Below are 95,911 nucleotides of genomic sequence, written 5' to 3'. Positions count from 1 at the left end.
GTGGGGCTTTGGATTTTGATTTCTGCAAGAGATCTCTTCGGGGCGAAGGGATTACGCTCTTTGATGAGTGATATGATTCGCGTTAGGCTTGAGCTCGGAAATTCACTCTAAAAACCTGTGTTATAAGTTTCTCACCTTAAAAGAATAGTTAAGTTTAATTGGAGTGAGAGATGAGGCAGACAGGTTTTGATTTTATTAGAAACTACAAAAAAGAATTCGGCGGGAGTTTACTTACAGGGAAAAGAAAAACAGCTCGCCCTTTATCTTTTAAAAACCCCACGCATTTAATTCTAAAAAGTACTGGCAGCAATTGCTTTGTTCCTGATTCTCGTAAGATCGAAAGCCTTATAAACTCTCAAGCAAACAAATACGGCATTAAGCTTTATAAGTTTTCTTTAAATTGGTCTCATATTCATATGGTGATGCTTCTTCCTTCTAAGAAAGCCTATTTAGCTTTTATTAGAACGCTTACTTCTCTTCTTGTAAGTTCATTATCAAAGCTTAAAGGAAAGAACTTAAAAGGTCTTTTTGACCTTCGCCCCTTTACCAGGATTCTTTCATGGGGAAGAGATTTTAGAAATGTCATTAACTACCATGAACTCAATGATATGGAAGCTCGTGGGTTTAAAAGAACAAAGAAGAAATCAAAGAACTCTACGGATAAACCTAAAACCCATGAGGAGGTAACGGAATAACTTACTACCAGCCATCCTTCTTCCTCAGATTATAGTGAACCTATAGGTTGACCTTAATCAGAGGGAGGAGATTGTTTCCGTTTTCACACGCTAAGACTTAGCGTACACGCCCAGTCGCAGATCACGCGACAGCCGTCTGTCTATGGGGCCAGTAAGGCAGCGTGCTTCTTCCCAGGCGAAGTGTATGGGAAAGGTGGGCCTTATGCGTTTTTTTACTTAAGCATAGGAAAAAAGAGGAGTTGCTAAGCTCCTCTTTTTCTTCGGGGGTTTGATCAGTGCTTGTTCATGCCAAAGAACTCTTTGGCTTTATCTAAGCTTTTTGCCCACCAGCCTTCGTGAGGCACCATACCCTCAGGTGATAACTTATCTACCAAGAGTGGGAGGTAAGTTGCCAGCTGTTGGCTTAAGGTTTCTGGTGCCATCCCTACTTTACTAGCGACTTTTTGCAATAGAGCCGGGCCAAGCACGTTGGTGATTTGGTCCGCAGTCACTGATTTGTTTGGAGTATTACCAATCCAAGATTGGACGGTGTCTCCGAGCCCCTTATCTTGAAATTTTTTAATCAACCCATCCATGCCGCCGCATTCATCAATGATTTTTGAGACCGCCTGCGTGAGTTGAGTGTTAGATGATCCGAAAACACTGGCTGCTTTTTCTTGGATGGAATCCATCATGCTCATACGAACCCTCCTTACTATATTGTTTCGAACAAATTTAAATTAGACGAAACTGTTCGCAAGGTTTGGAATAAGCCATGGTGATTTTATCCTTCCGTTGTCTGTTTTCTCGGATAAAATAAACTCAGTGGATATTTGCGAAGGCGAGCAAGCACCGCGCGATAAATTTGATTTCGTTGTGGGGTCTGGATACGGCGTGCGCGGATGGCGACGAACATCGCCATGCTAAAAGCCACAACCACATTTAAGAAGCCACAAACTGCGATACCGACAACCGCCAGCCAGAAATCCGGTGTGGAAAGGCTAGCAACACCTAAGGTCACAACGGCTGAAGCGAGCGAGCCCGAAGAAAGGGTCACGTGACGGACATCAATCGGCAGGCCCGAGAACGTGCCTAATGCCGGAATCAAACCGAGGAAAAAACCTAAAGAAATATTCCCTGCAAAACCGGAAATGTTTTTTCTAAAGAACAAAGCAATGCGTTTTGCGCCGGACTCACCAAAGACATAAGTCATACGGCGATTTTGTGAAATCGCTGAAGTCAGGCGGTGATAAACAAACCAGTTGTCCATCCAGCCGGCAATAATACTGGAAAGCCACAAGAGAATACCGGTAAAGGCCGCATAAGGAGCCATCCCGCCTAAAATCGACAAAGAGTGCAAAGTGTGATTGGCTGCATCGGTATTTTGCAAGTGCTGATGGAAGGCCATGAACCAAACGATGGAAATCACAATCATCGAAGGCACGACCGCATAGATATTTCCGAGGACCGCGATGAACTGAGAGCGCATCAAGTTGATGATCTCATCGACGAGCTTTTCTAAAGAATCCGGATCATTCACCTTATGCATTTTCGCCGCCAGCGCAGGCGCCGTCATTGCCGGTTGCTTGGTTGCCAGCGTAAAGCCCATGAGCTGGATTGCCACGAAGCTGACTGCATAGTTAATAGAAGCAAAAAAGCCCGTAAAGAAAACAGAGGCGCCCAGCCGGTAAAGTAAAAATTTAATCACCGTTGTGAAGGCCGTTAAGAATCCGCCGCCAATGGCTTTCTGTAAAATATAGACATATTCAGAGCGGTTCCGAGTAATATAATGTTCGCCAGTTTCGGCACTGCGCTCAACAATCTTTTTTGAAATCAAAGCCATGTTATCGGCAAAGAGCGCGCGCACTTTATGGAAACGAATATTTTCCACCATCAGCGTTGAAACAAACTGAGAAACTGCTTCGGGATTTTTTTCATGACTCAGAACAAGCTCGATTAAATTACGAATACGGCGAAGCTGCGCTTCCATTCGGTCGAGCGAAAAAACTATACTGATGCTGACGCCGTATTCACTTAAATGATTATAAACCTCAGTGATGGCAAGCTGGCAGCGATCCACGAGCTTTTCAAGTTGCAGAGCTAGGACCATGCGCTGATCAGAGTCTTGAGTGTCGACCATTTTATTTGCGAGAAGAGGCAATTCAAAAAAAGGCAGTTCTCGGAAATGCTTGCCTTCAATACGGCTGCGAACCGGCGTTGAAAGGCCGGCACCGCGCACTTGTGTACTTAAAAGTAAAATCGCATCTTTCGCATCGCCAATGAGTGAATTCCAAGAGCCGTCCGAAGTGTCTTCGTAGCTAAAGATCGCAAGAAAATCTTCGAAGACTTTCTTATCGAGCTGTCCAAGCCACACGTAGTCTTCTTCATTTTTAAACGTCTGACTAAAGAAAGAAGCAAGATTTTTATAGTCTGGTGCCTTAGGCAGGAATTTGTAATGAAGGCGGTCCATCAACTCGGCACTGAAGCCTTGTTGATTTTGCACGCCCGTATTTACAAAGAGGTCTAGGGCACTAGTATCGCGAATGATAGACCGTAATAATTGGGCGACGTTTTTCTTCCAGGCGGGGTTGCGCTCCAGCACCAAGATCAGATATTTGGCCCGCAAGGCCTGAGGCTGACCGCTCTGAAAGTCGAGTTCCGTCTTAATCGGACCGCGAGCACGAATCCATTGAATCAAATCGGTGAGCCATTCAAGACGTTTACGCAATAAACTATCCGGCGCAGGGGGGGCGCTAAGGAGAGTGTCTAAGTTCCTTCTTGAATGAGGAGCTTGAGACCATTTGGTCATGAGCTCGCGGAGATTTTGAAACATCTTTGAATTATGATGCGAATCTGGACGACAAACAAGATTTCAAAGCTTTTGCTATGTGTTATTGTTGAAACATGGAAAAGATCGAAAAACTTCAAGAAGACCTCATCGAAAAAGCCCGACGTCATCACGAACTCTCACCAGAAATCGTTAGAGCGTTTTATAAAAACCCTCGTCATGAATATGTTCCTGAACGTTACTCTCTTGCAGAGGCATATACGGATCGCCCGTTGGCACTGTTTCAGGAAAATGGTTTACGGTCGACGATTTCGCAGCCCAGTTTTGTTTTGCATCTTTTAGATATTTTACGAATTGAACCGGGACAGAAGATTTTTGAAGTAGGGACCGGGAGCGCCTGGAATGCCGCCTTGATGTCGACCCTCGTTGGCCCAGAAGGTCAGGTTGTGACGATGGAAATTATTCCGGAGCTTGCACAAAAAGCGAAAGCTCTCATCGAGTCTCACAAATTAAAAAATATTTTAATGTTCGAAGGGGATGCGGGTTATGGCTGTCAAAGCGAGGCGCCTTTTGACCGGATCACATTTACAGCGGCGGCTCCTAAAATGCCGAACTTCGTGGCGGAACAACTCAAAATGAACGGCCTTGTTTTATTTGTGAAAGAGGGCCGTTACGGAACAGATGAAGTTCAGTTATTAGAGAAAACTCCGGAAGGATTTAAGTGCTTGCAGAAACTGCCTTGTCACTTTGTTTCGATGACCGGTTTTGCCACAGACCGACCCAATATAAAGCCGTCGTAGTCCCGACGTAGCCAATCACGGCGCCGCCGATGACATCGCTCAGAAAATGATCATGAATAATCACGCGAGTGAATCCGAAGAAGGCGGCAATCACAAAGAATGCCCATTTCGCCCGCGGAAATGCCACTGCAAACATCGTGGCCACAGTGAACATCACTTGCGTATGGCCTGAGGCAAACGAATGAAAGTCCCAATGAGTGGTAAACGGGTGGAAGACAAACGGATCAAAGACCTCTGATTTGTGGGGACGCTGACGTCCCACGCAGAACTTCACGATGTGAATGAAAACACCGGAGGTCAGCAGTGCGAAAAAAAGATTTCTTGCCCAGAGGCGTGTTTGCACAAACTGGGGGCGAACCCATTTTCCAAACACATATAAAACCGCCGCCAGAACAAAATAATGTTCACTGAGTCCGACATTTGTAATGTTGCGTGCAAAGAGCCATACCGGAGTGAGTTCCGGCTGCTTAAAATATAAGGACAAGCTTTGATCTATCGTCAGCGCCGTCATAAGAGCTAAAATCAAGCCCGCACCAATCACCGTTAGAACCCGGCGCGTAGGATATGTCTGTTGCATCATTCGGGTAGGCTATCAAAAAAAATCCCGTCTGTGTAGAGAATCAACGTAACATAATGGTTTTTGTCCCCAAGAACCCAAACACAATCCTGTAAATTAAGTGCTTGCCGAAACGAAGACGGCTCGCCTTTAATGGTAGCAGGTCCAGGCGCAACGACTTCTAAAAGGAATTGGAGGAATCGCGTGCCACGAAAGACTTCTCTCCTCGTGTTTGCTCAAATTGTTCTTGTTCTTTCTGTTTCTAAGGCCGCGTCGCCTGATTACTACACCGTTCACGATAGTATGAAGCCCGCTCCTCAAGAAGAGTTGTTAGATCCTATCGGCACTCTGTCGGATGCGGTGGAGGCTGCGGCAAGAGCCGTTGCTTCATTGGATTTGATGATTTGGGACCATCACCAAGAAACTCTGAAAGATCCTTCGGTTCCTTACAATCGCATGGACCAGTACGGCACATGGGTGAAAGATCCACGCGATGGCACTTGCTACAACACCCGCGCGAAAGTTTTGATCCGCGCATCATCAACGCCGGTTAGCTTTAGCGGCTCTCGCGGTTGCACGGTCAGAAGCGGTGAGTGGAATGATCCATATTCTGGGAATCAATACACCGATGCTGCGGATTTGCAGATTGATCATGTCGTTCCGTTGAAAAATTCCTACATCAGCGGAGCATGGCAATGGGATGCAAAAAAACGTTGCTTGTACGCCAACTTCTTTTCAAATGACTACCATCTGCTTGCTGTGAACGGCTCTGATAATATGAAAAAGGGCGATCGCACGCCGGAGGGTTTTATGCCTCCGAACAGAGCTTATGCTTGTGAATATTTGGCGAACTGGCTGAAAATAAAATTAATTTGGAATTTGGCATTGACGCCGTCGGAAGCCCAAGCCATTAGCCGTCTTAAACAAGAAAATCATTGCGACTCCGGTACTTTGAGCATGGCGACGCAAGATTTGAGTCAACAACGCAGGGAAATTCTTGCTAACATGAACCTTTGTACGAGCAAAAAACAATAACTAGAGCTCACAGAGGGACTTGATGAATCCGACAACTTTGGAAATCCTCGGCACCGGGATCTTTGCGATTGCCATTATTCACACATTTTTGGTTCAAAAGATTCTCCATCTTTCGCATCGCTTTTCTAAAGACTCCTTCATGCATGGGCTTTTGCATTTATTGAGTGAGATTGAAATTGTTTTTGGTGTTTGGGCTGCGGTTTTTTTGGGCTGCATGCTTTTTCTTTCCGGCAGTAAAGCAACCATTGAGTTTCAAGAAGGACTTAATTTTACCGAGCCGTTGTTTGTTTTTGTGATTATGGTGATTGCGGCAACTCGTCCGATTCTGGGGCTTGCCCGTGACGGTATTCAGTTCGTGAGCGCGTGCTTACGAAAAGTTTTTAAAACTCCTGAAAAGCTGACAGATATTTTTGTTGTTCTTACTCTGGGCCCTCTCAGCGGCAGTTTTATCACCGAGCCTGCGGCGATGACGGTCACGGCATTGTTGCTAGTTTCGATGTTTCATAATCCGTCACAGCGTTTGGCGTATTTTGTGATGGCCGTGCTTTTTGTGAATGTATCAGTCGGAGGAGCTCTGACTCCTTTTGCGGCTCCGCCCATTTTGATGGTGGCGGCCCGTTGGCAATGGGATTTAGCATTCGTATTTCAGCACTTCGGTTTAAAAAGTATCACCACGGTGACGATCAATGCCCTTGGTTTAGTGATCTTTATGAGAAAAGATATTGAGCAATATTGTTTCAGTCTCTTTGAGGCAGATCAGCGCCAAGAGCGTCGAGGTCCACGCGTTCCTTTCGGCGTGACTTTGGTGCATCTTGTTTTCCTCGTGGCAGTGGTTTTAACGGCTCACTATGAAAGTGTTTTTATGGGGATTTTCCTTTTCTTCCTCGGCCTTACGATGGCAACAAAGAAATACCAAGAGCACCTGCGCCTGCGTGAAAGTTTACTGGTAGCGTTTTTCCTCGGTGGAATTATTGTTTTTGGATCATTCCAAAAATGGTGGTTAGAGCCGCTCTTGTCATCGATGTCTGATGTCGTACTTTTTAGCGGAGCTACCGCGCTGACGGCGATCACAGACAATGCGGCTTTAACCTATTTGGGTTCCCAAGTGCCAAGCCTGACGGTGGATTCACGCTATGCTCTCGTCGCCGGCGCCATCGCAGGCGGCGGGCTCACGGTGATTGCCAACGCTCCGAATCCGGCAGGCTTCAGTATCCTCAATCACAAATTCCCCGGCGGAAATGTCAACCCGCTGAAACTTTTCTTAGCGGCCGTTCTTCCCACGCTCGTGGCGGTCGGCTGTCTGTGGTTGATTCCGCACTGAGGCTCCGCCGTTCTTCCTACATCCTGATAGTCGGGGCATCTGCCCCGAACCCCGCTTCCTGACGGCCATCCAGGCCGTCAGGTTTCTGTACCTTGGGACATTCTTCGATCTTGTTTTGTACTTTGATACGAAGATCGCTCCCTGCGAATCGTCTATTATACGACCGGGTCGTCTTATAGACGAGTTGTCCTTATGGCAATAGGCGATCACTCAAATAGTTCTCGTTAGAATTAAAGAGTGTTTCAGTGAAATGGTATAATAGACGACCTAATCGTATAATATACCATTTTACTTAAGGGACCCTTTTCCGCGAAGACTCCCTCCAACCAAAGCTCACCTCATCCCGAGGGCGAGCGTTAGTAGCCATAGCCACTCAGGAACACTCTCGTAGTGCCACTATCTGTTGAGATAGTAGTCTGACCATCTTGGTAACCAACAAACCATGGGCGGAAAAAGACGCGGATCGTGCAGCTATAGCCGGCGTAAAGGATCGAAGGGCAGTTGTCTATCGAGTTGTAAGCCGTGCCAAAAGTATAAATACTGTAGATGCGCGTGAGTCCGCCGTAGCTTGTGAAACTAAAGTCCTGAAAAGTGGTGTAGCCCACAGGCCACGAGCCAAAAGCGTAATAGTAAGACTGCGATGACTGAAGCTTGAGCGCTTGCGGAGTGGCAGCGAAACTTTGTGCGCCAGCAAGACTTAAGAGAGCCGCAAATAACAGGGAGGAAATTCGGGTGACCATAAAACCTCCAGCGTATGCTTGGTGACAACAGGCTAAGACGGTTTGGTCGCGGCAGTATGAGGGATGAGTGAAAAAAAAGGGAACTCTTGCGAGTTCCCTTTCTTAGACAGCTAAGCTGTAACTAAGATTACTTAGTTGCAGGAGCAGCTTCTGTAGCAGGAGCAGCTTCAGCTTTTTCAGCACCTTTTTTACCGTGCTTTTTCTTAGCGTGTTTGTCAGCTTTTTTGCCTTCTTCTTTTTTAGCTTCTGGAGCTGGAGTAGCAGCAGGAGCAGCAGCAGCTGGAGCAGCAGGAGCAGCGTGTTCTTCAGCGTGAGCAACAACACCAGCAAAAGCAAGAGCGATAACGATAGATACAAGTTTCATAGAGCCTCCATATTGGTCTATTTGTGTGAGTCATCTCTGACTCGTTTAGTTTACTTCGGCGCCCGGAAGACGCCTTTAAAACGTCATCAGATTATCAAGCCGGGTTAAAACCAACATTAAAGGCGAATTAAATGTTTTTAATCTCAAAATGAAACTGCGCGCCATTGCCTAAATTGTTCTCAGCATAGAGCTTGGCGTGGTGAAGAATGGCTATTTTCTGTGCAATGGCTAGACCTAAGCCAAACCCTTTTGTGTCGCGCTCAGCATTAGGGCCACGGCTGAAGCGTTCAAAAATAAGATTGAGTTGGTCTTTAGAGATCCCAGGGCCGTGATCAGTCACAACGACGGCACTGAGGTCTTTTTTCCAAGTCAGAGTAATAGAAACCATCTCTCCGGTTGGCGAGTATTTGATCGCATTTTCAATGATGTTTACAAGCAAGTTTAATAGCAGATCATAATCACCGCGCACGGATTGGCGGCCGACGGCATCGTCATCAAGCAAATCCACTTTCAAGCGAATGCTTTTGGCATTGGCAATTTTCTCAACTCGGCCGATGGCCTCAAACACCAATTCATCCATGAAGATTTCCTGGAGGTTGAGACCGCCCAAACCGGCATCCACACGCGCTAGCAGCAACATGTCTTTGACGATCTTTGCCAGGCTGTCGATTTCTTGCAAAGAGCTGCGCAAGAACGCATCGACTTCTTCTTTATTGTATTCACGCTTCTGCATGACTTCGAGTTCGCCCTTCACAATCGCCAGCGGTGTCAGCAGCTGATGAGAGGCATCGGCGACGAACCGCTCCTGGGATTGGAAGGCCTGATGGATACGATCGAGCATCTCATTCAGGGTGAGTGACAATTTTTTAATTTCATCATTGGCTTCTGGCACGGGCACGCGCTGATCAAGTTCGCTCGCATCGATTCCCTGCGCGGCTTGGATCATATGTTTCACAGGCGCCAACGCACGCGAGGAGAAGAACAGACCACCGAGAGTGGCAATGAAAAGCACCAGGGGGATACCGATCTGAAGAAGCGTCAGACGATTGCTAATCTGCGTTTCTAACAGAGTCATCGGCACCGCGATTTGCAAAATCACCTGCGGGTGAGTGGAGTTATCCAGCGGAAAGCTGATCAGTCGGTAAGAGTCAGCTTCGGCCGACGGGATTTTACTGATATTTGAGATCGTGCGATAGGTGGCCTCTTCGCCCCTGGCGAGGCGCTCAAAGTCTTTTTTAAAAGGTGGATTGAAATCCCCGAAATCACCCACGCGCGCCAGCACTGTGCCTGACGTATGCACGACCTGAATCAAGGCCGTACCAAGCGGAAAGGGCAGAACTTTACCCGTATCAAGTTTCAGAGGAGGGAAGTTCAAGTCCCCCTTCACGCCAATTTCGATGGATTGAGAAACGTCGACGGCATAGTTGAAAAGAGCATCATCGAAATCCTGCTGCAGGGTTTGAATCATGAACAGGAAAAGGAAGGTGTTAAACACGATCGTCGTCGTACCGAAAATCATGACGAAAATCAGCGTTAGACGCAGACGAATGCTGATTTTGCTGAGAGGTTTAAGGATTTTCTTTGAGAACGTAGCCAACGCCTACCACCGTGTGGATGAGTTTTTTATTAAAAGGCGCATCGATCTTTTTACGAAGCATGTTGATGTACACATCGATGACATTGCTTTCAGAATCAAAGTGAATATCCCAAACGTGTTCCGCAATAGAGACGCGGCCCAAGGGGCGCTCGGCATTACGGATGAGGTATTCCAGCAACGCAAATTCTTTCGTCGTAAGGCTCACTTCTTGATTGGATCTGCGAACCTTGCGGTGAAGCAGATCGACTTCAAGATCCGAGTATTGCAACAGTGAGTTTCCACCACTGGTTGAAGCCGAGGATTTGCGGCGAAGAAGCGCGCGCACGCGGGCCAAAAGCTCATCAAATGAATAAGGCTTTGTCAGGTAATCATCAGCCCCTGCATCAAGGCCTGTGATTTTATCTTTCGTGGTTGAAAGAGCCGTCAGCATCAGGATCGGGCCTTCGTAACCATCGCGGCGAATGTGGCGAGCCGTTTCAATGCCGTTTTGTTCCGGTAACATCACATCCAAAATCACCAGGTCGTATTCGCCTTGAGCCATGAAGGACTCAGCATCCATGCCGTTTTCGGCAAGGTCGACGGCATAGCCCACTTCATTCAGGCCCTTCTTAAGGAAGTTTGCCATCTTAATCTGATCTTCAACAACGAGAATGCGCACGGGTGAACCTCGGTTTAGAACTCGGGAATCGATGATGAAGATTTAGCCGAACCGCCGGAAGATTCAACGGATTTAATACGTTGTTGCTCGTCGATGCTCATTGTCACAGAGCCGCCGCCGGGTTTTTGACTGGCTTGGAGGATCTTCAGAAGATTTGCGCGGTCTTTGATGTTTTCTGGAAGGGTGTAAGGGCCGCTATTGCCTTTGGGGTTGTCGATGAAAACCTCGGTGTCGCCCTGAACTTCGCGGACGGCTTTGACTTTGCCTGAAATTGTGGAGTCCTTCGCTTCTTGTTCATACAGATTCGTATTGAGCTTGTTCTTTTTAGTACCTTCGGCGAAAGCCGGCAGTGCTAAAGAAAATGCGAGCACAGAGGCTAACGCCAAGTTGAGTTTTTTCATCGAATCCTCCAGTCTTTTTATTCTGCCAGATTTAAATTGCAGTGCAATAAGTGAGTAGATAGGATGACCCATTATGAGCTCAGAAAGCATTGCCCTCACTCAGACCGTTCAAAAAGGCGGGTGCGCTGCGAAAGTAGCGGCCTCGGAATTGCGAAAGATCCTTTCTCAAGTGCGCTTTCCTCAGGCCCATCCGGCCTTGCTTGTAGATGGTGGCTTGTTCGACGATGCCGCCATTTATAAAATCAATGAGGAAGTGGCTCTGGTCCAAACCCTGGATTTCTTCACTCCCATTGTGGATACGCCGAAACTCTTTGGCCGGATTGCTGCTGCGAACTCTTTGAGCGACGTCTATGCCATGGGTGGAAAACCGATGACGGCGATGGGGATTTTGGCCTTTCCTTTAGCAAATATGCCCGAGTCCGTGATTGTCGACGTCATGCAAGGGGCGAGTGACGTGATCAGTGAGGCCAAGGCCAACTTTGTCGGCGGGCATTCGATTGATGATGACACTTTGAAGTTCGGCCTTTCGGTGACCGGCTTTGTACATCCAGACAGAGTTTGGTCCAACGCCAAAGCTCAGCCGGGGGATGTGTTGATTCTTACAAAAGCTCTGGGAACGGGCACAATGACGGCGGCTTTGAAACGCCGTGAAGCCACTGAAAATGAGATCGACGAGGCTCTGCAAAGCATGGCTCAATTAAATAATGCTGTCGATTTTTTGACGGCCGATTCGATGACAGCGATTCATTCGGCGACGGACATTACCGGCTTCGGTCTTTCAGGCCACGGCATGCAAATGGCAAAAGCGAGCCAAGTCAGCATGAAGTTCCATTTTGAAGCTCTGCCAAAGTTCGGCCGCGCTATAGAGTTCCTTGAAAAGTCCTTCCTGACAAAAGCCCATCGAAGCAACGCTCAGTACACGGCGGAAGCCACTCTGTTTGGGGGATTGTCCGAAGTCCAAAAGCACCTATTGCATGACCCGCAAACCAGCGGTGGCTTGCTGCTTTCGGTTCAAAAAGACAAAGCCGCTGAAGTCCTTCGCCAATTGCAAAAGGGCTTCGCAAAAGCAGCCATTGTGGGTGAAGTGATCGCCCGTGAAACTTCTATTCAGGTGAGCTTTGAGTAATATCCAAGAAGCCGGTCTCCGGGAACTGTTCACGAAAAAAGTTCCTCTGATAGATGTCAGAGCGCCGGTCGAATTTCAGCAAGGGGCCCTGCCGGGGGCGGTGAACCTGCCGATCATGAACAATGAAGAGCGTGCACTGGTCGGTACGGCTTACAAGCGTGAAGGCCGTGAAAAGGCGATTGAACTCGGTCATTCCTTAGTGTCGGGTGAGGTCAAAGAAGCACGCATGCAGGCCTGGCAGGAACAGATCCGTCAGCATCCTGACGCTGTCATTTACTGTTTTCGTGGCGGACTTCGCTCGCAAATCACTCAACGTTGGTTGCGTGAAGTCGGTGTCGATCGCCCGGTGATCTCGGGCGGCTATAAAAAAGTGCGACAGTTTTTGTTAAATGAAATCGAACAGTTTTCCAATCAAGGAAATTTTCTCATGCTCACGGGGCCCACGGGGAGTGCAAAAACGCACATCCTCAAGCAAGCTTCGGAGTTTTATCCAGCGATGGATTTAGAGGCTCTCGCTCACCATCGCGGTTCGGCCTTCGGCGCGTGGGACGTGCCTCAGCCGTCGCAAAAGGATTTTGAAAATCGCATCGGCGTCGGGCTGATCCAACTGCGCGCGCAGTTTCCACACGGGCCGGCCTTGTTTGAAGACGAGAGCCGCATGATCGGCAGCCGAACCGTGCCTGAGAGTTTTTTCTTTACTATGCGGGCCTCTCCGGTTGTGTTTGTTGACGAAAAATTCGAACAGCGTGTGGAAAATATCTTCCAAGATTATGTCATAGGGACTGCTTTGGCTCGAGGTTCTGAACAGGCGGCGATGCAGATTTTTGCCCGTTACCGAGCCTCGATCGAAGCGATTTCTCGTAAACTCGGCGGCCTTCGGACGCAAGAAGTGCTGCAAGATATAGCAATTTCTGAAGCAGACTATCGCTCGGGCCGGGGGCTTGAGGCCAACAAAGAGTGGATTCGCAAACTTCTACTTTATTATTATGACCCACTTTACTCAAAGAGCTTCGAAAAAAGGCAGCCGAAAGTGCTTCACCGGGGCCCATCCACCGAGATCTTGAGCTACTTAAGAAATCTTCGCGCGGGATGTTAACTCTTTGAAAAAAATGAATTCTGTTTAAAGATTGGTTGTTCAGATTAAAAAAACCATGAAGGTTAAAGAACAGAAAACAGGAGAATAAATGAAAAAGTTGATTATTGCGGGTTCGTCTGCAGCACTTTTGGTTGCTGTAGGTTGTACAAAAAAATTGGACACTGATTTGAAAAAAGCTAGCTACGCTATTGGCCAACAAATCGGCGGCAATATGAAACAACAAAACATCGAAATCGATTCTGACGTGATGGCGATGGCGATGAAAGATGCTATCAAAGGCGATAGCAAAATGACTAAAGAAGAAATTCAGCAAGCGATGATGAAGCTTCAAGAAGCTGCTATGAAGAAGCAACAAGAAGCGGCTGAAGAGAACAAGAAAAAAGGCGCTGAGTTCTTGGAAAAGAACAAGTCTGCAGAAGGCGTAAAAGTCACTGCTTCTGGTCTTCAGTATAAAGTTGAAAAAGAAGGCGAAGGCAAAACTCCTTCTAAAACAGACACTGTAAAAGCTCACTACAAAGGGACTTTGATCGACGGAACTCAATTCGATTCTTCATACGATCGCGGTCAACCTGCTGAATTCCCAGTTCAAGGTGTGATCCCAGGCTGGTCTGAAGCTCTGCAAATGATGAAAGTGGGTTCTAAATACAAACTCTTCATCCCACCTGAATTGGCTTACGGTGCTTCTGGTCGTCCAGGCATCCCAGCAAACTCTGTATTGGTTTTCGAAGTTGAATTGGTTGATATCGTGAAGCCAGGTGCTGGCGGCGCGGCTCCAGCTGATGCAGCTCACGGCAAAGCTAAAAAAGAGAAAAAAGAAGCTAAAGAGACTAAATAGTCGTGTTTGATTTAAGTGTAGATCCTTTCTTACACTTTGAAAGGCTCCTCCAAGAAGCTGAAAAGCGCGGGGAGCCTGAACACAATGCGATGGCACTGGCGACCGTCGGTGCCGACCTAAAGCCCTCCGTTAGAATTGTCTACTACAAAGGACTGATTCGCGGAGGTCTTTCTTTTTATGGCAATTACAATTCGTCCAAAGGCAAAGCGATCGCAGAGAACAATCAAGTCTGCGTGAATTTCTATTCGCCGAAAGAGTGGCAGCAGATCCGTATTACGGGCCGTGCCTACAAACTCACCCGCGAAGAGAGTGTGGCGTATTTTAATACGCGTGCCCGCCTCAGCCAAATCGGGGCGTGGGCTTCAAATCAAAGCTCTGAAATTCCGGGGACGGAGTACTTCGTTCAGCGCGTGGCTGAGTACGAAAAGTCTTTCGATGGCCAAGCGGTTCCTTGTCCTGAAAACTGGGGCGGGTATCATATCATTCCGGAAGAGTTCGAGTTCTGGTACGGCAAAAATGGCCGTCTGCATGAGCGCTATGTGTATAGCCGCAAAGATCCAAAGAGTCCTTGGCGCACTTTCATGCGCGCTCCCTAAGTATTTCTTGAGGTTACGAAACTGTCGCTAAAGGCGGATTATGTTTTTCTGTTTATGGATGCTATCTAGCATCTATGAGCAAAATTAAAATATTTTTCCAAGGCCTTATGGTTATCAGTGTGTCGTTTGCATTTGTGGCTGTTGTCCATGCGGAGCCAGATCCCGTTTCAGACGTCGAAGTGGTTGGCCCTACGGGGCTCAAGATCGAATTTTATAAGCGCCCGAAGAATGCCAAGAAGCCGGGGGAAAAACGCAAGACTCCGGAGGATGATTCTCCTCCGCCGCGGTTAAAGCCTCCGCGCAAACCACAGCAACCGCCGGAGTTTCCGGGGGACTTGACGGTTTCTGATGGCGTAGATCCTGGTAAGCACAATTGGTTCCCGTGGGATCCAACGGGGGCGAATAATTTTCCAACAAGTCCTGAGTGTTCGCAGGATGCGCTTCGCTCGCTTATCTGGAAAAGCAATAAGACTTGTGATCAGGGCAAGGCCGTGAACGCGTGGGTGAACCGTTGTTCTGATGAAATCAGCTCGCCACTTTCGCGCCACTCATTTGTACCGCTGATTAAGTATGCGACGGTGGATTATAATTTCTTGGATAATCCTTACATCCAGGCGGTGAAGGCGACGTTGCCGGACGGGCGGATGCTGACGGGTTTTGTTGCGATGAAGCCTGGGAATACGCCGCGGCCGTTTATTATTGCGAAGTGCGGTGTTCTTTGTAATGCCACCCAGAGCACCACGCATCGCGCTTTTATGATGCACCTTTTTGACGAATCTCCGTTTCACGTACTGACCTTGGCGAATATCACGGGCTCGGATTTTCAAATGCAGAATAAGGCGTTTTCTGTCGGTGGCTTTGATGAAGGTCGACAGCTCTATCAAATTGCCCAGCTTGTGCGTTCTCCGGATTCACCGATTGCGAGCCGCATTTCCAGTGTGCATGTCGTCGGCGCAAGTCTCGGCGGCAGTGGTGCTTTGTATTCGGGTCTTTACTCGAGCTTGAACGATTACCCTCCTCAGCAGAGTATTCAGAGCGTAACGGCGGTGTGCCCGGTGGTTGTCGTTGAAAATTCGGCAAAGCGTTTGTACGCGGCAAAACCGATTTCGACGGTGGCGACCTTTGAAACTTTGAATCGTCTAAAAAGTCTTTTTGGTTTTGTTCCCGTGCTTGGCAAGGTTTTGCCTGACGGCTGGCACCGCTTAAAGGGCGATAAGCTCTACGAGAAGGTGAGTGAGGCTATCTACGAGTATTATCGTGATTGGACTGCCAAAAAGCCATGGGACTTGCAGCCGTTCAAAGGCACCAAGATCACTTCGCAAAAACAATTTTGGCAGGTGAATGATTTCCGTAACTATATTTCCGACGTGAAGGTGCCGACTTTAACAATTGCGGCAGAGAACGACGATTTGGTGCGTGTGGATGCGAACACGAAGCTTCTAACGGACGCCTTGAAAAAATCTCCGAATGATTCTATCGACACAGTTTTCTTTAAGCAGGGAAACCACTGCGCCTTTGGTGTCGCGAATGGCTGGGGGAATTATTCGATGCTTTTGCGTGAATATATTCTGACCCACAGTCCAGAGGCCAAAGATCACTGGAAGCCGAATACGGTGCGCTTGCCTGAGCTTCGCATCCCGATGGCGGATCACGAGCGCATCGTTGAAACGGTTTGGCGCGCGCGCGAGGGCGACGACAATATGTATTTAAAAGTAAAAATCTTCTCGCCGCGAATGATCGGGGATGCGGCGACCTGCCCGCTGGATCGCGTATTCAAAAACGATCCGCGCTGCTATCGCGACCTGAAAGTGGCAGTGCCAATCCGCTCATTGCCGCTTGAGATGCGCGAGGCCCCGGTGGGTAAGTACGAAGTCACATCGATGACTCGTTTTGCAAACACACGCTTCTCGCTGCTGGATGAAAACGGTGAGCTTGTCACCGCGACCAATCGCTCGCCTGCATTCGTGCGCGTTTGGGATTGGGAGTAGTGACATTCTGAGCGCCACATCCGACGTTGGATTCGAATTAAAGGTTGTCTCAATATGAGACTCAAACCTATTTTCCGTATACAAAGCGGTCTGAGAGGTCGACTTGTTGAAATCATGAACACGTGAGTGACAAATTTCTGTTGTCTGTTTCTGCCGGTAGAAGGCTGCTTGCTGAAACGGGCATCTGGTTTGCAACACTGGCAGGTATGAGGAACTATCTATTTGCGACCCTTGTAAGCTTGTTGGTCCCTTCTGCATTTACAGTGGCAGCGCCGCTTTCTTGTGAAAATGTCTTTCGCGTGACTGGCGATAAATCGCAGGTCAGTGCTGAGGGCGCGGCCTTGGTGGCAGGTATCACTGAAATTCCCGAAATCGTCGGCCCGTTGGTAAATCCCGGCCGTCAGGCGTTGACCTGGAATAGTTTTGATTCTCTATCGTCTGTGAAGGCCAAAGCGGATGCTTATACGGCGAAGTTAAACACCTTGACCCCCTCAGAGCGCGCTAAAGAGCTTCGTGATTTTGTGAATCTTTTAGAGGAAACTCCGATCGCCAGCGAAATCGTCGATGCCTTGGCAGCTCCAAAGGCGATGAAATACACACCCACGAAGTATGATCTCCGAATGAGTTTTTACAACAAACTTTCAGAGGCTCTGAAGAGTTTGCCACCTGAATTTAGATTTTCCGTGGGACAAGTTCCTGGCGATAAGCGCTTAGCAAAGATCAATGACAAAGCCCGCAAGTTCATGCGTGAGCATGAGGCCTTGTTCGAGAAAACCATTCCATCGACAGGTTACAGTGACTATGCGGCCTATGAAAAAGCCGTGAGAAGCTCGGCGGATCCGGTGGTGCAACGGGCGGTGGCTCTGATTGATCAGAATCAGTTGGATGTATATATCCGACGGCCTGAGCAAGGGCGGTTCTGGATCCCGATGACAGGTTTTCAAAATCAGTTCGTCACGGATTCTTCGCGCGGTTACATGGGCAAGGAAGGGCGCAACGGCGTTGAGAGTTTGCTGACAGATCGAAATGTGGCTGAATATTCAAAGCTCGATAATGAGTTGAAGCCGAAGTATGGCGCTCTGAGAGTCAAAGAAGGCACAGGTGTGAAAGATGATGTTTCGAGCGCGAATTGGTATGGCTCGGATATTTACACTTTAAAATTAGAGGCCATTGCCGATCGTCTATCGATTTTTGTTGGTGATAGTTTGAATCATTATAATAGTTCAGGGGTGAATTGGCATGTTGGCAGAACCGCGCCGGTGAATAACTGGGACGGAATGTTGATTCCATGGAGTCGCCGTCTATTGATCGTGCCTTATATGATTGAAACGCTGAAATACAGCAATGCCTTTTACCGGCCCTCGTATAGCGCAGCCCCTGAGCTGCCAATAAAGCGACAGCAGGATCGAGCGCATGAATACTGGGAATCACAAATATTCGGTCGTGTAACCTTGGATATGGTCAAGACCTTCGAATTTGAAAAAACTCCGCCTTCTGGCGAATTCCTCGCCGAGCTTAAAAAGCACGGAATCAAAATCATCGATCGCCGCGTGAATCCACCTGTGGAGTGGGACGGGAAATAATAAGCCCCCGCGCCGGCAGCGCGAGGGCAGGGGTTTTTAGCCAGTTCAGTATCTAGTGCTTGCCGTGTTTGCCGCCACGTCTGTGGTCGTCGTGCTTTTTGCCGTGGTCGCTGCCTTTTTTCTGAACCTTCTTATGAAGAGTAATCATACATTCGTAAGTTTTTGCTCTTTGATCAGGAGTCACGATGTCGTACAAAATGTTGTTACTCAAAGCTAAATGACCTTGAGCCAATTTTGTCACGGCATCAGTGATTTTCGCAGCTGAAGCGTCGGCCGCTGCTTTGTCGGATGTTTTATCCATCACGGTGTGGCCATAGTCCATGAAGGCCAATTTCAAATCTGTTTTGAGTTGGATCTCGCTACGCATGTTATTGTAGATCGCTTCTTTGATCAGAACTTTTTGGTCTGCAGTGATGTTGGCATCAACGCAAGCCTTTGGCCATTTGTCCGGAGTCGGAGGAGCTGGTGTTGGGTTTGGGGCCGGAGTTGGTGAAGGCATTGGCGATGGCTCAGGACTTGGAGAAGGTTCTGGAGACGGATTCGGTTCAGGCGTTGGTGATGGTTCTGGAGACGGGGACGGTTCCGGAGACGGTTCTGGAGTCGGATCGACAAACATCAGCATGTCCTGAGAGGCATCCTGAATGTAGTTCAAGTCGATTTGTGGCGATTGTTTTGCTGGTTGACCAACTTGTACCGCTACATCCGCCGCGCGAGCAATGCCGCCTGTCAATAGAGTTGCTAGAATCACTAACTTCATGTTCATAAAAATTCCTCCTTGGATTTGTTGATGAATGAACAAAGTAGAAAGAAAGTAGTGAAAGAGTGTGGAGTCCGTTGGAAGGAAGCGAGCCGATTTGTTCTAATTTTTTCTAAACACACTGCAAAGAGTTCGTTGACAGTGTCTCATCTTGAGATGGATCCACAGTCTCCCAATAGTCATCACGTATTCTTGCTGCATAACAAGGCGAGGATCCAATGTGTACTCAGAAACAAAAACTATCTTTAACAACTGTGCTGTTGAGCGCTCTCATGATGACATCTGCTCACGCACAGAATATGCAATGGGGCACAGGGATGGCGATGGGACAACAAGGCTGCGGCTACCAACAGCGCACCGGAATGGGAGCTGTCAGCGATAACGATGCCGTCAACGACCTTCTTCAGGAACAAAAAGACCTGAAACAAGCCCTGCAAGAAAAACAGCGGAAGCAAAAGACCCTTGAGCGCGAGCTTGAAAAACTTCATGATACGATTTCAGAATCCTTGACGAGTGAAAGTGCGGATTTTGCATTTGCGCATATGGAGAACGGCTTCCGCTGTGAAGAATATAAAGACGATCAGGAGTTACCCCCGGCGGAGGTGAATGGGATGCCTCCGCGCTCTTCTAAAAAAGTTTCAGATAATCAAAACAAGCAGCATCCCGGTGGCATGAGTGTGGCGGGAATTACAAAATACTGTGATGCCACACGCGCAGGAACGATCCGTCCTGATATCTGTAGTGATGTTCATTATAAAGCCAGTGAAAATCGTCGCGGTGACAATGCTTGTAAAAAAGCTCTGCCTGATTACCGCAAGAAAACAGTCGAGAGCCAAAAACTCGCAAGTGAAATCGAGAAAACCCAAGCGCGCCTCGAAGATCTGAAAACTGATATTGCTGACGCCCGCAGGGAAGCGCGCGAAGAGCGTCAAAATGGCGGCGGCACCGAAGGCGATATATGTTTGGAATGTATCGCTAGCGGCAGCGGTTACCAAAGTCAGCAACAGCAACGTCAAACCGATTGGGGCGGAGTCGCCGCTAATCTCGGGACCGGACTTGCGGCGATGTACATGGGTTATCAGCAAAATAAAATGGTTGCACAATATAACTCCAACGCCGGCTGGCCAACGCAATCAACGGCAAGCTTTGGTTACGGACTTCCCTACGTAGCAGCCGGTCTCTACGGTGCGATGGGCGGTGGTACGGGACAGGGCTCTTTCGGCTGCGGAAGCTCCGGCGGACAGTACGGCAATATGCAAGGCGGGGCCTTCGGTTATCCGCAAAATATGTACGGCTCTCCGATGGGCGGAGGGATGTACATGTCTGGTATGGCCGGGAGTATGATGTCACCGTATAGCTCGATGTATGGTTATGGCAACTCAATGTACGGAAACTCCATGGGCAGCATGGGACTGAACTTTAATCTCGGCATCGGTGGCTATGGCATGGGCAATAGCTACATGGGCATGGGGAGCAACTATGGGTCCAGCAATTATCTGACTCAGATGCAGTACCAACAGATGCTCTATCGTATGCAGATGATGAACTCGAGTTATGGGACTTACGGAAACTACGGCTACAACAACAACTCGTACTTAACGGGCACGTCTTCAAATCCGTATGTGCCGATCCCGGCTCCGTCGACGAGTTATAACTACACTTCATCGGGAATTATTCCGGCGACAACATCGTCGTCGGCGTATGTGCCGATCCCGGCCATTACAACAACGAACTCGTACTATAACGGAAGATAATTAATGCAAAGCTTGAGGTGCGATCAGATAGAATTCTGGGATTTCAACCGTGAAGGTTTCGCCCTCTTCGCTGACCATTTGATACGAACCCTTCATCGAACCTGAAGACGTGCTCAGCGGGCAAGCGCTCTCGTACTCAAAAGTTTGACCAGGTGTGATCTTTGGTTGCAATCCCACCACTCCCGGACCGCGGACATCTTCAGTGCGGCCAAGTCCGTCGGTGATAATCCAGTGACGGCTCATCAATTGAGCCATGCGGCTGCCAGTGTTTTTAATGCTAATTTTGTAAGCAAAAAAATGATAGTTCTGCTCCGGGCGAGATTCCGCCGGAACATAAGACGCCGTAACATCCACCTGAATATGAGGAGTCGTTGATTTCTGAATTGGCATAACATAGCCAATTTAAAGTCGAATGCCAGGCTGGTCAATCACCAGATTTTCATATTGGCGATTTCAAAAACGATCGGATAGTGGTCCGAAGGTAGGCGCATTTTGGCGTCCAATGTCATTGGGATGCCAACACTCATGCCGAATTCATCTTTGTAACGATAGACGTAGGAGGTATTTGGTTTGAGCTCCGTCGCCAAAAGTGGCGAGAGGAAGCAGAAGTCGATCTGACGACCCTCGGTGCGGCTCGAAGATCGCACCTGATAGAAAGTTGCTCGGTTTTCCGTAGTCACATTACTTAGTTCAAGTACGTCTTTAAGTTCTGTTTTCTCATAAAGCGCCTTGAATTCTTCATCGGTGTTCTGCAGGCTGGCGTTTCCGTTGAAGTCACCCACCACCATCACAGGTGTTCCCACGTGTTTTGCTTCGAACTCTTTATAGATTTCAATCAGCGCTTGGAGCTCGGCTTGGCGGCGCTCGAAGCCCCCTGGATCGATGCCTTCGGGATCAAGACGGGATTTCAAATGTGTCAGCAAAATTCCAAGGAACGGTTTTTCGACGTCCTTCTTAAAGAGTCTCAACTCTGCCACGTCGCGCGAAAACTTATGGCTCGTCGCCGGGTTTTTGACGCTGTTCACGGGGTAGTTGTTCTCCATCGACGTGCGTTCGTGGGGATACAGATAATTGATCAGGCGGTTTTTGTTCGACTGCAGGTCAAAGTAAAACGGCATGTTCTTGCGGATCAAAAAGCCCACGTCAATATTCCGATTGGAGTTGCCTTCCGTCAAAATCGGGGAGTAGGCGTTATTTAAGAACAATTCATTAAAATTCTTAAGGGATTCCACTCCACCGACTTCGCAGAGCATGACGATGTCGGCATCGATGTCTTTCAGCGTCTTAGCCAGTTCCAGGCATTTTGACAAAGGCTTGTTCTCATAGGTCGACGTCGAGAGGCGCTGCCACTTGGTTTCATCCAGTTTCAGGGCCTCCGCTGTGGGAGCCTCGTCAAACAACAGAAAGAGATTCTCTGCGTTGAGAAAACAAAATTTGATATTTAAGGCTTCAGACCACGCCATACTCTTACATTGTAAGAAAAATCGTGGCAGAATCTCAAACTAATTCTAGGGGTGACACATGCGATTTAAATCTTGGTTGGACAGTTTTGTTGTTGGAAAAGAGCCAAAAACGCCTAAAAACGCGAATATTGGCTATGTTTATTACTTGGGAACGAATGATAAAAATAAATTCATCTCGCTCGCCGAAGAACATGCATTGAACTGGCAGCTTGCTGACCTCAAGAAAAACGAACGTGAAATGGTTTTCTTTGTCGGTGTCAAGGGCCCTGTTTGGATCATTCGCCCTCGTCGCAAAACTGAGAACCCTCAGCATCAAGGTCTTTTAGAAGAATCCGACTATGCATTTAGCCGTGATTTGTTCGGAGCTTTGTTTGGTCACTTCAAAGCTCATGCGCTGACGCAAATCCGTCTCGAATACATCGGCACTGATTTCGAACACGAACTGGGTTCTTTGGTGGGAATGGAAGTCGCTTCTTACAACTTCCGCTCCGTGTTCGAAGAAAAACCGCAAGAGTGGCCTGAGGTGTACGTGCAGAAATCACTCGGTGATTTCGATAAGAGTACTTTGCACCAAGCTCAAGCTCGTGCAATGGCTGTGAACGTGGCTCGTCACTTGGTGAACTTGCCACCGAATGAACTGAATCCAAAGACGTTCGTTGATTTTGCAAAGAAGATGGGATTCCCCGCGACTATGAAAATCGCTGTGTGGGATAAAGCTCGCTTAGAAAAAGAAAAAGCCGGTTTGATTTTGGGTGTAGGTCAGGGGGCGGAGTTTGGTCCTTACTTGTTGCACATTAAGTATCGTCCAACCGGAAAAAAATCGAATTTAAAGCCGATTGCTTTCGTCGGAAAAGGGATCACGTTTGATACCGGTGGTTTGGATTTGAAGCCGTCAGCAGCAATGCGCCTGATGAAAAAAGATATGGGCGGGGCTGCCAGCATTCTTGGCTTGGCTTCATGGGTTGCGGATATTAAGTATCCAGGGCCAGTGGATTTCTACATGGCTTTGGCTGAAAACTCTGTGGATGCGAAATCATTCCGTCCAAGTGACGTGTGTGTCGCTCGTAACGGTCTCAGTGTTGAAATCGATAACACCGATGCGGAAGGCCGCTTGGTTTTGGCCGATGCTTTGGACGTAGCTGTTACTCAAAAAGGTGCTGACGAACCAGAAGTCGTGATCAACGTTGCAACTTTGACGGGCGCGATTAAAGTGGGCTTGGGCGCGGATATCGCGGGATTGTTCTCGAACGATGACGAACTGGCGGATTCATTGAACTCAGCCGGTGTTCGTGCGGGCGATCTGAACTGGCGCATGCCTTTATTTAACAAATACTTCGGCGATTTGTCTTCGCCGTTTGCTGATTTCAAAAACTCTGGCGGCAGCTTCGGCGGCGCGATCACGGCCGCGCTCTTCTTGCAAAAATTCGTGCGCGGAAAAAAATGGGCTCACTTAGACGTGTACGCATGGACGGACAAGGCCCAAGGCGCGCTAGGTGCTCAGGGCGGTAGCGGTCAACCGGTACAAGCGCTGATCGAGTATCTCGAGTCGCGCATTTAAGTCCTTCGGGAGCAAGTAGCGCTATTCGCACTCGAGGTGCGTATAGTGCCACTCGGGTTCAGGGAACTAGCGACGGCGTGGGTGAAGAGCCTGCGCCGTTTTGTTTTTGATGTGACTTGGTGTCTTTTCTAGGCCATGATTTTTTCATGATTGAACTTAGAAAAATGAATCAGCAGGAATTCGCCGAGTATATGAAGTACTCGGTCGATAATTATGCGGCGGAGAAAGAAAAGGGCGAGGGGCTTAGTCCTACAGATGCCATGACGGTTGCAAAAGAGTCTTTTGAAAGACTTCTTCCACAAGGATTGCAGACTCCGGATCAGTTTCTTTTCACAGTCGTGGATAGTGGGACAAAAAGTTCCGCGGGAATTCTGTGGATTGCGAAAAAGATGAATGGTGATAAGCCTTATGCCTTTATATATGACATTGAATTAAAGGCGGAAAATCGCGGTAAGGGACTTGGTAAGATATTAATGAACCTTATGGAAGAAGAAGCTCGCCGCTTGGGATGCGTTTCCGTGGGGTTGCATGTTTTTGGCCATAATACCGCAGCTATTGCGCTTTATGAAAAATCTGGTTTTATTACAACCAACCGAATGATGAAAAAAGATTTGAAATAGAATTATTTCTTCTGTGTGGGCGCTTGAATCGTGCCTTGATATTCTCGATATAGCTTTTCGTATACTTTGGTAGTCTTTACTTTATCAAGGGCTTGTTGCCAGATTTGGATTTCAGCATCTGGAATATCTTTGCTGGCAGCAAAGTAAAGAGGTGAGTCCGAGATTTTTACTGAAGTTCTCTCGAGCAAATCCGGCGATAAATTGGATTTTTTGAGCCAATAATCGACGCCGCCCGCGGGTTCGCCCACCGCGAGATCGCAACGTCCGTGGATGGCTTTCACATAGATGCTCGTGGCGTTGGTGCCGACATCGAGATTTTTAAAGCCTTCCTTTTTTAGAAAGTTAAACACTAGTCCGGCATCCCGGCAGCAAACGCTGTGGACTTTTTTAGCGTCTTCTAGTGTTTTGATTTGTAATTTGCTGCCTCTTTTTTTGTAGAGGTAAATTGATTCGTTGGCAAACGGGCCAATCCATTTGTAAAGATCTTTACGCTCGGGAGTCTGAATGAAAGAGTAAAACAAAACTCGGGGGCCTCGATCTAAAACATTCAGACCGCGATTGCCGGGTAAAACGACGATCGGGTCGTCGACCTTCATCTCTTTCATCACAAGGCGAATGACCTCGGTGGCGAATCCTTTGACCTCGCCGTCTTCGGCGTAGTTCAGAGGGGGCCAATCTTCGGTAATAATGCTGACGGGGCGAGGTAATGCGGGTGCTTCAGCGAAGGATTTACTCGAACTCACTGACGATAGTAAGAGGAAGCCTAAGAGAATTCCTAAGAGGAAGAAAGGATGTTGTAATTGATATTTTGCCATGAGAGCTCAAGTTACTCCAATAACTTGGAAAAATCACTGTATTGTGAGATGACATGAGAGTTAATGGGTCATAAACAATACGGTATTGATGTGCCAAATATGGAAACTAGCATGCATTTGATTCAGCCAATTTTTTCGATCACTCATGACAGGTTGGAAGCCATTGTTCCTGGCTACTCTTCGTCTTATGTATTTCAGGTAAGTCACAAAATAGCTCCGAGGGAAACGACCTTTTCTTTAACACTGAAGAAGTTAGATGTGCCTTTTGTGAAGAAGCACGATTATTCTAATCCCGAAACATTAGTTCACTATAACGACATCGCCCGCCAAGGGGCTTCTTATGGTGCGTTTGTGAATAATGAACTTGTTGGGTTCATTGTAGGGGAAATTCAGTCTTGGAACTCAACACTCGTCATCCGTGAGTTCGGAGTCTCTCCTCATCTGCAAAGACAAGGAATCGGAAAAGCGCTTCTCGAAGCGGCGCTAGGAAAAGCCAAGCAAGAAGGATTGCGTGGAGTGCTTTGCGAAACTCAATCGACGAATGTTCCTGCGGTCGAGTTCTACCAAAGATTTGGATTCACAATTCAAGGATTGGACCTCTCGCTTTATAGGAACGATGACCTAGATCGAGGCGAGGTTGCAGTCTTTTTGCGAAAAGCGATCGTCTAACAATCAGTGCTTTTTATTTAGAAACCTTGCTGTTGATGGTTTGGTAAAGCTTAAGGCCAATCCAAGCGTCGGTGGCTGCGTACATGATCTGATCGGCCGATAGTTGCTTTACTTCCCAGTTAGAAGTTTTCGCTCTCTTGGACAGGCTTGCCTGCAAAACTTCTTCTGTCATTCCGCGAAGGCCCAAATTTTTGAGGTTCGCGTTTTTGGCGACAGTTTGAAGCTCAATAAAGTTTTCGGGCGTGAACTTGAAAAGCTTCTGCAGTGCTTTTATGTCATCGCGGATCGCTGCACCGACTTTAAGAATGTTCGGATCTTCGAAGACACCTTTGATGGAGTGAAACTCTGTAATCCCATGGAGTCTCACCAGATAGGCCTCGTGTTCTGTGGCCAATTGAAGGAGTGCGACTTGATAGATCTCGCCGACTTTAAAGCTCGCTCTGGTTTCCGTGTCAAATCCAAGCGCCGTGGCCGATTTTAAGGCAGGGGCGATGACGGCGAGCTCTTGATTGTTCGTGATGAGGTGGATTTTCCCTGGAAATTTAATCTTGTCATAAGAAGGCTTTATCGGCTGGCTGGTCATGTACGAAGATTTTAGGTGCTTATGTTTTGTATGTAAAGGCTAGAAAGACCGGTCGGAAAAACCTTAGACAGGGGACTCGCGGGTAACCTATACTTTCTAGGTGCAAAAAATCATTTTCCGCCTAAGCCTTGTCTTGTGTATCCTCGGTCTGACTCTCAGCCTCGGCGAGATCTATCGAAAATCGAATCATAAAGACAAAGTCCTTGCGGAAATGACCGCCCTTATTGATGAAGTCAATAAGGCTCCGAAGACCACTCCGGTCTATGATAGCGACGGGATACAAATTCAGTCGGAAGCGGATGTCCAAGCACTGACAGCTTCATTTAAAATGAACTGCCTGGCCCAAGTTGTGAACAAATGGAACGTCCCGACCATGTGCGAGCCCATTGTCACAAGCATCCTCAAAGATCCCATTGATGCGAAAGACTTGAGCTTTAGACCCATTAAAAAATGGGTCCTTTTTGGAATTCTGCTGGCACTAGCGCCCATTTACTTTTTGATCATTCGCCATTTGTGGCGGCAGTTCAAAAGTAAAGGCCCTGTTAAACCTTCTTAGAAGTCAGCACACCGTTCGTCGTAATGGCTCGTTGAGTTTTTTCCGTTGAGTATGATTGCGGGCTGAGTGTCGGGAAGATCTCGAACCTCAGCTTCAATGGCCGTGGTTGTAATAATCGTACAGTAAACCGATATTTCAGTTTCAGTCTTCGTGAGCTTTACCGGCAGATAATTGAAGTGCATGAGGACGATCTCTTGCAATCGTGTCTGGAGCTCTTCGGCTTCGGCAAGGCTATCGAACTCTGCAGACTTCAGCACAGTCACTTGCTGATTCACTTGCGCTTTGACCTCTACCTGCCAAACAGGATCTGGGTACGCTCGCAAATGGTCCATGTGGGAAGTAATGGAAATAGCCTCGTTCACTCTGCCTACGAGGAGAGAAGTTTCCTTGGATTTTGTAGCTGCAGAAGCTAGATTCACAAAAAATAGCGTCAATAAAACTGTAAAGTATTTCATAAAATTCTCCTTTTATGGTTTTTCAATTTGTAATGAGAAGTCGACCCATTTAATAAGTTCACCTTGCTGATTGCGAACTTCTACCGGGCGAACCACTTGTTCTTGCTCTGTGGGTTTAAGCCTTTTTAAAATTTCATCGCGGCTATTCAGTGCATCGCCTGCAAAGTACAACTGTGTTGTGAGTTCGATGTATCCAAGCTTCGTGACTTTATAGTGAATGTGCGGTGGGCGGACCCAGCCCGGTGCTGCGGGATAAGAACCTGGCTTAATGGTCTTAAACACATACTGGCCCTTGGCATCTGTGATCGCCTTTCCCCAGTACTGAAAATTTGGATCGAGGGGGGCTGTGTTAGGATCTTGCGGATGATCATATTTTCCAGAGGCGCAAGCTTGCCAGATTTCTACGAGAGCTCCGGCAACGGGGTCGCAGTTTTGATCACTGACGATGCCGCCAACCCAGATGACTTCACCGAGAGCAGTGCCACGGCGGCCTGCAACTTGCGTGAGATCCCAATCTTTATCTGCCTGATCTTTCACAGGATAAAACGGTCCTTCAGTTTGTTGCGGCGTCAAAGCGCACACATCTGCGGCTTTAGCCACACCCGCTGCCATCAAAGAACCAACACCGATCTGTAAAAACTGTCTGCGTTTCATATAACGCCTCCCTTGCTGGAAAGGAAAATAGGGGAAAGCTCGATATAAATAAAATTGATAAGCACAAGCATTGTGATAGGGAGAAACCTATGATCGCTGCATCAGGGGCTGATATTCTCGAACACCTGAGCTAGACAGAAGCCTTGAGCTTCATCCAAAAGTTCGTCCCGGAGACAGGCCAGCCAGACTTGCTTCTGCTTTTTAGCCCTGAGCACCTAAGGTATTATTACTAAATACAAACCTGTGAGGATCGAAATGCATGCTAAGCAAAAATACCCTTTCGTAAATATGAAAATGAGTGTGCTGTTCGCCAGTCTCCTTCTGGCTGCTTGTGCAAGTGAGACGACAACGCACAAGTCCGAGGGGCTCGTTTGCGCTGATGGCAGTTCTGCGCGCGGTCCGGCGGCAAACTCGTGTGAGCATATCATGAGTGGTCACGATTCCTCAGCGCAAGCTCCGGCAAGTGAGAAAGCTAAGGACGATAAAGCAAAAACTGAAAAACAAAGTAATGATGACAGCGCGAAGATCAATCAGCTAAAAATCGACGACGGGCACGTCACGGTGATTAATATGAAAGGCAAAGCGCTGGAGTCACCCATGGTTTCGCCTGATGGCAAAACGATTCTGGCCATCAGTGACCTCGCTGGGAAGGCGCCGGTCGATATCATTGTTAAAAAGTTGAACGAACCAAGTGACCTCGGAACGAAGCTGGGTAAACCGCTCATGAATCTTTTTATTAAAGGTGCGTTCGTCGGAAGTGCGGATCAAATTGTTGCCTGTGAACTGGAGTTTCGACCGAGTTCATTGCCTAAAACAGTGATCAACTACCTTAAGACAAAAGAGTGGGACCCGATTGGATACCATTCCGTCATCAGCTTTTACAAAAATGGAAAAAGAGTTTCAGCCCTGGATGCTCGCGCATTCGGTTTGCCAGATAAGACCTTCCTTGAGCATCCGCGAGTGTCGCCTGATCAAAAATGGCTGACGTTCTATGTTCAACCGGGTGCGGAAATGCCGAGCCCTGTGACTCAGGGGATTTACCTTTACAACTTCGAAACAAGACAGACCACGTATCTCGGAAATCATGCCGACAAACACCCCACGTGGAGTGCTGATGGTCAGCAGATTTTCTTCCATGAGCAAGGAAAGATGGGGAAGACGGAAGTGGCGCGCGTTGGCTTCTATGATCTTGAGTTCAGCGGCAACGATGTGAGAGTCAAAAATAGAACCTTTTTCAATGACCCAACCCGAGCTCTGGGGACGGACTACGTTTATCAAAAACATCCGGCCTATCACGCGGGTTTGCGTCTGGTTTTGTTCCATGAACGCGTCGGTGAAGGGTGTGCTGAAAATCCAGAGGCCTGCAAAAAGGCTATTGGGGTTATTTCAATGGATCACCCCGAGCGTCCGCCTCTTTTCTTGAAGCTCAGCTATAACGGCAAAAAGGTCAGTCACGTTCAGCACGTCGATGTCTCTGATCAACCGGATTCGCCTCTCTATTTCGTAGGACGCGTCGACGGCGAAGAGAATGATCGATTATTGCAATTGGATTACTCCGCTCTTCAAGCTGCCCAGGCGGCGTTGCTGAATCCTTAAATCAACGCCTTATCTCTATTCAGCGGCATCCGTACTTCCGTTTTGTGGGAGCGGGATCGCGGTTTTATTCCATCATTTTCCCAGAGCAATTTTCCGAATAATTGGGAAATTTTCGAAGGCTCGTTTTGAGCCACTCGGCTTTAACTAGTGTTCGCTCATTGTAAGTGGCGCTAAAATGGAGTGGCACGGGCTTTTGGGGGAAGTATGGCCAAAAATCATCGCAGGATCGGAATCGTCATTTTGCAAGCCGTCGCGGCTTCGATCCTGATTTTAGTATTTCAAAACTGTGGCTCTTCTCCAAATTTATCTGAGGAGCAAACTGCAAACCAAGCTTCTTCGGGCACGAACCCAAATCCAACGCCAGTTGTGGATCCTTCGATTCCAACTCGTTGTACAAGCGCTCTGCCGGCATCAACGCAATTAGCAGTTGTTACCAACCCAACGACAGTCGTTGGCAATGGTACGGCGGCAAGCTGCACCTTTGCGGCTTTAAAAGCGGCTGTGACTGCGGGGGGCGTGATTACCTTTAAATGTGGCGCGAGTCCCGTCACCATTCCAATTACAGCAACATTGAGTTTACCGACAGCTGTGAACACCGTGATTGATGGCGGAGGCCTTGTTACACTCGACGGACAAAGCTCCGTTCAGATTCTGCGTTTTGATCACAATAACTTTATGGTGAACACAGTTCGCGTGACTTTGCAAAACCTCACGGTGATTAACGGTAAGACTACGCCCGTCCAGACGATTCCGACAGCACCGCTCCCATGCTCGCAAGGCTATGACGATGGCGAGGGCGGCGCGCTCTATATGCGTGACGGGAATCTCACGATTATCAACAGTACTTTTTCGAACAACCAAGCAGCGCAACTCGGACCTGATACCGGTGGCGGTGCGATTTATGTTTTAGGCAGTAAGTCCGGTGTGGTCATCGTGAATAGCAAGTTCATGAATAACAAAGCCAGCAACGGGGGCGCGGTCGCGGGACTCTTTGCGCAGTTTGAAATCTATAACAGCTTATTTCAGAACAACGCAGCGACTGGCAACGGGGCGAATTACGACGATGCGACGAAGTGTTCGGTGATTCACAATAATCAGCACGAAGTCGGATCGGGTGGTAATGGCGGTGCTATTTATCAAGATGGTGGTCAGTCGACAAATGTCATCCTCTGCGGTGATTATATCGTGAACAACAAGGCGGGTGTGAATGCCAATGCCGGTGGCGTGTTCATGACGAGCAATGATTTTACCGGTTCGATCTCGGTGCAAGATTCGATTGTGACGGGGAATACCGGCGGCTATTGGACCCAAGCGACAGGGCCAAATCTTGGGACCGCCTTTGGCGTGAATGCTAAGACTTCCAGTGTCGTGAATTCAACTTTGCAGAAGTAATTCTCAACCAAAATCTAACAGAGAAAGTGCTGCGAATTTGCAGCAGGTATTGATTATGGCGATGTCACTAAAAAACTGCTGCGAGGATGTAGTAAACAATTTATCGTCGTACATAGATTCACATCAAGTCCGGCACAAATAAATCTTTTAGCAGTTCGTTGGAGGGTCTTAGTGAGGTTGAGTAAAAAGCAACAAGGCTTTAGTTTGCTTGAAGTGATGGTCGCACTGGCGGTCGTTTCATTCCTTTCATTTACAGTTCTTCAGCTGATTTTTACGAATCTTAAAGCGACAAAGGCCGTCGAACTTGCGGCATCTTTAGACAATCTAACGACCGAAGTGAGTATGGCTTTGAAAGATCCCGCGGTCTGCCAAAGCAACCTTGCTAATTTTGCAACGACAACCTTGCCTTCACCTTTAGAAGGAGGCGCGATTGGTCTCACGCAAGTCACTTTGCCGGCAATGACGAAACCTTTAGTGATCAATAATGCGTCTCTTGCTAATGAGCCCAGTACAAAAATAGCTCTCAGTATCGATACTATTAAGCAAATCACGACGGTTTCTTACCTTGCAAATATCAATTTCAATTTAGATAAAGGGCAGGGATTCCTTGGGGCTCGCAATATCGTCCGCCGAATTCCCATTGCCTTAACGCTCGCGTCTGCCGGTGGGGAGGTTACGGGTTGCAGCACTTTTGGCACAACTGCTGGAGGCACAACCCCCGGGGGATCGGGATCCTCGACGACACCGGCTGAGATTTGCGCCTTACTTGGCCAGGCCTTGGATCCGAAGACGGGCCTGTGCGCAGGCGCCAACGAAAAAGAAGTCACATTAGAAAAGGTCTGCGCTTCTGTCGGCGGAACCTACAATGAGGACACTCAGAAATGCACTGTGGCTGTTGTCGCGAGTGGAGGTAATCCGCCTCCCACCCCAACACCTAAACTGCCTTGTGCGGGAGCGACCACAGCCTGCGGTGGCCAGAATTTTACTGTGCCGGAGCTCAATAACGACGGTTTCTTTAGTCGAGATTGGATTGCAAGCATTAACTCCCAGAATACACGTTGTCAGTTATTTGTAAGATGTTCTGCCACTACCAACAAGTGGATCTCAAACACATGTAATTGCCAGGTGGTAAAATAGTCTAATACCACTTAATCCAAAGCAGGTTGTGTGATCGGGAAGAAGTTAAAATGCACCTGAAACAGCCTGCGATCTTCGAGCTCGTCGAAGTTATAATTCGCGAGCTGTTCTTGCGCGAACTTATCAAGGCGTGAAACAAAATCCTGAACTTCTTCAGGCTTCATTGCAAAAAACAGCGATCTAAAACGGCGCTCAGTGCTCGGTAAGTGAATGGCAACCAATTCACGCCTCCGCGTTGGTTATTTCAGCTGATCCAAACGCTACATTTCCATCAAGTGCCTGTTCAGAAATGCCCAGGCTTTTTACTTTTAAGCCCCCACTGTTTTGCCGCTAGCAAATTATGCGTACGACAGAGAACCCGCAAGTTGCTTTCCTTATCGGATCCTCCACGCGCTAGAGGAATTCTGTGATCGACTTCAAGCTGATAATTACTCTGACATTTTCGCTGAGTCTTTGGATCTATAAACTCGCAGCAATGATGAGCTTTTTGAAAAACTCTTCTACGTACTGTGATTTTAATATGCCCGCGCTTTGGCTTAGCCGTGAAGCTTGGCGTTGATTTTTTATTTGACCTGGAATCTTTAGAATTGTTTGGTGCTTTCGGTTCATTACCGGATTGATTTTTACCCAAGGTTTTTTGCATATGCTTTTCTGCCAAAAGCGCAATGACATCTGCCCAACTTCCGTCAGGCATAGTATGAGATAAAAGGTCTTTAGCTTGTTTGAGCACTTTCATTTGCTCGTGAGTAAAAGTTAATTCCAGACGGACGCTGTCATCTTGTTGGAGCATTACCACTTCATGAGTTTGAATGGGCTGATTGAATTCTAATGCCAGAACCTTCTTAGTTTCAAAAGCGGATTTGTTTTCGATTTGCTCTAAAATCTGCAGAGTCTGAGCAGAACTCACCATGCCACCACTTTGCTGTTCTTGACGGATGCATTTTTGCACTTGTGTGAGTTGAGTGAGGTTTAAAGTTCCTTCCTGAAGTTTTTCTGCGATCTCCGGGGTTTTCTTTAAAAGGCGTGCTGCTTGGAGTCTTCGATAAGCACTATCCTCTCCATAGCCACAGTGAGAGGTTAAATACTTAAACATCGAATCAAATCCCATTTCAGCATAAAGCCTGCGAGACTCAACTTCATTGATATGACATAAAATCACATGTGTGAGTTTTCTTTCAGTTCTAACTAATTTGTCCAAACGGCTTAAGAGTTCTTGATTTGATATTTTTTTTAGTTCCATGCTCGCGACTCCTTACTTACATATCTTTGATATGTAAAAAGGTTCTACCACGGGTTTTAAAAATCACTTTTTGCGTGTTTTAGATACCGAAGAGGCAATTCAGAAACATGCCTAGCGCGCTTCTATTTAATCACTATAGCCTCAATACGCTTCCCAATTTCTCTTCGTGCGATCGTTCTCGAGTGATTCGGAAAAGCTTAATATTCGCCATTTTACAAAACTAAAAAACACGTCAAATTTTTTGTTGTTACAAATTCGATATGACATCCTGTTTCTTGGCTAAGCGGAGAGTGATTGTTGTTACTGATATCGAGTTTCTTGTTAGTGCGGAAAATCGCACGCGGCAAGGGGAGGCCTCCCGGAATTGAACATACTTTTTATTTTAGACAAGGCTAAAGGCATTAAATCAGTGACCCGCATGACTCCTCCTCTTATTATTGAAGCATGAGAATTTTTAAGATGAACCTAGCGGATCTTCCTGGAGTCGAGTTGTTGGCAAAGCAACTCGGCTATCCTGTGGGAATCGAGGCTATTGGAAATCGTTTTTACATTCGCGAGGGCTACGAAGTCTCGAAGCTCTCAAATATTTTCGCGAAGGATTTCGCATAGACTCCCTCGTTTGCGTTTAGGGTTTATACAAGTGTTCAAGGTCGTGCACTGACTTTGCGAGCTCCCTATCTCATTTTGAGACTCTGTGTATCCGGTGCGGTCATTCCTGCGGCAACAGTGATAAGCTATAAGAACGCATCAAATAGGTACATGGAGGACTTATGAGACTGCTTCTGCTGACTATCACTTGCTTGTCTTTACTCATCTCCGGCTGCGCAAAATCAGGCGGCTCATCGAACTCAGATTCTGGTTCGGATGCCGCAGCGGCCGGCAGTAATGGTTCTTCCAAAAGCCTCTTTAGTCAATGGAACGAAGAGAACAATACTTTTCAATTGGATTTTAGATCAGCACAGTTTGGAGGGACTTCGATGGTGTACATCACCTCAGGGACCGTCGGCAGCTGCGAGTGCCAGGTTACGATTCAAGGCTCTGAGAGCGCCGGCACCATGGTCTTTTCAAGTTGTACGAACGGAAGCATTGGTTGCGTTTCGTTAAAGCCCACTGGCAACTATACGAAATCCAGCGGCGCCTTGCAGATTTGCACAAGCACCAGCTGCATTAACATGAAGTAAAGTCTAGTTCTTGCTTAGAACAACAAATCGCCGAGGATTTCGTCGCGGCGATTCAAAGAAATAGAGTAGTGGCCTTCGTCGGAAATGAATTTTAACTCGGCCTTTGGCAAAAGCTTCTGCATTTCATGGGCGTATTGGTAATGAATCACGTTGTCGGAGCTTCCGTGCCACAAAGTCACGGGGCAAGTGATTCCACTCAGCGGGAATCCCCACGCGCTTTTAATCACTTGAAGATCCACTAACAAAGCGCCCGGTCCCTGAGAGAGGGCCGTTCTGAGAGTACTCATCAGCAACGGACCAATTTCAGCGTGAGCAAAGACTTCCTGATCGGGTGCAGAGAACTCATTGTTTTCACTAAAAAGAAATTGGTCGACTTTTTCGATGCCTGATTTCCACAAGCGGCCCATCGTGTATTCCAAAACCGATTGCGGAACGAAAGTACGTAGCATCCACATGCGCACTTGAGCTGAGCTCATGTAGCGGCAGTTTTTCAAAGTCAAAGGGGCCGCACCAGCAACCGAGGTCATCTTGCGAACCCGTTCTTGCAAAAGATAAGCAACGGCCATCGCGTAAGGGGCACCACCGCTCACGGTGATGATTGAAAGCTCATCAATCCCTTTTTCATCCAAAAGGCCTTTGATCTGCTCGGCAAACTTAGATGGCGTGATATTTTTTTGCAGATCGGATAGACCATAGCCAGGGCGATCCATGGCGATCAAGCGAAAGGCACCCCATTTGGATGAAGCGGCCATCAGACCACCGTGATCGGCGCATCCGGGAAAGCCATGAACGAACAAAACCACAGGCAAATCTTCAGAACCCCACTCTTGAATGAGGAGCTTCTTTCCTGGTTCGCCATAATAGTATTTGCGGTCACATGGTCTCATCTCAACGAGCCTAGCAAACTCAATAGCCCGTGTCTTCAGCTTTGTTTAGGGCCGATAAAGAAATGGACGCCATAGGCAACCTCCCTAAGACCTTCGAATGAACTCGCTGCATTACACTCATGTAATGTGTGTGCCAGGACCATGCAAGGTCCATCCGTTACCCTTTGACCTTTACATCTTAAAGGAAAGGGCGTCTTTTGGAGACCACCCAGCAAAACTCCGATTTCGTTAATAAGCTCCCGCAAATTACTGCCGCGTTTTGGGTCATGAAAATCACTGCAACGACGCTGGGTGAAACCGGTGGCGACTGGCTTTCGATGACGATGAATATGGGCTACCTCGCAAGCACGCTGATCTTCTTTTCCATTTTCCTGATTGCTTTGGGCCTGCAGCTGGCATCGAAGAAACATCACCCTTACCTTTACTGGACTGTCATTATTGCAACAAGCACCGCCGGCACGACAATGTCGGATTATATGGATCGCACCCTTGAGCTCGGTTACACGACGGGCGCTTTGATCTTGATCAGCATCTTGTTGTCGTTGCTTGCCGCTTGGAGAATCACTGTCGGGAATGTTTCGGTTGATAATATTAAAACCCGTCAGGCCGAGATTTTTTACTGGATGACGATTCTGTTCTCGAACACGCTGGGAACAGCGCTGGGTGATTTCTTGGCGGATGATTCAGGTCTTGGTTTCTTAGGGAGTTGGATACTTATCACCACGGTCTTAGGGGTGATTCTTGCCGCGTACTACTTTACAAAAATCCCGCGCATATTGCTTTTCTGGGTTGCGTTTGTCCTGACACGTCCTTTCGGAGCGACATTTGGCGATGTGCTGACGAAGTCTCCGGATCAAGGTGGTTTGAATTTTGGACGGGGATATTCGTCACTGATTCTTTTGGCGATTCTTGTGATTGCCATTGTCATTTCTTATCGTAAAAGTTCCTCGATGGAGTTGCAGCATGAAGGTGCTTAATTTAGCAGTGTGGTTAATGGTTTCAGTTTTAGGGTGTCAATCCACGGGGAGTATGTCGCCAGACCGAGGGATGGCTTCGGTGGCTTTGACGGATGTGAGCTACTCGTTTGATGCAACGAAGGTCGAAAATTCTAAGAACTCGTTTCACTTTGTCCGCTCCTTCGTCGACTATTTTTACCTGATTTTGAAGGCGAATCAGGATGAGTTGTACATTACCAAAAACTTTTCTAAATTCGCTGGGCTCTGTGTCGGTGATGCCCACGCAGAGAACTTTGGTTTTCTCGTTCAACAGAATGGTGCTTCTAAGTTTACCGTGAACGACTTCGACGATTTTGGCCCGTGCCCTGTGGCCTATGATCTTTATCGTTTTATGATGTCGTCGACACTCTATGATTCCACTCTGGATGTCGGCCGTGTTTTTGATATGTACATGAAAGGCCTGATGGGCGAACAAGTGGCCCCTCCCCCGGTCATCCAAAACATGCTCGCGACTTCACAAAGTCGTGGTGATAGCATCAGTCCCAAGAAACTGACGGGCTCAAATCTCGTTCGCGATGATTTGACCTCTGAGGTCACTCCGCAAGTCCGCGAGGCGGTGCGAGTGGCGCTCCTGGGATTTGCACCGTCGAGCCGAATTCTTGATATCGTGAAAACGATGAAAGAAGGTGGCGGCTCGGCAGGCATGGTTCGCTATCAGGTCCTTGCTAACATCGGCGGCCAAGTCAGATACTTGGAATTCAAAGAGCAAACGCAGGCCTCGGTCTATCCGGTTGCAACCGCTCCGCTTTTGGATGCGAAGTCCAAGATTTTCACAGCCATTCGCATGGAGCAGGGGTCGCAGGCCTCGAAGCTCTATGGTTACGCCCAGGTCCTTGGCGCGGACATGTTGATCCGCCCCATCTTCTGGGGGAGTGTGGGCGTGAGCCTCGGTAGCAGCCAAGATGATGACTTTGATGCCATCTACTTTGAAGCTTACACATTGGGTCAGATCCACCGTCAGAGCGTGACGGATCTCAATGGCTATATCAAAGCCCTTCAGACCCATGATATTGAAGGCTGGAAGAGCGACGTGAACACCATGGCTCACTTTATGAGTAAGAAGTACAAGGCCGTTCGTTCAAACTAAACGTTTTTACGTTCATTACGCACACGTCACTTGAGAGAAAATAATTGCCGGAGTACATAAACTAGGATTTCCTATCTCCTATCCACTCTGGGGAGAGTCTCTGATGCGAGTATTGATAGTAGAAGACGAAGCAAAAGTTGCCCAGTTATTACTAAAAGGCTTTAGTGAGGCCGGCTATAATGCAGAGACCTCGAGTGATGGGAGTCAAGCGCTGCAGTTGGCCCTTGCCGAAGAGTATGATCTTTTCATCGTCGATGTCATGCTGCCGGGTCTTGATGGTTTTTCGCTCGTCGAAAAGCTGCGCGGTGAGGGGATCGATACGCCGGTGCTATTCTTAAGTGCCAAACGTTCCACCGAAGATCGCATCGAAGGTCTGCAAAGAGGCGGAGATGACTACATGGTGAAGCCGTTCTCGTTTTCAGAGCTGCTGCTGCGAGCGCGGTCGTTACTCCGTCGTTCCGTCAAACAAGTGGAAAGCAAAAAATTAAAATTCCAGGATCTTGAAATGGATCTTCTGAACAGAACTGTCACGCGCGGCGGATCTGAAATCGTGCTTCACCAAAAAGAATTTGCATTGCTGGAGTGCCTGATGCGGAATCAAGACCGCATTCTTTCTAAAACTCAGATTTTAGAAAAAGTTTGGAAATACGACTTTGATCCACAAACCAATGTGGTGGATGTTTTGATTTGCCGGCTGAGAAATAAAATCGATAAGGGCTTTGAGAGTAAGATCATTAAGACCATCCGCGGTGTCGGCTATGCCATCCGAAAATAAGAGACAACGTCTTTCCATTTCAGCCCGCATCGCTTTGATGTTTTCGCTGACGTTGGCTCTTGGCCTGGTCGTCGCCTTTGCCATTACTTACTTCCAGCTGCAAATGTCTTTAGAGACTTCAAACCGGGAAGTTTTGTTCGCGAAACTTCAAGAGTCGGCAACGGTTCTTTCGACCGAAGGAGTGAAGGGGCTGAAGCTCTTTCAATCGAATGAAAAGAACCGCATTGTGAATGCGCCTTTTATGATCCGAGTTTTAAATGATCTTGGCGAAACTATTTACGTGAAGCCTTCGGTCCAAGAAAAGCAATTCAACTTCGATAGCTTACTTGAAAAAGAAGCACACCCGGAAAAAATCCTCGGTTGGCATGCGCTGTCGGCGATCAACGACGAAGATAAATTTGATTTGCTCACTGAAAAAATTGACGGTGGCTATTACTTGCAAGTGGGTAAAAGCAGCGAAGATCGTGAAGACATACTTGAGAGCATCGTTCAAATTTTCGGAGTGACTGAAGTGGTCATCGCGCTTATGAGTATTGGCCTGGGGATTTGGTATGCGCGCCGTTCGCTGGCGCCGCTTAGACACTTGTTGTCGGCGATGCATGAAATTGAGCGCGGGGACCTCAGCAAACGGGTTGAGTTCGGTAAAGTTCGTGATGAGATCTACGATCTGACGGAGACTTTTAACCGGATGATCGCCCGGATCGAAAAGCTGGTTCAAGTGATGAGGGAGTCGCTGGATAATGTGGCTCATGATATTAGAACTCCTTTGACAAGAATCCGCGCCATTGCCGAGGACGCGCTGAATACGGACAATCTTGAATATCATCGAGAGGCCCTTTCTGAGTGCGCCGAAAGCTCGGCAGAAATATCCAATCTGGTAGATCAGCTGATGAGTATTTCCGAAGCTCAAGCGGGCACACTGTCTTTGAAGTATGAACTTTCTGACGTAGGCAGTCTTCTTGGCGACGTGGCGGATATTTATGAATTTGTTGCGCAAGAAAAACGAATTCATATCGCCGTTCAGTCAGTTGAAGCGGGACTGCAATGGCAGCTCGATAGAAAACGAGTCAAGCAGGTGCTAGGCAATTTGCTGGATAATGCCATTAAGTTTTCACCGGCAGATTCTAAAGTGACCATTATGGCTGAAAAAAGATCTCAAGAACTTGTTATTTCGGTCAGCGACGAAGGCCCTGGAGTTCCTGAATCGGAAATTCATAGGATCTGGGACCGTCTTTATCGCGGCGACAAGAGCCGCACAACCAAGGGTTCGGGACTGGGGCTTGCCATCGTGAAGTCCATCGTAGAGGCCCATAGCGGCCGTGTGGAAGTCTCACAAGAAAAAGGCCGTGGCTTTCAAGTTTCTGTTTTTATCCCTGATTTGAAGGCGTAATCCGCCTGTAATTCTCCTGCAATCTGAGTAGACTAGGTTAGAGTCGCGGTCCTAGCAAAGGCCGCGTTAAAAGGGGTCCTTATGTTGAGTCTTGCTTACTTGATTTTTCCTGTGATGGCCTTTGCAAAAGGTGGGGCCCCGCATAGAGAAATGCCAGTGCATGCAAAGATTCCGTCAAGCCAAGCCCTGAGAATTGCCCAAAGAGCTCAGCCGGGAAGTCTTCTATCCATGAATCTCGAAAAAGACGAAGGACATTTGGTTTACTCCGTTCAAATCATGCACCCCGACGCCAATCTTATGGAGGTGGTCGTTGATGCCGGCGACGGAAGGATTCTTTCGCTGAATAAGGTCCGCCCACAGGAGCATCAGGATCGTGCAAAATAAATAAAAGGAGTCCGTATGCAGCTCTTAAAAATTCTTACCTTCATCTCATTCGTGACTGTTTCTCAATTGACATTGGCGGCGCCCCAGAGCGGGAAGTATTTTGATCACGCGATATTTGTTCTCTTTGAAAATACCAATTACTCAACGGCGCTGGCGCAGCCATTTTTTGGAAAACTCGCGAAGTCCGGATCTAACTTTACAAACTTTTCAGCACTCACACATCCTTCTCAGGGAAATTATGTCGCTTTAACTTCAGGATCGCTCAACGGAGTGAAGGGCGATGCTCAGTATGATATTGACTCCACGAATATCATCGATCTTTTAGAGAAGAAGAACCTCACCTGGAAGGTTTATGCCGAAGATTATCCCGGAAATTGTTTTACCGGCATGTCCAGCAAAGGTTATGTACGCAGACACAATCCTTTTATCAGCTATATCAATATTCAGAAAAATCTGGCTCGCTGCGCGCGCATCGTGAATGCTTCTGATTTTGATAAAGATGTCGCCAACGGGACGTTGCCAAATTATGTGTTCTACGTTCCTAACCTTAAAAATTGTGGGCATGACACCGGTGTTGCGTACGCCGATAAGTGGTACGGGCAGAAGTTTGGTAGTTACATTAGCAATTCAAAATTTATGGAAAACACGGTTCTTATCTCGACGTTTGATGAGAGCGGTCCTGGGTTGCGTAACCAAATCTATACGAGCATTTTCGGACCCGCTGTACAGGCTGGGAATTACTCAGCGAGTTTGTCGACTTATAGTCTTTTGAAATTGATGGAAGAGAATTGGGACTTAGGCGATTTGGGCCGCGGAGATGCCACGGCAGCTTCAGTCCCTCAAATCTGGAAATGAAAGAAGGGGAGTTAGTTGGTTTGTTCTTGAACCAAACGCGCAGCGTACTCTTCGAATTTTAAATCAATCCATACCTGCAGCGAGCTATGTCCGTATTGTGGCGCATTCATTTCAGCTCTTGCCGCATCGATCGACCAGCCGTTTTTAATTCTATAAAGAGCAATAATAAGTCCCGTACGGTCTGCACCTTTCTGGCAGTGAACGTAAACGAGACCTTTGCTCTTAGCACTCTCAATACGGTCTAAAATATTTGTGACCATTTCATACGAGAGATTCAAACCGAATCTATTAATCGGTAAATACTCTACCGGAATTCCCCATGAGAGCTCTTCGCGATTTTCGTCGTCTAATTTCACAATCGTTTGAACTCCGAGATCTTGGAGCCATGAAATATTGCTTTTCGTCGGTTCAGCACCTCTGACCACAACAGCATCCACGGCATGGAAATTCTTCGGCTGAGTGCCGGCGGCAAAGACGAGCTGAAAACTGAGGAGGGTTGCTAAAAACAATGTCATTTTCATTTCTTACCTCATTGGTTGACCAAATATTAAGCTGATAGCATTACATCAAAGTTACATCCCCATTACACGGGACACGGTCAAATGAAGATATCATGGCGGTTCTTAAACCAATTCAGGATACTTCTGAAGAGAAGAAGAATCAGGATGAAGGTCGCGCTTATCAGTGCTGGAGGCGGCATCGGCAAGCGACTTGTTCGGTTTATCCGTTCTTACCGAAGAAAAATCCCCGCCGCCAATTTGTGAACCAGTCTCAAGAAAGCCTCAGGAACTCCGAAAACAGAAGAGCGGGGGATTTATGAAATTACTGAGTGGTTTGCGGTTGAAGTTGTTGTTGTTGTCGGCAGTTCCGTTGTTTTGCATGGTCATCGTGAGTGCGATTGGGATTAAGGAGTCGTCTGAAGTTGCAGAGTGGAGTCACCTGATCGGGGATCGAAACGTGCCTCAGTTGATTGGTTCTTATGAGACTCAAGTTTATTTAGTGAGTACTCTCCGTTACTTCAACGGAGTTTTTATGACCTGGGACAATCCTACTAAAAGAGATAGTTTTATTAAGCAGGCTCACGAGAGCATCAAAGGGATCGGCGATGAGCTCGATAAACTCGAGAAGATCGAAATGAGTCCTCAAGTAAAGCAGCTCTTTACAGCTTTCAAGAATGATTCAGATAAATTTGAAAATGCCGCGGAAGCGCTTTTAGCAAAAATCGAAAAGTCTTCTTTTACACCTGAAGAAAAGACGGCGCTTTTACAAGAGTTCGCCACAGGCCCGGTTTCTACTGTGAAAGAGAGCATGATTAAAACCAATGACGATTTGGTGGAGGGGCTTAAGTCCCGCATGATTGAAAGATCTAACGCGACCATTGATGCCGCTGAAAAAACCAAGATGGCTCTCTTGACGGGGCTGGCTGTTGCGCTGTTGGTGTCGATCCTGCTTTTGGTGGTTTTCTTCCGCTATATTTTCTCGACCCTGTCTTCCGTGCAAAGAGCTATGACCGAGGCCATTCAGCAGGTCAAGCTTGCTTCAGAGCATTTGACGACGGCTTCGCAAAGACTTTCAGAATCTGCGGTTGAGTCCGCAGCATCCGTAGAGGAAAGCGTGGCTTCAATGGAAGAGCTTTCAAGCATGATTCAGTTAAACGCAAAAAACTCCAGCGAAGCTGCGGAGTCTGCGCACGAAGTCCAGTCTGAAGCTGAAACCGGAGGCAAAGGAATGGACGAACTCGCGGGCCGCATGTCACAAATCCAAAATGAATCCAATAAAATGGAAGAGATCATCGCGACAATCGACGACATTGCTTTCCAAACAAACTTGCTGGCGCTCAATGCGGCAGTTGAAGCTGCTCGTGCCGGCGAGTTGGGAAAAGGCTTTGCGGTTGTTGCGGATGCCGTGAGATCTTTGGCGCAAAAGAGTGCGTTGTCAGCAAAAGAAATTGCCGACCTCATTCGCAAGTCTTCGGGCCAAGTTCAAAGTGGTGTTGATATGACCGGGCAAAGTCAAAAATCTTTCCAAAGTGTTGTGGGCTCTATCCGCAAGATCACGGATCTTAGCCGGCAAATCGCCGAGGCCAGCAGCAATCAAGCAGCAGGAATTGAGCAGGCGACCTCGGGTCTGAATCAGATTGATCAAGGGATTCAAAGCAACTCAGCCACGGCTGAGGAAGTGGCCGCCTCGTCTGAAGAATTAGGCGCGCAAGTCCGAACTTTCCAAACTACGATTTGGCAGCTCAATGAATTGATTGACGGAAAATCAGGTCGAAGTCAGCAAAGCGGCGAGGCCTAAGGGAATTCAATGCCCTCGGTTTTGAGATAGCGCTCGCCGAAGCAGTTTGAATCCGTGCAGCGCTTGAAGTTGATGCAAGCGCCGGGCTTTTTCTCTTCTTGGATTTTACGAACTTCGTCTTCATCGAAGTCTTCGGTGCCTGAACTGAGAATGCCGACGAGCTCACCCTTGCTGTTAAATAATGGCGAGCCTGAGCTTCCGGCAAAAGTGTCGGCTCGCACACGCAGATAAAAGCCACCGGCAGAATTTTGGAAAACAGAGCCTTCGTCGCGCTTTAACGGCAAACCCAGAGGGTACGAGAAGCTCAAGACGGGTTCATTCTCTTGCAGAACATCTGCGCGGCCGATCTTCACCGGCTGCGCCTGAGTCACGTCGCGATCAAGTTCAATAATCGCATAGTCCCGGGTGCTGGTGTATTCAAGTTTGATAATGCGCTTACAAGCATAGACTTCATCGCCTGTGAGTTTCAAATCCATCGCTTTGATTTGGGTGTGACCAAACGTCACGAAGCTGCCGGTGCAGAGTTTTTCTTCAGGTACGCAGTGGCCCGCGGTTAGAACCTGGCGTGGACCAATCAGAACTCCTGAGCAATGACCTAGGACATTCTGATCGAGAAATTTTTCGTCTTTACAGATCGGGTAGGCAGAACTCAGCGGGCGGGCTTCGAAATTGAAGTCGCCGTTTGCGTCCTTTTTAAGGCGGTAGTCGCGAATAAAAAGTGCCGTGGATTGGGCGAGCTGGCCGTCTTGATCAAAGGCGCCGATGTCTTCGCGCGTGTCTTCGTTCCAAATAACAGACTGATGGTCCTCCATCGGAAGAGCTTCCACAAAACCATTCTTCGGAGTGCATGCGCCAAGGAGGGCCACGGAGGCCAACAACAATGTCCATTTCATAGAGGTTTGTTATAGCAAAAACCCCGGGTCGGCGCCCCTGAATGGCAGGGGGCTTGTAAAGAAGGGAAGACTGTCTAAGAATCTGACATTAAGTCAGGCGGACTTTCTTGTCAGGATCGAATATCTCCGCATTGAGGGCGAGTTTTTCATCGCGACTTTGCTCGACAAAACGAGGCACGATACCTGTGGACACAAGGCTGCCCTTGTCTGGATCGTACTTAAAGATCTCGCGAGTGATATAAGAATCCTTATCGCGGCCACAGACCTCGAGGATCTCGACCACGCGGCGTTTGCCGTCAAAAGACCGCTCGGCCTGAACAATGAAGTTGATTGTGTTGCCGAGGTCCATCTGGATCATCGACAGCGGCGCTTCGATTCCTGAACGCAGAACCATCGATTCCATCCGGCGAAGGGCATCGGCGGCGCTATTGGCATGCACCGTGGTTAGGCTGCCTTCGTGACCCGTGTTCATCGCCATGAGCATGTCCATGGCTTCAGCGCCACGGCACTCACCAATCACAATGCGATCCGGACGCATACGAAGAGCATTCTTCAAAAGACTTTCCATCGTGATGGCAGGTTCAGAGCCCACGGCGGGTTTGGTCTCCATGCGAACAACATTTCTGACGTTGAGTTTTAATTCCGCGGTGTCTTCGATCGTGACCACGCGCTCGTGATCGCCGATGAAAGAGCTCATGACATTTAGCAACGTTGTTTTGCCGCTGCCGGTACCGCCGCTGATCACCATGTTTTGTTTGGCGTAGACCGCGCGATTTAAAAAGAAAATCGCCTTGCCATCAATCGAGCCTTTTTGAATCAGCTCTTGATAGCTCATGACGTGATCTGAAGATTTACGAATCGTAATCGTCGGGCCATCGAGGGCCACCGGTGGAACCACCAAGTGCAAGCGCGAGCCGTCGGGCAGACGAGCATCCAAGCAAGGAAAGCGGCGATTGAGTTCTTTGCCGACAGCCACTGCCAGTGCGCGCACCAAGCGCGCCAGAGCTTCGGCATTCTGAAAGCCGTGTTCGGCTTCTTGGATCATGCCATTTCTTTCGATAAAGATACGATCCCAGCGGTTCACCATGATTTCAGAAACCGTTTTATCGTTCAGATAAACTTTGATAGGTCCCGCCTCTGACTTCCAGTCAGAAGAAGTGATATCGATTGTTCCACCATTAAGCCCCGCGGGGCCGTTTTGTCCGTCGTCTTTCATGCCTAAAAAATCGGTATTTAGCCGCGCTGACTTTATAAGTTTTTGAAATATGGAGTGAAAATGAAAGCGCCTTGAGGAGCTACAATCGCTCGGCGGCAAAGGCCATAAAGGCTTTGGTCTTAAGCGGAATATCCTTCTGTACCGGAGTGAGAATGTGGATTGGGATGGCCTCTGAACTCCAGCCTTTTAGCACCTGGACCAAGCGACCACTCTGGAGAGCTTCGGAACACAAGAACTCCGGCACCAGACCTACGCCGCGGCCGAGCAGGGTGCAGTGATAGATGAACTCCGGAGAGTTCGACGAGATCGGTCCTTGCACTTTGACCTTCACATCTTGCTTTTCGCGAAGCAGGCGCCACTGATTGCGTGAGCCGGGCCGGAAACTTAAGCACGGCACGTGCGAGAGCTGTTCGGGCTTGGTGATCGGCGGCAACTTTTCTAGAAACGCCGGCGCCGCCACGGGGATCGAGACAATGCTTGAAATGCGTTTTGATTTCATCGCAGCGTCTTTGAGATTCCCGATGCGAAAAGCAATGTCGATGGATTCCTTCACCAAATCCAAGTAGGCCCCTGACAAGATCACTTCGGCTCTGACCTTGGGGTGCTTCTTAATGAACTCATCAATGAGCGGCACAACGATGTGCTTGCCGTAGTCTTCAGGCGCGGTGATGCGAAGAGTGCCACTGATTTCTTCTGCGTGCGAAGTCATTGCATTGTTCGCATTTTCCAGATCCTGAATCAGGGGAGCGCAACGGCGATAATAATCTTTGCCGGTTTCGGTGAGCTGCAACTGTCTCGTTGTGCGATAGATCAGTTGAGTGCCGAGGGATTTTTCTAGCGCGGCGAGTCTTCGGCTGATCCTCGACTTAGGTTGTTTTAGCAACTCGGCCGCTTTTGTAAAACTTCCGGTCTCTATCACCTTGGTAAATATCAATATTTGATTCAGATCGATACTCATAATTGTTGCACCTGTGAAACAGTATATCTTGATTTTGTCTCCTGCCGCAACAACATAAAGCGGCCTAGGATAGTCCATGTGAACAAGTCAACAAACTAGGAGGAATGACCTTATGAAACTCATGACACTTATCGCTCCAGCTCTTTTGATGGGCTCTATGGCAATGGCAGAAACAAAAGTTCCAGAGGGAACTTACAAACTCGATGCAGCTCACTCAAAAGTCGGCTTCGAAGTGACTCACTTGGTAGTCGCGACAGTCGAGGGTAAGTTCACTGATTTTGAAGGCACTATCAAAATTGATCCTAAATTGGATAAGTCGACATTAGATGTGTCGATTAAGGCAGCGTCAATTAACACAGATAACAAAGACCGTGACGAGCACTTGCGCAGCCCGGACTTCTTCGATGCGAAGAAATTCGAAAAGCTGACGTTTAAATCTAAGAAAGTGACTGGCACTCCAGAAGCTTTGAAGATTTCCGGTGATTTGACGATTCATGGCGTGACGAAGCCTGTGACTTTGGATGCAAAATATACCGGTAGTGTGAAAGATCCATGGGGTAACGAGCGCGTTGCTTTCCGTGCATCGACTAAAATCAACCGCAAAGACTATGGTTTGAACTGGTCTAAAGCAGTTGAAGTCGGCCCCGTTGTTGGCGACGAAGTGACTCTTGATTTGAGAGTCGAAGCTATTAAAGAAAAAGCGCAAGCTGCTAAGTAGTTTTATATTTCATTCTGAAAGGAGACCTTTATGACGAACTCAAATCGCATGCCCGTGTTATTTGCTGGCCATGGGTCTCCGATGAATGCAATAGATCACACTGAGTTTGGGGATGCCCTCCTCAGACTTGGTGGGTCCCTCCCTCGGCCAAAAGCCATTCTGGTGGTGTCTGCCCATTGGCAGACCTCCGGAACTCAAGTGGTGAGTGTCGACAAACCGCAGACGATTCATGATTTTTTCGGATTTCCAGAAAAGCTCTTTAAGACCGAGTATCCTGCACCCGGTGCGCCTGAGCTTGCGCATCGTATTCACGAACTCATGCCGACGGTGAAGCTGACAAAAGCATGGGGCTTGGATCATGGCGCGTGGTCGGTTCTCATTCATCTTTTTCCAAAAGCCGACATTCCTGTTTTGCAGTTGAGTCTGAATGAACTCTTTACTCCGGTGGAGCACTATGCGTTTGCTCAGGGTTTGAAGCGTCTTCGCGAAGAAGGGGTGATGATCATTGCCAGCGGCAATATCGTTCACAACCTGCGTGCGGTGAAATGGCATGGCGATCCATCGCCTTATGCCTGGTCTTTGAATTTTGATACGAACGTCAAAAAAGCAATCGAAGAGCGCGACGTGCAAAAGCTCATCGACTACGATAAGGTATGGCCGGAAGATGCGGCGATGTCGGTTCCGACTTCGGAGCACTACTTGCCATTGCTTTACACCATGGCCGTCACGGACAAAGAAGACACCCTCAGCTTTCCGATCGAAGGCTATCAAATGGCCGCGATTTCCATGCGAACCGCGCTGTGGAAATAATCTCGAAATGAAACAGTGCCAGGTCCTCTTTCCGGACTCGGTGCAACAAGAAACAGGGCCTGGCACCTAAAGAGTTCGACGGTGTTCGTCAGCGTTTGAACAGGTGTATATCTTTTGAAAGTGGGAACATCGTAGATTTTCTCCCATCTCGGTACGAAGTTTGAAATAGGATCTTTGTATCCAAGTTGGGAGGGAGGTTACTCACAGGTATTTAATAAATACGGCTTTAGCACGGACCCTATTTTTTCATACTTACAAGTATCCAAATAATTTTTTGGTACGAATAAGATCCCGGACCCCAGTTGGAACTAGAGTCTCCCACTGGGGATTTTTTTTGAGGATCATTTCGTGCACCTGATCCGAGTGGGTGTACACCTCAGTCTCATCACAGCCTGCGATATCGCAAACCTGACCGCTGTCTTTGAAATGCGTGTAGATATGTCTTAATGCCGGAGCAGGGAAGAAGCTCTTTGCTGTCATGCAAGTGATATCCGTCTTGTGTGGATAGACGTAGAGCTTCGTATTGGCATCCAAGAGCTTACCAAGGCCTTCAAGGATACCGCCCTGAAGATTTTTGTAGCGGGCCTCATCAAAGACGCGGTCTAAGTGAGAGGCGCCAATCACGATCGCCATAGGTTCCTGGGAGTACTGACGGATAAACGTCTTAAGCGAATAAAAATAGAAGAAGTTAGAAACCAAAACGTGCTGCCCTAAGCTGCACAGAGTTTCGATGCGGTCTAAGAAGTCTTTGGTATCCACTTCGCCGTCGGACTGTTGCAGATTTCTCATTGTCAGTTCCATCACGGAGAGGCACTGATCGTCTTTGAGGTTGAAGTCTTTTTTAAAGTGGATCAGGCCCTTGCTAAGAACATCAATGTGAGTCTTCGTGACAGGGCGGTAGGTCCCGCGCTGAATAAGCAGAGCTTTTTTGTAAGTGGCATCCGAGACGTGCAGGATCTCTTTATTCGGGCCGAAGAGAACCGCTTCAGAAAGTCCGCGGTGAACAAGTTCCAAGTTCATGAGGTGCGGATTGAAGTGTTTGAGGTCATCACCATGGAAGCGCAAAACATCGATGATGATCTGGCCTTCTTTGAGGTTATCAACGAGGCAAGGAATGAACTCTTCAGCATTGTCAGAATGATAGAAAGCCGCATCGACTAAGTTGACACCCAAAATACCGAGGGCCTCTTGTTGTTGCAGGCGATGACGGTCTTGCATGCGAACATGCAGGATGATGTCGCAGAAAGGTCCTTGGGGGCGTTTCTGGAAACGGACTCCCATCCAGCCATGGCAGTATTTTTTATTGTCATTGGCAGAGCCGGTCGCCACGGTATTGGCAAAAGCAAAGAACTGAGTTTGCGGGCCGCGCTTCGAACTCAAACGCTCGACCAGAAGGGAGTACTCGTGGCCCAGCATTTTTTCGAGACGGGATTCGCAAACATAACGGCCATGCTTTTCACGGCCATAGATCTCATCACTGAAAGTCATGTCGTAAGCGGAAATAGTTTTGGCAACAGTCTGAGAAGCTTTCCCGGCAACGAAAAAGTGTCTTGCCACTTCTTGGCCGGCACCGATCTCAGCAAAGGTTCCGTAGATCGCTGGATTCAGGTTAATTCGATGGGCCTTATTCAGAGTTGTCATTACCGGTTCACTCATCGAGATTCTCCGTCATGTTTGTGGGCGACTTTCACCCAACCAGTGATGGCGAGGCTCATGGCCTTTTCCGCCGGCATATCGATTTCAGTGATCTTTGAACGCGACACCAGCATCGTGTAACCACCCAAGCCGTAGCTGAGCGGAACAAACACCGCCACGCGGTCATTCAGATGGCCGTTGACTTGAATATCGCTAAAGTCATCGCGGGTTACAAGCCCCAGCATCTTGATGTCGCCGACATCGACCAGCACAACGCTCTTCATTTCTTTAGAGCCATTATGCGAGAACAAGTTCATCACGTCCTTGAGCGGAGAGTAGATCGCCTTAATAAAGGGCACCTTCATCAGCTGTCTTTCAATATTTCCGAAGAAGCTGGCTGTCAGGATATTGTTAAGCAGAAGACCCAACAGGAAAATAAACACAATCGTGAGTAACAAACCAATCCCTGGAACATACAGAGACGGGAAGAAGCGCTGGATGGTTGTGCCCAGCATGCTTTCCATGATCACAATACCGGCGTAGATGATGTAAATCGTGACGGCGATAGGCAAGAAGGTGAAAAGACCCTTAAGGAAGATCTGACGGAGTGTTTTGAGGAAGTGATTCATATTGAAACCATTCTATTAGAGTCTCATTTTGATTGGTAGCTCAAAGCGAATTGGTGTGGACATAGGTAAACATTTTGAGATTTCCACACCCATCCCAGTTTGAGGCTAAAAGGCCCTAAAGCCCTCCCGACCATTGTCCGATAAATATCTATCATCAAGGGAGCATGAGTGGATAGTCATTCGGCAATGCTTACAACGATATTTGCGTTTTTTGTCGGCCTTTCTATGGCCAATGCCCAATCTTCTGGTCCGGAAGCGGTCCCGGGAGAGTATATCGTGAAGTTCAAACCGATGGCGGCGCCCTCGGGTGCACTCAATAAGGTCTCTAATAAAATCAACATGAAGGGCTCCTTTCCGCAGATGAACATGGTTCATATCTCGTTGAAGGGCGGAACGGGAGATACGACTTCGATTGAGGAGCTCTCAAACGATCCAGATGTTGAGTATATTGAGCCTAACTTTGTCTTTAAGAAATCAGACTTCGATGACCGTGCGGGCCTCGGTGCCCCTGACAAGGTTTACGAAGCCGGTGAAGTTCAAGCGTTAGATCAAGTGTCGGCTTCGTCGACGAGCTATTCTCAAAACGGCGCTCAAACGAAAGTTGCTGAAGCTTGGGCCATCGAATCGTCTTCGTCAACCTACCGTCCGATCGTAGCAATCGTCGATACGGGCCTTGATAAGAATCATCCGGTGTTCCAGAACTCAAATGCATTGTGGGTGAATACTCGCGAAGCTTTGAACGGCGTAGACGACGACTATAACGGTTATATCGATGACATCAACGGCTGGAATTTCATCAGCAATTCGCCGGACTTCTATGATGACGACGGTCATGGTACCCACGTGGCTGGTATTATCGTTGGAACGAGTCTCAATATCTTCGCGCCGACAATTACCGAAACTGCGAAAATGCGCATCATGCCTTTGAAATTCCTCGATGCAAACGGCTCGGGCACCACTTCAAATGCCATCCGCGCGATTTACTATGCCGTGAATAACGGTGCGCGCGTGATCAACAACTCTTGGGGTGGTTCGTCTTATAGCCGCGCCCTCCATGAAGCTCTGACTTTTGCTTACTCAAACCGTATGTTCATTGCAACAGCGGCGGGTAATAACGGCAAGAACAACGATTCTGTTTCGATGTATCCGGCAAACTATGACGTTCCTTCAAACGTATCTGTGGCTGCGACCACGGATTATGACTACTTGGCAAGCTTCTCAAACTTCGGTTCTCGCTCAGTCCAAATTGCCAGCCCAGGGGTTTTGATCTTGAGTACATTGCCGAATAACCGTACGGGCACTATGTCCGGTACAAGTATGGCAACTCCATTTGTCGCGGGGATGGCAGCTCTTGCCATGCGCGAGGCTCCGTTCCTCACGGGCTATCAAATTAAAGACATCATGCTGGCGAAGGCGACCGCGATTTCAAGCTTGCTTGGAAAAGTTTCGACTTCAGCTCGCATTAACTCTTACAACCTCATCGTTGAGGCCAAAGCTCAAGCCAATGTGCAGGCAAGTCAGCCGGATTATTCTCCGGTTTACCAAGCCGATGCCCGTGGTCTAGCGTCGGAAGCGACTCCGCCTAAAGCGGGTTGCGGGATGGTTTCAACGGCTTTGTTGAAGGGCCCGGGCAATAATAAAGACGGCTTCAGCGGCGCCGGCATTCTTGCGGGCTTGCTGATGATTCCATTGATCGTGTGGACTGTTCTCAGACAGCGCGCGATGGAAAAACAAAAAGCGGCAGATCCAGCAGGCCGTCGTAAGTTCGAGCGCTTCAAAATGGATTCCGACATCCGACTCATGGTCGGAGACCGCGAGCTTTCCGGTTCACTCAAAACGATCTCCCTCGGTGGTGCGTCGTTCAGTGCCGACGAGGCCCTCGAAAAAGGCGGAATTATCACTATGAAGATCGCAAGCCCAGATGGCCGAGATCTCGTCGAGGTCACAGGTCAAGTCGTGTGGAGCGAAGCGAACCAGTCTTACGGGGTTCAGTTCGCGGGTGCCGAGCAGTCAACTCTGGCTATGATCCAGAAATGGACTGCAGGTTTGATGAAGGTATAATCAGCCTCTAACCACAGAGTGAAATAACACCAAAAACCGGAGTCGAAAGACTCCGGTTTTTTTATTGCGCCTGCCAGAGTGCGCATCTTAAAAGATGCTAAAAGTTTTGACGATTTCCTGTGACATGCGATTTGAAAATGCATCTTTGATGCCAATCGGTGCTCGGTGCTGACGACGAGGTCTAGGTCTGCGAAAATGTTGCCTGTTTAGGAACGCTCCTAGTGGTCATGAAGGAGCAAAGTTCTTGCTCGAGATTGCGTGCAACATAACGAAGATCATAAAAAGTGTTGTAACCTTGGTGATCGTCATTGTTTGCGCAAAAAACTCAAAATTTCACAATGAGAATACTCAGTCTTTCTCAAGACTTGATATGTTGACACGACGATGTCCGGATGGACCCATCTTTGCATTGCTTAGATTTGACTAGGTCTACGGGGGACGTCCATGGTTCAAATTAAAACACTCACGCTACTTTTTGGCTTAACAGCTTTGATGACGACAACGGCGTGCTCTAAACTCACTTTCCTTGGGCAGGATGTCGCCTGTAAAGCTCCAGATACTTCAGCGAAGTTCGGGTTGAATGATGGTCCTATCATTCTTTATCCAACCATTGATACAGTTGCGACCAATACAGTTGTTGTCACAGGTAGCTGTGTAACTGGCGTTCCGGTAGATATTAAAGAGGGCATGGAAGGTGCCCCAACAACGGTGGCTTGTAATGCCGGTAGTTTCTCAACGACTTACACGCTTTCAAGCGGTGATGGTCAAAAAGACCTCGTAGTAACTCAGAAAACTGCAAGCGATGGAACAGATGTTGTCGACCGTCTTTGCGTTCAAAAAGATACAACACCTCCAGCAGTTAAAATCACTAACGGCGCTTCTTCTTTAGCGACCAACGTTGTGACCTCTGTCATCAACGGAACTTGTGAAACAGGTTTGCCTGTTTTGATTTATGGTCCTGGTATCGTAACTCCAATTTCTACGGACTGTGAAAACGGTCAATTCAGCGCCACAATTCAAACAAGCAGCGGCGATGGTACTAAAGACATCATCGCCGGCCAAATCGACCGCGCCGGTAACCAAGGTAAAGATTCAACAGCGATGAGCATTGATACAACTCCGCCAGCTGTTAAAATCACCTCTGCAATTCCTGCAATTACAAATCTTTCTGCTATGACCGTTTCCGGTACTTGTGAATCCGGTTTGCCAGTGGGACTCGGGGAGTTCCGTTCAGGCCTTGCTCCGGATGTGCCTTGTACAAATGGAACCTTCACAGCCAGCATTCCTATGCCGGGTGCGGATGGTCCGGTAAAACTCCAAGTTTACCAAGTCGACCTTGCCGGCAATTTCGGTCTTGATTCCAAAAATACAATCAAAGATACAATCGCTCCAAAAGTGACAATCACTTCACCTTTGGCAAATGCTTACTTGCCTGCAAACAGCACCTTCTCTGGAGCGTGTGAAACAGGTATTAACGTGGTCTTGTCTGGCTCTGTCTTGAGTGCCGCTAAAACAGTGGCTTGCTCAAGCGGTGCTTGGACTCTGACAACAGCAATCACTTCAGGTCAAGGGACTAAGACTCTTGTCGCAACTCAAACAGATGCTGCCGGTAACGTCGGTACTGCAAACCAAAATTACATGGTTGATACAATCGCTCCGGTGTTGGCTTTCACAAGCCCGGCTGCCGGTACTTATGTGGGCTCTTCTTTCACAGTCACTGGGACTTGTGAAGCGGGTCTGATGGTTCAGCTCTCTGGCGGCGGAATCTTGCCGACAGCGACGGCGACTTGTGCTGCGGGTACATTCTCTGCAATGGTGACGACTTCTCCGCTTGATGGCAACAAAGAGGTCATCGCATCGCAAACGGATGCTGCCGGTAACACCGGTTCTACATCACGCACATTCTTGCGCGATACATTGCCGCCAAAATTGACTATTGCTTCTCCGGCCAACGGCACGATTGTCAATACCTCTGTGACTTTGACAGGTGCGTGTGAGGCGGGTCTGACTATCAATTTCACGGGCGCAGGCATTGCCAATGCAGGTTCTGTGGTTTGTAGCTCGGGCGGTACTTATACAATCACTCTTGCTTTGAGTGCCGGTGACGGTGCTAAGGCAGTAAATGCAAAAGAAGTGGATGCTGCTGGCAACGTTTCGACAGCGGATGGCTCTTATTTGCGTGACTCAACACCTCCAGTGGTGAAATTCACTTCGCCAGATGCAGGCACAACAGGCCAATCAGGTCTTGATGTAGCCGGTACTTGTGAAGCGGGCTTGAATGTGACCCTGTCAGGAACAGGGGTTTCAGCAAATGTTGTGACTCCATGCTCTGCTCAAGGTACTTTCGCAGCTTCGATCGTGTTCAGCACGGGCAGCGGTAATAAACCAGTGACGGCTTCACAAACTGACTTGGCAGGTAACACGGGTTCTGATTCTAGAACTTTCGTGAGCGATACAACTCCACCAACAGTGACAATCACTTCGCCTGCGGCAAATACATACTTGCCAACGAACTTCACAGTTCAAGGTGCTTGTGAAACGGGTTTAAATGTCGTTGTTGGCGGTGCGGGTCTTGCGGCTGAAGTGACCGTGACATGTCCTTCTGGTTCATACTCTGCCAACGTGACTGTTTCTAATGGCGACGGCACGAAAGTAGTCACTGCGAAGCAGACAGATGGCGCCGGTAATACAGCGACAGCTTCTAAAACATATCTCCGTGATACAACACCCCCAGTATTGACTATCACAAACCCAGCTAACGGAACTACCGGCCGTACAGGTCTTACGATTACTGGTACATGTGAAACAGGTCTGACTGTGAATTTCTCAGGCTCTGGCGTTGCAAGTGCGTCTTCGACGACTTGTGTGAACGGGACTTACTCTTCAACCATCACTTTCAGCGACAACGACGGTGCTAAAACAGTTGTTGTGACTGAGACAGACGGTGCGGGGAACAGCACTCAAGTGACTGGTAACTATAATAAAGATGCGACTCCTCCAGCAGTGGCGATCACAGCTCCCGCTGAAGGCACTGTGGCTAAAGACGGTCTCAATGTCAGTGGTACTTGTGAAACGGGCTTGAACGTGACACTTGCGGGCTCAGGTGTTGCGACTCCTGTTGTGGTGGCTTGCGCGAGCGGTGTCTTCGCAGGTGATATCCTATTCACTGCGGGTAGCGGCACTAAAGCGGTCACAGCAACTCAAACGGATGCTGTTGGCAACGTTGGTACAAGTTCACGTAACTTTGTTCGTGATATAGATCCACCAATCGTCACAATCACTTCACCAGCGGCTAACAGCTATGTGGGCGCAAGCTTCGTAGTTCAAGGTGCTTGTGAAACGGGTTTCAACGTTGTGTTGGCTGGTGCCGGCCTTGCAAGCCCAGTGACAGTGGCTTGTACAAGCAGTGCATACTCTGCAAACGTCAGCGCGTCTTCAGGCGACGGCGCTAAAGTAGTCACAGCAACTCAAACAGACGCTGCCGGTAACGTGGGTCAAGCCTCTCGCAGCTTTATGCGCGATACTGCAGCGCCTGTTATCACTATCACTGATCCAGTTCCAGGCACTGCAGTTCCAATTGCAGTGACTTTGAAAGGAACTTGCGAAACGGGTCTGACAGTCTCTCTCACTGGCGACATCACAAGCACCAGCGGCGCTTGTACGGCGGGTGCGTTCTCAATTGGGGTGACTTTCACAGCCGGACTTGGCACGAAGTCTATCACAGCGAAACAAACAGACGCTGCGGGTAACGTCGGTCAAGTGACTGCGACTTATAGACGTGAATCTGATGGTGCTTCTGAAACATTCATCAGTGACGCTTCTTTCGGTAAGATCGATATCTTGTTCATCGATGATAACTCGGCTTCAATGGATCCTAAGCAGGCTTCATTGGGTACGAAGTTCTCAGGCTTTGCAACAGAGTTGAAATCCATCGATTGGCAGATCGGTATTACGACAACGGATTGCAGTACAGGTCCTTACGGTATCTGCGGTTCATTGCTGACAATGACTGGTTTCAATAGCAAGATTTTGACTCCGTCAGTACCGAACTACAGCACTGTGTTTAACAACTCGATCCAGCGTCCAGAGACTGCGGGTTGCTTGAATACAGGGACTTGCCCATCGGGTGCGAGTGAACCGTTACTTTCTGCGACGACGGCCATGAATAAGTTCAACTCAGATAATAACGGATTCTTCCGTCAGGATTCGGATCTTGCCATCGTGATTCTCAGTGACGCCGATGAAAGACAAACGGGTGGTGCGACTTATAAAGACCGTCCGGCTCAGTTGGTATCTGCGTTTAATAACAACTGGGGCACTACTGGCAAAAAGTTGAAGGTTTATAGCATTATCGTGAAACCAGGCGATTCGACTTGTCTTGATACAATGCGAGTCGGCAGCGGTGGTTTCAGCTTCTACGGCGATTTGATCGACCAGACGGTGAACCTCACGGGTGGTTTCAGCACAAGTATCTGTGCGCCGGACTACTCTGTAACGCTTAAGAGCATCGGGGAGAGCGTAAGAACGCTTACAAACTCCGTGGAGCTCGCTCATACGCCGGTGGCTGGCTCCGTTCAGGTGACTTTCACACCAGCTCAAACGATCGGTTATACAGTCATTGGCAATAAGGTCGTATTCGATGCGCCTCCTTCAGTGGGCACAGAGATCAAAGTCGACTACCAATACTAATACCTAATATATAGAGGCGGGCTTTGGATCTCTCCAGGGGCCCGTTCTCACTCTGAGACATACCTATATTCGTCACTGCTACCGGGAAAAACCGTTTTTGGCCCGGCAGTTGTCATTTGTTTAGACAAAGTAAGCAACTTTATGTGGAATTAAGCTGGAAAGCGCCCGGAATGTCCCGGTGGCACCCCCCTTGCTCTGTACTTCTATCGTAACGGTTAGTAACGGTAGGAGGCCAAAAATGAGAGGCACACAAAGCTTCGGACTTTCAAATGTATTCATGATCATCGGTTTTGCTTTAAGCATGATCGGTTGCGCAAAGGGCGGTTCAGACGCTCAATCCACACAAGTCATTGATGACGCCAGCGTCGCAGGAGTCGTTAGCGAAACGAAAACTGTTAGCAGCAGAATCAAACACACTTGCAAGCAGAATTCAGAGAAATGTTTCACAGACACTTATACAGTAGCTTCAAACCCTACTGGTAAAGTAGACGTTCTTTTCGTACTTCAAACTTCAGACTCTATCGCTGAACAAAGAGCCTTCATCGCTTCAGAAATTGATGCTTTCGTTCAAACATTGCCGCCAACAGCTGACTTTAATATCGCTGTGATGCTTTCACACGGTAGCACTTCAAGCTGGTCAGGCCGCTTGTACCGCGCAGCTTCTGAGCCCATCGTTTTGAAATCTTCTGAATTGTCTAATGCTGACATCCAAACTTACTTGTCTCAAAAGCTGACTCAAGTAGTTGCTGATCCAGATTCTGGTGGCGGTGAAGAGGGCATGTTCTCACTCTTCAACGGTATCACGACTCCAGCATTGCTTTCTGAATCACAAGGTCTTGGTTTCTTCCGCGCTGACGCTGCTCTTGGAGTTGTGTTCATCGGGGACCGCCGTGACATCTGTGCTGCAATCCCAGCAGGTGTTCCAGCTGAAACAGATCCAGTTAAAATCGACGCTCGCATCCGTGACTGTGAAGGTTTGACGGCTGCAGGTTTGACAAATCGTCTGCATGTGTTGAAGGGTTCACAAGACTTGCAAGTTTCTGCAATCACTTATGTTGATTCTCCGGCTCCAGCAGGTAAAGAAATCGGTTACGGTTACATCGACATGGTAGCTTTGAGCCCAGGTGTTGCAATCGACATCGCTCACGATGATATCTCTGACGGTTTGGCTTCCATCGCGGAGTTGGCTGGTCAAGGTTCTTCAATCCAGACTCAGTTCGAATTGACTCACGATAATGTGGATCCAAGCACTGTAAAAGTAACTGTTAACGGCGTCGCTGCAACGTTCACAATCGAAGGTAACGTAGTCACAGTCACTAGCCCGATCCCTGCAGGTGCAACAGTCGTGATCGACTACTGCTTGAAGGGTAAAGCGAAGTGCCACGGTCACCACCACAATCACCGCAAATGCCGCCCACTTCACTGGTGGAAGAACTGCTGGCAGTACAAAGGTGGCAAATGGTGCTACAAGTGGAACTACAGCGACTGCAACCAACAACAAAACAACAACGGTGGCAAGTACAACACAAAAAATCCGTACAAGTACAACACAGGTAAGAGCAACTACAAATACAACATCTGGTAATCACAGCGCCTGAAACAATCGAAAAACAATCCAAAGAACCCGCATCGAAAGACGCGGGTTTTTTATTTCCCTCCAGAGCGACACCGCGAAAAGCGACGCTATCCGAAATACGAATTATTTAAATTAGCATTGACGTGATTTTTGCGTGGGTGGCTTCGGTTGTGGCGCGAGATTACGTGCGGGTCCTTGTGTTTTTATTTCTGTAAGAGATCTCTGCGGGGCGAAGGTATTACGCGCTCTCGCGAGTGATTTGAATTGCGTTAGGTTTGCGCTTGGGAATTCACTCTAAAAAATCGTGTTATAAGTTTCTCTGATTTTGTGGAGAGGGATTTTCTTTTCTGTGGTTTGCGGTGAGGTGTGCATGCTCGCCCAGTCGCTTGATTACGCGATGGTCCTCCGTCCGTGAGAACGGGGCTGTCCGACCATCGTGGTCGGCCAGGCGATGTAGAGGGGAATGATTTTTTTAGAGGGTGTATAGTAGGGAATATTCATCGGGGGTTTTATGAGACAGACGGGCTTTGGTTTTATCAAAGATTATAAAAAAGAATTTGGCGGAAGCTTACTTGCTGGCAAACGAAAAACTGCAAGACCTCTATCAGTAAAAAATCCTATTCATCTCATTTTAAAAAGTACTGGGAGTTCTTGTTTTGCTCTTGGGAATAGAAAAATTGAGTCTTTGATAAAATCTCATGCAGAAAAGTATGGGATAAAGCTCTACGAGATTTCACTTAACTGGTCACACATTCATTTGCTGATTAAACTTCCATCGCGTGAAGCTTATTTAGCATTTATCAGAACCATCACATCACTTCTTGTAAGCCTACTTTCAAAGCTAAAAGGAAAATCCTTAAAAGGCCTTTTTGACCTTCGCCCCTTTACTAAGATTTTATCCTGGGGAAAGCAGTTTAAAACTGTGATCAAGTATCACGAACTCAACGATTTAGAAGGACGCGGACTGTTCGTGAGAAAAAAGAAAGCCAAAAGCTCACATAAACATCTGCCGAAGAACGTACTTTGATTCTTGTAAATGCTTTGGAGAGAAAGTCATTACTGAATGCCGAAAGGCCGGCCCGGATGGCCGGACTTACTGGAGCTCGAGGATAGGTCCTCGATTCCCATGGATGGACGAACGCCGGCGGCAGCTAGCACGGACGGAGGAAGAAGTGCGGAGCCAGTACTCACGCACGCGGGCGGACCGCACGAAAGAAAAAACTATTTCCCGCGCATCAGAGCTTTAAATTCAGCCGGCGGGGGAGCGGTGAAGACGGTTTCACGACCGCCGATACGCATGCGAAGCTCAGAGGCGTGCAAGAACATACGCTCGGCGCCATAGATGCTTGCAATACGCTCATTGTACTTTGGATCATTATAACGTTTATCGCCAACGATCGCATGCTTCGCAAGAGCCGAATGCTTACGGATCTGGTGCTGACGGCCGGTGAGAATCTCACACTCCGCCAAGGTAAAGTACTTCGTCTTTTCGATGACGCGTACAAGAGTCTCGCAATTTTTTCGGTCTTTCAAAAGACCTTGCGGGTTCTTGCGGCCTTCGGCCTTATCCGAAAGCTTCCAGTCCCAAGAAACTTCGTCTTCTTTCATCTCGCCGCGAAGAACGGCTTGATAAAGTTTGCGAGAATCTTTTTGCATGTCTTCAGACAGCTTTGCGGCAATCTCAGCGTCTTTTGCAACAAGCAAAACGCCGCTGGTCTCGGCATCCAAGCGGTGAACTGCATGGAATGACAAGTTTGGATTGCGCTTGATCTGCGTGAGCAGAGTCAAAACGTTGACCTTTTCATTATGAACCGAGAGTCCCACCGGTTTGTCGACCACGAGCCAATCTGCGGACTCCTGCAGGATTTTAAGATGCGGCAGCTTTTGTTGCGGCTGTTTCATTACAGTAGAACTCCATGGAGAATCATGCTGGCAACCGAGAAGTAAATAATCAAACCAGTCACGTCCACCAGAGTTGCAACGGCTGGAGCCGAAGCAGAGGCCGGGTCAAAGCGCATTTTCTTCAGCAAGAACGGAAGCATCGATCCTGAGAGCGAACCCCAAAGCACAACGCCGACGATACTTCCAGCCACAGTCAGAGCGACAAGGAAGTAATGGGGGCCGTAAAGCTGTTCTTTCGAGGGCCAAAGTAAAATACGAGTCAAACCAACGGCGCCCAGGCAGCAGCCCAACGCCAAGCCCGTTAAAATCTCGCGGCCCAAAACGCGCCACCAGTCACGCAGACGAACCTCGCCAAGGGCCATCGCACGGATGATCAATGTCGAAGCTTGCGAACCGGAGTTACCACCAGAGCTAATAATCAGCGGAATGAATAACGCTAACACCACTGCGCGCTCAATTTCCGATTGGAAATAACCCATCGCCGTTGCCGTGAACATTTCACCCAAGAAGAGAACCAGCAACCAACCGGCGCGCTTTTTAATCATTTCAACCAAAGAGATTTTCAAATAAGGAGCATCGAGAGTTTCAACCGCACCCAGCTTATGGATATCTTCGGTCGCTTCTTCTTGAAGAACGCTGGCCACGTCATCGAAAGTTACGATACCGACCATGTGGTCGCCCGCATCGACAACCGGCACGGCCATCAGATCATGGCTGGAGAAGAGCTTTGCGATTTGCTCTTGGTCCGTATCAACGAGGACGCGCACCATATCCGTAGTCATGATGTCTTTAATCTTTTTCTCTGGAGTCGAAGCAAACAATTCCCGGAATGAGACAACGCCTAACAGCGTTTGGTCGGCAGCTAGAACGTAGGCATAGTAAATGGTCTCAACCTGGGTTTTGGCTTGAATGCGGATGTAGCTAATAGCCTCATCCACGCTCATGTCAGGGCGCAGACGAATAAAGCGCGAGCTCATCAAGCCCCCGGCATTGTCTTCTGCATAGGCCAAGAGCGCGATCACTTCGCGCTTAGTTTGTGGATCGAGCAGCCCCAGAACCGCATCACGGTGTTCTGAACCCATTTCCTGGATCAAATCGGCCACGTCATCGGGAGCAAGCAAGCGAACCCACGAGCGTTTCTCAAGAGGAGTGGCCTCTTCGAGCAATTCTACTTGGTCATGGGTTTTAAGGCTGAGGAAGAGTTCCTCGGCTTCAGTCCGCGGCAATTCTTTGAATTTTTCCCGGCGCTCGGAGGTCGATAAAGCCGACCAGTTCTCAAACAGGTTGAAGAATTGCTCTTCAGTCTGAGTCAGTTCTTTGTGAGACGAGGAAGCAGTGGCTTCCGCGTTTTCCTGACTGAGGTTTTTATTTTCAGAGTCCATGCAACCACCTCGAAGCTTAGACATTATAGCCGATTTAGAATTTCAACAGTTGTGCTGTTTGTACGCCGATCTCTTATCGACTTCAACCATTTAATTCTTAAGGGATCTTTTTCAAAAAGGTCAGTGATTCAGGTTCGCGGCTTCAAAGCGCGGAAGCACTTCATGGGTCGGACCGAGGCTTTGGATCTCTCCATTGTGTAACCATAATACCCGGTCACACTTTTCAAGGGTCGAAAGGCGATGGGCAATAATAATTTGTGTACGATCCGAGAAAAATTCCTCGGTCGCTTTGACGAGAATCTCTTCGGATTGGGGGTCCACTGAGCTCGTGGCTTCGTCCATAATCACAATAGGAGCTTCTTGGAGCAGGCACCGGGCCATGCACACGAGTTGCCGTTCACCGAGGGACAGATTTTTGCCGCGCTCTTCGATTCTCATGTTGAGACTGTCGCGCTGTTGTTCGACCCATTCCTTGAGGCCGACTTGATCGAGGACTTGATAAAGACGCTCATCACTGAGCTGGTTTTCGATGTCGAGATTGCTCCGCAAAGTGCCCTGGAACAAAACCGGGTCCTGTGAAATAAAGGCAATCGAGCGGCGATAGAGGTTCAAGTCCATGCCCGTATCAGTCGCATGGATTTTCGGACTAAAACCATTGATCGCGATACGGCCCTCTTGGAGCGGGTAAAGATGGAACAGCGCCTGAATAAGGCTCGATTTACCACTGCCGGTACGGCCGACGATGCCCAGCCGCTCGCCGGCCTTGACTTCGAAGTTCACATTTTTCAAAACCCACGGGAGGTCTTCGCGGTACTTAAACCACAGGCCATCGACCTGCACCGAAGCACTGCGGTCGTTGGTCAGGCGGCGATTGTGGAGGTATTTCTCCAGAGTCGCTTCATAACGAGGATGCCCGGTGTTGAACTCCGCCGATGACGGGAGCAAGTTGCCCGGCTCCATGTCCTTACGCAGGTACTGGTCCAACCGCTCAACGCCAATCATGGCCTCTTCAAACTGAGTCAACCACTCAAAGAACATCTGAACGGTGTTTCCTGAAAGAGCAATAAAGCTAAACGCCACCCCGACAGACCCCACGGAAGCCATGCCCCCGTGAACGAAGTAGAAAGCCGCGATTCCTGTCATCAGCAGCAACAGCGCCGACAGGCTGTTCATCTGAATGGCGTATTTTACAATCCGCCCGGTGGTTTTCATTTTCTGCTGCAGGAAATAGCGATCCAGGCGAGTAAAGCGCTCAACGAAAGATTCCTGGCGGCGGAAAGAGCGAATGGTGCTCGCTCCTTGAGTGGTTTCGGCAAAGTGAGCAATCGATGGCGAGCGGCTCGCCGAAAGTTCGCGGCGGGCTTGGCGCAGAGTCTGGCGATTTAAGCGGTAAAGGCCATAGTAAAGACACGCAACCACCACCACAAAAATGAGGTAATACGGACTTGCCACGGTGATAAGGACCACCATGACCATCAAATCAAAAATGATCGAGAAAAACTCAGCCAGGGGTCCCCCGAACAGACGGAAGACATTGCCATAGTCACTCGAGAAACGCGTGATAATCCGTCCGGCCGGAGTCGCATCAAAGAAACTCATCGGCAGACGGGAGGTCCGCAAAGTCACTTCGTCATACAGACGGCTGATGGCTTGCGCGGACAAGCGCGAGAAAACCACGCGGAAGCTCAGGGTGCAAAAGAAACCGATCACGGCCATTGCGCCGAGGAGTTTCAAATAGTCCTCTGAAGCAAAGCCCTGCAAGAAGCCCGGCACTGGTTTGCATTGAATGCCGTGCTCGGGTTTACAGAAGCTATCCACCCAGAAGCCAATCACGTTGGCATTGGCGAGCAAAAGAGTTCGCCCGATGATGCCAAAGATAAACGTCGTCAGAATACGGCCCATGAACGGGCGATAAGCTTCTTTCAAAGTCAGAAATACCGTCAGGCTATAGCCGGTTCCGCCATGTTGTTCGCCGTCCGAGAGGTACTTAGGCTTCGACATGGGCGGTCTCCTCAACACTTTGAGTGAATTCACGGAAGAGTTGCGAACGGCTCATGAGTTCGCTGAACTTGCCTTGGTCGATGATCCGGCCCTCTTGCATGAAGAAAATTTTGTCCACGCGGTGAAGAACACTCAGGCGGTGAGTGACCAAGAGGCGTGTGCGTTCACCCCAAGCGCCGTCAAGAAGTTGGCTGAAGAGCTTTTCCTCGGTATCGACATCGACGGCGCTCAGGCAGTCGTCGAGAAGTAAAATCGGCGCCTTATGGAAATGCACGCGGGCAAGACTCACGCGCTGTTTTTGGCCGCCGGAAAGATTCACGCCACGCTCGCCGATTTCAGTGGCAAGGCCGTTTTCCACGCGCTCCTTAAAGATTTCAAACTGCGCCAGGCGCAGGGACTCTTCAACATCATTATCGCGCTCAGCTTCAATGTCATACAAGAAGGCCACGTTCTCGCGCAGGCTGGCGCTCATGATGAAACCCTCTTGCGGAACGTAAGCGTAGTGTCCGCGAAGGTCGTGCAAACTCATCGCCGTGGCGTTCTTGCCTTGAACTTGATAGCTGTCGACTTGCGCACCGGTTTCACCGAGCAGAGAAAGTAGCAGCATGGATTTACCGGCGCCGACTTCGCCGACAATGGCCACGAACTCGCCATCGCGCACGCTCAGGTTGATACCGCTCAGGATGTTCTTGCCGCCGATAGAAAGGCTCAAGTTTTTAACCTCAAGAGCCACATCGCCGGTTTTGCCGTCGTCAACGACCTTGTTGACGACGTCTGTATCACTAGGGCCATGGCCTTCGTTGGCGGCGGGCTTTTCATTGGTCACGCGCAGGAAACTCTCAAGACGTGATAATGACGTCCAGGCATCAAAGGCAAAGGTAAAAAACCAAGGCATCTGGCGGAAGGGGCGAGTCAAAAACACGCCGACAATCCAAAGAAGCGCGAGGAGTTCGCCACTGGTGACTTGGCGTTTAGAATAGTAAATCAGTGAAGCCAAAGTGACGACGTTCAGAATAAATGTGATGGAGCTTGATAGCGCATTCATCACTTGCCCGTTCGTCACCATGATCACGCGGTTCTTTGTTTCCACTTGGCGTTTGGCGAAGATATTTTTTTCAAAGTAAGTAATCCACCCGAGGATGCGAATGGTGCGGATGTTTTGAATCCACTCATTGACTAAAGCAATGCGATCGCCGGCGAGCTGCTTAAAGCGGTAGAAGAACTTCGACTGACGGAAGGCCATAAAGCTATTCAGCGCCGAAATGAAAACCATCATTAATAAGGTCGGCAAGAGCGGCAAATCATAGATCAGTGAAATAGCAAAAGGCGCCAGGATTAAAGGAAAGAGTGTGGAAGCTCCCGCCGTCAGTGTTTGTTCCAGCAAAATGGTCGAGCCCGGAATATCCGTCGCATAGATCTGAATGATCTCGCCGACGGGGCGGCTGCTCATAGTGTCCACGCGCAGATCCAGAGTCTTCTGATAAATTCTCTGCGAGAAGACGCCTTGCATGTGAACGGATTCACTCATGCCAAGATAATTCGAAGCTTGAAACAAAACCTGCGAAGCAAAGACGCTGATAAATGCCAAGGCGATCAGGGCAATCGGTCCTGCATGAAGTCCCATTGGCAGCAGTGTTGGCTGGCCGGTGAGGGCATCGACAAAAAGTTTTTGAAAGTAAGGGCCGAAGAGCGCAAAAATCGTGGCCGCCAGGGAACTCAAAACGATGAGTAGGCGAGCATGAATTCTAGTGAAAATGACATCGTAAATGAGCGGCTTCATCAGAAGCAGATCCTAGTCCGTTCTAAACCAGCCGGTCAAACTCCAGCGCGTTTGGAAGCACGGCAAAACTGCGTGCGGGATGAGGTCACTGCGGAAAAGCACCAGGCGCCCGCCTTTTGGCAAAATTCGTTGCACTTCTAAAGATTCGTTCTGCGGATCGTAGATACAAAGCTCGCCGCCGTCCTCGGTGCCCCATTGCGGATTGAGGTAGAGAACCAGCGAGATCTTGCGCGCCAGGGTTCCGCGATGCTGATCAATGTGCTTCTGATAGCCCTTTCCTGCGGGATAGCGAGCAAAGTGAAATTCCTCGGAGTTCAGTCCCAAGTAGTAGCGCTGATTGAGCTCGCGACGGAGTTCCGCGGCCCATTGCAGAAAGCGGGAGCTTGCACTGTCTTTTTGCTCAGAATTTAGCCACAAAATGGAATCGCCACGGATTTCAGAGTCGAGATTTTTACTTTGTCCGCGGCCAATCTGAGCCTCGCGGAAGAGCCCATCGTGCCATGATTTCTGGCATTCGAATAAAAGCTCTTCGGCGAGTTCCTTTGGCATGATGTCATCGGAAAACGCCCAGCCTTTTTCTTCAAGAGATTCAAGCAGTGTGTCGCGGGCTTGCATGATGTTGTTCATACTCTAGAAATCGCCAAAAACCGAGACTTTTTCTTTGCCTCAGGACTAAAAACCGCGCCAAAATAACGAGCATGGCGCGCACGATGGTTTTTAAAAATCTGATGAGAATCCTTACGGAGGAAATGGCGAAGACGAAATCGTTTTCAGGCGTCCGTCCATTTTCACAGTCCCGTCGCGGTTTCTTAACTAAAACCGCTTATGGTTCTGCTGCGACCGTTGCTTTGAGTGCATGCTCGAGCTTTGACCGGTGGGTGGTGGGTGACAGCAATCACTTGGAACAAGAAGTGATGGTTCTGGGGGCCGGGATTGCCGGTTTGTCGGCGGCTTATCACTTAAAGAAAAACAAAATTCCCTATCGCGTGTTTGAGGCTTCGGAGCGTGTCGGTGGTCGTATTCAAACGATGTTGCACGCAAATCCCGACGAACAGTATGCAGAGCTCGGAGCGGAGTTCTTCGAAGCTTCGCACACATCTGTGCATCAGCTCTGCAAAGATTTGAATCTTGCCATTCAAGACATTACTTATGATCCTAAAGTGGACCGCGCGCTTTATTGGCTGAACGGTAAAGTTGTCAGCGAAAAAGAATTTCGCAAAAACTTAAAGCCGCTTATTGCGAAGCTTGCGCAGACAAAAGTGGACGCCTTTGCTTCATTCTCAACAGAAATCAACGCGCGTTCTTTAGTTATGAGCCCCTCGCTGAAAGAGCTTGACCAGCAGTCGCTAGCGGACTTGTTGGGCTCAGTTCGTGGCGGGATGGATGAGGGCACGTTGCAGTGCTTTGAAAATCTGTGCGTGTCTGAGTGGGGGGTGGACAGCAAAAATATCAACTTGCTGCATTTCCTCGTGAGGCTCGATCTGGAAGAGCGTGCGAACCGCGTGACAGCGCCCAAATTTTATCGGGCGGAGGGCGGTATGTCCCGCATGGCGCAGATTCTTGGTGAGCGCGTGCAGGGGATTGTGCCGGATACAAATTTGAAGCTCGGTTATCAGCTGATTTCAGTTCGCTCGAAGTCCGGTGGTTATGAGTGCACGTTCCGTACTGCGAAAGGCTCGGACACAATTTGGGCTCGTCAGATTATTTGCACTTTGCCGTTCTCGGTTTTGAAGGACATTGACGGCGTTCAGACGCTGCAGCTTGGAAAGGCCCGAGAATTTATCGCTGGTGCGACCTACGGAACTCATTCGAAAGTGATCAGCACCTTCCGTGAGCCGCCGTGGAAAAAGAAAAACAAGACGACTCCGAACTTCCAGGGAGTTTTCCGTGGTCAGCTTTTGGGCCAAAGTTACTGGGACAGTTCGCGCGGGCAAGAGGGCACGCGTGGTTTGCTGACATCTCAGCGTGGCGGCAGTGTGGGGCAGTCGACGGGCGTGAGCGCCGTTCAGGAAACGGTCCAGGATCTGAAGAATTTCTACAAGGACATGACGTCTGAAGAAAGCGCCCTGGTTGTGAACTGGAGCCAAAAGCCCTACGCAAAGGGTTCTCGTTTTAATCTGGCTCCCGGGAATTATTTGAAATATCTAGAAGCACTGACCGAAGAAGGCCTTCAAGAAAACTTCTTCCTCGGTGGCGAACACTGGAACTTCGCGGACTCCGGCACTATGAACGGCGCCATCGAAGCCGGCATCGCCGCGGCCGAAAAAGCCCTGCAAAAAGCTTTCCGCTCGGGCACTTTTTCGTAGTTTGTCGCGCTGGGGGCTGGCTCCGCACCCGCGCTCAGGCCAGGAGTCGTGGCAGGCCCCGGGCTCTTACTAAAATAACAAACCAAACCGATATTGATCTTCCTTCAGATTATACGTGAGTAACGTCTCGCCGTAGCCGGTGAAGTATTGAATATAAAAAGCGGGGACGACCCTCACTCCGCCCAAGCGGAAGCTGTACGAAACTTCGTAGCCGCCCTTCGCCCAATCCGTGCCCCATTGGCCGCCCGGGTGGGCTGTCAGGCCGAGCTCGCTTTTATCGATGATCCCCGGAAAGACTTGAATGAATTTCAGATTGAATTCCCACGGACCGATGTAGTCATCGATGTCTTGGTTCTCTTGATCGTTGTTGTACATATAACTTAACTTCGCCGAAGCGGCGATCACCCAGCTTCGAGTTTCAAAGGCATAATTGAAACGCAAGTAAGATTGATCGAAAGAACGCGAGTCCGTGCCGCCTTTGCCGTTGGATTGATGCTCCCAGATTCCAAGATCCAGCGTTTTTAACTTATGACCTTTGATTGTCCATGTGTAAAAGAACTCCGGATTGTAAGTCGCATCTAAAAACGGCTTGGAGTCTTCGCCAAGCTTCCAAAAGATGACCTGCGTATAACCAAAGTACAATGGCCAATCGTCAATCAAAGCCGAGCGGAAGCTCAGCTGCACCTTCGTCAGCGGATTGCTATAAGCAAAGTATACCGGTTTGTGGCGAAAGATGGTGTTGTCGTCGCGATCCTTCAGATCTTCGTAAAGATGACCCGAAGCAAGGGGAGTTTGGATCGGAACTTCCCCGCCGGGTTTTGCGTCCTCGCTGACTTCGGCTCGCCCCATAGCTCCGTGAAGCAGAGAAACCAAGAAGAAAACAATGATGAAGAAGTCCCGCGTTTGCGTTTTCACAAGACCAGAATAGAAAGGATCAAACACAAACGAAAGTGAAGTTCCGTCGACGGATTCGTCACTCACTGCCAAGCGCGAAAAAGAAAAGGCGCCGGTTAAGACGCCTTTCAAATAAACAATTTTTCACAGGTGAACACTTTTTAAGAAAGGAACCCAAGAAAGGAGTTCCCTTCAGCAAAATTACTGCAGAGTCAGAACCAAACCGTCCGGCAACCCTTGGCCAGCCGCCAAAGACTCAATCTCTGCCTTTGAGAATGAGCGAAGCATCGTCGCACGATGGTTTGCCGTCGCAGGCATGCCCGCGATCGGTGAACCGTCAGCATTCACAAGGCTGAAATCAGGAGCCGGAGAAACCGCCACCACCACGAGGTTGTAGCCAGGGCGGAAGCCTTGCTTTTGTAAATCCACCGGCGGCAATGTCACAAAGTCTGCGCCAATCACAACACTCTTGATCTCTTTAACTTCAGATAGAGTGAACTGGCTAGAGTCCGTCGACAAGAACGGGCGAGTGCCGACTGCGTAGAACGCCGTCAGATACTGGCCTTTATAATTGCCGAGCTTTTGAATTTGAATGGTTGGAACTGTTTCCGTCGGAGCGGCTTGTGCGTCGTTTGCGGAAAAAGATCCACTCATCAAACCCAGGCCGATAATCAAAGTCAGCGCATTGATGAAAAAGAATTGAAGGGATCTCATACTATTTTACTCCTAAAGCGTTTTTGTAATTAAGGTACATCAAAAGATGACCGTTTGGATCCATGGTTACTTTTTGTATATCTAGTTTCATTCCCAAGAACGCTGGAGGCAGATCCAGAGACCCCGGGATTGTTTCATTATTTTTAACCCAGTCTTTGCTGCGGGTTTTGAGTTCTTCCTTGATCCCTTTGGTCACTTGACCGCCAAGACCCTCGGCGATTTTTCCGGCGATAGTTAAATATTTTTTATCCATCACAACAGAATTCGTATCGATGTATTGCTGGGCGATTTCCATGCCCTCGTCACCTTTTTGCGAACGGCGCAATTTGCAAACAAGATCGAAAGACAGAATCACCTTGTCATCCAGCCACAGCGGTTTGTGCGGTTCCACCTCTACGCTGACTTTCAACTTCAGATAAGTTTCCTTGTCTGTCGTCGCTGCTGGTGGAGTGATATAGTCCAACAACGGTGCTTCCGTCAACTTGAGGGAAGTGCCGTCAGATTGCGGAATTTTTTCAAAGTTTTTGCGCAAAAAACTCAGTTGCAAAATTCTGTTTATCAAACCGCGATCCAAGGTCATCGCAATATCGTAGTTTGCAACAGGCAAGTGGTTCAAAGTTGGCACTCCTCGGGAGCCCATGCCTGGAGCCAGATTGACGTTCGGATTCACCGGGTCTTCTGCGTAAGCTGCCAAACTGATACCAAGCGATTGTTTCAATCGGAAGTCGGTCAATTTCAAGCCCCATTTAAAGGCAGGGCGAGTGTCATTAGGTTCTTGGCCAGGGGCCACCATGTCTTGCACCTGTTCCAGCGCCCCTGAAAGATTCTCTTTCACTTTTTGATTGAGCATATCCGGGAGCTGTTTCTTGGCGAAGTCGCTTAAGTACTTGCGAACTTCCACCAAGATCGTCGGCAACTGCTCGTCGATGGTCTGTCTGAGTTGATCCGTGTTCATCACATACTTGTGTCCATCGACTTCGACGGCCACTTGCGGAACAATCAATTTCTTATATTTTACAGTTAAAGGAATATCCGCGAGGTTTTCTTGAATCTCCAGCGATTCAAAATCGATATTTCCTTGAGCATTCATGCGAATATAGAAAGGCAGGCGCACTTTCAGAGGAGTTTTATCATCACCCGCGGTGATGCTGACGTCATCCATGCCGACTTTGACGAAGGAAAGGTTGTTCATATCCCATACGCGCACGGCCTGAGTCGCCACAGTCAGGCGTTTCACCTCAAGGTCGATTGCCAAAACAGCGCCGTCACGTTTGCCGAGCTGATTCATGAGTGCTTCATCAGTAATCAAAGCAAATCGAGTAAAAGCTGCGGAGTAACCGGATTCGCCGATCTCTACAACCGGGCGATGATCTGTCAAAGAGAAGCCGACGAGCCATTTTGTCAGCATGTCTTTCACCATAAGATATGTTTTTAAAGCCTCAGGATTTTTTTTCCCGAGTTCATTCATATCAATGGGTTTTTCAGAGACGATTTTTTGAGCAGGGAAGTAACCTTCGGAGAAATTGTAACCTAAATTTCCGAGAATCGTGGAAAGTTGAGTTTCAAAGTACTTCAAACCACGGGGAGTGATCTGCACTTGAACAGCATTATTAATAAAATGCTTGTTGGCGATCACGGGAGAGCGGTCCTGTTGGGCAAAAGCCATTGAGGATAGAGTCCAACCCAGTATTGCCGCTGTCAGTTTAAGTCGTTTCATTTGCATCTCACACTCCTCGCACCGGCATCGGAGATGCAATTATGAGTCCCTCAAGTTCTTAATCGCCCTGCACCAGGATGAATATAACTAGGCCCGGAGTGACAAAGTTCTGATCATTGTGACAATTTTTGGTTTGCTCCTAAGAAAAAGCACCCATACACTTATGAGCATTCAACGAGGTTGCAGCGTGATCTTACTACTTCCGATTTTGGTGTTGGCCGGGATTTTTGCCCCACAAACGAGTGAGGCGTATCCTGACTTTATTTCCTACGGCTATAACTCCTGTTTGACGTGTCATTATAACAGTCAAGGGAATGGCCCATTGAACGACTACGGTCGAGCGCTCTTTACGACTGAGATCGCTTCCCGCAAGATCTTCAACGACAAGCTTTCTGAAGAAGAAATTGCCGCAAAATCAGGCTTCTTGGGCTCCACGGAACTCCCTTGGTGGATCCGCCCGGGGATCAAATACCGCGGTCTTTATTTCGTAAATAATCCAGGCAGCCAAGCCGCTGTTAAAAAGTATGTGACGATGCAGGCGGATTTGAACGTCGCCATCCAATTGGATCAAGAGGCGAAGTATCTCTTCGTGGTTTCTGGTGGTTATCAGCCGACACCGATGGCCCAGCAGGCAAATAAAGAGTCTAACGACAAAAACTTAATCTCGCGCGAGCATTACTTCCGTTGGCAACCAACGAAGAAGCTCTTCACATATATTGGCTTGATGGATAAGGTTTACGGTATTCGTACCGCCGACCATACCGCTTTTAGCCGCGCCGTCACGGGCGTTGCGCAAAATGACCAATCGGATGGCATCATCGCGCAATATTACGGTGGTGCTTGGGAGCTCACCGGAAATGTCTTCTTCGGAAACATCGCCCAAGAGGCCGCTGATGTCCGTCAAAAGGGTGGCTCCGTGATGTTTGAGTACGATGTGGCTGAGAAAAACCGCGTCGGCTTTTCTTACTTGCAGTCTAAAAACAATTACGTCGAAAAGAAACGCTTCGAAGTTCACTCCAAGCTCGGCCTTGATAAAGGCAATAGCTTGCTCACTGAGGTCGGCTTCGTGAAAGACAGTCCCTTCATTGCACCCAGCACTAAGATGGGAGGCTATTTGATGCTGGAAGGTCTTTACCTCATCACTCGTGGTTATAATCTGCTTTCGCAAATTGAGTACTATAATGCGACTTTGTCGCCGGAGACTCCGGATCAGACGCGTTGGACATTCGGCCTTTTGATGTTCCCGGCGCCGCGCATGGAGTTTAGAACAACGTTTGTGAATGGCCGCTCGATCGCGGATACAACTGTTTCCAAGGACCAGTGGATGTTGCAAGCTCAGCTCCACTTGTCATTGTAGGAGGGATGCGCATGAAAAATTTCTTTGTAATGGTTTTTGTTGCGACTCTCTTCACGCTCCCAGCATTCGCTCAGCACAATCGAGGAATGGACCGTGGTCAAATGAAGACCATGGATGATAGCAGGAATTACTTAATCGAAAAGGGGATCGAGAAATACATCATCACTTTCGATTATAACTCTTGGTTTGAAAAACTCTCAGTTTCCAACAGTACGACGGGAGCAACTCAGGATTCTCAGGCGCTGTACTACGGTTTTGGTTTGGGTCTTGAAAAAAACTGGTACCGCCCGACGTGGGGTTGGGGATTCGGTGGTGGCGTTCTCGGTGGGAGCGCGGTCGGCGGGGAAAAGGGTGGAACCCTCAGTTACTTCCAGGCGCGTGTGCCTTGGTGGGCCGTTCGGGTATCTCCTCGCGTATTCTATCGTTGGACTCCGCGCACGGATTTCGGTGTTGACCTAGCGATGTTCTATAAGCAAGGCAAGTGGCCCGCGGGAAGTTCTGCGGATGTGACAGCTATTTCTGGCTCCGATTTAATTACGGGCGCTTTCGTAGATATGCGCGTGAGATTTAATCCTAAAATTGAAATGATTCAGGCGTTCGGCATGGTCTACAAGGATGAGTCTATCTACTGGCGCCTTGGTCTTGCTTACCGATTGTAGTCATTCCAAGAGGTGGTTGGAACGGAATTTGAGCTCTTCTTTTTTAAGGGATGTTCAGGATCCAGTTTTCGATTGTCGTGAGTTGGTCTGACGTCAATGGAGTTCCGCCGTCTGGCATGTTTCCTGGCGTGCTTGTGCGGTTGCCTAGGATTTTTGTGTAAAGAGTCGAGCCTGTGAGGTTGCCGGCTTTGATAAGGCCTTGGCTGATATAGTCTTTTTCGCTCATGCCGGCCCAAGCTTGGTGAGACGGGCGAGTGTGACAAGAGGCGCAGTTTGCTTTGATGATGGCTTGAGCCGCCAAGAACTGGGCGCTCCCGTCGGCTGAGCCATATGTCGTCGCATCGTAGGTGGATGAATTGTAAACCTTCCCGCAGCCCAACGGAGCTAGCATTGCCAAAGTAGTGAGTGCTGCAGGAATTAGTTTTCTCATCGGTTCATCCTTGTTTCGACGTTCGCTAATTACGGTTTTACTGGGACGGCTACGTGAAGAACAACTTCGTCTTCAACACCGGCACCCATGTATTTTACATTGGTAATTTTGAAATCCGCCAGATTTAATTTGAATTCGGCCTCAAGTTCGTTGCCGTTCACCTTGTAAGTGCCGGAAATATCTTTCTCAACACCGCGGATACGGATTTTACCCGTGCCTTTGCCGCCTTTGCCTTTTGCAGAAAGCAAAACAGCTTCTGGGAATTTCTCGGTCTCAAGATGTTTTTGAGTATGCTTATCGCGAAGCTCGATGCCTGTTTTCAAAGACTTCAAGTTTACAACGATATTTTGTGCGGAAACTTCGTCGCCTTTTTTAGTGACGAAGCCTTTTACGTCCGCTGTTTTACCTTTAAACGAACCCGCCGGGCTCAATGTAACGTCAACAGTCGCTGAAGCGGCCCACGTCAAAGAGCTGAACAGAAGGGCACCTACTGGCAGAATAATAGTGGCTAATTTCATGGTTTCTCCTCTTATAAACAATATAGTAGCTTTGCGTTGCCTGGGAGTGAAGCTGTCTTAGGTCCAAGTCTTGCTTTGATACGTGAAAAACCCTGTAAAAAATGGCCACGGATAATCTTGAACTTAAACCCCTGTTTACTTGGGGATAAACTTTTGAGATAACAAGCAAATTATGAAAAAGACTTCGAAATCTGCAAAAGCTGTAGCCACACCTGTTCCGCCAAAGCACCATCAGTTCTCGGCTCTGGATATCCTTTCGCATGTGATGCCCACGCCGATGATTAAGAACAGCCTCAGCAAAGATCAGAAGATTGAAAAGATCACTGAGAAATTCACTGAAATTATGGAAATTCTCGGTCTAGATTTGACCGATGATTCATTGAAGGACACTCCTCGTCGCGTGGCTAAAATGTACGTGAATGAGATTTTCAGCGGTTTAAATCCCGAGCACTTCCCAAAGATGACTGTGATTGAAAACAAGATGGAATACGATCAGATGATCTGTGTTTCCGGAGTCTCGACTTTGTCTTTCTGTGAGCATCACTTCCTCACGATCGACGGTGTTGCGACCGTGGCCTATATCCCAAATAAAAAAGTCATTGGTCTTTCAAAGATCAACCGCATCGTCCAGTTCTTTAGCCGCCGTCCACAGGTGCAAGAGCGCCTGACCAAACAGATCGCCGATTGTTTGCAGTATGTTTTGGATACTGAACATGTGGCGGTGTACATTGATGCCAAACACTACTGTGTGATCGCTCGCGGTATCGAAGACACGGCAAGTTCCACAGTGACTACAGAAGTCCGTGGTCACTTCCGTACCAAAGTGCAAACTCGCGAAGAATTCCTCCGCCAGTGTAAGCGTATCAGTAATTAGAAAGTATTTGGTGGTTCTTACGCCCAGTAAGGACACAGCGACGGCCATCCATCCGTGAGAACGGGAAACTCTGGCCATCGTGGCCAGAGTTCTAAAGAACTCTAAGACAAGTACTGACTAACTTAGAATGCCCTCATGTACGTTGGACAGGCGGGCACGATGCCCGACTGTAACGGAGGCTTGGAGGCAGAGCCTCCAATTGCAGGATGCAGAAAGAGCCGCGGAGCCAGCAATCCCCATCACTGTTAAAACCGATCAGTTTCAGAAATTACCAATCGAGGCGTTCGCCGTCGCGGAAGAAGCCGCCCGTCGGGCCGCCCTTTGGCAGAGTCGCTGCCCATACAATGCCCTTGATGCCTTGGTCGATCGTGCGGTTGGCACCTTTGCCACCCATATCGGTTTGCACCCAGCCTGGGCAGACGGAGTTCACCAAGACATCTGTGCCTTTGGTTTCTTCAGAGAAAACTCTCGTGACTACATTCAGAGCCGTCTTTGAAATGCGATAAGCCGCATAGGCTTGGTTCATGTCTTTGAGTTGTCCCATGCCGCTCGAGATGTTCACGATGCGGCCGTAGCCGTCGTTGATCATCATCGGGAGGAGCTTTTGAATCAGCAGGAACGGACCCAGGGTGTTTGTCGTAAAAGTTTTTTGGATCGTTGAGGATTTAGTTTTGAAGACGTCGTCGTTACCGCCGTCTTCATCGTCGATGAAGATGCCGGCGTTATTCACCAGGACATCCAGTGCGCCGACTTCGCGTTTGAACTCGTTCACAAAGCTCTCGATGGATTTTTCATTTGAAACATCGAGCTTCATCGCCGTGACATCCAAGTCTTTCATTTTGAGCTTGTTGATATCGGCCTGAGCTTTTTCAGGACTGCGCATCGCCATAATCACTTTGTATCCCATGCGGGCGAGGGCCTCGCTGGTGGCATGTCCTAATCCGCGGCTGGCTCCGGTAACAATGGCGACTTTCTTCATGATGCGAACTCCTTAAAGTTTAAAACTACAAAGCACTTTGCAAAAGCTCCCGCGAGTTTTTCGAGAGCTTTTCGCTCGCGACCACCCGGCGAATCTGAGTCAACGCCCGTTCTTTCATTTCGTGCGGAAGCTTCTTCACGAAGTTGAAAGCCGCGCATAAGCGAGCCGCCACTTGCGGATTCTTCTCGTCGATTTTCAAGATCATATCGGCGAGGAATTCGTAGGCAGGGTACTCGGGGCTGTGGAAGATCTCATAGTTCTGAGTAAACGATCTCAACAACGCATAGACGTTGTTTGGATTGTTAATATTAAAACTTGGATGCTGAGTCAGGTTCTTCACCGTTTCAAAAGTATCTTTACGGGAAGAGAACGCCTGTGCCGTGAACCACTTGTTTAAAACGACAGAGTCGTTGTGCCATTTCTGATGGAAATCCTCGAGAGCTTTCGGGCGGTATGAACTGCCGCTGCTGCAGAGAAGTTCCAGCGCCACCAACTGATCTGTCATGTTTTTGGCAGTCTGGTACTGTTGCACCACGATTTCTGTAAGGCTTGTATCATCCAGCTCCTGCAAGAAGCTCAAGGCGATATTCTTCAGCAAACGGTGACCGAAAACTTTCGGATCGCGGCTGAGTGGCTCCACATCGTGGTACTGATTATAAATCTTCGCGAAAGTATCCTTATGGGCAGCAGCCAATGCGCGACGAAGCGCCTTGCGGGCCGCAAAGAATGCCGGAGCATCCAAGACGTCTTCTTGTTGCGCTAGTAGAATGTCTGAAGGCAATTGTAACATCTGGGCTTTGAAAGCAGGTGAGAGCTTTTCATCAGCAAGGATCTTGCCGATGGCTTTCACGAATTTCTCGTCCACTTTCAGAGGACTCTTACTTTGATGAGCTTTAATCAAATCGGAGAAAAGGCGAAGCGCAATTTTTTGCGCGGACTCACGACGGTTGAATTCGTCGGTGTCTTTTTCCATCAGGAAGTACAAATCTTCAAGGCGGGCATCCCATTTCAAATTCACCGGGGCTGAGAGATCGCGAAGGATCGAAAGAACAGGGCGCTCTGGAACCAATCTGAACACGTAGGTCTCGAGGTCTTCACGAAGTTCAATCAAAGTCTGACCATCGCTATTGCGAACGATTTTTTCGCTGTGAAGCTCGATCTCTTTCCCTTGAGAGTCCAACAAGCCAATCAGAAGCGGGATATGAAACGCCTTCTTCTCAGGATAGCCTGGAGTCGGGTGGTACTTCTGAGCCAGTGTCAGGTGATATTCTTTGTTATGTGGATTGTAGTCCTCAGACACAATCACTTCCGGAGTTCCGGCTTGGCTGTACCAGCGACGGAACTGCGTGAAGTCTTTGCCGTTCGGTTCCGAGATCGCCGCTGCGAAATCTTCCGTCGTGACAGCTTGACCGTCATGGCGCTTAAAGTACTCATCCATGCCTTTGCGGAAACCTTTACGGCCCACCATGGTTTGCATCATACGAATCACTTCCGCACCTTTTTCGTAAATCGTTGCGGTGAAGAAATTATCAACCGACATGCAGGACTCAGGGCGCACCGGATGCGAGTTCGGTCCGGCATCTTCCGTGAACTGGCGCTCACGCAAAGAATCGACATCTAAAATTCTCTGGACAGAACGCGAGTTCATATCGCCGGAGAATTCTTGATCGCGGAAGACGGTGAGGCCTTCTTTTAAAGAAAGCTGGAACCAGTTGCTGACTGTCACTCTATTGCCGGTCCAGTTATGGAAGTATTCATGAGCCACCACAGATTCAATGGCGTGAAAGTCTGTGTCGGTCGCTGAGTGAGAATCCGCAAGCACCAGACGTGAGTTAAAGATGTTGAGACCTTTATTCTCCATGGCGCCGGCGTTGAAATCGTCAATCGCTACAATCATGTAATCATTCAAATCGTACTGCAGACCAAAAGTGTCTTCATCCCACTTCATGGATTTTTTCAAAGACTCCATGGCGTGCCAGCAACGCTCTTGCTTGCCGTGAGCGGCGTAAACTTCAAGATTAACTTTGCGGCCTGATTTTGTTGTGAACTCATCGCGGATCACGCCGAGATCACCGGCCACGAGTGCGAACAAGTAGCACGGCTTCTTGTGCGGATCGTTCCAGTAAGCTTTGTGGCGGCCATTGCCGAGGTCTTCGATTTTTACACGGTCACCATTAGAAAGAAGAACCGGGTATTTCTTTTTGTCCGCTTCGATGGTGACAGCATACTTCGTCATCACATCGGGACGGTCCATGAAGTAGGTGATTTTACGGAAGCCTTGCGCTTCGCACTGAGTGCAGAACGTCTCGTTAGAACGGTAAAGGCCTTCAAGGGACGTGTTCTTCTGCGGAAAGATTTTGGTCTCGATCTTGAGCTCAAAAATCGCGGGAACTTTTGCGATCTCCAGAGAGTCATCTGTTTTGGTGTACTGAGACGGGGAGAGGGCCTCGCCGTTCAGTGAGAGGCTCAGGAGCTCAAGGTCCACGCCCTCAAGGTGGAGGGGCTTTCCTGGATTGACGGCCTTGAATTTGCTCGTGGCAACAACCCGACAAAAGTCCTCATGCAGGTCGAAATTCAATACCACTGATTCCACTTCGAAATCAGGTTTTGTGTAGTCTTTTAAATAAATTTTTTGGCTTTGTTTTGTCGTCATAAAACCTCGGTCCAGATATCTTGTTTAGGGAGCCGCCCCTGTCCGTGAAACTTGACTATGCTTCAATATAAAGCTGCCATAGAGGAATGGGAATCGCTTTTACTTCTATCACCGTTAATACACCGAATCTAGAGAATATGGTTCGTTTCTACGAGATTCTGGGATGCAAGTTTGCCAAAGTGAAGGTCACAATCGGTGGAGAATTGTTCCGTAGTTCCCTAGCAGGTTTCGAGCTTTCCCTCATGTCTATTCAATCAGCAACGACGGGGCATTATCCAAAGGTAATGATGGGCTTCCGCATCCAAGATATGGAAGCTAAAGTCGAGAAATTGAGTTCGATCCCCGGCGTTATTATGATCCTTGATCCCACCGATATGCCTGACGGCAGAAAAGCCATTTTGCAAGATCCTGACGGCCACTCCGTTGAATTAGTTGCTGAATAGACGCATTCTTGCTAACCATGTCTGATGGCAAGCAAGAAGCTATTTATCTATTTAGGGACCCTGATTTCTATTCTCCCTTTTATTTCCTTTGCAGGAGACGACATGACCGATCCTTATTTGTGGCTGGAAGACCGCAATGGCGCGAAAGCCGTGGCTTGGGCGCAGAACGAAAGCGATATCACGAAGAAAGTTTTTGAAAATGATCCGCGCTTTCAGCAAACCACCAGAGAGATTCTCGAGATCCTTGTCGACACTGACAAACTCGCGATGGTGAATCTGCGAGACGGTTACGCTTACAACCTGTGGCAAGACGATACTCATCAACGCGGCATCTGGCGCCGTACAACGGTGCAAAGCTACAAGACCGCAAATCCGCAATGGGAAATTTTGCTAGACATCGATGCGCTGGCTGCAAAAGAAAATCAGCCATGGGTTTTTCATGGCGCGACTCATTTGCCAGGTTCAGATCTGTGCATGATTTCTCTGTCAAAAAATAACCAGGATGCTTCTGAATCGCGCGAGTTCTCTTTGACGACGAAAGAGTTCGTGAAGGGTGGCTTCGTGATTCCTGAAAGCAAAGGCAACTACGAATGGCTCGATAAAGACCACTTGATGGTTGCCGCCGCTTTGACGCCGGATCAATTGACGGACTCAGGTTATCCGAAAAAGAATTACCTCTGGACTCGAGGCGAAGCCTTTTCAAATGCAAAACTTATTTTTGAAGGCAATAAGACCGACGTGTCCACGTGGGTGTTCACGATCCGTGATCAAGGACGTGTGACGCCGGCCATTGGCCGTTACGTGAACTATGATGATCTTGATTATTACACTTTTGATGCTCAGTGGAAGCCACACAGATTGCCGCTCTCGAAAGATTCCGGCATCTCCGTCGTGGCACAAGGGAAAGTCTTTTTCGGCCCACGTGGCAACTGGAAGGGCTTTAAAGCGGGCAGCGTCCTTGCAGTTCCTTGGAGCGCAATGAGTGGTGATGATATCCCAGCTTCACAAGTGGAGCTCGTGTACGAACCGACTTTGCATTCTGCCGTCGAAGGTCTCACAAAAACCAAAGACCGTCTTTTCCTGCACATCAGTGAAAACGTTCGTGGCCAAATCTATGAAGCGAAATCCATTGCGGGTGGAAAGTGGCAACTCGATAAAACTTTTGATACTCCGAACTCGTTCTATCTTTCAGCATCCGATGAATACACGGACACGATTCTCTTCCAAGAGGAAGGCTACTTACAGCCACGCCGCTTGATCATGAAAGAAGCTGCAACAGTCACAGAAATCAAAAAGATGAAGTCGTATTTCAACGAAGCTCCGTATGTGACAGAACAATTCTGGGTCAAGAGCAAAGACGGAGTTGAGATTCCGTACACTGTTGTTCGCGCAAAGAACCTTGTCTATGACGGCAAGAATCCGACCTTGCTCTATGGCTACGGTGGCTTTCAGATTTCTCGTATGCCGGCTTATTCTCCAACCATGGGGCGTGAGTGGCTTGAAAAGGGCGGCGTTTACGTCATGGCGAATATTCGCGGTGGCGGTGAGTTCGGTCCTGAGTGGCACAAAGCTGCGATGAAAGAGAACAAGCAAAAGTCATACGATGACTTCATCGCGATCGCCGAAGACCTGATTGCGCGCAAGATAACCTCACCAAAGCACTTGGGGATCCAAGGTGGTAGTAATGGGGGATTGCTTGTGGGTGCTGTGACGATGCAACGCCCGGATCTTTTCAATGCGGTGGTTTGTCAGATTCCGCTCCTCGATATGATTCGCTACACGAAACTTCCTCCAGGAGCGAGCTGGGCGGATGAGTACGGTGATCCGGATGATCCAAAGTTTCATGAAATTATTTTGAAGTACTCTCCGTACCAGAATATTTCTCAGACAAAGAAATATCCAAAGATCTATTTCCAAACGACTCAAGCCGATGACCGTGTTCATCCGGGTCACGCTCGTAAGATGGCGGCCCGCATGAAGGAGTACGGCCACGATGTCTTGTTCTTTGAATCGACAGACGGCGGCCACGGTGGTGGCGGTGTGAAGCCTGAAGATCAAGCCAAGGCCATGGCCTATGTTTACGTTTACTTGCATCAGCAGTTAGCGAAGTAATGATCACAGCTCTCGAGAAGAAACCTTTTGCAAACTCCCTGAAGGGTCCACGGTTGTGGCTGGAAAAAGCCACGACCGCGCACGCCGAAAAGCTTTGGGAGTGCGTTTTAAAAGACCGCGAACTTCGCGGTGTCAGTTGGCCCGGAACCGAATCGGTTGAGGAAATGCGCGGGTATTTGCAGATGGTGGATCTTGAGCTGCCAAAGGACGAAGTCGTCTACATCATGAGGCTTGAGCAAGAAATCATCGGCAGCTTTCATATTCATAGCCTCAATTACACTTATCACCGCACTGAAATCGGTTACGGGATTCAGAAAGCCTACGAAGGCTATGGCTTTGTCAGTGAGGCTGTCGAACTCGTCGAAAAAGAGCTGAAACGCCTCGGATTTAACCGCATTGAGATCCGTTGCAATGCCGATAATATTCGCTCTGTGAGCTTAGCAAAGCGCAATGCCTATCGCCACGAGGGCACACTTCTACAAGAATGTGTCGAAGATGGACGCTTCCGCGACACTGCGATCTTTGCCAAACTCTTGCGCTCTTAGATTTTCCTCGAAATACGAAATGTCATCTTGAGTTAGGGAAGAGCTTCTCACAAGCAGATGAATTAAAATGGTTAAGATCTGTTTGAAGGAGGAAGTTATGGTGAATCTTATTTCCTTTGTCCTCAGTCTGCTTTCGGGGGCGGTTGGTGGGAATATCGCCGGCAATGCGATGAAAAAGTACGATCTTGGTATGCTGGGGAATACAGTCGCCGGCTTGATTGGTGGCGCGATCGGTGGGCCTGTCACAAATATGCTGATGGCTCATCCGGAAACTTTGTACGGCGTTCTGACGAATATTATTGGCTCGGGTGTCGGTGGGGCGATCATTATGATTGTCGTCGGGCTTATTAAAAACGCCTTCACCAATCGTCACGCGCACTAACGATATGAAAAAAAAAGCCGGCGTCTTCAGCAGACCACCGGCTTGGAGGAACAGGGGCGAACAGCGATTAAAGCGTCATTGCTTTTTTCAAGCTTGTCAGACCTTTTGCCACGGCAGCAAGGCGGGCAAGATCGTGAACTTTATCAGCAGACACGTCATGACTGCGAACCGCTTTTTCGTGGCTTGCAACGCACACCGGGCAAGCATTTACGATAGACACAGACAGCGCCATCATTTCGAAATCTTTTTTGCCACTGATTGGTTTTCCCAATGAGTTCATACGAAGACCTGCGCGAGTGTAATCAGCCGCCGCAACTTCCGGTGGCAAGAATGATTTGAATTTGTAGTAGACGTTATTCATGCCCATGATGCCGGCGATTTCCGCCGCTTCTTGGATCACTTCAGTAGCCGTGCCAAGTTCAGTCAATACAGACTTAGCAAGTGCCACCATCTCTTTGTTCTCAAGTGCGACCGCGATTGAAAGCAAGTTCATAAAACGTTCTTGCGGCTCCAGAGGGGAATCTTCCAATACTTTTTTAAAGTTCAAAGAAAGGTCACGATAGATCGTGGTTGTTGCATTCGGGTAGTTGCTCTCAAGAAACGCATCCACTTTTTCATTGATGTTATTCATTACATAACTCCTTAAAAGGTACCAGGTCGCTTTTCAGAATTGACACCTTTAAAAAAATGGCCCTGAGGCTTTTCAAAGAAAAGTCACCAGAGCCTATTCGGTTTTCGTTGAAACTTATGCGGACCAGATCCGCTTTTCGGAAGTCAATTCTGAAAAGCGACCTGGTACCTTCTCGGGATTAGCCGAGAGTTTTTTGGCCTTTTTCCCAGTTGCATGGGCAAAGTTCGTCTGTTTGCAAAGCATCCAAAGTACGTACTACTTCTTTTACGTTACGACCTACAGACAAGTCGTTCACAGAAACCCAACGGATGATACCTTCTGGGTCCACGATGTAAGTTGCACGCAAAGGAGCGCCGTTTTCTTTAGAAGCAATACCCAAAGTGTGAGTCAAAGACTTGTTGTAGTCTGCGATCATTGGGAATTGAAGGTCTTTCAAATCAGCATGGTTTTCACGCCAAGCCAAGTGTGTGAAGTGAGAGTCCGCGCTCAAGCCAAACAATTTCGCTTCACGAGCATTGAAATCTTTGTGAGCTTTGTTGAACTCAGCGATTTCAGTAGGGCATACGAAAGTGAAATCGAGAGGCCAGAAGAACATAACAGCCCAAGAGCCTTTGAAATTTGCGTTGCTGATTTCTGCGAACTCTTTACCTTTTTCACGAGAAACACAGGCTTGCAATTTAAACTCTGGGAATTTTTCGCCGATACCTAACATGTCATACTCCTTAGTATTTAGTTGGCCTTTAATTGGCCTTTAAGAACGATTTCCATAGAATTCACGATGAACTTCGCTGGGACTTCCATCTCAACAGAGACATCCTTTGGTTCGATATCGTAAAGATGCCCCGAGTTTTCATCAAGGAAATGATAGTGATCATGCACGTTGTTGTCGTAGATGACCTTCTCTGAATGAGGGAACTTGAAAACGCGCAACAGTCCCGCATCCACCAAAGTGTTCAGTGTGTTGTACACCGTTGCTTGACTGATTTTCTCAAGGTTCTTTTCGGCCCACTCTTTAACTTGTTCAGCCGTCGGGTGGTCCGCTTCGCACAAAACGTATTTACAGATAGCGATTCTTTGCAGCGTCGGCTGCACGCCAGCCGCAAGGAGCTTGGCCTGAATCTCTTCTGTGCTTAAAGACATTTTGTGTCCCATTATGATGAATCCCCCAGTTCGTGAATTCGGGATTTAGAATAGTTCTAAAGTCATCTTGGATCAAGCCCAATTTTAGAATGATTCTAAAATAAATTATAAACTATTGAATTTACTTAATTTTAAAAGATACAGAATTGATAACCTTATTGGCCGCGTCGCGGATCTGTAGGCTCATCTTTTTATCGTGCCAGTCGATTTGAGCAAAGCCGAAGCTCTCACCCGCGTAGGCTTTGCCTTCAAAGGAAGCGTCTTCTTCAGCAGCAGAAGCCGGTTCGTTGATCGGGCTTGCGGTAATATCAAACAATATACCCCAGTCTTTCACGCCGGTTTTTGCAATCGATGATTGATGACGATCGCCACTGAAAACAACCACGTTACGAGCGCCGGTTTTTTTCAGCAGATCAAAAAAGCGCTGACGCTCTTTCGGATAAAGGCCCCATTTGCTAGTTCCGTGTTCGGTTGCGATCAAAGGAATGCTGCTCACGATCATCCGCACTTGTGCGGGACGCTTGAGTTGCTCTTCAAGCCAGGTCCATTGCGCATCTCCGAGCAGGGTTGCATTCGCATCCTCAGGCTTGCTGCGGAAGGTGCGTGTGTCGAGCATGATGATCTGAACTTGTTTCTTTTTTGGTCCGATGATTTTTGCGTGATAGATGCCTTTTTGGCCAAACGCGATCGAGTTGCCAACATAGCTCCAATACTTCATGAACTCTTTTTGATCGCCGAAGTCTTCGCTGTCCCACGTTGCCAGGAACGGCACGCTTTCACGGAACGCACGGTACTCAGGAATATTATCCAGCTTCCGGTACTGTGCCACGACGGATTTCTGCTCAGGCTTCGTCAGGCTCACATTATCGCCCATGAAGACGAATAAATCTGGTTTGTCCTCAGCAATAGTTTTCCAGATCGGCTGTGGCAAATCTTGATTCGCTGAAGAGCCGAAGGCCACGGCCTTAATGGTTGCGCCGAAATCAATTCCGCGTGGATGAAGAGAATCATCAGCTTTCTTAGGTTCAGCCGCTTTAACAGGCTTTGCTGCCGGTGTCGTCGCCGGAGCTGGATTCGCAGCTGAGTCTGCTGGAGCTACCGAAGACGAAGGGTCTTTGTGAGCACACGAGATCGTGAATACAAGTGCTGTCAATGCCAGTGCTGTTTTATTCATCATTGTTCCTTTACATTCAACCCGTTATTGAATCGAAAGGACGCAGGTGAGTCAAAAAAAAAGGACCTCCGAAGAGATCCTTTTTTAGAAATTTTAAATTATTTCTCTCTGAAAATTACGGGCAACCTGTAGCACCGGTCTTACGATCGACGATGCCTGGACGAATTTGCGGAATTCCGCAATATTTGCCGAGATCCAGCGAACGAATCGGGAGAACAGAAGAGTCCGGAGCATTCACTGCGAAAGTCAGAACCATTTCTTTTTGACGGTCGATAAAATAAACCGGTGCCGAGAATTTATCCAAAGTGAATTGCATGCGGAATTGAGCCGGCAGCAAAGCCGCTGGTTGATCCACGATCGGCATCCACTCAGAAACGTACTTCATAGAAACGGTGTCGTAGATATTCATGAAAATCTTTTCAACCGGAATACCTTGGCCGAAAGCAGTTCCATTCACGAGCATTGAAACTTTGTACGTAAAATTACGTCCCTCGCCTTTGTCGTACTCGATATTGAAATTGGCCTGATTGTAAGGGTCGACAATAACTACGCTGTCAGAACCCGGGGGAACTGCAGGAACCGGAGTTGGTGTTGGCACCACTGGGTCCGGCTTGCGGGAAGCATTCAAGAGCTCTGATTTAAAGCTGTAGTACAACTTTTCGCAAAGCGGTTTTGCACGCGTTTCGATCACCAGGTACATCGTTGATTTGTCAGCAAAGTCGACGATCTGGCCGCTCGCAAAATTCGTATCTTGATTTTGACGGCGAATCACCCAGCGGTGAGGCGTGTCCTTCAAGAAACAGAGCTTTTTGATCATGTCTTGGACTTTTGGATCAATGGGCTTTTGCATCTGCTCGATGGCTTTTTCGGCGTCTGTTTTTTGTTCAGTCACGCGAATTTGGCCGAGCAGTTTGGGATCGAGCGGGAAACCCACGGCAAGAACAAGATCCTTACCTGGTTCGTCGATATCAATGGTGCCAGCATTTGTGTCACCAAAGTTCAGTGCTTTTTCATCAACTTGTTTTTCGCCGTCTTTACCGGCAGGGGGCGCTTCAGAGGAGGAGCTATTAGTGCAGGAAATGGCCGTTGTTGTTAATAAAACAAACATCAAAAATTTCTTCATTATAATAACTCCTTCTCGCAAGGCGAGAGACTATTTTCTCTCGCTGATTGGGGTTACTTTGCGTTGAGCATGACCGATGTATTCGCTCAATGGACGAATAATACGGTTGTTCGCCGCTTGCTCCATGATGTGTGCTGACCAGCCTGTCGTACGAGCCATCACAAAGATCGGAGTGAAGAAGTCGATTTCAAAGCCCATCATGTAGTATGCAGGACCCGCTGGGAAATCGAGGTTTGGATAGATTTTCTTTTTCTCAACCATCACTTTTTCAAGTGCGTTGTACATCTTCATCCACTTTTGTTCACCAGTGACGTCAGCCATAACTTGTGCGTACTTCTTCATTGTTGGAACGCGAGAGTCACCAGATTTGTAAACGCGGTGACCGAAGCCCATGACTTTTTTCTTTTGAGCGAGAGCATCGATCATCCATTGTTCTGCCTTAGCAGGATCCGCGATCTCGATCATCATGTGCATGACTTGCTCATTCGCACCGCCGTGCAAAGGACCTTTCAATGCGCCGATACCTGCAACAGTTGCAGAGTAAAGGTCGGATTGAGTGGAAGTCACAACACGTGCTGTGAATGTCGAAGCATTGAAGCTGTGTTCAGCATAAAGGATCAAAGAAACGTCGAAAGCCTTCACGATTTCTTTTTGTGGAACTTTGCCGAAACACATATGGAAGAAGTTTTCAGCGATAGAAAGATCCGCTTTAGGTGGAATGAAATCCAAACCTTTTTTGAAGCGGTAGTCCGCTGCAACCATTGTCGGAATTTTAGCCAACAATTGGATGGCTTTATCCATGTCCGTCGCAGGAGAAGAATCCCAGATACGAGTGTCTTCACAACCTTGGAAAGAAACCGCCGTGCGGATAGAGTCCATTGGGTGGCACTTTGGTGGCAAAGATTTGATCACATTCAAAAGAGTTTTAGAGATCTCACGGTAGCCGCATTCTTTTTTAGTGAAGTCTGCAAGCTGACCCGCATTCGGCAACTCACCGTTGTACATCAAGTAAGCAACTTCTTCGAAAGAGCAGTTTTCAGCCAAGTCTTGAACTGGATAACCGCGGTAGATCAAGGAGTTCGTATCCGGGTTTACTTTAGAAACCGAAGATGTGTCGATCACGGCTCCTTCGAGACCTTTTTTAACATTCATCTTTTCTGGTTCTGGTACGTAATCGGGATTGATATATTCAGCCATGATTCCTCCTGGGATGTGCCGACAGTTTTGAGATGCGGCGTGCTAATTTTTTGTAGAATAACGACACAAGCTATTGCGGGGGCGGAATCGAGTCAAGAGCCATGCTGAGATGAATGTTTGCGAGGCCGCTTTCGCCGCGCTATGCTGCGGAGTATGAAACTAAAACCGTCAAATAATGGGCTTTCGAATCACATTCTACCGACCTCGGCAAATTTGCTGGGGATCTGCTTTCTGATTTTTTCCTTTGCACATACAACAGGTAAAAGTGAGGCCACTTTGCTTGATGAAATGGCGGGGATTGCCGTTGTGGTTTTTATGCTCGCAACGATCTTTTCATATTTGAGCATCAGAATCGATCGCGAAAGTCATTTCGAGAACTTCGCAGATATTTTCTTTTTTGTCGGGATTTTGCTCCTGGCGCTGACGTCGACCTTGATGATTTTCAAACTGATCGTTTAAGGGGCTTGAGCCAATTTCTCATTTTTTAAAATAAAAAAGCCCGCGATGAGCGGGCCTTTGATTTCAATCTATTTTATTCCCTTAAGAACTTTTTCGAAGCTGTCGTCACTGTCTTGAGTGCCGATCGTCAGGCGCTTGTAAGAGTAATCGCTACGATCACTGTAAGTGACCGACGTAATCAAAGCACCTTTGCCTTTGATACTGGAGAAATACTTTTGGAATCGTTTCGCAGCTTTGACGAGATCACTCTCAAGGCGATATCCGCGAGTATCAAAATCGGCATGGATCAGGTCCGCAAGGCTAAAGCAATCTGCAAGAGCTTCCAGTTGATCTGGCAAGGCATCGAGTGCAGGTCCGGCTGATGCCGGCGTCAAAACTTGAGTCGCTTCGTAATAATTGGTTTCAGTGCGCATAGTGCTCAGAGAAACTTCTTTGAATTTTCCGAGGGATACAAGCTCGGTCATCGCTTTTTTAGCGGACATGAGTTTCTTCGTGAGTCCCGCAATGGCTGCTCCGTCGATTTCTAAGTCCATTGACGTTACGGCTTCGATTTTAATGCCCTGAACTTGAGCGAAGTCATAGAAGTCCGTGAGCGGCGTCAAAAGTTTGATGCCCTTTTGTAGGTCCAAGGCGATTTGCTCGCGCTTTAAAGACAGCTCGCTATCAAAGAATGAGTAGTGAAAGAAACTATCCACCGACAATGTTTTGATCGTACTGCGAATTTTGAACAGACTGGAAGAAGCATCTTCAAAAACTTGAAGTGTCTTTTTCAGCTCAGCCATTTTATCGCCTTTTTCAAAACCGTAAACTTCGACTCCGAGCTCCAAGGGAATTCCGAGTTTCTGTTGCAGATTCAAACGGCGATCCAGCAGATTAAGATAAGAAAGCACTTCGTTTTCATTGAGAGCAACATCGATCGCCAAGTACTGACCTTGATTATGATAGGACGTATAGGACGTCAAAATCAGGCTGTTCAAAACAGCTTTGCGCGCAATCAAAGTACCCTTCACATTTTCAAGGGTGATCCAGAACTTGCTAAGTTTCATATCAAAGCTTGGTTCACCTGGCATAACGGGAATGCGGCTGTTGTAATCGATATCAATCTTAATGCCGGCCGCTTCGAGGTCGCGTGCGACTTGGGGGCGCGTATCTGGTGTCGGAGTCGGTGAAGGTGCTGGAGTGGGGTTTAGATCCGGCGTCGGTGACGGGGTTGGTGTTGCGCCTTGGAATGGCGGCTCCGGTGAGAACGCGCCGATACAGCGATTTTGCGTAAACGCCTGCTTGCGATCATCCCAATGGCAGTTTTTATGGATTGCTTCGTCTTTTAAAAAGCCGCAGTACGAAGAAAGAGTTTCAAAATTATCAAACGAGTGCGGAGTCGAGCACGAAGTGTCCAAGCGGTTGTCCCAGCCGAACCAGTCTTGACCACGGATATTGGTTTCTTCAAAGTCATCGCCGCAGTTTCTGGAATAGGTCACGCGACGTGCGTTCAAGGCACAGTCGCGATTTTTTTCTCGATCGGTGAGGGCTAGGCAGTAGTCTGATTTTCTGCCGAAGAAATCACTGGCGCGACAGCTCGACCCATTCACGCTCTCACTGAAATCGTAACGATAGCTGCCCGTTTCAGGCCATCTTTCTGTGGGGCTCAGCTTGCGCTGTCCGCCGCCGCCATCGCCGGAGCTGTTGCTGGAACAGGCGGCCAGGGAAAGAGTGAAAACACAAAGAATTGCAAAACCAAAAAGGCGCAAGCAAGCCATTTTGAAGACCCTCCAAAGTATTGGGAAAGGATCTTCTATCGGAAGTCATTCACCCAAGAAAGCTAAATCATACTTTGTGGGTGGTTTTCTGCGGCAAACTGCTACCTTGTGTCTCGTGGATTTTTTAAAGGGGGCAAATTGTCACTGGTGTCTGCTTGGGCACGATGGCATAAATCTGCTCGATCTCCGGATCCGTCACTGCGACGCATCCGCGAGTCCAATCGAGGGGATGAGCTTGCTCGACAAAACCGCGTGCAAAGGGATCCTTCGGAAAGCCATGAATCATGATATCTCCACCCGGAGATTTTCCGAACTTTTTAGCATAAGCAATATCTGCGGCATTGGGATAAGAAATATGCAGGCTCAAATGAAAAGCACTGCGCGGATTTTTACTGTCAATATAGTAAACTCCCTCAGGTGTTTTCATATCGCCATCAAAATGCTTCGGTCCATTCGGATCCCCGAAGGCGGTGACGAAAGACTTGACGACATTTTTGCCGCTAAAAAGATAAATGTGGCGTTTTTTCTTCGAGATCAGAATTTGATCAACGTTTTGACCTGAGTACAAAAAGGCCTTGAAGGTCTCTTCGCTGATTTCTGGAAGGCTATCGAATTGCTTTTCGTAATCGCAGAGATCTGCTGCAAAAACTTTCGCCGAAGAAACCAAAAAAAGAACAGCCAAGATATATTTCATAAGTTAAGGCTATCAGGGCTCTGCTTAGGCCGCAAGATACCGATTTAAGACGACTTCGAAACACGCTCCCGGGCCTTTATCGGTGAGTCGCAGGCGCCCTTGGTAACGGCTGACGATTCGCTGAGCGATGCTTAAGCCAAGACCCGTACCTTCGCCGGCAGTTTTAGTGGTAAAGAGTGCTTCGAAGATGTGTCGTCGCAGCTCCGGGGGAACTCCAGGACCTGTGTCCTGCACTTCGATTTCGGTAAAGGCTTCGGAGCTATGAATGCGGATGGCGATTTCTTTATGGCCGGCTTGTTCCTTCATTGCATCCATCGCGTTGCTGACAAGGTTGGTGAAAACCTGCAGAAATTCTCCGTAGTTTCCCATCACGAGCAGTGATTTGGCGTGTTCGCTGTCAATTTCAAGATGAACGTTGGCGGTCTCCAAGCGCGCTTGAAAATCTTCGCGGACTTCCTCGAGGATCTTGATGATATCGACGGGAATGGCTTCGGCGGCCTCTTCTTTATCGCCGTTGAGGAAAGTCTTCATATTGCGGACGATCTCTTCAATGCGAATGGCCATGCGCCGGATCCGTTCGGAGTGTTTATAAATACCCGGTTGGGCTTCGCCAAAGTTTTTTTCTAGCAAATCCGTCGTGGCACGAATGACCGCAAGGGGGTTGGTGATTTCATGTCCTATGCTCGCCGTCATCTCGCCAAGAGTTGCAAGCTTCTGAGCTCTTGAAAGAGCATCACGCTGAGCCCGGATGACTCTGTGAAGCACGTTGCGTGAAAGCAAGAACGAGCGAACGATAAAGATTAAAAAGGCCAGTGAAATAACCCACGAAGCAAAGAAAACGCCGAGTGAAATCGTCAAAGTACTGACCGTGCTTGAAAGGCGCTTCTGATTGAGTTCGGTAAAAGCCTTGGACTCGCGCTCAAGAACTTTAACGGACTCTTCGCGCCACTGTGAAAGCTGGGCATTGAAAAGGTTCTCGTCGATTTTGCCTGGGGCCGTGATGGATTTAAACAACGGCAGAGTCTGCGCCGTTAAGTCTTCAACGGAAAGAGGGGCATCTTGTTCGCGAACGGCCTCTGAGCCTTCTGTGACGGCCTTGCGAAGAGACTCTTGATAATTTTCGAAGGCCGCCCGGCGCGCACCGATCTCGGCAAAAAGAGCTTCTTGGTTTTTGTTTTCACGAAAGGCCAAGAGCTCTTGCCACGAATGATTGTGGTAAATTACATCCGGGAATTGGGAAAAAAGAGCATCAACAAAATAGTAAGTATGGAAGGACGGGTCCAAAATCAGATTGGTTTGCTCAATAACGGAGCGGAGTGCATTCTTCAGCAGTTGAGCTATTTGATGGACTTGGGCATCCGTGAGCGGGTCCTCGGTTTTTTCTGGGAATTCCTTGGCAAGGGTGTGGATGTCTTGTTTTAAGTCATTACGTCCGATCAGGTTCATGACGTTTGGTTGCAGCAGAAGATTGAAAGTGGTTTGAGCTCGTAGTTTAGAGACGGTTGGGCTTGTCGAGAAGGCGAGGAGCTCTATGGTTAAATCTTTGGCTGTACTGATGCCGGCAGCTTCTTGTTCAAAGAACCGCACAAGTTCGGATTGCTGCCGATAGTATTGAAAAGAGATCCACCCCAGGGAAAGGGATAAGAAAACGGTCAAACCCAAAGCCGCGCGGGGAAAGGAAAAACCTATCAAGCATCCTCCATGGAAGTGAAGGACTTCAGCTTGGTTGACGGTTTTTCGAAAGTCAATACTCCGGAAGGGCTCCGGAGCGTTCGTTACTTCTTAACGGTGAAATTGAAGATATTGGAATCAAAAGAATTGTATTCGTCATAACGAGTAAGAGTGTACAAGTCTTTGCGATGTTGCATTTTGTCTAAGAGGCCTTCTTGAGTGCCCTTAGCTTTGATTTCATGGAGACCACTCACGGTTGCGCCCATTGCCAGACGGAATGTCGTTACCGGATAGATCACGATGTTGTAACCAATGTTTGCAAGTTCTTGATACGTGTACAAACGACCTTTGCCGAATTCAGTCATGTTCGCCAGAAGTGGAACGTTGACGGCTTTACGGAAGGTTTCGAACTCCTTCTCGTTTTCAAGTGCCTCCGTAAAAATACAGTCTGCACCGGCGTCAATGTAAGCCTTGGCGCGGTCGATGGCTTTATCCAAACCCTCAACGGCACGGGCATCCGTACGCGCGATCAAGAGGAAGTTCTCGTCTAATTTTTTTCCGCGCGCCGCTGCTGCGACTTTGCGGATCATATCGTCAGCACCCACAAGGCCTTTGCCATCAAGATGACCACAGCGCTTTGGATTGATTTGATCTTCAATGTGACAACCCGCCAAACCCATCTCGATCATTTCTTGAACCGTGCGGGTGGCGCTCATAGGCTCGCCGAAGCCGGTGTCGATGTCGATGATGGTTGGCAGTTTGGTCGTGCGAGCGATTTGACGTCCACGCTGAGCTACCTCAGTCAGTGACGTCAAACCGATGTCTGGATAGCCCAGGTCATTCGAAAGCACGGATCCAGAAATGTACACGCCGTCAAAGCCTTCTTTCTCAATGGCCATGCTCACCAGTGGTGACCACGAGCCAGGAAACTGAAGGAGTTTTCCGGATTTCAGAGCATCGCGGAGGTTCTTACGTTTTTGTGCAGGTGTAATTTCTGGAAACAGCATTAGAAGATCCCTTTTGTATCACGTTTATTATTCACAAGACGATCGAGCGGAATTTGCACGTTGATCTGTTGAACTTGAGCCGGAGTCAAATCCGCCAAGTTTTCAACCAACGAGATGAAACGGTTGCGTTCGTCTTTCGTGATGATTTCTTCAGTCAACATATCAAACTTACGAACGTAGTCCGCGCGTTTGAATGGTTTTGCGCCAGCAGGGTGAGCATTTGCTACGCCCAATTCGTCAACGAGTGTTGTGCCGTTTTTGAAGAAGATCTCTACGCGGCCACCGAAGCGTTTTTTGTCTGGATCTGGATTGTGGTAAGCCTCAGTCCATTTCGCATCTTCAACAGTCGAAATTTTGTGCCACAAAGCCACAGTGTCTTTACGTTGAGCGCGTGAAGGCTCGTAAGACTTAACGTGGTGCCAAGTTCCATCCTGCAAAGCCACTGCGAAGATGTACATGATCGAGTGATCAAGGGTCTCGCGAGATGCATTTGGATCCATTTTTTGTGGATCATTCGCGCCAGTACCGATCACATAGTGCGTGTGGTGAGAAGTATGGATCACAACTTTTTCGATATCGTCGAAGTTTGTGATCTTCGTTTTCATACGAGCTGCCAAGTCGATCAATGCTTGAGATTGGTACTCAGCAGAGTGCTCTTTCGTGTAAGTTTCAAGAATGGCACGTTTGTCTTCGCCCACTTCTGGGAGTGGAACTTCGTACTTACCGTTTTTACCTGAAAGCATGTAAGCAATCACTGAATCTTCACCTTCGTAGATTGGTGATGGAGCGCCTTCACCGCGCATGATGCGGTCGACAGCTTCAACGGCCAATTTACCAGCGTGTGCCGGAGCGTAAGCTTTCCAAGAAGAGATTTCACCTTTACGAGATTGGCGAGTCGTGAAAGACACGTGCACCGCTTGTTGAATTGCTTGATAGATCATTTCAGTAGAAAGGCCAAGCAAAGTACCGATACCCGCGGCTTGAGCAGGGCACAAGTGAGCGATATGGTCTTTTTTGAACTCGTGCAAGCAGATCGCTTTCACAAGGTCTACGTGGATTTCGTAACCAGTGACCAAGCCACGGAGAAGGTCTTTACCACCTTTGTTCATCTGCTGAGCAACGGCCAAGATTGGTGGAATGTTATCGCCAGGGTGAGAGTAATCAGCCGCCAAGAAAGTATCATGGTAGTCGAGCTCACGAACCGCAGTTCCGTTGGCCCATGCAGCCCATTCACAGTCAAATTTTTGATCGTTCGGCATACCGAATACAGTGGCGCCGTTAGCACGAGGATGGGCAATGGCCATCGCACGAGCAGAAGCTACGGGACGACGATTTGCTGCTGCAATCGCTACAGAGGCATTGTCGATGATACGGTTGATTACCATATCCAAAACGTCCGCCTTGATGCCGGCGTTGTCAGAAGCGATCTCCGCCATTTTCCAAGCGAGTTGATCTTTACGATCTAATTTTTCTTTAGATGGATAAACACGAACAGGATACTTTTTCATGAGCATTTTTCCTTATTGGTTGTAAAAACAGCTCAAGCTATCTTGAGAGGGAAAATGCGTCAAGGCCAGGCTCCTTGGGAGCTCCGAATCAGCGGCGGTTTTGGCTTGATTTTGCGAGGCGTTACCCTAACATAGTTCCCATGACTCTGACTCAGCTAAACTACATCGTGGCCGTTGCTCAACATCGCAGCTTTCTAAAGGCGGCCGACGCCTGCCACGTGACTCAGCCGACCCTCAGTCAGCAGATCCAAAAGCTCGAAGCGGAGCTCGGGGTGCAGATCTTTGATCGTCAGAATCAGCCGGTCACAACGACACTTTTGGGTGAAAAGATCATAGCCCAAGCATTGGTGACGCTAAAAGAAAGTCAAAAGATCAACGATCTCATTGAAGAAACCCGCGGCGACCTCCAGGGGAGTGTCACTATTGGCGTGATTCCGACTCTGGCGCCGTATCTTTTACCTCTGTTTCTTAAAAAGTTCGCTGATCAGCACCCGCAGCTCACGATCCACATCGAAGAACTGCAGACGGAACAGATCGTGGCTAAGATTCATTCCCGCGAAATGGACTTGGGAATTGCGGTGACTCCGCTTGAGGACGTGACTCTCGTCCGCAAAAGCCTGTTCCTGGAGCCTTTCATGCTCTACGTTTCTGAGGGCCATGCGCTCGCGAAGCAAAAGACGGTGGATGCCAAGGATTTGTCGGTGAACGACATTTACCTGATGAAAGAAGGCCACTGTTTTCGTGAGCAAAGTCTTTCGCTTTGCCAAAGCCGCCAAAAGAAAACCGGCGAGCGCCATATCCAATTTGAAAGTGGCAGCTTGGAAACTCTGAAAGAGTTCGTTGAAAGCGGGGAGGGCTATACGCTCCTTCCAACTTTAGCGACCCTCAGAATTAAGAATTCGAAATTTTTAAAGCCATTCGCAAGCCCCGCTCCGAGCCGCGAGGTCAGTCTGGTCTATTCACCGCACTTTTTGAGATCGAAGCTCCTTGAGTCTCTCTCTGCGACAATTCTTGAGAATCTGCCTAAAGAGTTGAAAGTACTGGGCTCCTTCAAGCTTCGTAAACTCAACATTCCTTTATAGTTAAAATCTATAACTGCATAGATCAATAGTTATTGAGTCTATAGCCCCTGAGGACGATACTAAGTCTATAAACAGGAGGCACTTATGAAAAACACTACTATCATCCCAGCATTGTCACAGACACTCGCGGAAGAGTATCTATTGATGCTAAAAACTCAAAATTTCCATTGGAACGTTCAAGGACCTTTGTTCTATTCGCTCCATATGTTGTTTGAGCAACACTACACATTCCTAGCAACTCAAGTGGATGAAGTCGCAGAACGCATCCGCGCTCTGGGCGAAAGAGCGCCTGGAAGTTATCGCGAATTCATTAAATTATCAAAAGTCGAAGAAGCGCCGGACGATCGTCTCAGCG

Annotated in this window: 91 protein-coding genes (1 of these 91 running past the window's edge); 44 read left to right on the top strand and 47 right to left on the bottom strand. The window is 48.4% G+C overall.

Annotated elements, in window-relative coordinates; translation table 11 throughout:
- The first annotated feature begins 170 nt into the window (after window positions 1-170).
- Window positions 171-695: a hypothetical protein gene (locus JSU04_05980; protein MBS1969834.1), complete on the top strand. Its 525-nt coding sequence runs from the start codon at window positions 171-173 to the stop codon at window positions 693-695.
- A gap of 272 nt (window positions 696-967) precedes the next feature.
- Here JSU04_05980 and JSU04_05975 read toward each other — a convergent pair whose 3' ends face one another.
- Together JSU04_05975 and JSU04_05970 are read right to left on the bottom strand one after the other, a co-directional pair.
- Complete coding sequence (locus tag JSU04_05975; protein ID MBS1969833.1) at window positions 968-1,375, bottom strand: DUF937 domain-containing protein; 408 nt, start codon at window positions 1,373-1,375, stop codon at window positions 968-970.
- An 83-nt stretch (window positions 1,376-1,458) separates the two neighbouring features.
- A complete protein-coding gene (locus tag JSU04_05970) occupies window positions 1,459-3,402 on the bottom strand; it encodes a site-specific recombinase (protein ID MBS1969832.1) in 1,944 nt (647 codons plus the stop codon).
- A gap of 176 nt (window positions 3,403-3,578) precedes the next feature.
- On the opposite strand from JSU04_05970, the gene JSU04_05965 reads away from it, so the two are divergent.
- Entirely contained in the window at window positions 3,579-4,262 is a 684-nt protein-coding gene (locus tag JSU04_05965; GenBank protein MBS1969831.1) for a protein-L-isoaspartate O-methyltransferase, read from the top strand.
- On the opposite strand, the gene JSU04_05960 is transcribed toward JSU04_05965, so the two are convergent.
- On the bottom strand, window positions 4,180-4,842 hold the full coding sequence (locus JSU04_05960) for a phosphatase PAP2 family protein (protein ID MBS1969830.1): 663 nt from the start codon (window positions 4,840-4,842) through the stop codon (window positions 4,180-4,182). The two genes, JSU04_05965 and JSU04_05960, sit on opposite strands and share 83 nt — an antisense overlap.
- A 180-nt stretch (window positions 4,843-5,022) precedes the next feature.
- Here JSU04_05960 and JSU04_05955 point away from each other — a divergent pair, with 180 nt between their 5' ends.
- Together JSU04_05955 and JSU04_05950 are read left to right on the top strand one after the other, a co-directional pair.
- On the top strand, window positions 5,023-5,853 hold the full coding sequence (locus JSU04_05955) for an HNH endonuclease (GenBank protein ID MBS1969829.1): 831 nt from the start codon (window positions 5,023-5,025) through the stop codon (window positions 5,851-5,853).
- Between the two features lie 22 nt (window positions 5,854-5,875).
- The gene (locus JSU04_05950; protein MBS1969828.1) at window positions 5,876-7,174 is read left to right on the top strand and encodes a putative Na+/H+ antiporter; all 1,299 of its coding nucleotides are present in this window, start codon (window positions 5,876-5,878) and stop codon (window positions 7,172-7,174) included.
- 356 nt (window positions 7,175-7,530) lie between these two features.
- Here the strand turns inward: JSU04_05950 and JSU04_05945 are convergent, their stop codons facing one another.
- From JSU04_05945 to JSU04_05925, 5 genes are all read right to left on the bottom strand, one after another.
- On the bottom strand, window positions 7,531-7,914 hold the full coding sequence (locus JSU04_05945) for a hypothetical protein (GenBank protein MBS1969827.1): 384 nt from the start codon (window positions 7,912-7,914) through the stop codon (window positions 7,531-7,533).
- Window positions 7,915-8,041: 127 nt separating this feature from the next.
- Window positions 8,042-8,278, bottom strand: a complete 237-nt coding sequence (locus JSU04_05940) for a hypothetical protein (GenBank protein MBS1969826.1) — start codon at window positions 8,276-8,278, stop codon at window positions 8,042-8,044.
- A 127-nt stretch (window positions 8,279-8,405) separates the two neighbouring features.
- On the bottom strand, window positions 8,406-9,797 hold the full coding sequence (locus tag JSU04_05935) for a HAMP domain-containing histidine kinase (GenBank protein ID MBS1969825.1): 1,392 nt from the start codon (window positions 9,795-9,797) through the stop codon (window positions 8,406-8,408).
- Window positions 9,798-9,846: 49 nt separating this feature from the next.
- Window positions 9,847-10,533, bottom strand: coding sequence for a response regulator transcription factor (locus JSU04_05930; protein ID MBS1969824.1), 687 nt, complete (start codon window positions 10,531-10,533; stop codon window positions 9,847-9,849).
- Window positions 10,534-10,547: 14 nt separating this feature from the next.
- Window positions 10,548-10,934: a hypothetical protein gene (locus tag JSU04_05925; protein ID MBS1969823.1), complete on the bottom strand. Its 387-nt coding sequence runs from the start codon at window positions 10,932-10,934 to the stop codon at window positions 10,548-10,550.
- A 73-nt stretch (window positions 10,935-11,007) separates the two neighbouring features.
- Between JSU04_05925 and selD the strand changes: the two genes are divergently transcribed.
- The 6 genes from selD to JSU04_05895 all read left to right on the top strand — a co-directional run bounded on the left by selD (window position 11,008) and on the right by JSU04_05895 (window position 18,158).
- The gene (gene selD, locus JSU04_05920) at window positions 11,008-12,060 is read left to right on the top strand and encodes a selenide, water dikinase SelD (protein ID MBS1969822.1); all 1,053 of its coding nucleotides are present in this window, start codon (window positions 11,008-11,010) and stop codon (window positions 12,058-12,060) included.
- Window positions 12,053-13,156: a tRNA 2-selenouridine(34) synthase MnmH gene (gene mnmH, locus JSU04_05915; GenBank protein ID MBS1969821.1), complete on the top strand. Its 1,104-nt coding sequence runs from the start codon at window positions 12,053-12,055 to the stop codon at window positions 13,154-13,156. Before selD ends, mnmH begins: the two co-directional genes overlap by 8 nt.
- An 88-nt stretch (window positions 13,157-13,244) precedes the next feature.
- Entirely contained in the window at window positions 13,245-13,991 is a 747-nt protein-coding gene (locus tag JSU04_05910) for an FKBP-type peptidyl-prolyl cis-trans isomerase (protein MBS1969820.1), read from the top strand.
- Between the two features lie 2 nt (window positions 13,992-13,993).
- On the top strand, window positions 13,994-14,587 hold the full coding sequence (gene pdxH, locus JSU04_05905; protein ID MBS1969819.1) for a pyridoxamine 5'-phosphate oxidase: 594 nt from the start codon (window positions 13,994-13,996) through the stop codon (window positions 14,585-14,587).
- A 74-nt stretch (window positions 14,588-14,661) separates the two neighbouring features.
- A complete protein-coding gene (locus JSU04_05900; protein ID MBS1969818.1) occupies window positions 14,662-16,575 on the top strand; it encodes a hypothetical protein in 1,914 nt (637 codons plus the stop codon).
- Window positions 16,576-16,697: 122 nt separating this feature from the next.
- Entirely contained in the window at window positions 16,698-18,158 is a 1,461-nt protein-coding gene (locus JSU04_05895; GenBank protein ID MBS1969817.1) for a hypothetical protein, read from the top strand.
- 52 nt (window positions 18,159-18,210) lie between these two features.
- On the opposite strand, the gene JSU04_05890 is transcribed toward JSU04_05895, so the two are convergent.
- Window positions 18,211-18,921 carry a hypothetical protein gene (locus JSU04_05890; protein MBS1969816.1) on the bottom strand — a complete coding sequence of 237 codons (711 nt, stop codon included), beginning with the start codon at window positions 18,919-18,921 and terminating at the stop codon, window positions 18,211-18,213.
- A gap of 266 nt (window positions 18,922-19,187) precedes the next feature.
- Here JSU04_05890 and JSU04_05885 point away from each other — a divergent pair, with 266 nt between their 5' ends.
- Entirely contained in the window at window positions 19,188-20,669 is a 1,482-nt protein-coding gene (locus tag JSU04_05885) for a hypothetical protein (GenBank protein ID MBS1969815.1), read from the top strand.
- On the opposite strand, the gene apaG is transcribed toward JSU04_05885, so the two are convergent.
- Both apaG and JSU04_05875 read right to left on the bottom strand, forming a co-directional pair.
- Window positions 20,670-21,059, bottom strand: a complete 390-nt coding sequence (gene apaG / locus JSU04_05880; GenBank protein ID MBS1969814.1) for a Co2+/Mg2+ efflux protein ApaG — start codon at window positions 21,057-21,059, stop codon at window positions 20,670-20,672.
- Between the two features lie 38 nt (window positions 21,060-21,097).
- On the bottom strand, window positions 21,098-22,069 hold the full coding sequence (locus JSU04_05875; GenBank protein MBS1969813.1) for a hypothetical protein: 972 nt from the start codon (window positions 22,067-22,069) through the stop codon (window positions 21,098-21,100).
- A 121-nt stretch (window positions 22,070-22,190) separates the two neighbouring features.
- Here JSU04_05875 and JSU04_05870 point away from each other — a divergent pair, with 121 nt between their 5' ends.
- On the top strand, window positions 22,191-23,690 hold the full coding sequence (locus JSU04_05870) for a leucyl aminopeptidase family protein (protein ID MBS1969812.1): 1,500 nt from the start codon (window positions 22,191-22,193) through the stop codon (window positions 23,688-23,690).
- A 146-nt stretch (window positions 23,691-23,836) separates the two neighbouring features.
- Window positions 23,837-24,310, top strand: coding sequence for a GNAT family N-acetyltransferase (locus tag JSU04_05865; protein ID MBS1969811.1), 474 nt, complete (start codon window positions 23,837-23,839; stop codon window positions 24,308-24,310).
- Between the two features lie 2 nt (window positions 24,311-24,312).
- Here the strand turns inward: JSU04_05865 and JSU04_05860 are convergent, their stop codons facing one another.
- Window positions 24,313-25,125, bottom strand: a complete 813-nt coding sequence (locus JSU04_05860; protein MBS1969810.1) for an ABC transporter substrate-binding protein — start codon at window positions 25,123-25,125, stop codon at window positions 24,313-24,315.
- 63 nt (window positions 25,126-25,188) lie between these two features.
- On the opposite strand from JSU04_05860, the gene JSU04_05855 reads away from it, so the two are divergent.
- Window positions 25,189-25,794, top strand: a complete 606-nt coding sequence (locus JSU04_05855) for a GNAT family N-acetyltransferase (protein ID MBS1969809.1) — start codon at window positions 25,189-25,191, stop codon at window positions 25,792-25,794.
- A 13-nt stretch (window positions 25,795-25,807) separates the two neighbouring features.
- On the opposite strand, the gene JSU04_05850 is transcribed toward JSU04_05855, so the two are convergent.
- Window positions 25,808-26,377: a 3'-5' exonuclease domain-containing protein 2 gene (locus JSU04_05850; protein MBS1969808.1), complete on the bottom strand. Its 570-nt coding sequence runs from the start codon at window positions 26,375-26,377 to the stop codon at window positions 25,808-25,810.
- Between the two features lie 100 nt (window positions 26,378-26,477).
- Between JSU04_05850 and JSU04_05845 the strand changes: the two genes are divergently transcribed.
- Window positions 26,478-26,933, top strand: a complete 456-nt coding sequence (locus JSU04_05845) for a hypothetical protein (GenBank protein MBS1969807.1) — start codon at window positions 26,478-26,480, stop codon at window positions 26,931-26,933.
- Here JSU04_05845 and JSU04_05840 read toward each other — a convergent pair.
- On the bottom strand, window positions 26,930-27,388 hold the full coding sequence (locus JSU04_05840; GenBank protein MBS1969806.1) for a hypothetical protein: 459 nt from the start codon (window positions 27,386-27,388) through the stop codon (window positions 26,930-26,932). The genes JSU04_05845 and JSU04_05840 overlap by 4 nt on opposite strands.
- Before the next feature lie 12 nt (window positions 27,389-27,400).
- Window positions 27,401-28,042: a hypothetical protein gene (locus tag JSU04_05835; protein ID MBS1969805.1), complete on the bottom strand. Its 642-nt coding sequence runs from the start codon at window positions 28,040-28,042 to the stop codon at window positions 27,401-27,403.
- 255 nt (window positions 28,043-28,297) lie between these two features.
- Here JSU04_05835 and JSU04_05830 point away from each other — a divergent pair, with 255 nt between their 5' ends.
- The 3 genes from JSU04_05830 to JSU04_05820 all read left to right on the top strand — a co-directional run bounded on the left by JSU04_05830 (window position 28,298) and on the right by JSU04_05820 (window position 32,167).
- Window positions 28,298-29,638 carry a hypothetical protein gene (locus tag JSU04_05830; protein ID MBS1969804.1) on the top strand — a complete coding sequence of 447 codons (1,341 nt, stop codon included), beginning with the start codon at window positions 28,298-28,300 and terminating at the stop codon, window positions 29,636-29,638.
- 204 nt (window positions 29,639-29,842) lie between these two features.
- Complete coding sequence (locus JSU04_05825; protein MBS1969803.1) at window positions 29,843-31,030, top strand: hypothetical protein; 1,188 nt, start codon at window positions 29,843-29,845, stop codon at window positions 31,028-31,030.
- Window positions 31,031-31,207: 177 nt separating this feature from the next.
- On the top strand, window positions 31,208-32,167 hold the full coding sequence (locus JSU04_05820; GenBank protein MBS1969802.1) for a prepilin-type N-terminal cleavage/methylation domain-containing protein: 960 nt from the start codon (window positions 31,208-31,210) through the stop codon (window positions 32,165-32,167).
- 11 nt (window positions 32,168-32,178) lie between these two features.
- Here JSU04_05820 and JSU04_05815 read toward each other — a convergent pair whose 3' ends face one another.
- Window positions 32,179-32,388, bottom strand: coding sequence for a hypothetical protein (locus JSU04_05815; protein ID MBS1969801.1), 210 nt, complete (start codon window positions 32,386-32,388; stop codon window positions 32,179-32,181).
- Between the two features lie 62 nt (window positions 32,389-32,450).
- Window positions 32,451-33,407, bottom strand: a complete 957-nt coding sequence (locus tag JSU04_05810; protein ID MBS1969800.1) for an HNH endonuclease — start codon at window positions 33,405-33,407, stop codon at window positions 32,451-32,453.
- Window positions 33,408-33,851: 444 nt separating this feature from the next.
- On the opposite strand from JSU04_05810, the gene JSU04_05805 reads away from it, so the two are divergent.
- Together JSU04_05805 and JSU04_05800 are read left to right on the top strand one after the other, a co-directional pair.
- The gene (locus JSU04_05805; protein MBS1969799.1) at window positions 33,852-34,016 is read left to right on the top strand and encodes a hypothetical protein; all 165 of its coding nucleotides are present in this window, start codon (window positions 33,852-33,854) and stop codon (window positions 34,014-34,016) included.
- Window positions 34,017-34,177: 161 nt separating this feature from the next.
- Window positions 34,178-34,588 (top strand): hypothetical protein, encoded by a 411-nt coding sequence (locus tag JSU04_05800; protein ID MBS1969798.1) that lies wholly within the window; start codon window positions 34,178-34,180, stop codon window positions 34,586-34,588.
- A 14-nt stretch (window positions 34,589-34,602) separates the two neighbouring features.
- On the opposite strand, the gene JSU04_05795 is transcribed toward JSU04_05800, so the two are convergent.
- On the bottom strand, window positions 34,603-35,475 hold the full coding sequence (locus JSU04_05795; protein MBS1969797.1) for an alpha/beta hydrolase: 873 nt from the start codon (window positions 35,473-35,475) through the stop codon (window positions 34,603-34,605).
- Window positions 35,476-35,741: 266 nt separating this feature from the next.
- Between JSU04_05795 and JSU04_05790 the strand changes: the two genes are divergently transcribed.
- From JSU04_05790 to JSU04_05765, 6 genes are all read left to right on the top strand, one after another.
- Window positions 35,742-36,452 (top strand): hypothetical protein, encoded by a 711-nt coding sequence (locus JSU04_05790; protein ID MBS1969796.1) that lies wholly within the window; start codon window positions 35,742-35,744, stop codon window positions 36,450-36,452.
- Between the two features lie 52 nt (window positions 36,453-36,504).
- A complete protein-coding gene (locus JSU04_05785; GenBank protein ID MBS1969795.1) occupies window positions 36,505-37,578 on the top strand; it encodes a DUF2252 family protein in 1,074 nt (357 codons plus the stop codon).
- Window positions 37,579-37,681: 103 nt separating this feature from the next.
- Window positions 37,682-38,353 carry a response regulator transcription factor gene (locus tag JSU04_05780; protein ID MBS1969794.1) on the top strand — a complete coding sequence of 224 codons (672 nt, stop codon included), beginning with the start codon at window positions 37,682-37,684 and terminating at the stop codon, window positions 38,351-38,353.
- Window positions 38,337-39,743 (top strand): HAMP domain-containing protein, encoded by a 1,407-nt coding sequence (locus JSU04_05775; protein ID MBS1969793.1) that lies wholly within the window; start codon window positions 38,337-38,339, stop codon window positions 39,741-39,743. Before JSU04_05780 ends, JSU04_05775 begins: the two co-directional genes overlap by 17 nt.
- 81 nt (window positions 39,744-39,824) lie before the next feature.
- Window positions 39,825-40,127, top strand: a complete 303-nt coding sequence (locus JSU04_05770; GenBank protein ID MBS1969792.1) for a PepSY domain-containing protein — start codon at window positions 39,825-39,827, stop codon at window positions 40,125-40,127.
- Between the two features lie 15 nt (window positions 40,128-40,142).
- A complete protein-coding gene (locus tag JSU04_05765; protein ID MBS1969791.1) occupies window positions 40,143-40,982 on the top strand; it encodes a hypothetical protein in 840 nt (279 codons plus the stop codon).
- 11 nt (window positions 40,983-40,993) lie between these two features.
- Here the strand turns inward: JSU04_05765 and JSU04_05760 are convergent, their stop codons facing one another.
- On the bottom strand, window positions 40,994-41,503 hold the full coding sequence (locus JSU04_05760; protein ID MBS1969790.1) for a dual specificity protein phosphatase family protein: 510 nt from the start codon (window positions 41,501-41,503) through the stop codon (window positions 40,994-40,996).
- Window positions 41,504-41,798: 295 nt separating this feature from the next.
- Here JSU04_05760 and JSU04_05755 point away from each other — a divergent pair, with 295 nt between their 5' ends.
- The gene (locus JSU04_05755) at window positions 41,799-43,280 is read left to right on the top strand and encodes a methyl-accepting chemotaxis protein (GenBank protein MBS1969789.1); all 1,482 of its coding nucleotides are present in this window, start codon (window positions 41,799-41,801) and stop codon (window positions 43,278-43,280) included.
- On the opposite strand, the gene JSU04_05750 is transcribed toward JSU04_05755, so the two are convergent.
- The 3 genes from JSU04_05750 to JSU04_05740 all read right to left on the bottom strand — a co-directional run bounded on the left by JSU04_05750 (window position 43,277) and on the right by JSU04_05740 (window position 46,347).
- Window positions 43,277-44,173, bottom strand: coding sequence for a trypsin-like peptidase domain-containing protein (locus JSU04_05750; GenBank protein MBS1969788.1), 897 nt, complete (start codon window positions 44,171-44,173; stop codon window positions 43,277-43,279). The two genes, JSU04_05755 and JSU04_05750, sit on opposite strands and share 4 nt — an antisense overlap.
- Window positions 44,174-44,261: 88 nt before the next feature.
- On the bottom strand, window positions 44,262-45,389 hold the full coding sequence (locus tag JSU04_05745; GenBank protein MBS1969787.1) for a CpaF family protein: 1,128 nt from the start codon (window positions 45,387-45,389) through the stop codon (window positions 44,262-44,264).
- A gap of 79 nt (window positions 45,390-45,468) precedes the next feature.
- A complete protein-coding gene (locus tag JSU04_05740; GenBank protein ID MBS1969786.1) occupies window positions 45,469-46,347 on the bottom strand; it encodes a LysR family transcriptional regulator in 879 nt (292 codons plus the stop codon).
- A 112-nt stretch (window positions 46,348-46,459) separates the two neighbouring features.
- Between JSU04_05740 and JSU04_05735 the strand changes: the two genes are divergently transcribed.
- Together JSU04_05735 and ygiD are read left to right on the top strand one after the other, a co-directional pair.
- Window positions 46,460-47,065, top strand: coding sequence for a YceI family protein (locus JSU04_05735; GenBank protein MBS1969785.1), 606 nt, complete (start codon window positions 46,460-46,462; stop codon window positions 47,063-47,065).
- Between the two features lie 48 nt (window positions 47,066-47,113).
- The gene (ygiD, locus tag JSU04_05730; GenBank protein ID MBS1969784.1) at window positions 47,114-47,875 is read left to right on the top strand and encodes a 4,5-DOPA dioxygenase extradiol; all 762 of its coding nucleotides are present in this window, start codon (window positions 47,114-47,116) and stop codon (window positions 47,873-47,875) included.
- Between the two features lie 252 nt (window positions 47,876-48,127).
- On the opposite strand, the gene JSU04_05725 is transcribed toward ygiD, so the two are convergent.
- The gene (locus tag JSU04_05725; protein ID MBS1969783.1) at window positions 48,128-49,531 is read right to left on the bottom strand and encodes a hypothetical protein; all 1,404 of its coding nucleotides are present in this window, start codon (window positions 49,529-49,531) and stop codon (window positions 48,128-48,130) included.
- Window positions 49,528-50,139: a DUF502 domain-containing protein gene (locus tag JSU04_05720; GenBank protein ID MBS1969782.1), complete on the bottom strand. Its 612-nt coding sequence runs from the start codon at window positions 50,137-50,139 to the stop codon at window positions 49,528-49,530. Before JSU04_05720 ends, JSU04_05725 begins: the two co-directional genes overlap by 4 nt.
- Window positions 50,140-50,325: 186 nt before the next feature.
- Here JSU04_05720 and JSU04_05715 point away from each other — a divergent pair, with 186 nt between their 5' ends.
- The 4 genes from JSU04_05715 to JSU04_05700 all read left to right on the top strand — a co-directional run bounded on the left by JSU04_05715 (window position 50,326) and on the right by JSU04_05700 (window position 59,492).
- Window positions 50,326-52,200 carry a S8 family serine peptidase gene (locus JSU04_05715; protein MBS1969781.1) on the top strand — a complete coding sequence of 625 codons (1,875 nt, stop codon included), beginning with the start codon at window positions 50,326-50,328 and terminating at the stop codon, window positions 52,198-52,200.
- A 444-nt stretch (window positions 52,201-52,644) separates the two neighbouring features.
- Window positions 52,645-56,889 (top strand): hypothetical protein, encoded by a 4,245-nt coding sequence (locus tag JSU04_05710; protein MBS1969780.1) that lies wholly within the window; start codon window positions 52,645-52,647, stop codon window positions 56,887-56,889.
- Window positions 56,890-57,127: 238 nt separating this feature from the next.
- Window positions 57,128-58,474: a hypothetical protein gene (locus JSU04_05705; protein MBS1969779.1), complete on the top strand. Its 1,347-nt coding sequence runs from the start codon at window positions 57,128-57,130 to the stop codon at window positions 58,472-58,474.
- Between the two features lie 502 nt (window positions 58,475-58,976).
- Window positions 58,977-59,492, top strand: coding sequence for a transposase (locus JSU04_05700; protein ID MBS1969778.1), 516 nt, complete (start codon window positions 58,977-58,979; stop codon window positions 59,490-59,492).
- 194 nt (window positions 59,493-59,686) lie between these two features.
- On the opposite strand, the gene JSU04_05695 is transcribed toward JSU04_05700, so the two are convergent.
- The 5 genes from JSU04_05695 to JSU04_05675 form a co-directional block, all read right to left on the bottom strand.
- Window positions 59,687-60,367, bottom strand: a complete 681-nt coding sequence (locus tag JSU04_05695; GenBank protein MBS1969777.1) for an RNA pseudouridine synthase — start codon at window positions 60,365-60,367, stop codon at window positions 59,687-59,689.
- On the bottom strand, window positions 60,367-61,749 hold the full coding sequence (gene mgtE, locus JSU04_05690) for a magnesium transporter (protein MBS1969776.1): 1,383 nt from the start codon (window positions 61,747-61,749) through the stop codon (window positions 60,367-60,369). Before mgtE ends, JSU04_05695 begins: the two co-directional genes overlap by 1 nt.
- A 120-nt stretch (window positions 61,750-61,869) precedes the next feature.
- Complete coding sequence (locus JSU04_05685; protein ID MBS1969775.1) at window positions 61,870-63,765, bottom strand: ATP-binding cassette domain-containing protein; 1,896 nt, start codon at window positions 63,763-63,765, stop codon at window positions 61,870-61,872.
- Complete coding sequence (locus JSU04_05680) at window positions 63,737-65,530, bottom strand: ABC transporter ATP-binding protein/permease (GenBank protein ID MBS1969774.1); 1,794 nt, start codon at window positions 65,528-65,530, stop codon at window positions 63,737-63,739. Before JSU04_05680 ends, JSU04_05685 begins: the two co-directional genes overlap by 29 nt.
- A gap of 12 nt (window positions 65,531-65,542) precedes the next feature.
- Window positions 65,543-66,157: a 2OG-Fe(II) oxygenase gene (locus JSU04_05675; GenBank protein MBS1969773.1), complete on the bottom strand. Its 615-nt coding sequence runs from the start codon at window positions 66,155-66,157 to the stop codon at window positions 65,543-65,545.
- A gap of 122 nt (window positions 66,158-66,279) precedes the next feature.
- Here JSU04_05675 and JSU04_05670 point away from each other — a divergent pair, with 122 nt between their 5' ends.
- Window positions 66,280-67,836: an FAD-dependent oxidoreductase gene (locus tag JSU04_05670; GenBank protein ID MBS1969772.1), complete on the top strand. Its 1,557-nt coding sequence runs from the start codon at window positions 66,280-66,282 to the stop codon at window positions 67,834-67,836.
- A gap of 69 nt (window positions 67,837-67,905) precedes the next feature.
- On the opposite strand, the gene JSU04_05665 is transcribed toward JSU04_05670, so the two are convergent.
- The 3 genes from JSU04_05665 to JSU04_05655 all read right to left on the bottom strand — a co-directional run bounded on the left by JSU04_05665 (window position 67,906) and on the right by JSU04_05655 (window position 71,167).
- The gene (locus JSU04_05665; protein ID MBS1969771.1) at window positions 67,906-68,862 is read right to left on the bottom strand and encodes a phospholipase A; all 957 of its coding nucleotides are present in this window, start codon (window positions 68,860-68,862) and stop codon (window positions 67,906-67,908) included.
- 69 nt (window positions 68,863-68,931) lie between these two features.
- Window positions 68,932-69,444, bottom strand: a complete 513-nt coding sequence (locus JSU04_05660) for a hypothetical protein (protein MBS1969770.1) — start codon at window positions 69,442-69,444, stop codon at window positions 68,932-68,934.
- Between the two features lies 1 nt (window position 69,445).
- A complete protein-coding gene (locus tag JSU04_05655) occupies window positions 69,446-71,167 on the bottom strand; it encodes a DUF2785 domain-containing protein (protein MBS1969769.1) in 1,722 nt (573 codons plus the stop codon).
- A gap of 181 nt (window positions 71,168-71,348) precedes the next feature.
- Between JSU04_05655 and JSU04_05650 the strand changes: the two genes are divergently transcribed.
- The gene (locus JSU04_05650) at window positions 71,349-72,518 is read left to right on the top strand and encodes a hypothetical protein (GenBank protein ID MBS1969768.1); all 1,170 of its coding nucleotides are present in this window, start codon (window positions 71,349-71,351) and stop codon (window positions 72,516-72,518) included.
- 11 nt (window positions 72,519-72,529) lie between these two features.
- The gene (locus JSU04_05645) at window positions 72,530-73,177 is read left to right on the top strand and encodes a hypothetical protein (GenBank protein MBS1969767.1); all 648 of its coding nucleotides are present in this window, start codon (window positions 72,530-72,532) and stop codon (window positions 73,175-73,177) included.
- Window positions 73,178-73,220: 43 nt separating this feature from the next.
- Here the strand turns inward: JSU04_05645 and JSU04_05640 are convergent, their stop codons facing one another.
- Window positions 73,221-73,607 (bottom strand): hypothetical protein, encoded by a 387-nt coding sequence (locus JSU04_05640; GenBank protein ID MBS1969766.1) that lies wholly within the window; start codon window positions 73,605-73,607, stop codon window positions 73,221-73,223.
- Between the two features lie 29 nt (window positions 73,608-73,636).
- On the bottom strand, window positions 73,637-74,125 hold the full coding sequence (locus JSU04_05635; protein ID MBS1969765.1) for a YceI family protein: 489 nt from the start codon (window positions 74,123-74,125) through the stop codon (window positions 73,637-73,639).
- A 172-nt stretch (window positions 74,126-74,297) separates the two neighbouring features.
- Between JSU04_05635 and folE the strand changes: the two genes are divergently transcribed.
- Entirely contained in the window at window positions 74,298-74,999 is a 702-nt protein-coding gene (folE, locus tag JSU04_05630) for a GTP cyclohydrolase I FolE (GenBank protein ID MBS1969764.1), read from the top strand.
- 268 nt (window positions 75,000-75,267) lie between these two features.
- On the opposite strand, the gene JSU04_05625 is transcribed toward folE, so the two are convergent.
- Both JSU04_05625 and pepN read right to left on the bottom strand, forming a co-directional pair.
- Window positions 75,268-75,978 carry an SDR family NAD(P)-dependent oxidoreductase gene (locus tag JSU04_05625; protein MBS1969763.1) on the bottom strand — a complete coding sequence of 237 codons (711 nt, stop codon included), beginning with the start codon at window positions 75,976-75,978 and terminating at the stop codon, window positions 75,268-75,270.
- A gap of 25 nt (window positions 75,979-76,003) precedes the next feature.
- A complete protein-coding gene (gene pepN / locus JSU04_05620) occupies window positions 76,004-78,631 on the bottom strand; it encodes an aminopeptidase N (GenBank protein MBS1969762.1) in 2,628 nt (875 codons plus the stop codon).
- 86 nt (window positions 78,632-78,717) lie between these two features.
- Between pepN and JSU04_05615 the strand changes: the two genes are divergently transcribed.
- From JSU04_05615 to JSU04_05600, 4 genes are all read left to right on the top strand, one after another.
- Complete coding sequence (locus JSU04_05615; protein ID MBS1969761.1) at window positions 78,718-79,074, top strand: VOC family protein; 357 nt, start codon at window positions 78,718-78,720, stop codon at window positions 79,072-79,074.
- A 102-nt stretch (window positions 79,075-79,176) separates the two neighbouring features.
- Window positions 79,177-81,186, top strand: coding sequence for a S9 family peptidase (locus JSU04_05610; GenBank protein MBS1969760.1), 2,010 nt, complete (start codon window positions 79,177-79,179; stop codon window positions 81,184-81,186).
- Window positions 81,186-81,731, top strand: a complete 546-nt coding sequence (locus JSU04_05605) for a GNAT family N-acetyltransferase (GenBank protein ID MBS1969759.1) — start codon at window positions 81,186-81,188, stop codon at window positions 81,729-81,731. Before JSU04_05610 ends, JSU04_05605 begins: the two co-directional genes overlap by 1 nt.
- Before the next feature lie 97 nt (window positions 81,732-81,828).
- Window positions 81,829-82,113: a hypothetical protein gene (locus JSU04_05600; GenBank protein ID MBS1969758.1), complete on the top strand. Its 285-nt coding sequence runs from the start codon at window positions 81,829-81,831 to the stop codon at window positions 82,111-82,113.
- 67 nt (window positions 82,114-82,180) lie between these two features.
- Here JSU04_05600 and JSU04_05595 read toward each other — a convergent pair whose 3' ends face one another.
- From JSU04_05595 to JSU04_05570, 6 genes are all read right to left on the bottom strand, one after another.
- Window positions 82,181-82,744 carry a carboxymuconolactone decarboxylase family protein gene (locus tag JSU04_05595; GenBank protein ID MBS1969757.1) on the bottom strand — a complete coding sequence of 188 codons (564 nt, stop codon included), beginning with the start codon at window positions 82,742-82,744 and terminating at the stop codon, window positions 82,181-82,183.
- Between the two features lie 178 nt (window positions 82,745-82,922).
- Window positions 82,923-83,456, bottom strand: coding sequence for a peroxiredoxin (locus JSU04_05590; GenBank protein ID MBS1969756.1), 534 nt, complete (start codon window positions 83,454-83,456; stop codon window positions 82,923-82,925).
- Between the two features lie 17 nt (window positions 83,457-83,473).
- A complete protein-coding gene (locus JSU04_05585; GenBank protein ID MBS1969755.1) occupies window positions 83,474-83,884 on the bottom strand; it encodes a transcriptional repressor in 411 nt (136 codons plus the stop codon).
- 121 nt (window positions 83,885-84,005) lie between these two features.
- The gene (locus tag JSU04_05580; protein MBS1969754.1) at window positions 84,006-85,061 is read right to left on the bottom strand and encodes an alkaline phosphatase family protein; all 1,056 of its coding nucleotides are present in this window, start codon (window positions 85,059-85,061) and stop codon (window positions 84,006-84,008) included.
- Window positions 85,062-85,173: 112 nt separating this feature from the next.
- Complete coding sequence (locus JSU04_05575; GenBank protein MBS1969753.1) at window positions 85,174-86,181, bottom strand: hypothetical protein; 1,008 nt, start codon at window positions 86,179-86,181, stop codon at window positions 85,174-85,176.
- A 30-nt stretch (window positions 86,182-86,211) separates the two neighbouring features.
- A complete protein-coding gene (locus JSU04_05570) occupies window positions 86,212-87,378 on the bottom strand; it encodes a bifunctional 2-methylcitrate synthase/citrate synthase (protein ID MBS1969752.1) in 1,167 nt (388 codons plus the stop codon).
- Window positions 87,379-87,531: 153 nt separating this feature from the next.
- Here JSU04_05570 and JSU04_05565 point away from each other — a divergent pair, with 153 nt between their 5' ends.
- Window positions 87,532-87,837 (top strand): hypothetical protein, encoded by a 306-nt coding sequence (locus JSU04_05565; protein ID MBS1969751.1) that lies wholly within the window; start codon window positions 87,532-87,534, stop codon window positions 87,835-87,837.
- Between the two features lie 68 nt (window positions 87,838-87,905).
- Here JSU04_05565 and JSU04_05560 read toward each other — a convergent pair whose 3' ends face one another.
- The 5 genes from JSU04_05560 to JSU04_05540 form a co-directional block, all read right to left on the bottom strand.
- A complete protein-coding gene (locus JSU04_05560) occupies window positions 87,906-89,594 on the bottom strand; it encodes a hypothetical protein (protein ID MBS1969750.1) in 1,689 nt (562 codons plus the stop codon).
- Window positions 89,595-89,718: 124 nt separating this feature from the next.
- Entirely contained in the window at window positions 89,719-90,288 is a 570-nt protein-coding gene (locus JSU04_05555) for a L,D-transpeptidase family protein (protein MBS1969749.1), read from the bottom strand.
- 24 nt (window positions 90,289-90,312) lie between these two features.
- Window positions 90,313-91,980: a GHKL domain-containing protein gene (locus JSU04_05550; GenBank protein ID MBS1969748.1), complete on the bottom strand. Its 1,668-nt coding sequence runs from the start codon at window positions 91,978-91,980 to the stop codon at window positions 90,313-90,315.
- Between the two features lie 83 nt (window positions 91,981-92,063).
- Window positions 92,064-92,966: a methylisocitrate lyase gene (gene prpB, locus JSU04_05545; protein ID MBS1969747.1), complete on the bottom strand. Its 903-nt coding sequence runs from the start codon at window positions 92,964-92,966 to the stop codon at window positions 92,064-92,066.
- Window positions 92,966-94,474: an MmgE/PrpD family protein gene (locus tag JSU04_05540; GenBank protein ID MBS1969746.1), complete on the bottom strand. Its 1,509-nt coding sequence runs from the start codon at window positions 94,472-94,474 to the stop codon at window positions 92,966-92,968. The genes prpB and JSU04_05540 overlap by 1 nt, the downstream gene beginning before the upstream one ends.
- A gap of 140 nt (window positions 94,475-94,614) precedes the next feature.
- Between JSU04_05540 and JSU04_05535 the strand changes: the two genes are divergently transcribed.
- Complete coding sequence (locus JSU04_05535; protein ID MBS1969745.1) at window positions 94,615-95,556, top strand: hydrogen peroxide-inducible genes activator; 942 nt, start codon at window positions 94,615-94,617, stop codon at window positions 95,554-95,556.
- Window positions 95,557-95,640: 84 nt separating this feature from the next.
- Window positions 95,641-95,911, top strand: partial view of a DNA starvation/stationary phase protection protein gene (locus JSU04_05530; protein ID MBS1969744.1) — the 5' portion only. It continues 173 nt past the right edge of the window; the window shows 271 of its 444 coding nt (coding positions 1-271); its start codon is at window positions 95,641-95,643; its stop codon lies beyond the right edge, outside the window.

The sequence above is a fragment of the Bdellovibrionales bacterium genome, assembly GCA_018266295.1.
In the GTDB taxonomy this organism is placed as follows: domain Bacteria; phylum Bdellovibrionota; class Bdellovibrionia; order Bdellovibrionales; family Bdellovibrionaceae; genus JACMRP01.
This window is presented reverse-complemented; position numbering and strand designations above follow the sequence as displayed.

Coding starts and splice junctions, on each gene's coding strand:
- JSU04_05980 (MBS1969834.1), top strand. CDS start 171: ATGAGGCAGACAGGTTTTGATTTTATTAGAAACTACAAAAAAGAATTC.
- JSU04_05975 (MBS1969833.1), bottom strand. CDS start 1,375: ATGAGCATGATGGATTCCATCCAAGAAAAAGCAGCCAGTGTTTTCGGA.
- JSU04_05965 (MBS1969831.1), top strand. CDS start 3,579: ATGGAAAAGATCGAAAAACTTCAAGAAGACCTCATCGAAAAAGCCCGA.
- JSU04_05960 (MBS1969830.1), bottom strand. CDS start 4,842: ATGATGCAACAGACATATCCTACGCGCCGGGTTCTAACGGTGATTGGT.
- JSU04_05950 (MBS1969828.1), top strand. CDS start 5,876: ATGAATCCGACAACTTTGGAAATCCTCGGCACCGGGATCTTTGCGATT.
- JSU04_05945 (MBS1969827.1), bottom strand. CDS start 7,914: ATGGTCACCCGAATTTCCTCCCTGTTATTTGCGGCTCTCTTAAGTCTT.
- JSU04_05940 (MBS1969826.1), bottom strand. CDS start 8,278: ATGAAACTTGTATCTATCGTTATCGCTCTTGCTTTTGCTGGTGTTGTT.
- JSU04_05935 (MBS1969825.1), bottom strand. CDS start 9,797: ATGATTTTCGGTACGACGACGATCGTGTTTAACACCTTCCTTTTCCTG.
- JSU04_05925 (MBS1969823.1), bottom strand. CDS start 10,934: ATGAAAAAACTCAACTTGGCGTTAGCCTCTGTGCTCGCATTTTCTTTA.
- selD (MBS1969822.1), top strand. CDS start 11,008: ATGAGCTCAGAAAGCATTGCCCTCACTCAGACCGTTCAAAAAGGCGGG.
- JSU04_05910 (MBS1969820.1), top strand. CDS start 13,245: ATGAAAAAGTTGATTATTGCGGGTTCGTCTGCAGCACTTTTGGTTGCT.
- JSU04_05900 (MBS1969818.1), top strand. CDS start 14,662: ATGAGCAAAATTAAAATATTTTTCCAAGGCCTTATGGTTATCAGTGTG.
- JSU04_05890 (MBS1969816.1), bottom strand. CDS start 18,921: ATGAACATGAAGTTAGTGATTCTAGCAACTCTATTGACAGGCGGCATT.
- JSU04_05885 (MBS1969815.1), top strand. CDS start 19,188: ATGATGACATCTGCTCACGCACAGAATATGCAATGGGGCACAGGGATG.
- apaG (MBS1969814.1), bottom strand. CDS start 21,059: ATGCCAATTCAGAAATCAACGACTCCTCATATTCAGGTGGATGTTACG.
- JSU04_05870 (MBS1969812.1), top strand. CDS start 22,191: ATGCGATTTAAATCTTGGTTGGACAGTTTTGTTGTTGGAAAAGAGCCA.
- JSU04_05865 (MBS1969811.1), top strand. CDS start 23,837: ATGATTGAACTTAGAAAAATGAATCAGCAGGAATTCGCCGAGTATATG.
- JSU04_05860 (MBS1969810.1), bottom strand. CDS start 25,125: ATGGCAAAATATCAATTACAACATCCTTTCTTCCTCTTAGGAATTCTC.
- JSU04_05855 (MBS1969809.1), top strand. CDS start 25,189: ATGGGTCATAAACAATACGGTATTGATGTGCCAAATATGGAAACTAGC.
- JSU04_05850 (MBS1969808.1), bottom strand. CDS start 26,377: ATGACCAGCCAGCCGATAAAGCCTTCTTATGACAAGATTAAATTTCCA.
- JSU04_05840 (MBS1969806.1), bottom strand. CDS start 27,388: ATGAAATACTTTACAGTTTTATTGACGCTATTTTTTGTGAATCTAGCT.
- JSU04_05835 (MBS1969805.1), bottom strand. CDS start 28,042: ATGAAACGCAGACAGTTTTTACAGATCGGTGTTGGTTCTTTGATGGCA.
- JSU04_05830 (MBS1969804.1), top strand. CDS start 28,298: ATGCATGCTAAGCAAAAATACCCTTTCGTAAATATGAAAATGAGTGTG.
- JSU04_05825 (MBS1969803.1), top strand. CDS start 29,843: ATGGCCAAAAATCATCGCAGGATCGGAATCGTCATTTTGCAAGCCGTC.
- JSU04_05810 (MBS1969800.1), bottom strand. CDS start 33,407: ATGGAACTAAAAAAAATATCAAATCAAGAACTCTTAAGCCGTTTGGAC.
- JSU04_05805 (MBS1969799.1), top strand. CDS start 33,852: ATGAGAATTTTTAAGATGAACCTAGCGGATCTTCCTGGAGTCGAGTTG.
- JSU04_05800 (MBS1969798.1), top strand. CDS start 34,178: ATGAGACTGCTTCTGCTGACTATCACTTGCTTGTCTTTACTCATCTCC.
- JSU04_05795 (MBS1969797.1), bottom strand. CDS start 35,475: ATGAGACCATGTGACCGCAAATACTATTATGGCGAACCAGGAAAGAAG.
- JSU04_05790 (MBS1969796.1), top strand. CDS start 35,742: ATGAAAATCACTGCAACGACGCTGGGTGAAACCGGTGGCGACTGGCTT.
- JSU04_05785 (MBS1969795.1), top strand. CDS start 36,505: ATGTCGCCAGACCGAGGGATGGCTTCGGTGGCTTTGACGGATGTGAGC.
- JSU04_05780 (MBS1969794.1), top strand. CDS start 37,682: ATGCGAGTATTGATAGTAGAAGACGAAGCAAAAGTTGCCCAGTTATTA.
- JSU04_05775 (MBS1969793.1), top strand. CDS start 38,337: ATGCCATCCGAAAATAAGAGACAACGTCTTTCCATTTCAGCCCGCATC.
- JSU04_05770 (MBS1969792.1), top strand. CDS start 39,825: ATGTTGAGTCTTGCTTACTTGATTTTTCCTGTGATGGCCTTTGCAAAA.
- JSU04_05765 (MBS1969791.1), top strand. CDS start 40,143: ATGCAGCTCTTAAAAATTCTTACCTTCATCTCATTCGTGACTGTTTCT.
- JSU04_05760 (MBS1969790.1), bottom strand. CDS start 41,503: ATGAAAATGACATTGTTTTTAGCAACCCTCCTCAGTTTTCAGCTCGTC.
- JSU04_05755 (MBS1969789.1), top strand. CDS start 41,799: ATGAAATTACTGAGTGGTTTGCGGTTGAAGTTGTTGTTGTTGTCGGCA.
- JSU04_05750 (MBS1969788.1), bottom strand. CDS start 44,173: ATGAAATGGACATTGTTGTTGGCCTCCGTGGCCCTCCTTGGCGCATGC.
- JSU04_05745 (MBS1969787.1), bottom strand. CDS start 45,389: ATGAAAGACGACGGACAAAACGGCCCCGCGGGGCTTAATGGTGGAACA.
- JSU04_05740 (MBS1969786.1), bottom strand. CDS start 46,347: ATGAGTATCGATCTGAATCAAATATTGATATTTACCAAGGTGATAGAG.
- JSU04_05735 (MBS1969785.1), top strand. CDS start 46,460: ATGAAACTCATGACACTTATCGCTCCAGCTCTTTTGATGGGCTCTATG.
- ygiD (MBS1969784.1), top strand. CDS start 47,114: ATGCCCGTGTTATTTGCTGGCCATGGGTCTCCGATGAATGCAATAGAT.
- JSU04_05725 (MBS1969783.1), bottom strand. CDS start 49,531: ATGAGTGAACCGGTAATGACAACTCTGAATAAGGCCCATCGAATTAAC.
- JSU04_05720 (MBS1969782.1), bottom strand. CDS start 50,139: ATGAATCACTTCCTCAAAACACTCCGTCAGATCTTCCTTAAGGGTCTT.
- JSU04_05715 (MBS1969781.1), top strand. CDS start 50,326: ATGCTTACAACGATATTTGCGTTTTTTGTCGGCCTTTCTATGGCCAAT.
- JSU04_05710 (MBS1969780.1), top strand. CDS start 52,645: ATGGTTCAAATTAAAACACTCACGCTACTTTTTGGCTTAACAGCTTTG.
- JSU04_05705 (MBS1969779.1), top strand. CDS start 57,128: ATGAGAGGCACACAAAGCTTCGGACTTTCAAATGTATTCATGATCATC.
- JSU04_05700 (MBS1969778.1), top strand. CDS start 58,977: ATGAGACAGACGGGCTTTGGTTTTATCAAAGATTATAAAAAAGAATTT.
- JSU04_05695 (MBS1969777.1), bottom strand. CDS start 60,367: ATGAAACAGCCGCAACAAAAGCTGCCGCATCTTAAAATCCTGCAGGAG.
- mgtE (MBS1969776.1), bottom strand. CDS start 61,749: ATGGACTCTGAAAATAAAAACCTCAGTCAGGAAAACGCGGAAGCCACT.
- JSU04_05680 (MBS1969774.1), bottom strand. CDS start 65,530: ATGAAGCCGCTCATTTACGATGTCATTTTCACTAGAATTCATGCTCGC.
- JSU04_05675 (MBS1969773.1), bottom strand. CDS start 66,157: ATGAACAACATCATGCAAGCCCGCGACACACTGCTTGAATCTCTTGAA.
- JSU04_05670 (MBS1969772.1), top strand. CDS start 66,280: ATGGCGAAGACGAAATCGTTTTCAGGCGTCCGTCCATTTTCACAGTCC.
- JSU04_05660 (MBS1969770.1), bottom strand. CDS start 69,444: ATGAGATCCCTTCAATTCTTTTTCATCAATGCGCTGACTTTGATTATC.
- JSU04_05655 (MBS1969769.1), bottom strand. CDS start 71,167: ATGCAAATGAAACGACTTAAACTGACAGCGGCAATACTGGGTTGGACT.
- JSU04_05645 (MBS1969767.1), top strand. CDS start 72,530: ATGAAAAATTTCTTTGTAATGGTTTTTGTTGCGACTCTCTTCACGCTC.
- JSU04_05640 (MBS1969766.1), bottom strand. CDS start 73,607: ATGAGAAAACTAATTCCTGCAGCACTCACTACTTTGGCAATGCTAGCT.
- JSU04_05635 (MBS1969765.1), bottom strand. CDS start 74,125: ATGAAATTAGCCACTATTATTCTGCCAGTAGGTGCCCTTCTGTTCAGC.
- folE (MBS1969764.1), top strand. CDS start 74,298: ATGAAAAAGACTTCGAAATCTGCAAAAGCTGTAGCCACACCTGTTCCG.
- JSU04_05625 (MBS1969763.1), bottom strand. CDS start 75,978: ATGAAGAAAGTCGCCATTGTTACCGGAGCCAGCCGCGGATTAGGACAT.
- pepN (MBS1969762.1), bottom strand. CDS start 78,631: ATGACGACAAAACAAAGCCAAAAAATTTATTTAAAAGACTACACAAAA.
- JSU04_05615 (MBS1969761.1), top strand. CDS start 78,718: ATGGGAATCGCTTTTACTTCTATCACCGTTAATACACCGAATCTAGAG.
- JSU04_05610 (MBS1969760.1), top strand. CDS start 79,177: ATGACCGATCCTTATTTGTGGCTGGAAGACCGCAATGGCGCGAAAGCC.
- JSU04_05605 (MBS1969759.1), top strand. CDS start 81,186: ATGATCACAGCTCTCGAGAAGAAACCTTTTGCAAACTCCCTGAAGGGT.
- JSU04_05600 (MBS1969758.1), top strand. CDS start 81,829: ATGGTGAATCTTATTTCCTTTGTCCTCAGTCTGCTTTCGGGGGCGGTT.
- JSU04_05595 (MBS1969757.1), bottom strand. CDS start 82,744: ATGAATAACATCAATGAAAAAGTGGATGCGTTTCTTGAGAGCAACTAC.
- JSU04_05590 (MBS1969756.1), bottom strand. CDS start 83,456: ATGTTAGGTATCGGCGAAAAATTCCCAGAGTTTAAATTGCAAGCCTGT.
- JSU04_05585 (MBS1969755.1), bottom strand. CDS start 83,884: ATGTCTTTAAGCACAGAAGAGATTCAGGCCAAGCTCCTTGCGGCTGGC.
- JSU04_05580 (MBS1969754.1), bottom strand. CDS start 85,061: ATGATGAATAAAACAGCACTGGCATTGACAGCACTTGTATTCACGATC.
- JSU04_05575 (MBS1969753.1), bottom strand. CDS start 86,181: ATGAAGAAATTTTTGATGTTTGTTTTATTAACAACAACGGCCATTTCC.
- JSU04_05570 (MBS1969752.1), bottom strand. CDS start 87,378: ATGGCTGAATATATCAATCCCGATTACGTACCAGAACCAGAAAAGATG.
- JSU04_05565 (MBS1969751.1), top strand. CDS start 87,532: ATGAAACTAAAACCGTCAAATAATGGGCTTTCGAATCACATTCTACCG.
- JSU04_05560 (MBS1969750.1), bottom strand. CDS start 89,594: ATGGCTTGCTTGCGCCTTTTTGGTTTTGCAATTCTTTGTGTTTTCACT.
- JSU04_05555 (MBS1969749.1), bottom strand. CDS start 90,288: ATGAAATATATCTTGGCTGTTCTTTTTTTGGTTTCTTCGGCGAAAGTT.
- prpB (MBS1969747.1), bottom strand. CDS start 92,966: ATGCTGTTTCCAGAAATTACACCTGCACAAAAACGTAAGAACCTCCGC.
- JSU04_05540 (MBS1969746.1), bottom strand. CDS start 94,474: ATGAAAAAGTATCCTGTTCGTGTTTATCCATCTAAAGAAAAATTAGAT.
- JSU04_05535 (MBS1969745.1), top strand. CDS start 94,615: ATGACTCTGACTCAGCTAAACTACATCGTGGCCGTTGCTCAACATCGC.